The 115,343-nt window shown below is 57.4% G+C and carries 86 protein-coding genes and 1 pseudogene (2 of these 87 cut by a window edge); 13 read left to right on the top strand and 74 right to left on the bottom strand.

From position 1 onward, the window contains the following. The 4 genes from EAV92_RS02835 to EAV92_RS02820 all read left to right on the top strand — a co-directional run. Positions 1–774: the end of an ABC transporter ATP-binding protein gene (locus tag EAV92_RS02835; protein WP_123039672.1), read on the top strand. Its footprint begins 999 nt before the window's first position; the window shows 774 of its 1,773 coding nt (coding positions 1,000–1,773); the start codon falls outside the window, past its left edge; the stop codon is at positions 772–774. Then, on the top strand, positions 764–2,539 hold the full coding sequence (locus EAV92_RS02830; protein ID WP_123039671.1) for an ABC transporter ATP-binding protein: 1,776 nt from the start codon (positions 764–766) through the stop codon (positions 2,537–2,539). Before EAV92_RS02835 ends, EAV92_RS02830 begins: the two co-directional genes overlap by 11 nt. 11 nt (positions 2,540–2,550) lie before the next feature. Beyond that, positions 2,551–3,162: a DNA-3-methyladenine glycosylase I gene (locus EAV92_RS02825; RefSeq protein ID WP_123039670.1), complete on the top strand. Its 612-nt coding sequence runs from the start codon at positions 2,551–2,553 to the stop codon at positions 3,160–3,162. Positions 3,163–3,383: 221 nt separating this feature from the next. After that, positions 3,384–3,863, top strand: coding sequence for a CcdC family protein (locus EAV92_RS02820; RefSeq protein ID WP_123039669.1), 480 nt, complete (start codon positions 3,384–3,386; stop codon positions 3,861–3,863). Positions 3,864–3,911: 48 nt separating this feature from the next. On the opposite strand, the gene mmsB is transcribed toward EAV92_RS02820, so the two are convergent. From mmsB to EAV92_RS02725, 19 genes are all read right to left on the bottom strand, one after another. Beyond that, positions 3,912–5,072 (bottom strand): multiple monosaccharide ABC transporter permease, encoded by a 1,161-nt coding sequence (gene mmsB / locus EAV92_RS02815; protein ID WP_123039668.1) that lies wholly within the window; start codon positions 5,070–5,072, stop codon positions 3,912–3,914. Between the two features lie 3 nt (positions 5,073–5,075). Beyond that, on the bottom strand, positions 5,076–6,587 hold the full coding sequence (mmsA, locus tag EAV92_RS02810; protein WP_123043536.1) for a multiple monosaccharide ABC transporter ATP-binding protein: 1,512 nt from the start codon (positions 6,585–6,587) through the stop codon (positions 5,076–5,078). A gap of 122 nt (positions 6,588–6,709) precedes the next feature. Continuing rightward, entirely contained in the window at positions 6,710–7,852 is a 1,143-nt protein-coding gene (chvE, locus tag EAV92_RS02805; protein ID WP_123039667.1) for a multiple monosaccharide ABC transporter substrate-binding protein, read from the bottom strand. Between the two features lie 185 nt (positions 7,853–8,037). Beyond that, entirely contained in the window at positions 8,038–9,255 is a 1,218-nt protein-coding gene (locus EAV92_RS02800) for a response regulator (protein WP_123039666.1), read from the bottom strand. A gap of 3 nt (positions 9,256–9,258) precedes the next feature. Next, complete coding sequence (locus EAV92_RS02795) at positions 9,259–11,073, bottom strand: cache domain-containing sensor histidine kinase (protein ID WP_241158413.1); 1,815 nt, start codon at positions 11,071–11,073, stop codon at positions 9,259–9,261. A 21-nt stretch (positions 11,074–11,094) separates the two neighbouring features. Then, positions 11,095–12,102, bottom strand: a complete 1,008-nt coding sequence (locus EAV92_RS02790; protein ID WP_123039665.1) for a substrate-binding domain-containing protein — start codon at positions 12,100–12,102, stop codon at positions 11,095–11,097. 177 nt (positions 12,103–12,279) lie between these two features. Further along, the gene (locus EAV92_RS02785; protein WP_123039664.1) at positions 12,280–14,232 is read right to left on the bottom strand and encodes a glycoside hydrolase family 127 protein; all 1,953 of its coding nucleotides are present in this window, start codon (positions 14,230–14,232) and stop codon (positions 12,280–12,282) included. 33 nt (positions 14,233–14,265) lie between these two features. Then, positions 14,266–15,093 (bottom strand): carbohydrate ABC transporter permease, encoded by an 828-nt coding sequence (locus EAV92_RS02780; protein ID WP_123039663.1) that lies wholly within the window; start codon positions 15,091–15,093, stop codon positions 14,266–14,268. A 13-nt stretch (positions 15,094–15,106) separates the two neighbouring features. Then, entirely contained in the window at positions 15,107–15,991 is an 885-nt protein-coding gene (locus tag EAV92_RS02775; RefSeq protein WP_123039662.1) for a carbohydrate ABC transporter permease, read from the bottom strand. Between the two features lie 62 nt (positions 15,992–16,053). Further along, positions 16,054–17,415, bottom strand: a complete 1,362-nt coding sequence (locus tag EAV92_RS02770; RefSeq protein ID WP_123039661.1) for an ABC transporter substrate-binding protein — start codon at positions 17,413–17,415, stop codon at positions 16,054–16,056. Between the two features lie 130 nt (positions 17,416–17,545). Next, positions 17,546–18,922: an ABC transporter substrate-binding protein gene (locus EAV92_RS02765; protein WP_123039660.1), complete on the bottom strand. Its 1,377-nt coding sequence runs from the start codon at positions 18,920–18,922 to the stop codon at positions 17,546–17,548. Further along, the gene (locus EAV92_RS02760) at positions 18,919–20,763 is read right to left on the bottom strand and encodes a sensor histidine kinase (protein WP_123039659.1); all 1,845 of its coding nucleotides are present in this window, start codon (positions 20,761–20,763) and stop codon (positions 18,919–18,921) included. Before EAV92_RS02760 ends, EAV92_RS02765 begins: the two co-directional genes overlap by 4 nt. After that, a complete protein-coding gene (locus EAV92_RS02755) occupies positions 20,764–22,302 on the bottom strand; it encodes a response regulator transcription factor (RefSeq protein WP_123039658.1) in 1,539 nt (512 codons plus the stop codon). It lies immediately after the preceding gene. 154 nt (positions 22,303–22,456) lie between these two features. Then, positions 22,457–23,509 (bottom strand): ABC transporter substrate-binding protein, encoded by a 1,053-nt coding sequence (locus EAV92_RS02750; RefSeq protein ID WP_241158411.1) that lies wholly within the window; start codon positions 23,507–23,509, stop codon positions 22,457–22,459. A gap of 37 nt (positions 23,510–23,546) precedes the next feature. After that, positions 23,547–25,589 carry a methyl-accepting chemotaxis protein gene (locus EAV92_RS02745; protein ID WP_123039657.1) on the bottom strand — a complete coding sequence of 681 codons (2,043 nt, stop codon included), beginning with the start codon at positions 25,587–25,589 and terminating at the stop codon, positions 23,547–23,549. A gap of 40 nt (positions 25,590–25,629) precedes the next feature. Next, positions 25,630–26,595 carry a galactofuranose ABC transporter, permease protein YjfF gene (gene yjfF / locus EAV92_RS02740; RefSeq protein ID WP_123039656.1) on the bottom strand — a complete coding sequence of 322 codons (966 nt, stop codon included), beginning with the start codon at positions 26,593–26,595 and terminating at the stop codon, positions 25,630–25,632. Beyond that, positions 26,588–27,625: an ABC transporter permease gene (locus EAV92_RS02735; protein WP_206424274.1), complete on the bottom strand. Its 1,038-nt coding sequence runs from the start codon at positions 27,623–27,625 to the stop codon at positions 26,588–26,590. The genes yjfF and EAV92_RS02735 overlap by 8 nt, the downstream gene beginning before the upstream one ends. Positions 27,626–27,630: 5 nt before the next feature. After that, the gene (locus tag EAV92_RS02730) at positions 27,631–29,139 is read right to left on the bottom strand and encodes a sugar ABC transporter ATP-binding protein (protein ID WP_123039654.1); all 1,509 of its coding nucleotides are present in this window, start codon (positions 29,137–29,139) and stop codon (positions 27,631–27,633) included. A gap of 78 nt (positions 29,140–29,217) precedes the next feature. After that, entirely contained in the window at positions 29,218–30,282 is a 1,065-nt protein-coding gene (locus tag EAV92_RS02725; protein ID WP_164472612.1) for an ABC transporter substrate-binding protein, read from the bottom strand. 265 nt (positions 30,283–30,547) lie between these two features. On the opposite strand from EAV92_RS02725, the gene EAV92_RS02720 reads away from it, so the two are divergent. From EAV92_RS02720 to EAV92_RS02710, 3 genes are read left to right on the top strand one after another with little or no spacing between them, the layout of a single operon-like run. Further along, a complete protein-coding gene (locus tag EAV92_RS02720; protein WP_123039653.1) occupies positions 30,548–32,359 on the top strand; it encodes a cache domain-containing sensor histidine kinase in 1,812 nt (603 codons plus the stop codon). Between the two features lie 13 nt (positions 32,360–32,372). Further along, positions 32,373–33,974 (top strand): response regulator transcription factor, encoded by a 1,602-nt coding sequence (locus EAV92_RS02715; protein ID WP_123039652.1) that lies wholly within the window; start codon positions 32,373–32,375, stop codon positions 33,972–33,974. After that, positions 33,952–34,938, top strand: coding sequence for a sugar ABC transporter substrate-binding protein (locus tag EAV92_RS02710; RefSeq protein ID WP_123039651.1), 987 nt, complete (start codon positions 33,952–33,954; stop codon positions 34,936–34,938). Before EAV92_RS02715 ends, EAV92_RS02710 begins: the two co-directional genes overlap by 23 nt. A 52-nt stretch (positions 34,939–34,990) precedes the next feature. On the opposite strand, the gene araA is transcribed toward EAV92_RS02710, so the two are convergent. The 3 genes from araA to EAV92_RS02695 are packed head-to-tail and all read right to left on the bottom strand — an operon-like array spanning position 34,991 to position 38,776. Further along, a complete protein-coding gene (gene araA / locus EAV92_RS02705) occupies positions 34,991–36,415 on the bottom strand; it encodes an L-arabinose isomerase (protein WP_123039650.1) in 1,425 nt (474 codons plus the stop codon). A 43-nt stretch (positions 36,416–36,458) separates the two neighbouring features. Then, positions 36,459–37,154, bottom strand: a complete 696-nt coding sequence (locus EAV92_RS02700) for an L-ribulose-5-phosphate 4-epimerase (protein WP_123039649.1) — start codon at positions 37,152–37,154, stop codon at positions 36,459–36,461. A gap of 2 nt (positions 37,155–37,156) precedes the next feature. Beyond that, positions 37,157–38,776, bottom strand: coding sequence for a xylulokinase (locus tag EAV92_RS02695; protein ID WP_123043532.1), 1,620 nt, complete (start codon positions 38,774–38,776; stop codon positions 37,157–37,159). 210 nt (positions 38,777–38,986) lie between these two features. Between EAV92_RS02695 and EAV92_RS02690 the strand changes: the two genes are divergently transcribed. After that, a complete protein-coding gene (locus EAV92_RS02690; RefSeq protein WP_123039648.1) occupies positions 38,987–40,075 on the top strand; it encodes a GntR family transcriptional regulator in 1,089 nt (362 codons plus the stop codon). 84 nt (positions 40,076–40,159) lie between these two features. Here the strand turns inward: EAV92_RS02690 and EAV92_RS02685 are convergent, their stop codons facing one another. From EAV92_RS02685 to EAV92_RS02650, 8 genes are all read right to left on the bottom strand, one after another. Next, on the bottom strand, positions 40,160–41,770 hold the full coding sequence (locus EAV92_RS02685; RefSeq protein ID WP_338134392.1) for an ABC transporter substrate-binding protein: 1,611 nt from the start codon (positions 41,768–41,770) through the stop codon (positions 40,160–40,162). Positions 41,771–41,842: 72 nt separating this feature from the next. Then, entirely contained in the window at positions 41,843–42,751 is a 909-nt protein-coding gene (locus tag EAV92_RS02680; protein ID WP_123039647.1) for a carbohydrate ABC transporter permease, read from the bottom strand. Between the two features lie 19 nt (positions 42,752–42,770). After that, positions 42,771–43,646: an ABC transporter permease gene (locus EAV92_RS02675; RefSeq protein WP_123043530.1), complete on the bottom strand. Its 876-nt coding sequence runs from the start codon at positions 43,644–43,646 to the stop codon at positions 42,771–42,773. 103 nt (positions 43,647–43,749) lie between these two features. Then, entirely contained in the window at positions 43,750–46,566 is a 2,817-nt protein-coding gene (locus tag EAV92_RS02670; RefSeq protein WP_123039646.1) for a beta-galactosidase, read from the bottom strand. A gap of 285 nt (positions 46,567–46,851) precedes the next feature. Further along, positions 46,852–47,895: a LacI family DNA-binding transcriptional regulator gene (locus EAV92_RS02665; RefSeq protein ID WP_123039645.1), complete on the bottom strand. Its 1,044-nt coding sequence runs from the start codon at positions 47,893–47,895 to the stop codon at positions 46,852–46,854. A 115-nt stretch (positions 47,896–48,010) separates the two neighbouring features. Next, positions 48,011–49,513: an alpha-glucosidase/alpha-galactosidase gene (melA, locus tag EAV92_RS02660; RefSeq protein WP_123039644.1), complete on the bottom strand. Its 1,503-nt coding sequence runs from the start codon at positions 49,511–49,513 to the stop codon at positions 48,011–48,013. A gap of 144 nt (positions 49,514–49,657) precedes the next feature. Beyond that, complete coding sequence (locus EAV92_RS02655) at positions 49,658–50,554, bottom strand: AraC family transcriptional regulator (RefSeq protein ID WP_420888819.1); 897 nt, start codon at positions 50,552–50,554, stop codon at positions 49,658–49,660. After that, positions 50,551–52,626: a beta-galactosidase gene (locus tag EAV92_RS02650; RefSeq protein ID WP_420888800.1), complete on the bottom strand. Its 2,076-nt coding sequence runs from the start codon at positions 52,624–52,626 to the stop codon at positions 50,551–50,553. The genes EAV92_RS02655 and EAV92_RS02650 overlap by 4 nt, the downstream gene beginning before the upstream one ends. 90 nt (positions 52,627–52,716) lie before the next feature. Between EAV92_RS02650 and EAV92_RS25100 the strand changes: the two genes are divergently transcribed. Further along, complete coding sequence (locus EAV92_RS25100; RefSeq protein WP_123043529.1) at positions 52,717–52,875, top strand: AraC family transcriptional regulator; 159 nt, start codon at positions 52,717–52,719, stop codon at positions 52,873–52,875. Between the two features lie 50 nt (positions 52,876–52,925). Further along, a pseudogene (locus tag EAV92_RS02640) lies at positions 52,926–54,059 on the top strand (amino acid permease); the annotation flags it as partial. 210 nt (positions 54,060–54,269) lie between these two features. Here the strand turns inward: EAV92_RS02640 and EAV92_RS02635 are convergent. From EAV92_RS02635 to EAV92_RS02585, 11 genes are all read right to left on the bottom strand, one after another. Further along, positions 54,270–54,896 (bottom strand): LysE family transporter, encoded by a 627-nt coding sequence (locus EAV92_RS02635; protein WP_123039641.1) that lies wholly within the window; start codon positions 54,894–54,896, stop codon positions 54,270–54,272. Positions 54,897–55,012: 116 nt separating this feature from the next. Further along, entirely contained in the window at positions 55,013–56,266 is a 1,254-nt protein-coding gene (locus EAV92_RS02630) for an MFS transporter (RefSeq protein WP_164472611.1), read from the bottom strand. Positions 56,267–56,330: 64 nt separating this feature from the next. Beyond that, positions 56,331–57,527 (bottom strand): 4-hydroxybenzoate 3-monooxygenase, encoded by a 1,197-nt coding sequence (gene pobA, locus EAV92_RS02625; RefSeq protein ID WP_123039639.1) that lies wholly within the window; start codon positions 57,525–57,527, stop codon positions 56,331–56,333. Between the two features lie 227 nt (positions 57,528–57,754). Then, the gene (locus EAV92_RS02620; protein WP_123039638.1) at positions 57,755–58,690 is read right to left on the bottom strand and encodes an amidohydrolase family protein; all 936 of its coding nucleotides are present in this window, start codon (positions 58,688–58,690) and stop codon (positions 57,755–57,757) included. A 3-nt stretch (positions 58,691–58,693) separates the two neighbouring features. Continuing rightward, a complete protein-coding gene (locus EAV92_RS02615; protein ID WP_123039637.1) occupies positions 58,694–58,888 on the bottom strand; it encodes a 4-oxalocrotonate tautomerase in 195 nt (64 codons plus the stop codon). A 19-nt stretch (positions 58,889–58,907) separates the two neighbouring features. Beyond that, the gene (locus tag EAV92_RS02610) at positions 58,908–59,690 is read right to left on the bottom strand and encodes a 2-keto-4-pentenoate hydratase (protein ID WP_123039636.1); all 783 of its coding nucleotides are present in this window, start codon (positions 59,688–59,690) and stop codon (positions 58,908–58,910) included. A gap of 22 nt (positions 59,691–59,712) precedes the next feature. Continuing rightward, positions 59,713–60,732, bottom strand: a complete 1,020-nt coding sequence (gene dmpG / locus EAV92_RS02605; protein ID WP_123039635.1) for a 4-hydroxy-2-oxovalerate aldolase — start codon at positions 60,730–60,732, stop codon at positions 59,713–59,715. After that, positions 60,729–61,634 (bottom strand): acetaldehyde dehydrogenase (acetylating), encoded by a 906-nt coding sequence (locus EAV92_RS02600; protein WP_123039634.1) that lies wholly within the window; start codon positions 61,632–61,634, stop codon positions 60,729–60,731. The genes dmpG and EAV92_RS02600 overlap by 4 nt, the downstream gene beginning before the upstream one ends. A gap of 21 nt (positions 61,635–61,655) precedes the next feature. Then, positions 61,656–62,438 (bottom strand): 2-keto-4-pentenoate hydratase, encoded by a 783-nt coding sequence (locus tag EAV92_RS02595; RefSeq protein WP_123039633.1) that lies wholly within the window; start codon positions 62,436–62,438, stop codon positions 61,656–61,658. Positions 62,439–62,456: 18 nt separating this feature from the next. Beyond that, positions 62,457–63,914: an aldehyde dehydrogenase gene (locus EAV92_RS02590; protein WP_123039632.1), complete on the bottom strand. Its 1,458-nt coding sequence runs from the start codon at positions 63,912–63,914 to the stop codon at positions 62,457–62,459. A 32-nt stretch (positions 63,915–63,946) separates the two neighbouring features. Further along, on the bottom strand, positions 63,947–64,747 hold the full coding sequence (locus tag EAV92_RS02585; RefSeq protein ID WP_123039631.1) for a DODA-type extradiol aromatic ring-opening family dioxygenase: 801 nt from the start codon (positions 64,745–64,747) through the stop codon (positions 63,947–63,949). A 59-nt stretch (positions 64,748–64,806) separates the two neighbouring features. On the opposite strand from EAV92_RS02585, the gene EAV92_RS02580 reads away from it, so the two are divergent. Continuing rightward, positions 64,807–65,730: a LysR family transcriptional regulator gene (locus tag EAV92_RS02580; RefSeq protein ID WP_123039630.1), complete on the top strand. Its 924-nt coding sequence runs from the start codon at positions 64,807–64,809 to the stop codon at positions 65,728–65,730. On the opposite strand, the gene EAV92_RS02575 is transcribed toward EAV92_RS02580, so the two are convergent. The 21 genes from EAV92_RS02575 to EAV92_RS02475 form a co-directional block, all read right to left on the bottom strand. Further along, positions 65,724–66,170, bottom strand: a complete 447-nt coding sequence (locus EAV92_RS02575; protein ID WP_123039629.1) for a pyridoxamine 5'-phosphate oxidase family protein — start codon at positions 66,168–66,170, stop codon at positions 65,724–65,726. The genes EAV92_RS02580 and EAV92_RS02575 overlap by 7 nt on opposite strands. Positions 66,171–66,182: 12 nt before the next feature. Beyond that, positions 66,183–67,364, bottom strand: coding sequence for an acyl-CoA dehydrogenase family protein (locus EAV92_RS02570; RefSeq protein ID WP_123039628.1), 1,182 nt, complete (start codon positions 67,362–67,364; stop codon positions 66,183–66,185). A gap of 13 nt (positions 67,365–67,377) precedes the next feature. Beyond that, positions 67,378–68,334, bottom strand: a complete 957-nt coding sequence (locus tag EAV92_RS02565; protein ID WP_123039627.1) for a VOC family protein — start codon at positions 68,332–68,334, stop codon at positions 67,378–67,380. Continuing rightward, a complete protein-coding gene (locus tag EAV92_RS02560; RefSeq protein ID WP_123039626.1) occupies positions 68,331–69,266 on the bottom strand; it encodes a fumarylacetoacetate hydrolase family protein in 936 nt (311 codons plus the stop codon). Before EAV92_RS02560 ends, EAV92_RS02565 begins: the two co-directional genes overlap by 4 nt. A 117-nt stretch (positions 69,267–69,383) precedes the next feature. Further along, positions 69,384–70,370 carry an ABC transporter substrate-binding protein gene (locus EAV92_RS02555; protein WP_123039625.1) on the bottom strand — a complete coding sequence of 329 codons (987 nt, stop codon included), beginning with the start codon at positions 70,368–70,370 and terminating at the stop codon, positions 69,384–69,386. A 34-nt stretch (positions 70,371–70,404) separates the two neighbouring features. Further along, positions 70,405–70,959 (bottom strand): NADPH-dependent FMN reductase, encoded by a 555-nt coding sequence (locus EAV92_RS02550; RefSeq protein WP_123039624.1) that lies wholly within the window; start codon positions 70,957–70,959, stop codon positions 70,405–70,407. 93 nt (positions 70,960–71,052) lie between these two features. Next, positions 71,053–71,949 (bottom strand): alpha/beta hydrolase, encoded by an 897-nt coding sequence (locus EAV92_RS02545; RefSeq protein ID WP_123039623.1) that lies wholly within the window; start codon positions 71,947–71,949, stop codon positions 71,053–71,055. Beyond that, on the bottom strand, positions 71,946–72,956 hold the full coding sequence (locus tag EAV92_RS02540; RefSeq protein WP_241158520.1) for a quercetin 2,3-dioxygenase: 1,011 nt from the start codon (positions 72,954–72,956) through the stop codon (positions 71,946–71,948). The genes EAV92_RS02545 and EAV92_RS02540 overlap by 4 nt, the downstream gene beginning before the upstream one ends. 169 nt (positions 72,957–73,125) lie before the next feature. Further along, positions 73,126–74,883, bottom strand: coding sequence for a DUF5605 domain-containing protein (locus EAV92_RS02535; RefSeq protein WP_123039621.1), 1,758 nt, complete (start codon positions 74,881–74,883; stop codon positions 73,126–73,128). Between the two features lie 18 nt (positions 74,884–74,901). Further along, complete coding sequence (locus EAV92_RS02530; RefSeq protein ID WP_164472610.1) at positions 74,902–76,593, bottom strand: glycoside hydrolase family 5 protein; 1,692 nt, start codon at positions 76,591–76,593, stop codon at positions 74,902–74,904. 17 nt (positions 76,594–76,610) lie between these two features. After that, the gene (locus tag EAV92_RS02525) at positions 76,611–77,522 is read right to left on the bottom strand and encodes an alpha/beta hydrolase (RefSeq protein WP_123039619.1); all 912 of its coding nucleotides are present in this window, start codon (positions 77,520–77,522) and stop codon (positions 76,611–76,613) included. A gap of 13 nt (positions 77,523–77,535) precedes the next feature. Further along, positions 77,536–79,074, bottom strand: coding sequence for a glycoside hydrolase family 43 protein (locus EAV92_RS02520; protein ID WP_123039618.1), 1,539 nt, complete (start codon positions 79,072–79,074; stop codon positions 77,536–77,538). A 13-nt stretch (positions 79,075–79,087) separates the two neighbouring features. Beyond that, positions 79,088–80,359 carry a glycoside hydrolase family 1 protein gene (locus EAV92_RS02515; protein ID WP_123039617.1) on the bottom strand — a complete coding sequence of 424 codons (1,272 nt, stop codon included), beginning with the start codon at positions 80,357–80,359 and terminating at the stop codon, positions 79,088–79,090. Positions 80,360–80,415: 56 nt separating this feature from the next. After that, entirely contained in the window at positions 80,416–81,678 is a 1,263-nt protein-coding gene (locus EAV92_RS02510; RefSeq protein ID WP_123039616.1) for a glycoside hydrolase family 1 protein, read from the bottom strand. A 25-nt stretch (positions 81,679–81,703) separates the two neighbouring features. After that, positions 81,704–84,547, bottom strand: coding sequence for an alpha-L-rhamnosidase (locus EAV92_RS02505; RefSeq protein ID WP_206424273.1), 2,844 nt, complete (start codon positions 84,545–84,547; stop codon positions 81,704–81,706). Positions 84,548–84,593: 46 nt separating this feature from the next. After that, positions 84,594–85,484 (bottom strand): carbohydrate ABC transporter permease, encoded by an 891-nt coding sequence (locus tag EAV92_RS02500; RefSeq protein WP_123039615.1) that lies wholly within the window; start codon positions 85,482–85,484, stop codon positions 84,594–84,596. 15 nt (positions 85,485–85,499) lie between these two features. After that, positions 85,500–86,417, bottom strand: coding sequence for an ABC transporter permease (locus EAV92_RS02495; protein WP_241158410.1), 918 nt, complete (start codon positions 86,415–86,417; stop codon positions 85,500–85,502). A gap of 191 nt (positions 86,418–86,608) precedes the next feature. After that, complete coding sequence (locus EAV92_RS02490; protein ID WP_123039614.1) at positions 86,609–88,135, bottom strand: ABC transporter substrate-binding protein; 1,527 nt, start codon at positions 88,133–88,135, stop codon at positions 86,609–86,611. A gap of 212 nt (positions 88,136–88,347) precedes the next feature. Then, on the bottom strand, positions 88,348–89,856 hold the full coding sequence (locus tag EAV92_RS02485; protein WP_123039613.1) for an ABC transporter substrate-binding protein: 1,509 nt from the start codon (positions 89,854–89,856) through the stop codon (positions 88,348–88,350). Then, positions 89,853–91,442, bottom strand: coding sequence for a response regulator transcription factor (locus EAV92_RS02480; protein ID WP_123039612.1), 1,590 nt, complete (start codon positions 91,440–91,442; stop codon positions 89,853–89,855). The genes EAV92_RS02485 and EAV92_RS02480 overlap by 4 nt, the downstream gene beginning before the upstream one ends. Before the next feature lie 18 nt (positions 91,443–91,460). Then, entirely contained in the window at positions 91,461–93,191 is a 1,731-nt protein-coding gene (locus tag EAV92_RS02475; RefSeq protein ID WP_123039611.1) for a sensor histidine kinase, read from the bottom strand. Between the two features lie 468 nt (positions 93,192–93,659). Here EAV92_RS02475 and EAV92_RS02470 point away from each other — a divergent pair, with 468 nt between their 5' ends. Beyond that, a complete protein-coding gene (locus tag EAV92_RS02470; protein ID WP_123039610.1) occupies positions 93,660–96,818 on the top strand; it encodes a discoidin domain-containing protein in 3,159 nt (1,052 codons plus the stop codon). A gap of 60 nt (positions 96,819–96,878) precedes the next feature. Here EAV92_RS02470 and EAV92_RS02465 read toward each other — a convergent pair whose 3' ends face one another. From EAV92_RS02465 to EAV92_RS02430, 8 genes are all read right to left on the bottom strand, one after another. Continuing rightward, positions 96,879–98,423 (bottom strand): alpha-L-rhamnosidase-related protein, encoded by a 1,545-nt coding sequence (locus tag EAV92_RS02465; RefSeq protein WP_206424272.1) that lies wholly within the window; start codon positions 98,421–98,423, stop codon positions 96,879–96,881. A gap of 28 nt (positions 98,424–98,451) precedes the next feature. After that, a complete protein-coding gene (locus tag EAV92_RS02460; protein ID WP_123039608.1) occupies positions 98,452–99,336 on the bottom strand; it encodes a carbohydrate ABC transporter permease in 885 nt (294 codons plus the stop codon). A 20-nt stretch (positions 99,337–99,356) separates the two neighbouring features. After that, complete coding sequence (locus EAV92_RS02455; protein ID WP_241158519.1) at positions 99,357–100,214, bottom strand: ABC transporter permease; 858 nt, start codon at positions 100,212–100,214, stop codon at positions 99,357–99,359. Between the two features lie 179 nt (positions 100,215–100,393). Then, the gene (locus EAV92_RS02450; RefSeq protein ID WP_123039606.1) at positions 100,394–102,121 is read right to left on the bottom strand and encodes an extracellular solute-binding protein; all 1,728 of its coding nucleotides are present in this window, start codon (positions 102,119–102,121) and stop codon (positions 100,394–100,396) included. Between the two features lie 133 nt (positions 102,122–102,254). Further along, a complete protein-coding gene (locus EAV92_RS02445) occupies positions 102,255–103,862 on the bottom strand; it encodes a response regulator transcription factor (RefSeq protein ID WP_123039605.1) in 1,608 nt (535 codons plus the stop codon). Next, on the bottom strand, positions 103,840–105,606 hold the full coding sequence (locus tag EAV92_RS02440) for a sensor histidine kinase (protein ID WP_123039604.1): 1,767 nt from the start codon (positions 105,604–105,606) through the stop codon (positions 103,840–103,842). Before EAV92_RS02440 ends, EAV92_RS02445 begins: the two co-directional genes overlap by 23 nt. 100 nt (positions 105,607–105,706) lie before the next feature. After that, the gene (locus EAV92_RS02435) at positions 105,707–106,762 is read right to left on the bottom strand and encodes a family 43 glycosylhydrolase (RefSeq protein WP_123039603.1); all 1,056 of its coding nucleotides are present in this window, start codon (positions 106,760–106,762) and stop codon (positions 105,707–105,709) included. 134 nt (positions 106,763–106,896) lie between these two features. Next, complete coding sequence (locus EAV92_RS02430; protein WP_123039602.1) at positions 106,897–108,939, bottom strand: alpha-L-rhamnosidase-related protein; 2,043 nt, start codon at positions 108,937–108,939, stop codon at positions 106,897–106,899. Between the two features lie 86 nt (positions 108,940–109,025). Here EAV92_RS02430 and EAV92_RS02425 point away from each other — a divergent pair, with 86 nt between their 5' ends. Then, entirely contained in the window at positions 109,026–109,934 is a 909-nt protein-coding gene (locus EAV92_RS02425; protein ID WP_123039601.1) for an AraC family transcriptional regulator, read from the top strand. 262 nt (positions 109,935–110,196) lie between these two features. Here EAV92_RS02425 and EAV92_RS02420 read toward each other — a convergent pair whose 3' ends face one another. The 4 genes from EAV92_RS02420 to EAV92_RS02405 form a co-directional block, all read right to left on the bottom strand. Beyond that, the gene (locus EAV92_RS02420; RefSeq protein WP_123039600.1) at positions 110,197–113,088 is read right to left on the bottom strand and encodes an alpha-L-rhamnosidase; all 2,892 of its coding nucleotides are present in this window, start codon (positions 113,086–113,088) and stop codon (positions 110,197–110,199) included. 39 nt (positions 113,089–113,127) lie between these two features. Beyond that, positions 113,128–113,958, bottom strand: a complete 831-nt coding sequence (locus tag EAV92_RS02415; RefSeq protein WP_123039599.1) for a carbohydrate ABC transporter permease — start codon at positions 113,956–113,958, stop codon at positions 113,128–113,130. Continuing rightward, complete coding sequence (locus tag EAV92_RS02410; RefSeq protein ID WP_123039598.1) at positions 113,955–114,821, bottom strand: carbohydrate ABC transporter permease; 867 nt, start codon at positions 114,819–114,821, stop codon at positions 113,955–113,957. Before EAV92_RS02410 ends, EAV92_RS02415 begins: the two co-directional genes overlap by 4 nt. An 83-nt stretch (positions 114,822–114,904) precedes the next feature. Next, positions 114,905–115,343 carry the final stretch of an ABC transporter substrate-binding protein gene (locus EAV92_RS02405; RefSeq protein ID WP_123039597.1) on the bottom strand. 950 nt of this gene lie beyond the right edge of the window, so only the last 439 of its 1,389 coding nucleotides appear in the window; the start codon falls outside the window, past its right edge; its stop codon occupies positions 114,905–114,907.

Here is a 115,343-nt window from a genome sequence, read left to right as displayed (position 1 = left end):
GGGAACAAGCGCCGATATGAAGGTCACATCCGGTTCGACCGCGTCAGCTTCAAATATGAAGAAGCGACGGTCTTGCATGACGTGAGCTTTACGGTTCAACCGGGCGAAACCGTCGCCATCATGGGCTCCACCGGATCGGGGAAAACGACGATCGTCAATCTCATCCCGCGTTTCTATGACGTTTCGGAAGGGCGCGTGCTGGTCGACGGCGTGGACGTTCGGGAACTGGAGCTGGATGAGCTTCGGGCGAACATCGGCATCGCGACGCAGGACGTGCTCCTGTTCTCCGACACGATCGACGGGAACGTCGCTTACGGCGAGCCCGACCTTCCGGAGGAGGACACGCAGCACTATGCCAGGCTCGCCGCCGCGCATGATTTCATCGTGAAAATGCCGGAAGGCTACGACACGATCGTCGGCGAACGCGGAGTCGGCCTGTCCGGCGGGCAGAAACAGCGCATCGCTCTGGCGCGCGCTATGGCGGTCCGCCGTCCGATCCTGATCCTGGACGATACGACGTCCGCCGTCGATCTCGAAACGGAGACGCACATCCAGCAAAGCCTTCGCGATTTGGATTTTCAAAGCACGAAGATCATCATCGCCCAGCGCGTATCGACCACCGCGAAAGCCGACCGCATCCTCATTCTGGACGGCGGACGCCTCGTCGAGCAAGGCACCCACGCCGAGCTGCTGGCCCAGCGGGGATATTATTATGAAGTGTTCATGCTTCAGAACGAAGGCATCGGAAGGCAGGTGACCGCCCATGGCGCGTAATAAATTCGACATTGACGAAAACCTGGAGTCCCCTTTCGATATCAGGCATTTCAAGCGGGCGATGGTGTACATCAACCGGCAGCGCAAACCCATGATCCTCGCGTTCGTTCTCAGCGCGCTGTCGGCGGCGATCGGACTCTCTGCTCCTCTGATCATGCAGCATGCCGTCGACGTGACCATTCCCGCGAAAGCCGAGTGGCCGCTGGTCGGATGGTCGGCGCTGGTGCTCTTGACGATCGTGGTCAGCGTCGTTCTGGCGACGCTTCGCTCCCGAATCATGACGAAAGTCGGGCAAAAAATCATTTTCGAGATTCGTACGGATTTGTTTAAACACTTACAGCAGTTGCCTTTCAAATACTACGACGACCGTCCGCAAGGCAAAATCCTGATCCGGATCGTGAACTACGTCAACTCGGTATCGGACGTGCTTTCCAACGGCATCATCAACTTCATCCTGGAAATCGTGAACCTGATCTTCATCGCCGCATTCATGTTCGCCGTGGATGTTCGGCTCTCGTTCATCACCTTGGCGGGTCTTCCCGTTTTCCTCGGCATTATGCTGTTGATTAAAAACAAGCAGCGGCGGGCTTGGCAGGCGGTTTCCAATAAAAACTCCAACCTGAACGCCTATACGCAGGAAAGCATCACCGGCATCGGCGTCACGCAGATTTTCTCCCGCGAGCAGCACAACGAGGGCATTTTCACGCGGCTGGCCGCCAATTTCCGCACGGAATGGATGAAGGCGCTGCGCTATAACGCCTTGATCCCGTTTACTGTCGATAATTTGGCCACGGTCGTCATCACGCTGATCTATCTCATCGGTTTGCTCGCGCTCAGTCCCGAGGACGTGACCTTCGGCGTCATTCTCGCCATGAGCAGCTATGCCGCCCGCTTCTGGCAGCCGATTCTGAACCTGTCCAACCTATACAACGGCTTCATTAACGGTGTCGCTTATTTGGAGCGGATTTTCGAAACGCTGGATGAGCCGGTGACGATCAAGGACGCTCCGGGAGCGAAAGCCCTGCCTGCCATCAGCGGCAACGTGACCTTCGACGACGTCACCTTCGGTTACGACGCGGGGAACACGATTCTGGAAAACCTCTCTTTCGACATCATGCCGGGAGAGAGCATCGCCTTGGTCGGACCGACTGGCGCGGGCAAGACGACGGTCGTCAACTTAATCTCCCGCTTCTACGACCTCAGCGGCGGACGCATTCTAATCGACGGCCACGACATTTCGCAGGTTACGCTTAAGTCCTTGCGCAGCCAGATGGGCATCATGCTGCAGGACAGCTTCATTTTCTCCGGCACGATTCTCGACAACATCCGGTACGGCCGTCTCGACGCTACCGAGGAAGAAGTGATCGCGGCCGCCAAGACCGTGTGCGCCGACGAGTTCATCCGCGAGTTCGAGCAAGGTTATCTGACGGAAGTGAACGAGCGGGGTTCGAAGCTCTCGCAGGGTCAACGGCAGCTGATTTCCTTCGCGAGGACGCTTCTCGCCGATCCCCGCATCCTGATCTTGGACGAAGCCACCTCCTCGATCGACGCCAAGACCGAGCGGCTTCTGCAGCAAGGTCTGAACGAGCTGCTCAAGGGACGCACCTCGTTCATCATCGCGCACCGGCTGTCCACCGTGAAAAATTGCGACCGCATCATGTACGTCTCGAACAAAGGCGTTGCCGAAAGCGGTTCGCATGACGAGTTGATCGCGCGCCGCGGTCTATACTACCGCCTTTATACGGCGCAGAAGATGGAAGCTTAAGGAGAATACCCATGTCCATGACCTTCACAGGTCCCGACGGCAAGCCGCGCTGCCGATGGTGCGCGGCAACGCCGGAATATCTCGACTATCACGATCGCGAATGGGGTTTTCCGGTCGGGGACGACCGCCGCTTATTCGAGAAGCTCAGCCTGGAAGGTTTTCAATCCGGCCTCAGCTGGCGTACGATTCTCGAAAAACGCGAAAACTTCCGCGCTGCGTTCGATCATTTTGATTACGATAAGATCGCGCAATATACCGAGCGAGATGTCGAGCGTCTGCTTCACGATGCGGGGATCGTCCGCCATCGCGGCAAAATCGAGGCCGTCATCAACAACGCGCGGCGTGCGCAAGAGCTGGTTCAACGGGAAGGATCGCTGGCGGCTTTCTTCTGGCGCTATGAGCCTGCCGAAGACAAGCTCGCCAAACCGCAAACCGCGTCAACCTCGGAAGCTTCCATCGCGCTGTCGAAAGAGCTGAAAAAGCGAGGCTTTAAATTCGTCGGCCCCACGACGATGTATGCCCTCATGCAGGCGATGGGTCTCATCAACGATCACGCCGAGGAGTGCGCGATGCGGCCGATCGCAGAACAAGCGCGCATGGACTTCAAGCGGCCGGGACGTTAACTCTATCTACGACAAAGAAGACGCTAGTCCTCAAGAAGGACTAGCGTCTTTCGCGTTCTCCCCACCCCATCGATCCGGCAGCTGCGAAACGACAACAAGGCTGCTCCTGTGAAGGGAACAACCTTGATTGATCTCACCTGGAATTGATTACGTTTGTCACTATGACGGTCCGGCCGCATTCTTTATGATAGAAACATCAACGATACAAGGTGGTTCGGAAAATGAACGGAAGTTCGATTTACGTAGTTATCGCGCTGATTGCGGCATTGGTATTGTGGAGAAGAACGAAAAGCATGTATCGCCCGATCCGGGGGAACGGCACCCGGCTGCTGATCCCACTCATCTTCTTGCTTCCGGCATTGTCGATGATTTTGAACCCGAATGTGAACGTACCGGCATGGGAATTCGGCGCCGCCTTCGGACTCGGCATCCTGTTCTCGATCCCGCTCATCTGGACGACCAATTACGAGGTCAGGGAAGACAACCTGATTTACGCACGCAAAAACTGGGGATTCATTGCGGCTTTCCTCGGCATCCTGATCATCCGGTTCGTCCTTCGCCGGGAGTTGTCCGGCATGGATCCGCAAGCGCTCATGGCATTGTTCATGACGGTCGCGTTCGGTTACCTCCTTCCGTGGAGAATCGCTTCGTTCATCAAATTCCGCCGCTTGCTGCTTAGCCGGTCTTACGCCGCCGAATAACATAAAAACGCCCTTCCCGCAGGAAGGGCGCCTCGCGAAACGGCTGAATCAAGCCGTTTTGTTTTTATTATAGATATCGAATCCGACCGCGAGCAGCAGAACCAGACCTTTGATTCCTTGCTGCCAATCGATGCCGAGGCCGATCAGCGACATGCCGTTGTTCATGACGCCCATGACCAGGCCGCCGATGATGGCTCCCATGACGGTCCCGATGCCTCCGGATGCGGAGGCCCCTCCTATGAAGCACGCCGCGATCGCGTCCAGCTCGAAGTTCACTCCCGCCTTCGGAGTAGCTGCGTTCAAACGCGCCGCATAGATCAACCCCGACAACGCGGCGAGCGCTCCCATATTGACGAACACCCAGAACGTGACTTTTTTCGTTTTCACGCCGGACAGCTTCGCCGCTTTCTCGTTTCCGCCGAGCGCGTATGTGTGGCGGCCCATCACCGTTTTTCTCATGATAAAAGAGTAAATGACGACGAGAACGAACAGGATGATCAGGATATAAGGAATGCCCCGATACTTAGCCAGCACATACGTGAAAATATTGATGACGGCTGCATAGGCGGCCAATTTGGCGATGAACAACGGAAACGGAAGATCGTCAAAGCCGTACTTCATCTGCGTTCTGCGCGATCTCCACTCCTGCGCGATGACGATGACGGTCAGCACGATTCCGATGATGATCGTCAACGTATTCAGCGAACCCCCGCCGATATCCGGCAGAAATCCGTTGCTCATCCGCTGGAACGCCTTCGGAAACGGAGCGATCGATTTGCCTTCCAGCACGATCATCGTCAGCCCCCGGAACAGCAGCATGCCCGCAAGCGTCACGATGAACGAAGGAATGCGGACATAGGCGATCCAGAAGCCTTGCCAAGCCCCCACCAATGCCCCGAGAAGCAGGGAGAGGACGAGCGCGACGACGAACGGCATTCCGTGATTGACCATCATGATGGCGGACACCGAGCCGACGAAAGCGGCCACGGAACCGACCGACAGATCGATGTGCCCGGTGATGATCACGAGAACCATGCCGATGGCCAGCACGAGGATGTAGCTGTTCTGCTGGATCAAATTCGTGATGTTGAGAGGTTTAAGCAAAATGCCGTGCGACAAAATCTGGAACAAAATCGTGATGGCCACGAGCGCGATGATCATGCCATATTGGCGGACGTTATTTCGGAACAGGTTTTTCATGGCGTCCACGGTTCACTCCCCCTTGCTTTTCGTCATGTATTTCATCAGCGTCTCTTGCGACGCGTCTTGTCTCTCGACTTCGCCGGTCATGCGTCCTTCGCTCATGACATAGATCCGGTCGCACATGCCGAGGATTTCGGGCAGCTCCGAGGAAATCAGGAGAATCCCTTTGCCTTCGGCAGCCAACTGATGGATGATCGAATAGATTTCGAACTTGGCTCCGACGTCGATGCCCCGGGTCGGCTCATCCAGGATGAGAATGTCCGGCTGGGAAAAAATCCATTTGCTGAGCACGACCTTCTGTTGGTTGCCGCCGCTTAGATTGCCTGTCTTCTGGAGGACGCTCGGCGTTTTGATGTTCATTTTTCGGCGGAACTCCTCGGCCACGACGACTTCCTCTTGATCATTCACGACCGAGCTCCGGGAAATTTGCTTCAAGTTCGCGAGGGAAATGTTCCGTTTGATATCGTCGATCAGCACCAGCCCGAAATTTTTCCGGTCCTCGGTGACATACGCCACGCCGTGCCCGATCGCCTCCGGGATGTTCCGGAACTGCACCGGTTTGCCGTTTTTAAGAATGTCTCCGCTGATTTTGCTTCCGTACGAACGTCCGAACAAGCTCATGGCCAATTCCGTGCGGCCCGCCCCCATGAGTCCGGCGATGCCGACGATTTCCCCGCGCCGGATATGGAAGCGGACGTCGTCGATCATTTTCCGGTCCAAGTGCTGGGGATGGTAAACCGTCCAGTTCTTCACCTCGAAGACCGTCTCTCCGATATTCGGAACCCGCTCAGGATACCGGTGGGACAAGTCCCGCCCGACCATTCCTTTGATGATTCTGTCTTCGGTCACCTCGTCAAGGCGCATATCGAGCGTTTCGATCGTTTTGCCGTCCCGCAGGATCGTGATGGAATCCGCGACTTTCGCGATTTCGTTCAGCTTGTGGGAGATGATGATCGAGGAAATGCCCTGCTCCTTCAATCTCAAGATCAACCGGAGCAAATTGTCGCTGTCTTCTTCGTTGAGCGCCGCCGTAGGTTCGTCCAAGATGAGAAGCTGCACTTTTTTGGACAAGGCCTTGGCGATTTCGACGAGCTGCTGTTTGCCGACGCCGAGGTTCGTGATGAGCGTGTTCGGATTTTCTTCCAAGCCGACCGTCCGAAGAAGCTCTTTCGTCCGGACGACCGTTTCGTTCCAATCGATGATCCCCCTGCGGGCCTGCTCGTTGCCGAGGAAGATGTTTTCGGCGATGGACAAGTACGGAATGAGCGCGAGCTCCTGGTGAATGATGACGATGCCCAGGTTCTCGCTTTGCTTGATGTCTTTGAACTCGCAGGTCCGGCCCTTGAACAGGATATCCCCCTCGTAAGAGCCGTGCGGATAGACGCCGCTCAGCACCTTCATCAAAGTGGATTTCCCGGCGCCGTTTTCCCCGCAAAGGGCGTGAACCTCCCCCTCCTTGACGGAGAGGTTGACGTCCTCCAGCGCTTTGACGCCCGGGAACGTCTTGGTAATTCCCCGCATCTCCAATATCGCTTGCGCCACTATGCTTCACCCGGCTTTCTCCTAAAGTGCAAATGATTCCGCGACGGCATGCGGCGGCAGCCATCGCGAAATCATTCGGCTCATTGCGGCTTTCTCGCGGCTTATTTCAATTGATCTTCGGTGTAGTAGCCGGTGTCGACGAGCGCTTGCTTGTAATTGCTCTTATCGACGGATACGGGAACGAGCAGGTAAGAAGGAACGACTTTCACTCCGTTGTTGTACGTCTTCTCGTCGTTCACTTCCGGCTTTTTGCCGTTCAGCATGGCGTCCGCCATACCGACGGCCACTTTGGCCAGTTCGCGGGTGTCCTTGAACACCGTCTGCGTCTGCTCGCCGGCGATGATCGACTTCACCGAAGCGAGCTCGGCGTCTTGGCCCGTGATGATCGGCAGCGGTTTGTCGCCGGAGCCGTAGCCTACGCCTTTCAGCGAGGACAGGATGCCGATGCTGATGCCGTCGTACGGAGACAAGACCGCGTCCACTTTAGCGGAAGAGTAGTTGGCCGAAAGCAGGTTATCCATGCGGGATTGGGCGACGCCGCCGTCCCAACGCAGCGTGGCGGCCTGATCGAATTTCGTTTGGCCGGATTTGACGACCAGCTTGCCGCTGTCCATATAGGGCTTGAGCACGCTCATGGCACCGTCGAAGAAGAAGTAAGCGTTGTTGTCGTCCGGAGACCCGGCGAACAGTTCGATGTTGAACGGGCCTTTGCCGTCTTTCAAACCGAGCTTTTCTTCGATGTAAGAGGCTTGAAGGACGCCGACTTTGAAGTTATCGAACGTGGCGTAGTAGTCCACGTATTCGCTTTTCTTGATCAGGCGGTCGTATGCGATGACCGGGATATTCGCGTCATGCGCCTTCTGCAGCACGTCCGTCAGCGCTTCACCGTCGATCGAGGCGATGACGAGCAGCTTCACGCCTTTCGTTATCATGTTCTCGATCTGGGATACCTGGTTCTCCACGACGTCTTCCCCGTATTGGAGGTCCGTCTTGTAGCCGAGCGCTTCGAATTGCTTCACCATGTTGGCGCCGTCGTTCACCCAGCGCTCCGAAGATTTCGTCGGCATCGCGATGCCGATCGTACCTTTGTCCCCGCCGGACGCGGGCGCGCTGGCGGAAGGGCTTGCGGAAGCGGACGAACCGCTGTCCGATGATGCGGCCGAGCCGCCGTCGTTTTTGCCGCCGCATGCCGCCAAGACGACGACAAACGCGAGCAGAAGAGCGAGAATCGAAAACTTTTTCATGTATTGAACTCCCCTTTCAATGGTCTGGACTCAATGTACCATCCGCCCGGAAAAGCGTCTTTCGAAGAAAAGAACAACTTTTTTCGAAAATTTAACTTTCCTTCGGCGAGGTTTCGATGCATGAAAAAACACCCCGCGGCCATCCGCGAGGTGTTTGATTGCAGCTTTGCGCTGCCGTTCCTGACCTATTCCGCCTCCGACAATTCGCCCTTCCGATACCGAATGGGAGAGACGCCGACCGCTTTTTTGAACGCTGTGCTGAAGTAATGCTGCGACTCGTACCCGACCGCTTCCGCGATATCCGCCATGCTTAAGCTCGTCGTATTCAGCAGTTGAATGGCTTTGGAGATGCGCGTCTGCGTCAATAAAGACACGAAGGTCGTCCCCATCTCCTGTTTGAAAAGCCGGCTTAAATAAACGGAAGAAACGCCGATCGTCTGCGCCGTTTCCTCCAGCGACAGCCGCGAGTCCGGGTAGTGCTCCAGCACGTAATGCCGCGCCCTGCGCAGAAGCGGCGATACCGCGGCTTCTTTATAGACGCCGCTGCGGGCTTTGCGGTAAGCCGCGGAAATCCCGTCGAATCCGTGTTCGATCGGCTCCGCATGCGTCACGGCTTGCAGCTTCAAGTAGTGAATGACCGCTTTCTCCAGCCCAGCGAACAGAGCCGGATCGGTCGCATTCCACACGATCGCGCACAGGAAACCGAGCGGATCCCGAAAAAGCACGTGCGGAAACTCGCCAAGGATCTCGTCCGCTATATTCTCCGTGGCGAACAGCATCAATTGCCGGTCGCGTTCGGAGCGTACGGTCGGCCCGAGGTCCGCCTCCGGCCAGCGAAGAATGCCGAACAAGCCCGGCGGCTCTCCCGGCAGATCGAGAAATTTGAGCTGCTCCAGCACTTCCTCCCGGCCGACGGCTTCCTCGATCCATTCGTTGCAAAACCGTTCCCGCAGGAGCGGAATGTTTTTGCGGATCTGCCTCGAGGCCAGCTGAAGATGTTTCTCCTGCTCCCTCGACCGTTCCAGGTCGAGCGCGATTTTCTCCATGACGGCCATCAGCTGTTCCGGCTTCGCGGGCTTCAGGATGTACTCGTCCACGCCGAAACGGATGGCTTGCTGCGCGTACCCGAACTCGTCATGTCCGGTCACGATCACGATCCGGCAATCGGGCAGCCGATCCTTTAATTCCCGGATGAGATCCATCCCGTTCATGATCGGCATGTTCAAGTCGGCCAGCACCAGGTCGGCGGAGTGGCGAAGCGCATGCTCCAACGCCTCCTCCCCGTCCTCCGCTTCCGCGACGACTTCCATGCGGAGCCATCTCCAATCGACGGCCTCCCGGATTCCTTCGCGGATGATCGGTTCATCGTCGGCGATGACGACTTTCCAAGGCTTTTCGTTCATCGGTCAATTCACCTCCTGCATGGGATAAGCGATCGTGACGGTCGTCCCGAAACCGGGACGGCTGTCGATCTGGATGCCGTATTCCGGCTTGCCGTAAGTGAGCAGAAGGCGGGACTGCACGTTGGTCAAGCCGTAACCGGAGCCGGAGCTGCCGAAGCCGGAATCGCTCTCCATCGCGCTTGCCAATTTGTCTCGCATGGCCGCCAGCTTCCGGTCGTCCATGCCGACGCCGTCGTCCGTGACGGAAAGAACGATCCGCCCGTCCCATTCGCTTCCCTTCACGAGAATGCGGCCGATCCCCCTGCGCTCCTTGATGCCATGGTAGATGGCGTTCTCGACGATCGGCTGCAGAATCACTTTGAGCACGGGAACATGCGCGATTTGCGGATCCAATTCCAGCTCGAACAGCAGCTTGTCCTTGTACCGCATTTGTTGAATTTGCAAATAGCTGCGGACGTGATCGAATTCTTCGGCGAGCGGAATGAACTCGCTGCCTTTGCTGAGGCCGATGCGGAAAAGCTTCGACAACGCTTCCACCATTTCCGCGACGTCGGCGGCTCCCCTTTTCCGTGACATCCAGTGGATTGTGTCCAACGTGTTATAGAGGAAATGCGGTTTGATCTGCGCCTGCAGGATCCGCAGCTCGGCTTCCCGCTTCTGCTTTTCTTGCCGCTCGGTCAGGGACATCAGGTCATGGATTTTCGTCAGCATGCTGTTAAAGCTGCGTCCCAGCATGCCTACCTCGTCCATGCCTCCTCCCCAGTACCGCGTGGTCAAATCTCCGGATTCCGCCCGCTGCATGAAAGCCATCAACCGGTGAATCGGACGGGAAATGCCTTGCGACAGCGCGAATGAGGCCGTAATGCCCAGGATGCAGACGCCGAATACGAAAGCCGCCACATAGAGTCGGATCTGTTTGATTTCAGGCGCAGCTTCCGAAGTGGAGAACGCTCCGATCGTCGACCACTTCGTAAACGGGGATTTCAGAAAAATGAACTGCAGCTTGCGTCCGTTGACCGTTTGCACGAAATTGCCCGAAGACTGACCGTCCATCCAACCGAGCGGAATCGTTTCGAAGCCGAGTTGTTTCGGAACGTAAATGGGCTCGCCATGCTCATCCAGCACGAACAGCATGCCCGTCTTCCCGAGCCTCACGTCTTTGGCCGTTTCGACGATCACCCGCAGCTTCAAATCGATCAACACGACGCCCAGCACCCGTTGGGTGTCCGGGTCGAGCACGGCGCGGACGGCCGATACGACTTCGGCCTCCTTGTAATTGGCATGCGTCGTGACGCTGCGTCCGTAAGGATGGCCGATCATCTGGAAGATCCCTTTGCCGCTTACCGCTTCCTGGTACCAATTCTCCAAGGTCAGGTCCGTCGACGATCTTCCGTACATGTCGTTGCTGAGCGATTCTCCCTTGCTGTTGACCAGCATGATACCGGCGATCTCCGTCTGAAGCGTGGAGAAGCCCCTTAGGAAATCAAGGGCTTCGTTCCTCGCTTCCCTCGGAAGATGATCGCCGTGAAGGAACTTCTGGATTTGGGCGTTGCCCGAAATCAAATAGGTCGTGTTCTGCACGTTGTCGGCGTAAAATTCGAGCGTCCGGTTGACTTTCGAGATCAGCTGCAGCGTATTGGCGTTCATCTGCCTTTCGATGACCCGGTTGACGACCAAGTCGGTCAAAATGCCGAGCGCGAGGGAAGGCAGGATGGTAATGAGCAGAAAATGCATGAGCAGCTTGCTGCGGATCGGCAGGTTTCCCGGGAGCCATCGCGAAAAGTAGGAGCGCTTCGTCGGGATGGGCATCTTGTGCATCGGTTCGCTCCCCTTATTCCGTTATTTGGCGTAATACTGATCGACGTTCGCTTTGGTGACGACCGTGATGCCGGTGTCGATGTAGGGAGGAAGCGAATGGTTCCCTTGCAGGTCCTCGTTGCCCGGCTGCACCAAATTGTGATGATGGTGGAACAGCTCCATGAGCGACCAGTACCCCATGTTCCACGTGCCTTGGGCCAGCGTGGCGTTAATGGTTCCGTCTTTGACCATGTCGAGCGTCCCTTTGTCCGTATCGAAGCCGATCAAAGCGATGCGGCCGGCAATACCGCGGTCCTTCAGGGCTTGGCCGATCCCGACGCCTCCGTTCGCCTGCGTGGCGAAAAACCCGCCGACGTCCGGGTATTTCGCGAGTATCGCCTCGGCCGCGCGTTCCGAAGCTTGGATATCGCCTTTGCCGTCCGCCACCTGCACGATTTCCATGGAGGGAAACTCTTGGCGTAGCGTCTCCTTGAACCCGTTGGTCCGTTCTTCATGATTCAACTGGCTCGGCTGGGTGATGACCGCGACTTTGCCTCTGCCGCCGAGCAGCCGGCCCATTTCCCTGGCGGCTTGCATGCCGGCGTTATAATTGTCCGTTCCGAGAAAGGAATAGGCCGCGCTCTTCGGCGCGCCGGAATCGAAAAGGACGACCGGAATCCCCGCTTTGATCGCTTTGGCGATGGAAAGGTTCAGGGCCTCCGAGTTGATGGCGGTAATGGCAATGCCGGCGGGTTTACGGGCGATGACCTGCTCGAGCACCGTGATCTCCTCGTTCGGGTCGTATTGCGTCGCCCCGCGGAACTCCACGGATACGTTCAGGGATTGGGCCGCGTCTTCGAACCCTTTCATGATCGTGCGCCAATAGTCGAGACCCGATTGGAACGTGACCATCACGTATTTTTCTTCGATATCCCCCGCGAGGCCGGTCGGCGTCTGGTTCCAATCGCCTTGCCGATCGTCCCGGATGCCGTAATACCATACGAATATCAGAAATAGGACCGTGAACAGTCCGTAAACGATCCCATACATCGGTCTTCTCACCGGCTCGCCTCCCGTGATGCATCGCGCGCAACTTGTATCCCCTTTCATCATAACCACGATTCCCGATGAAGTCATTTGCAATTTTCGATCCGATTTTTCGATTTCATAAACAAAAACAACCCGGTCGTCACCGACCGGATTGTCCCTTCGTTGCTCGCAATCGATTTAAGCCTTCTCTTTGACCCAGACCGCCATTTCGCCGACGCCGCGGTTCGCCCAAGCGTAATAAGGAACGAACGTCAGCGCCGCCGGCTCGAAGCTTGTATCGGCATCCCGCCGGTAGAGCTCCTCTCCCCAGTCCTTCTCCGAAAGGCGCTGGGCATCCATGCGGATGACCTGCACGCCTCCGAGCGTATTCGGGTCGAATTCGCTTATCGCCTCGCTTCGGCTCGGGAGGAACAGTCCCTGCAGGTTTTTCCCGTTATCCGCCTCTTCCAAGCAATACACGAGGGGGCCGCGCTGAAGGGCCGTTTTGCCGACGGTATCCCGCAGCAGCGGATGGCCTTTGATCCGGAGGACGTCCATGGGCAGCACGAGCTCGACTTGATCGCCGCTCTTCCACCATCTGCGGATCAAGGCATACCCGTTCGCCGTCTCGGCGTCATATAGCTCGCCGTTCAGGCGGATGACCGCAGCCCCGCTCCATTCCGGAATCCGCAAGGCCAACGTAAAGTCGGACTCGGACTCGACCTCCAACTCGAACCTCACGCGCCCTTCCCAAGGAAGTTCGGACTGCTGTTTGAACCGAATCCTCTGTCCGCCGACCTCGATATCGGCTTCTCCGCCCACGTACAAGTGCGCATTAACCGACCGATCCTTCACGGTATACAAATACTGTCCGAGCGAAGCCAGCAGACGGGCGACGTTCGGCGGGCAGCACGCGCATCCGAACCAGCCTTGGCGAACCGGTTTGACATGGTCGTACGCATGGTTTTTCCCGCAGGCGTCCGGCCAAAGCTCCAGCGGATTCACGTAGAAGAAGTGCCTGCCGTCCTTGGACATGCCGCCGAGCACCGTATTGTACAAAGCGCGTTCCATGACGTCGGCGTAGCGGCTGTCCGGTTCAATATTCAGCATACGTTGGGCGAAGAAGATGAGCCCGATGGAAGCGCACGTTTCCGCATAAGCGGTATCGCTCGGCAGATCGTAGTCGAGCGTGAACGATTCCTCCTGAGCCATCGAGCCGATGCCGCCCGTTACGTACATTCGTCTCGTGACGATGCTTTTCCATAATCGGCGGCACGCTTCCAGCAATCCCTCGTCTCCGGTCTCTGCCGCAATGTCGGCCATGGCGGCGCACATGTAAACGAGTCGAACGGAATGCCCTTCCGCGCTCTCTTGTTCACGGATCGGAGCGTGCGCTTGGCTGTAGGAGCGTTTCGTGATCATGAAATCGGAACCCCAATGGTTCGTGCGGCCGCGGCGTTCGTATTCCCGATCGTAAAAATGCGGCTCCCGGCCCCGTTCGTCGAGGAAAAAGCGGCTCAGCCGCAAATAGCGCGCCTCCCCCGTGGCATGGTACAGCTTGACCAGCGCGAGTTCGATTTCCTGATGCCCGTCGTATCCCCGAATTTTATCCGGTTCGGGGCCGAAGACGGAGTCGATATGGTCCGCGAGCCGGCAAACCGCGTCCAGGATTTTGCGTTTGCCCGTCGCTTGATAATAGGCGACAGCGCCTTCGATCAGGTGCCCGGCCGTGTAAAGCTCATGGCACTCGGACAGGTTGGTCCACTCCCTGCCCGGCTCCTTGAGCAGGTAATACGTGTTCACGTACCCGTCTTCGCGCTGCGCTTTCGCGATCAGATCGATGACGGCGTCGGCCACTTGCTCCAGATCCGGATCCGGCTCGGTTTGCAGCAAATAACCGACCGCTTCCAGCCATTTGGCCACGTCGCTGTCCTGAAACACCATGCCGTAGAACTCTCCGGTCTCTTCCCCGGCCGCGATTTTGAAATTCCGAATGGCACGGCTCGGCTCCGCGCCGGGAACCCGGTCGTTCAAGGCGTCCCACTGATAAGGGACGACGACGTCCCGAACGAGACGGATGTATTCGGACCAGAACGGGTCCTGTATGCGGACGCCCTTGAGGGATAGGACCGAGCTTCGCTGTTGACTCATCGTCGTACTCACTCCAAACCGGATAGATTTTCCCTATTCGCCCTTCAGCCCGGATAACGTAACGCCCCGAACGAATAAGTCTTGCGCGAGCAAAAACACGATCAATATCGGCAATACCGTAATGACGGTCGCGGCCATCAAGCCCGGCCAATCCGTCGAGTACAACCCTTGCATGTTGGCCAGGCCGAGCGTCAGCGTCATTTTCTTCATGGAGCTCAAGAACACGAGGGGATTCACGAAGTCGTTCCACGTTCCCATCGTAATGAAGATGCCAAGCGTCGCAAGCGCGGGCTTGGACAGCGGAACGAAGATTCGCCAATAGATGCCGAAAGGCGTGCAGCCGTCGATTTTAGCCGCCTCTTCCAGCGCGCCGGGTATCGTCGAGAAAAACTGGCGAAGCAGGAAGGTGCCGAAAGCCGATACGAGCCCGGGCAAAATCAACGACCAATGGGTATCGAGCAGCCCGTAAAATTTCATGAGCAGGAACGTCGGAATCATCGTGACTTGGGCCGGCACCATGAGCGTCGCCAAGTACAGGCCGAACAGCCCGTCGCGGAAACGGAACCGCAGCCTCGCGAACACATAACCGGCCATCGAACTCGTCACGAGCTGGAAGACGACGACGATCACCGTGATTTTGAGAGTGTTGAAGAAGAACAGATCAAACGGGAAACGATCGGTCATATGCAAATAATTGGAGAATTTCAGGTGCTCCCCCAGGAACTTAGGCGGATACGTAAACACCTCGTTCAAATTTTTCAGGGAGGTACAAAGCGACCATATAAAAGGGAACAGCATGACGGCGGAGCCCAGAAGAAGGATGGCGTGGGCCGCCGGTTTCATCCAGTAGCGCGGTTTCATCTCGTCCTCCTCCTTAGTAGATACTCCATTTTTTCTGCCTCCAGAACTGGACGAAAGTGACGATCAGCACGATGAAGAACAGAACGTAGGCCATCGCGCTCGCATACCCCATGCGGAAATACTGGAAAGCGTTCTGGAAGATGTAGAAGACCAGCACGGAGGTGGTTCTCGCCGGACCGCCTTGCGTCATCAAGTAAACCGTATCGAACACCTGGAACGAGTTGATCACCGACATGACCGTGACGAAGAAAGTCGTCGGGGACAACAGCGGAACGGTGATGTTGCGGAACTTGGAGAACCAACTCGCTCCGTCAATGTCGGCGGCTTCGTAGTAGGATTCGGAGATGGATTGAAGGCCGGCGAGAAAGATCAGCATGTTGAAGCCGAGGCTTTTCCATATGCTCGTTATGATAATGGCCGGCATCGCCCAATGGGTGCTGGTGAGCCAGGCGGGGCCGTCGATGCCGAACCAAGACAAGGCATAGTTGAGCAATCCGAATTCGGGATTGTAGATCCATTGCCAGATGACGCCGACGGCGACCATCGAGCTAATGACCGGAATGAAGAAAGCCGCCCGGTAGAACCGCATGAGGTTCAGCTTTTGGTTCAGGAACACGGCCAGCAGCAAGGAAAGCACGATGCCGACCGGCACGCTGACCAGCGTAAAGTAAAACGTATTGCCGAGCACTTGCGGGAACACGGGATCCTGAAACAGTTCCTTGTAATTCCGAAACCCGTTGAATTGGAACGAATCCGTCAAATTCCACCCGGAGAAGCTGATCACGAACGTAGCCAGTACCGGCAGGAGCAAGAACATCAAGAACCCGACAATGTTGGGCAGCAGCATGAGGAAGGCCCAGAAGCCATCCTTGTAGAGCACGGAAGTTCGCGTTTTCATGGTCTCACCCCGGCAGCGGACCCGGGAAGGCCTTCAGCCTTCCCGGGCGCTCTTTTTTCTGATTATGAATTGGCGGCGATGTCTTTGTTGGCCAGCGTTTCGATATTTTTGACCGTATCGTCGACCGACTGGTTGCCGATGAAGAACTTATCGAGCTCCGCCGTCGTGTCTTCCTGGATTTTCTGGCTGCTGAGCAAGGCGTACGGGTACGGTTTGGAAGAAGTGAAATACGGGATCATGTCCTTAAACCCGTCCGGATGCACGCCCGCCGTCAGCCATTTCTGGATGCCTTCTTCGGTGTACAGCGATTTGTGGTTCGGCAGCCACAGGCCGGCCTTTACGTTTTGAAGCTGGTATTCTTCGGAAGACAGGAACTTGATCAGCTTCCAAGCTTCTTCCGGATGTTTCGTATTGGCGGAAGCAACGTGAAGGTGAGCTTGGCCGTGCGTGACCGCGTCTTTAAACTTAGGAAGGACCCCCATGCCGACTTTGAAGTTCATGTGGGACAGCTCCTGCAGCGACCACGAACCGTCCACGAGCATCGCGATTTTGCCCGTTTGCAGCATTTGCGCCGGGCTCATCCCGCTGTTCGTCAGCAGCTTCGCTTCCGGGCTGACGCCGTCTTTCTTGCGGAGATCGGCGATCGCTTGGAGAACCTCTTTCACTTCCGGCGTGTTGGCCGCGGATTTCTTCAAGTCTTCCGAGAACCAGTTGCCGCCGTTGCTCATGATTTCCGCGATCGTCATGTAGTAGTTTTCCAGGCCATACACGCCGTATTGGTCCACTTTGCTGCCGTTCTTCACGGTCAGTTTCTTCGCGGCGTCCGCGAACTCTTGCCAGGTCCAAGCTTTATTCGGATCGGTCGGAGGATATGCGACTCCGGCTTTGTCGAAGAGATCCTTGTTGTAGTAGACGACCGGCGCCACGATACAGGCCTCGATGCCGTAATACTTGTTGTCCACCGTGCTGAGCTTGACCGCGGAATCGATCAAGTCGTCCGCCACGCCTTCGTTGTTCACCCGGTCGGTGATGTCGAGCAAGCTTTTCCGCTTCACGAAATCGCGGTAGTAGTCGCTTTGCAGGAAGAACACGTCCGGCGCTTCATTGCCGAGCACGAGCGCCTGCATTTTGGCGACGTATTGCGTGCCGCCCGGAATCGTCGTGTATTCGACCTTGATATTCGGGTTTTCTTTCATGAAGAGATCCAAACCCTTTTTGACGCTTTCGGTTTCGAGCGGGCTGACTTCCCAACCCATGAACTTCAAGGTGACTTGCTCTTGCTTTCCGCCTTGCGAATCGCCGCCGCTTGCCGCGGAAGCCGAGCTTTGCGGGGATGGCGCCGCTTCATTCTTGCCTCCGCCGCATGCCGCGAGCAGCAAGGCCAGAATGAGCAGCGCAGCCGTTGCGATAGACCACTTTTTCATGCCAAAGACCCTCCATCGATTGGTGTAGTAGGCGTCGGCTTCGCGTCCGATTGAAACGCTTTCACCGATCGCATGTTCACTATACCGAATCGAAGGAGGGCCGGAATTGCAGTTATTTTTGATTCTTCGACTATTTTTGTACGTTTAAGCGGTTTACCTTTTCCGCAATGCTGCCTAGAGCCGTTTTGGCGCTGACTTCCCCTTGCCAGACCGGGATGAGCCCCGCCGTCACCTCGGGGAAAGTCTCCATTTGGTTCTGAAGATAGTAGCCGACGCTGGGCATTCCGTTCTCGAGCAATTGCTTCATCATGGCGTCCTTGAACCCCGGCGGATGGGCGCGCGGATTGGCGTTCACCCATCGGTCGACGAGTGCGGGATCGGTGTACCACTTTTTGAATACGGGCATCCAGAGACCGTCCGTATACAAATTGATCGCCTTGTTCGGATCGGCCAGCCACTTGTACAGCAGCCATGCCTCCTCCGGATGCTTGGAGGAACGGAACAGCACCGTCGCCCCGCTCAATCCGACCGTTACGCTGCGTTTCAGCTTCGGGAGGACGCCGATGTCGTAATCCACCTTGGCCTTGCCCAGATCGAGATTGATCCATTGGCCGTCGATGATCATGGCCGCAAGGCCCGCCTGCAAAGCGACGTTCATGGCCGGCAGCGACTTCGATTCATAAGGAGACGGCGCGACATGGTAGACGTTCGCCAAGTCCGCCAGCTTCTGAATCGCCTGCGCCGCTTCATCGGAATTCAGCGTGAACCGGGAGCGGTCGGCGCTCACCCAATCCCCTCCGTTGCCGAATACGAAGTTGTTCAGCGGATCCGACCAGGTTTCGAACATGATGCCGTACCGGGCGATACGGTCTTTATCGAACGCCGGATCCAGTGCGTTCCGGCCCTGGCTGTCCAGCGTCAGCCGCTTGGCGGCTTCCACGAACTGCTCCCAGCTCCAGGCATTCTCCGCCTGCGCGGGAGGAATCGGCACGCCGGCCTTCTCCAGCAAATCTTTCCGGTAATACAGGCCGAAGCATTCGGCCGCGGTGCTGATGCCCCAAGCGAAGTCGGGCGACGACTTATACCAGAGATAGTCCAGAAAATCTTCTTTTTTCAAATCCGGGTCCCGGCCCAGAAAATCGAACAGGTTCAAAAACTTGTCCTGCCTCGCGAAAATTTCCCCGAGCTCCGTCGTCATGTAAGCCAGATCGGGCTCCTCGTTGGAAGAAGACAATGCCAGCATCTTCGTGTTGTAATCGGAGTTCGGAAGCTGGATCGGTTCGACCGTAATCCAGGGGTATTCTTGATGAAAACGGGCCAGCGTGCTCTCGATCGCCTTCTTCTCCTCGACCGATCCCCAATAGGTGAATCTGAGCGTAACCGGGTCCCGCGGCACCTTGTCCGATGCCGCCGGATCCGATCCGCCCGAAGGCCAGCGCCAGATCAGCAATGAAACGACGATCAACGTAACCAGCGCTCCCGCCGCCATCCCTCTTGTTCGGTTCATGCCGTCCCTCCCAGCCTTCCGGACAACGGCAGCGTCACGGACACCGCGGTGCCCTCCCCGGGAGCGGATTCAATGGTCAAGCCGTACGGCTCCCCGTACAGAATCCGGATTCTCCGGTTCACGTTGGACAACCCGACATGGCGCTCTCCTTGGAGAAGGTCGACGCGCTTGGCGTTATCCATGCCGCTTCCGTTGTCTTCGATCCGAAATACGCGGCGGTCCCCATTTTCATAGCAGGAAATCCGCAGGACACCGTCTTTTTTCAGCCGCTTGAAGCCGTGAACGAACGCGTTCTCGACGATCGGCTGGAGGAAAAACTTCGGAACCTCGTCCTCCAGCATGCCGGGGTCGATCTCGTATTCCACCCGGATCGCCCCCTCGAACCGCTTGCTCATGATCGTCACGTAACCTTCCAAATAAGTGAGGTCATCCTTGAACCGGACGACGGCGGCCTCCGTTTTCACCATGTGCTTGAGCATGTTGCTGAGGCTGACGACAACTTCGCTGATCTCGCTCTCCCCTTTCTCCAGCGACATCAGGCTCACCATGTTCAGCGTGTTGTACATGAAATGGGGATCCAGCTGCAAATTCAGCGCTTTGATCTCGGCTTCTTGCTCGCGGATGTGAGTCTCGTAATTTTCCTGGATCAGCTTGCGGATGTTTTCGTTCATGTCGTTGTACTTCTTCATCAGCACTTTGAACTCGTAGCTGCCGGTTTCCTCGAAACGGGTGTCGAACCGCCCTTCCCCCGTATTCACGAAAGCCCGGATCATGTTCCTTAAAGGAAGCGTGATCGTACGGGACAGGAAAAAAGACAGGCTGATGAACAAAAGGGTGATCAGACCCACCGAAACGATCAGGTTGCGGACGTATTGACGAATGACGGGTTCCAGCAGCTCTCCCGGCGGGATGACGGCGAGGCTCAGCCACCCGGTAATTTCGGAGCGCGAGAAGGCGACGACTTGCTTCTTCCCCCCGATGTCCAGCATCCTGACGCCGTTTTTCGTATTCATTAACTCCTGCAGCGCGGGAAGATCGATAGGCTTGGCCAGAAGGCTGCGGTCGGGATGGGAGACGACCCGCCCCGTACCGTCCACGACGAAATACGTGCTGCCGCTGACCGGAATGCTCCCGGCGAACACGCCCGAGAAAAGCGAGTCCTTGAAGTTAAGGATCAGGATCGGCTTATCCTGCATGTCCGAATAGGCGCGGAAAGTACCTTTGAAGTAAGTGCCTTGAATCATCGAAACTGCGGAAAACAAGTATTTGTAGTCGTAATCCATGTCCTTCAAATAAGGAACCCGATACATCTCGGCGAAATCGTACGTCGGCACCCATTCCGTTTTTCCCGAGCCGCGGCGGGCGATCCGGCTGATTTCGGTGTCCGAGAAGCCCTGCATCGGGATGAAGTTTTTGGCGTGCTCGCTGTTCGCGGACGAAGCCGTCCCGAAGATGAAATAGGAGGTCGCGACCTGCACGGAATACAGGTCTTGGGACTGGGCGAAATATTTGTCCAGAATTCCCTTGATGCGAAGGTCGGCCGTCAGCACTTCCGTCCGGTTGGCCGGGTGCAAATGGGAAAAGGCATCATAGAAGTCTGCGTCCTCGGTGAATCCGTAAATCATTTCCCGGATCCGGGAAAATTTCGCGTCCAGGATTTCGTTGTTCTTCTTCACGATCGTGAAGACGTCCTTCTTCGCCATCTCTAGAACGGTACGGCGGCTGAGCTGGTAATCGCTGAAGCTAAGCACGAGGATCGTGACGGCGAGCAGGAAAATATACGTGCTGAGCAGCTTGGTGTGGAGGCGGCTTTCCTTCACCGCTTGGAGGATGCGCTTCATTTATTTTCTTCCGTTCATTTGGCGATAGGCGTTCGGGGAAATCCCGGTTTTGCGCTTGAACATCTTGTTGAAATAGGCCGCGTCGCGGAACCCGACCATCGCCGAGACGTCGGCGATTTTGTGTTCGCCGTTGTCCAGGATCGCCTTCGCTTCGCGAATCCGCAGGTCGATCAGATATTCGGAGAAGTTGACGCCGGCTTTGCTTTTGAACAGGTTGCTGAAATACGAAGGATTAAAGTGGAACATCGCCGCGACGGACTCCAGCGAAATCTCTTCCTTGTAATGCTGCTGCAGATAAGCTTGGCACTGAAGGACGAGAATGCCGTTCTTGTCCTGGTGCGCCTTGCCCGCGAGCTCAAGCCACCCATCGACCAGCTTCTTGAATCGGTATCGCAATTCCTGGTAATCCCCGCAAGCCGCAAGCAGGCTCTTGTTTTCGGCAAACGACAGCTCTTTCGTTTCAGGCGGGACCCTATGCCGAAGCCCTTCTGTCAGCTGCCACAAGATCAGGTTCAGCTCCTCTTTCAGCCTCTCCGGATCCGGATAGGGAGGGGTTTCCCCCGCTTGAAAGAACGAGCGGATCAGCTCCATCGCCCGCTTGCGGTCCCCGGCTTTCACCGCGAGCGTCAACGGCTCGGCCAACTCTTGGGAGGCCGGCTTAACGGTTCCCGTAAACGGCCGAACGTCGGTTGCCCACAGAATCGGTTCACCGTGCGCGTAGAAGCGATGACGCAAGGCCAGCACCGCTTCGTCGTAGGCGGCTTTGAGATTTCGGGACAAATCGGCCCGGATCGTACTGACGCCGAGCGCTGCATCCTCCATCCCGTCCGCCCGCAGCTTTTCGAACAGCCGGACGACCTTGCTCACCGTCTCGGATGGTCTGGCGGCAAGCGGGCGATCCAACCACGCGAACGAGACTAAGCTGCCGGATGCCGTATCGCGGAAAATCGCAGAGGGTCCCATAGCGGACAGCAGTTCGTTCATTTTACGTTGCGTAGACTCCTCCGGTGAGCCGACTCCGGGATCGAATACCATGGCGATTCCCGCCCCGGCGGTCGGAATCCGGGATTCGAGTTCCTGCCGCTGGCTGTCGTTCAACGATCCGGAAATCAGCGAGTTCCACAAATGTTCCGCGTAAACCGAGAAAGATTGTTTCAAGGAGGTTTCGGCCGTGAACAGTTCGTCCAGCTTCACCAGCATGCGGTCGATTTCCGGCAAGCCGATCGGCTTGACCAAATATTCCACGACCCGGTGCTCGATCGCCTGCTTCGCGTAGTCGAATTGGCCGTATCCGCTGATCAGCACCGTTTTGATATGCGGCTTGCGGCGGACGATCCTTTCGATCAACGTCAGTCCGTCTACCTCGGGCATCCGGATGTCCGTCAGCACCGCGTCCACGTGTTCCGCTTCGATGATGTCCCACGCGGATTCGGCGTCCGTCGCTTCCAGCACGCGGTACGCCGGCCGCTGCCTGCCGATGATGGCGGCAAGGGACCGGACTTGGCGAGGTTCGTCATCGACTAATAACAAAGTAGCCATCGTTCTCCCACCTTCGTCATGAAAACGCTGTCAAAACAATCATAATATAAATTCCGTCACCCCGAGGGAGTAATTTTTTTTGGAAAACAGTAGAATCTTTAGAACGCGTTAAGAGAGGCAACAGGGCCTTCCCGTTACGGAAGGCCCTGCGCCATTAATATTTCCGGTTATCCACTTCTTTGGCCGCCATCTCTTCCGTGAACACGCTCTCCGGCGGCGCGATCCGTTTGGGCAGCGTACGGCCCTGCATGATTTCCTTGGCCGCCTGCATGATCATCGGACCGAGCAGCGGATTGCACTCGACGACGCTGTTGATTTTGCCTTTCGCCATCATCTCGAACGCCTTGCGGGTGCCGTCGACGGAAATGATGACGATGTCTTTGCCCGGCTTCAGCCCTGCTTCCTCAATGGCTTCGATGGCGCCCAACGCCATGTCGTCGTTATGGGCGAACAGCACCTGCGGAGGCTCTTTCTCCTTGCGCAGGAAATCCGCCATGACCGTTTTCCCTTTTTCGAAGGTGAAGTCCGCCGGCGCGCTGCGCACGATCGTGAGCTCCGGCCGCGAGGCTATCGTATCGCGGAAGCCTTGCCCCCGATCGATCGAAGGGGAGGAACCGACCGTCCCGGCCAGCTCGACGATGCGGACGGGACCGGGCTTGTCGCGCATCTTGTCGAGCAGGTATTTGCCCGCCTTGACCCCTTCTTCGTAAAAGTCCGACCCGATGAACGTGACGTACAGCGAGGAGTCTTGAACGTCGACCGCGCGGTCCGTCAGGATGACGGGAATGCCGGCCTGCTTCGCTTCCTTCAGGATCGGTTCCCATCCGGATTGGATGACGGGCGCGAAAGCGATGACGTCGACCTTGCTCTTGATGAAGGAACGGATCGCTTCGATCTGTTTCTCTTGGGATTGCTCGGCGTTTTCCAGCGTGAGGGTCATGCCCGCTTCGGCCGCCGCTTCCTGGATCGATTTCGTGTTCGCCCGGCGCCAATCGCTTTCCGAGCCGAGCTGGGAAAATCCGAGGACGATCGGTCTTCCCAGCTTGCCGCTGTCGTCGGGCGGAGCGGTTTGGATTTCGCGGGGTACCGCCGTCCCCGCGGCCGACGCCGTGGGGTCCCGGGAACTTCCCGCCGACATGCAGCCGCTGCCGATCGCTATCGTGAGAAGATAGATCAAGCCGACGGCTATCATTCTGGATCTGAACATGCCGTGTCCTCGCCTCCGTGTTCCGTATGTCGCATGATCAAACGATAAAGCTCGTCATTTGATTCTCCAGCCTGCCTGAAACTTCCTTCATTCCGTTCGAAATTTCCAGCAGGCTTTCCCCGACCTTCATTTGTACGGAACAAAGCGAAGCCACTTGTTCGGACGAGGCGGACGACTCCTCCGATACGGCGGATACCTCCTGCATGGCCATCGAGAGCGCGTTTTGGGTGTATTCCAGCTCGCGCACGGCGCCAGTCACCGCATTCGTCAGCTCCAACATATGATCCATGCTCCCCCGGACGTTCGTGAAATGCCGGTGAACCTCGTGGACGCCCTCCGCCATATCCCCGAAGAACGGGAGCGCGTCGGCCATCGTGTCCGCCGTGCCGTCCACCTCGCTTCGGATCGCCTCGATCAGCTCTTCGGCGTGGGCGATCGAGGCATTCGAGCGGTCTGCAAGCCGACGGATTTCTTCCGCGATGACTTTGAAGCCCGCGCCGGCGGCCCCGGCTCTGGTCGCTTCGATCGAGGCATTCAGCGAGAGGATGGTCGTCTGCTTGGCCATCTGAGTCATGAACCCGAGCAGCTCCCGAATGGAAGCGGCGCTTTGCGCCAAGCCGTTCACGCGCCCGCCTGCCTGACGCAGCCGGATCTCCGCCAGGTCGGATTTGCGCAGCAATTCCTCGACGTCGCGGCTTCCGATGCGGCACGACTCGAAGGCTTCCCGAGCGGCAGCCGCCATCTTATCCTGCTGGACCAACACCTCGGCCAGGCATTGGCCCAGTTCGTCCACCCGGACGCTGGTCCTCTCGGCGTTCGCGGCCAACTCCACCGCGCCCGTCGCGATTTGTTCGCTCGCCAGGTGGATTTCGGCGGAAGAATCCGCGGTTTGGCTTGCGACGCCCGCCAGTTCTCCGCTGGACGCGGCGACCTCGTCGACGGTAGAGCGGGTCTCCCGGATGAGATGGGCGATCTGCTCCATCATCCGATTATAGGCTTCCGCCACCCTTCCGATCTCGTCCTTGCCGCGGTGCCGGAGCCTGCCGCGCAAATCTCCGCCGGCGGCTTGCCCCATCAGGCTCTCGAGCTTGCCCAGCGGCGATCCGATCATCGCGACGAGCCAGATTCCGGCAATCAGCGCGAGCAGCACGCTGACGCCGATGGCGGCATAGGTCGTCGTCCGGATCCGGTCGGTGGCTCCGGTCAACTCCTTCAGCGGGGCGATGCCGGCGAGCGTCCATCCGGTCACCGGCGATTTGCGGTACGCGAAGAACCGGTCGTCCCTGCGCTCCGTTTGGCCTTCTTCATCTTGACCGGCTGAAACTTGCAGTGAAGACAGGCCGGCAGCGCCGAGCGTGCTGATCAGCGGCTTGCCGTCTTCCCCGAACAGCGCGGTTTCCGCGGACGGACTTATCCGGACGCCGCCGATCATGCTTTCCAGCACGGAAGCTTCGATTTGGACCAGGAGCACGTAGTCGCTGGAGCCGGTGTTCATCTTGCCGATCATCCGGCCGTAGGCGAATACCGGCTTCGGGGAGTTCCCCCGGTAACCCCGGTCTTCGATCGGCAGCCAGATCGGTCGGCCGTTGCCGTCCTTGACCTTCCGGACCCAAGCAGCGTTCTCGTCCCAAGCGGTGTTTTCACGGTCGGTGCTGATCGGAGGGACGGCATCCTCCAAGGAATACAAGGTCATGTCCCGGATCCGCGGGTCCGACAGGATCAACTGGTCCAGCAGATCGCGTACCGCCGCGATACGGTTATCCAGCTCGCCCGCCGGCATCGTCGAAGCGTTGGCGAATTGGAAGAGATTATCCACGAATTCGCTGTTTTTGATCAACTGCCCCGTCAGATCGAGATAAAACTGCTGCTTCATGTCCAGCTTCTCTCCCGCCAGCACGATCGCTTGGCCGGAGTTCGACTCCGTCTGCGCCATCATGGCGGATCGCGCCGTGGTGAAGGAGAACACGCCCAGCGACGCGACGGAGAGGCACACGAAACAGAAAAACAGCAGAAATACCTTCGTCCCGATCGATCGAGAAGGCGAACGTGCGAAACTGCGGGCCAACGTTTTCCATTCCATCGTGCGGTGCCTCCCATCGCGATTTAAGCCACATTCGTCGTCAGGCTTTAACCGATTGCCGTCTAGCGCTCAACAGCCGCTGCAGCAGGATGAACAAGAAGAGCAGCATGCCGATGACGATTTTGGTCCACCAAGAGCTCAGCGTGCCTTCGAAGCTGATGATCGTCTGGATCAGGCCCTGGATCAGCACCCCGAAGACCGTGCCGGCGACGAACCCGACTCCTCCCGTCAGGAGCGTCCCCCCGATGACGACCGCCGCGATCGTGTCCAGCTCCATTCCGACCGCGTGCAAGCCGTAGCCGGACAGCATGTAGAAGGTGAATACGACGCCGGCGAGCGAGGAACAAAAACCGCTGAGCGTATAAATGAGGATCTGCGTGCGGGCGACGGGAAGTCCCATCAGCAGCGCGGATTGCTCGCTGCCGCCGATCGCATAGACGCTGCGTCCGAACCTCGTATAATGCGCGAGGTACAGAGCGACGGCGACGACGGCCAGCGCGATGATGACGCTGATCGAAATGCTCGTTCCGCTCCACAGGTGGATTTTCGTCTGGGCGACCTTGGTATAAAACGCGTTATCGATCGTGATCGTATCGATGCTGATGACGTAACAAAGCCCCCTGGCGAGGAACATCCCGGCCAGCGTCACGATGAACGGCTGGATCTTGAAATAGTGGATGATCGCCCCCATCAGCCAGCCGAAGCCCGATCCCAGGACGAGCACGAGCGGAATGACCGCGCCCGGCGGCCATCCGTGCTCCTGGACGAGGCTCGCGGAAATCATCGTCGTCAGCGCGATGACCGAGCCGACCGACAGATCGATGCCGCCCGAGAGGATGACGAAGGTCATGCCGACCGCGGTGATGAGCAGGAACGCGTTATCGATCAGCAGGTTCAGGAACACCTGGAAGGAGAAGAAGCCGGTGTACCGGAAAGAGCCTGCCGCGAAAAGGAACGCGAACAGCCCGAACGTCACGAGGATGGGCAGGTATTTGCGGTTAAACATGGCGGGCCACCTCCCTTTCGGCCGGATAACGTCTCGTCTTCCAGCGCTGCACGATTTTCTTGCGGAACGATTCGGACTGGATCAGGCAGACGGCGAGCACGACGAACGCTTTCACGACGAGCGTGATTTCGGGCGGAACGCCGATCATGTAGATCGTCGTCGTGAGCGTCTGGATGATCAGCGCTCCGACCACCGTTCCGGCGAGATAGAACCGTCCTCCGTTGAGGGACGTCCCCCCGATGACGACCGCGAGGATGGCGTCGAGCTCATACCACAGGCCGGCGTTGTTGCCGTCGGCGCTCGCGACGTTGGAGCTGAGGATAAGGCCGGCGACGCCCGCGCACAATCCGCTGAACACGTACACCGTGACGAGGACCAGGCGGGAGCGGATGCCGATGAGCCGGCTCGCCCGGGGATTGCAGCCGACCGACTCGATGAACAGGCCGAGCGCGGTCCGGCGGATCAGCAGAGAAACGAGAAGGAACACGGCCGCGACGACGAAGATCGAGAAAGGAAGCGCGGCGAGGGAACCGATCCCGATGTACCCGTATCGATCGCTTGAGATGGTGATGATTTGCCCGCTCGTGATCAACTGAGCGATGCCGCGTCCCGCGACCATGAGAATAAGCGTCGCGATGATCGGCTGGATACCGGTCGCGGAGACGAGGAATCCGTTCCACGCACCAAGCACGAGAGAAAGTCCGATCGCCAGCCCGATCGCCGAGAGCACGACGCCCCACGCGTTCTGGTCGGCGCCTTTGCTGATCGTGAGGCACGCCTGCGCGCCCGCGATGGCCACGATCGAGCCGACGGACAAGTCGATGCCCTTGGTCGCGATGACGAGCGTCATGCCGATCGCCACCAGCATGAGCGGCGCGCCGAAGTTCAGGATGTCGATCAGGCTTCCGTACAAATGCCCGTTCCTCACGACAAGATTGAAGAAGTCCGGGGAATACAGCAGGTTAAACAGCAGCAGCGCCGCCAGCACGGCCAGCGGCCAGAACAAATGATGCCTGTATAGTCGATTCAATGTCGTCACCCTCCCGCGATCGCCTGCATGACGTTATTCTGGTTGATGTCCGGTTCCGCGATTTCCTTTACGACGCGGCGATCGCGCAATACGGCGATGCGGTCGCTCACGCGCAGAACCTCCTCCAGCTCCGAGGAGATGAACAGCACGGCCATCCCTTGCTCGGACAAAGACATGACGAGCTTCTGGATTTCCGCTTTCGCCCCGACGTCGATGCCCCGGGTCGGTTCGTCCAGGATCAGCAGCTTGGGCTTCGTCAGCAGCCAGCGGGCCAAAATGACCTTCTGCTGGTTGCCTCCGCTCAAATTCTTGATCAGCGCCTCCGGGTTCGGCGGGTTAATGTTGAGCAGCCGAATATACTCATCCGCGATCTCTTCCTGGCGCCGGCGGGAAATCCGCTTGAACCAGCCCCGGGAAGCCTGGATGGCGAGGATGATGTTCTCGCGCACGGTCAAGTCTTCGATGATGCCTTCTGTTTTGCGGTTTTCGGAGCAGAACGCGATTCCGTTTTCCAGCGCCTGCCGGGGGGAACCCGCAGCGCCTCCGGATTCCGGCAGCGTCAGCTTCCCTTGGTCGGGACGGTCCGCGCCGAAGAACAGGCGGGCGACCTCGGTCCGGCCCGAGCCCAGAAGCCCGGCCAATCCGACGACCTCCCCGCGGCGAATCGCGAGATCGAACGGCTCGATCGAGCCCTTGCGCCCAAGTCCGCTGGCCTCCGCGATCGTAGCCGCCTCCTTGCCGGGTCCGCCCGCCTCTTTCGGAAGACGCTCCAGCAGCTCGAGCTCCTTGCCGATCATTTTGCTGACCAGCTCTATGCGGGGGAGTTCATCCGCGCGGTACTCCCCGACGAATTCCCCGTTGCGGAGAATGGTTATTCGATCGGAAATGTCGTAAACCTGGTCCAGGAAATGCGTGACGAACAGAATGGCCAGGCCGTCGCTTTTCAGCTTCCGCATGATGCGGAACAATTGCTCGACTTCGCTGCGGTCCAGGCTGGACGTCGGTTCGTCCAGGATCAGCACCTTCGCGTCGACGTTCAAAGCCCTCGCGATCGCGACGAGCTGCTGCACCGCGACCGAGTAATCCTGCAGCGGCAGCGTCACGTCGATGTCCAGATGGAGGCGTTCCCGAAGGAGCGCTTGCGCTTTGCGGTTCATTTCTTTCCAGCGGATGCGGCCGAACGAGCGGGGCTCGCGGCCGATGAAGATGTTTTCCGCGACCGTCAAATTCGGGCACAGGTTCACTTCCTGGTAAACGGTGCTGATTCCGATGCTCTGCGCTTCCAGCGGGCTGCGGACGGCGATCGGACGGCCATCCAGCGTAACGGTTCCTTCGTCGATGGAATATACGCCGGTCAGCACCTTGATCAACGTGGACTTCCCCGCTCCGTTCTCTCCCATGAGCGCGTGAACTTCCCCCGGAAACAAGCGAAAACGGACGTCCGACAACGCCGTGACGCCCGGGAACCTTTTGCAGATCCCCGACATTTGCAACATGGGCGACTCTTGACTCATCGCTCTCTCTCCCTTCTAGCGGAAAAGCCACTCCGACGGCGCCTTGCGGTTTGCTGTGCGGAGTGGCCCGATACTCTTTTAATATTGGCGGCTCGGAAGGGCTTCCTTCGCTTGGTCGGACGTGAACGTGCCTTCTTTGGTCACGATCCGCTGCGGGATTTCTTTACCGGCCAGGACGTTGTTCACGGCTTCCATCAATTGCGGCCCGAGAAGCGGGTTGCACTCGACGATGAAGTTGATTTTGCCTTCGCTTGCCGCTTGCATGCCGTCATGCACGCCGTCGACGGAAATGATCTTGATGTCCACGCCCGGCTTCAGGCCGGCCGCTTCGATCGCTTGGATCGCGCCGAGAGCCATGTCGTCGTTGTGCGCGTACAGCACGTCGATGTCCTTGTGCGCTTTCAGGAACGCTTGCATGACTTCCTTGCCTTTGGCCCGCGTAAAGTCGCCGGTTTGCGAAGCGATGATCTTCAGGTGCGGATTCGACGCGATCACTTCTTTGAAGCCGGCCATCCGGTCGTTCGCCGGAGCGGAACCCGTCGTGCCTTGCAGCTCGACGATGTTGATGTCTTTCGTCGCGTCCTTCTCCTGGTCGACCAGCCACTGGCCGGCTTTGCGGCCTTCTTCGACGAAGTCGGAGCCGATGAACGTCTTATAAAGCGAAGTGTCCTTGGAATCCACCGCGCGGTCGGTCAGGATGACCGGGATGCCCGCGTCTTTGGCTTCCTTAAGAACCGTATCCCAGCCCGACTCGACGACCGGCGAGAACGCGATGACGTCGACTTTCTGCTGGATATAAGAGCGGATCGCTTTGATTTGGTTCTCTTGCTTCTGCTGCGCGTCGGAGAATTTGAGGTCGAATCCGGCGGAAGCCGCGGACTCCTGGATCGACTTCGTGTTCGCCGTGCGCCAGCCGCTCTCGGCGCCTACCTGCGCGAAGCCCAGGACGACTTTCTTGTCGGCCGGCTTGGCCGATTCGCTAGGCTGCGCCGAATCGCTCGGCTTGGCGGATTCGCTGGCCGGAGCAGCCGCTTGGCTCGCGCTCGGCGAGGAGCTTGCCTCATTCTTCTTGCCGCATGCCGCGACGATGACCATCATCAGCGCCAGAACGGCCAAAACGCTTAATTTTCCGACTCTCTTCATGAAAACATTGCCTCCCCTTCGATTCACCATCGTGTGGCGTGCCCCCATTATAGGACGGCGCCGGGTTCCGGTTATACGGAGGAACATGCGCGTTTCTTGCGTTTTTTTGGGGTTCTTCCCGGACGAGCGGGGCGGATCGTGTAATTTTTTGTTCGGATGTTGGATTATTTGATTACGCTTTCAAATCTTGCCCTCCCGCGCGCGTTATTTTGCTATAGTAGTGACGAAGAACGATTCTCGAGAAGCCCTGAGAGGGAACAAACGCATGACGAATCCCGTACGCATGATCTCCTCCAGTTTAAGAGCCAAGCTGCTGACGCTGTTCGTCGTGCTCACCTTCATCCCCCTGATCACGGTCGGGATGATTTCCTACCAGAAATCGTTCGATACGATTTCCGGCCACAGCAAAGCCTCGACTTTGCTCGTCGCCGACCAGATGGCGCGCGATATCGACGTGCTGTTCCAGGACACGGGCAAGCTCCTCGAGCTGGAGAAAAACCCGCAGGTGCTCCATTTTCTCTTCTCCCAAAGCGGGACTTACGAGGACGCCAAGGAAATCCTGAGAACCTTCGGCCTGTACCGCGAAATCTACGGCTATCAAAGCGTCCTGAACATGACGATGATCAACCTGTACGGCAAAGGGATCAGCGAGCGCAAGGGCGTGTTCCAGCTGGACCACAACCCGCTTCGGAATCCCCATTTCCAAACCTTGATGGACAATCCGGATCGGGTGCTGAACGTCCCGCCTTCGGACGGCTCCGAGCTCGACCGGCTGGACGGCTTCACGTATCCGGGCACCAGCGTCATTTCGATCATGGCCACGATTAAACAGCGCATCACGCACGAGGTCATCGGCTTCATCGTCATCGACCTGGACGATTCCATCGTCGAAAAGTTCACCAACGAGGTGACGATCGGGAAGACGGGATACTTCTATGTCACGGATCAGGCGGGGAACGTCATCTTCACGCCGAGCAAGCTAAGCGGCAGCGGCAAGCCCTACTCCCCTTCCGCGCTCGCGCTGCTGACGGCGGGCCGGCTGGGCCAAGAGCGCGACAGCTTCGTTCAAGAAACGGAAGGCAAGCCCCGGTTCGTCGTCTACTCGACTTCGCGCTTCACCGGCTGGAAAATCGTCGGTAACGCGCCGCTGCAGGAGATCGTGGAGGACGCCAACAAAATCCGCCAGCTCATTTTCGCCAGCGTCGCGCTGAGCATCGCGTTCACGATCACGCTCTATTTCTTCATCACTTCGCGCCTGACCCGCCCGATTCAGCTGCTCAAAAACAAAATGCGGCAAGCCGCTTCCGGCTATCTGGACGCCAAGGTGAAGCCCGCCGGCAAGGACGAGATCGCGGATCTCGGCAGCAGCTTCAACATCATGCTGGAGAAAATCAAAGGACTGCTCGACCAAAGCATCAAGGAGCAGGAGTTGATCCAGAAAGCCGAGCTTCGGACGCTGCAGGCGCAGATCAATCCCCATTTTCTGTACAATACGCTCGATTCCATCGTCTGGATGGCCGAAGCCGGCAAAAACGAACAGGTCATCCAAATCGTGCAGGCGTTCTCCCGTTTCTTCCGGGTCAGCTTGAACAAGGGCCGGGACTGGATTTCCATCAAGTCGGAAATCGAACACGTCCGCAGCTATCTGATTATCCAGCAGATCCGGTACCGGGACATTCTCGACTACGAGATATCGGTCGAACCCGAGCTGCAAGCCTACGCCATTCTCGGCATGACGCTGCAGCCGCTCGTAGAAAACGCCTTGTACCACGGCATTAAGAACAAACGCGGCAAGGGGCTGATCCGGGTGACGGGCCATACGGAAAACGGGCAGGACATCGTCCTCTCGGTCGAGGACAACGGCATCGGCATGAACGAAGCGAAGCTGGCGGAGCTTCGGGCGAGCTTGGACAGATCCCGGGATCAAGCGGAGGAAGCCGGGGAAACGGGAGGCGGGTTCGGGCTCCATAACGTCCACCAGCGGATACGGCTATATTTCGGAGAGCGTTACGGCGTGGAGATCGAGAGCCGGGAAGGCGAAGGAACCCGCGTGTCCGTTCGGATACCGAAGAAATAAGGGGGCACAGAAAATGAAAAAAGTGATGCTCGTCGACGACGAAATCGTCATTCGGGAAAACATCCGTGCCTGCATCGATTGGGAAAAGGAAGGCTTCATCTATTGCGGCGACGCGTCGGACGGCGAGATGGCGCTGCCGATGATCGACGAATGGCGGCCGGACATTCTCATCACGGACATCAAAATGCCGTTCATGGACGGGATCGAACTGAGCTCGATCGTCCGCCAGCGCTTGCCGGACACCAAGATCATCATCCTCAGCGGACACGACGAATTCAGCTACGCCCGTACCGCCCTCCGAATCGGGGTGGAGGAATATTTCCTAAAGCCGATCAGTTCGGCCGACCTCGTGGCTTTACTGCATACCGTCGGCCGGAAAATCGACCGGGAACGGCGGGAGAAGCGCAAGCCTGCGTTTACCCGCGAGAAGCTGCTCGGCGACCTGTGCGGAGGACTGATCGCGGAGACGGAGGCCCGGGAAGCCGCGCAAGCGTTGTCGCTTCCGCTGTCCGCTTCCCATTATGCCGCGGTCGTCTGGGATTTGCGGTGCCCGGACAACGGCTCCTCCCCCGACGAGGCCGCCCTGCATGCCGCCCAATATGCGCTGGAAGAGCGAGCTGTCGGTTACGGAGACATGTGGCGGTATTCGAGAAGCCGCACGGAAGAAGTATGGATCTTGCGCGGAAATTCTCCTGAGGAAATTTCGGCCTTGTTGGAGAAGCTGCACCGGGAGACGCTGCCGGAACTGGAGCGTTCTCTTCCCTGCTCGGTTGCGATCGGAACGGGAAGCGTTCAGGATCGGCTTCAAGGCATTCACGCCTCCTTCCTCAAAGCCGAGGAGGACCGCAGCCTGCGGAGGCTTGCCCGGCAGAACAAACACGCGTTATGGGAAACGATCGGAGACGAGCGGGAGATCCCGTTTCTCGACCGCCCCCGGTACCTCGAATTCCTGAAAATCGGCACGCCGGCAGACGCGGACCGTTTCATCCGTGACTTCGCCGAAGCGCTGCGCGGTATGGACTGGAATGCTTCCCTGTACGGTTACTACGCGCTGAACGATTTGACGCTGGAAACGCTGCAGGAAGCCAAACGGACGCTCCGCCTCGCGGAGGATCCCCACCGCGCGCTGGACGACCTGCAGCGGCAGATCAAGGAGATCCGCAGCTGGGAGACGTGCGCGGCCTACCTCCGCGCGCTGGCCGACGCTTTCTGGGAGTGGCGTTCGGAATCGTCCGGCAAGTACGGGGACATGATCGCCAAAGTGAAGGAATTCATCCGCGAGCGTTACGGCGACGACGGTTTGTCCCTTCAGCACGCGGCGGAGCATGTTTGCGTGAGCCCCAGCCACCTGAGCAAGGTGTTCAGCCAGGAAACCGGTCAGACGTTCATCGAATGCCTGACCCAGACCCGGATCCGGAAAGCCATGGAGCTGCTGCAGACGACGAACGACCGGACCTATGAGATCGCCTACTCGGTCGGTTACGGGGATGCCCACTATTTTTCGAACCTGTTCAAAAAAACGACCGGCCTCAGCCCGCGGGAATACCGCCGGCAAGGCAAAGAAAGCGCCGGACCGGAAGGAGCTTCGGACGATGACGACGACCGTTCGGCCTAGAAGAGCCTCGGGCTTTCTGCTGGCTCTTCTGGCCCTCCTGGCTATCGCGGCCTTGAGCGCCTGCAGCGGATCCGAAACCGGAAACGATTCGTCGGCCGCCGCATCCCCGCCCGCGCCAACGAAGACCGGGAAGCCGCAGCTGACGTTCGGCATCATTTATCCGATTACCCATCCTTACTACGAGTTGATGACGGAGTACGCGGAGAAAGAGGCCGAACCGCTCGGCGTCAAACTCGTGGTCAAAGCGCCGGACGAAGCCAACCTGGAGCAGCAGATCCGCATGATGGAGACGATGATCAAGCAGCGGGTGAACGCCATCGCGATCGATCCGGTTGATTCCGACGCGCTCGTCCCCGTGATTAACAAAGCCGTCGAGAACGGCATTCCGGTCATCTGCTTCGAATCCGACTCCCCCGGCAGCAAGCGGCTCGGTTATGTCGGTACCGATCAGCGGCAGGCCGGCATCCGGCTGGGTCAGCTGCTCGACAAGCAGCTGCAAGGCCGCGGCATGGTTCTCGTGGAGACCGGCATGGGGCGGATGCAGAGTCTGAAGCTTCGGTTGGACGGCTTGCTGTCCTACTTGAACGCCAACACGGACATCCAGGTGCTGGAGGTCCGCTACAATGAAGGCAGCGACGCCAAAGCTCTGTCCGACCTCGAGCAAATGATCGACGAGCATCCGCATTTCGACGCGTTCGCGAGCCTCGATGTCGTCTCCGGACCCCAATCGGTGCTGGTGTGGAAAGCACAGGGGCTAAACCGATACTCCTTCACGTTCGGCCTGACGGACGAGATCCGGGAAGCGTTGTCCAACGGCCAAATTACCGCCGCGGTCTCGCTGAACGAAGCCGAGATGAGCCGGCACCTCGTGCAAAGGCTGATGGACGCCGCCCAAGGAAAACCGGTACCGCCTATTGAGGATACGGGCTTGTCGGAGGTCAATAAAGAAACCGTATCCCGGTAAAATGGAAACCTCCATTTTCCGGAATACGGTTTTTTTCTCGCTTGAGTCTGGATTACTTAATGACGACGTACTCCAAGTTCACCAGCTTCGCGTAGGTGACGATTTGATCTGTCGTCAGGTTCAGGGAAACGACGGTATGGTGGCCGCCGCCGTTCTCGATCCAGGCCTTCACTCCGTCTTGGAAGTTCGGCTTCACTTTCCACAGGACGCGGGCTACGGGAAGCTTGGGAGCCGAAACCGTCGGCTCGAAGGCGGAAACCTCGTTGATCAGCAGCTTGTAATGAGTGCCGAAGTCCGCCATGGATACGACGACGCCCTCGCCGGCTTTGCCGTCGAATACCAGGCGCGCCGGATCTTCGCGACCGCCGATTCCGAGCGGGGAAACGACGATTTTCGGTTTGTTGCTTGCCAAGGACGGATCCACTTCGAGCATGTGGGATTGCAGGATGGCTTCCTGGCCGGCCGCCATCTCGTAAGTGTAATCTTCCATGAAGCCCGTGTTTTGATTGCGGCTCATCACTTTCAGCAGGCGGTCGAGAGCGGCCGTCTTCCAGTCGCCCTCGCCGGCGAAGCCGTAGCCTTGGGCCATCAGACGTTGGACGGCCAGCCCGGGAAGCTGCTTCATCCCATGCAAATCTTCGAAGTTCGAAGTAAACGCGTTATACCCTCTCTCGTCCAAGAAGCGTTTAAGGGCGATCTCATAGCCGGCTTGGACTCTGACGCTGGCTTCCCAAGACTCTTTGCTACGCGTTCCATAATCAAATTCGTACAGCTCCGCATATTGACCCATCAACTCATCGATTTCCTGTTCCTTAACGGCATTGACGTATTGAACGAGATCTCCGATGCCGTAGTAGTCGACGGTCCAGCCGAATTGAATTTGCGCCTCGACCTTGTCGCCTTCCGTTACGCCGACGTTGCGCATGTTGTCGCCGAAACGGGCGACTTTGATGTTGAAGCTTTCATTGTAAGCAACCGCAACGTCCATCCACTCCGCAATTTGCTGCTGCACTTCCGGACGTTCCCAATAGCCGACGACGATTTTATTTTGTTTCTTCAGACGGGCATTGATGAAGCCGTATTCGCGGTCGCCGTGAGCGGCTTGGTTCAGGTTCATGAAGTCCATGTCGATCGTGGCCCAAGGAATGCTTTCATTGTACTGGGTAGCCAGGTGAAGCAGCGGCTTCTGCAGCAACTTCGTACCGCGAATCCACATTTTCGCCGGAGAGAACGTATGCATCCACGTGATGACGCCCGCCACCTCGTCGCGATAGTTGACTTCTTTCATGATGCTCGTGATTTTATCCGCGCTGACCGCCAAATCCTGCAGAACAAGCGGATAAGGCAGCACGCCGCTGTTATTCAAGGCATCCGTCATCGTCTGGGCGTGAGCTTTCACTTCCGCCAGCGCTTCTTCCCCATACAGATGCTGAGAACCTACGACGAACCAAAACTGTTTCGCTGCTGTTGCCGACATCCCGATCATCCTCTTTTCTCGTATTTAATGATGGATAAGTCCGTTACTTTTGCCCGTAGTAGGCGTCTTTCCCGTGTTTCCGGAGATAGTGTTTATCCAGAATGCCTTGCGGCAGTTCTTTGGCAAAATGGTTGAGTTGCCGCGCGTACAAATTCATTTTGCAAACCTCTTCCAGCACGACGCTGTGCTCAACCGCCTTGTTCACGTTTTTCCCCCAAGTGAATGGCGCATGCCCTTGAAGCAGGACGGCCGGAATTGCCATCACATCCAGTCCGCGTTGCTCGAACGTTTCGATGATGACACGGCCCGTTTCCGCTTCGTACCCGCGGTCGATCTCCTCTTGGTTCAAGAACCGGGCACAAGGGACGGCACCGTAGAAAGTGTCCGCATGCGTCGTACCCATGACGGGAACATCCAGCCCCGCTTGCGCCCAAATGGTAGCCCAAGTGGAATGAGTGTGCACGATGCCGCCGATTTTCGGAAAATGTTTGTACAATACGGCGTGAGTCGCGGTATCGGAAGAAGGCCTGAACGTTCCCTCCACCACTTGGCCGTCGAGATCGACAACCACCATGTCGCTCGGCTTCATCTTTTCGTAGCTGACTCCGCTCGGCTTGATCACGAACAAACCGCTTTCCCGATCGATGGCGCTCGCATTGCCCCAAGTGAATTTCACGAGTCCGTGCTTCGGCAAATCCAAATTGGCTTGATAAACCTCTTCTTTCAGTCGTTCTAACAACGTTAGCCCCTCCCGTTCTCCAGCAAATGGTCCACGGCAGCCTGTTCGATGGCGAGCCCCGCTCGGTAGCGATCGATGAAGGCTTCAAACCCTTGGACGTCCGCCGGATCCGGAGCCATCTGCTGTCCTTCGGCATCACGGAAGACCTTCCGTTCGAGGAAGTCTTCCAAGCTTTCTTCTTGATCCTTGTTGACCATGTAAGAGGCCAGGAGCGCCATGCCCCATGCTCCGCCTTCGCCGGCCGTGGACATCACCGAGATCGGGACGTTCAGCGCGGCGGCCAGCATTTTTTGCCCGACGACGGGAGTCTTAAAGAGGCCGCCATGCGCCATGATGCTGTCGATGGCCACCTGTTCGCTGCCGGTCAAAATGTCCATGCCGAGCTTCAACGCGCCGAAAGCGGCGAATAGGTGCGTTCGCATGAAATTGGCCAGATTGAAGTTGCTTTCGGGCGAGCGAACGAACAACGGCCGGCCTTGCTCCAATCCCGTAATGTTCTCGCCCGAGAGATAACCATAGCTGAGCAATCCGCCGCCGTCCGGGTCGGCTTCCAACGCCTTGTTCAACAACACGCCGAACAATTTCCCGGAATCCGCGGCGTATCCCATCGCCTCGGAAAATTCGCGGAACAATCCCATCCAGGCATTGAGATCGCTGGAACAGTTGTTGGCATGCGCCATGCCGACCGGACTGCCGTTCGGCGTCGTCACCAGATCGATCTCCGGATAGACCTTGGAAAGCTCTTTCTCTAAAACGATCATCGCGAAAACGGAAGTGCCTACGGAGACGTTGCCCGTACGCTTCCTCACGCTGTTCGTCGCCACCATGCCCGTCCCGGCATCTCCTTCCGGAGGACACAGCGGAATGCCGGGCTGCAGATCCCCGGCCGGGTCCAGAATGCCGGCTCCCGCTGCCGTCAATTCGCCGGCGCTCTCACCGGAGAGATAAACCTTGGGAAGGATATCCTCCAGTTGCCACGGGTAACCGTTGGCCGCGATCCGCTCATTGAATTGCTTGACCATCAAGGGGTGATAATTGCGGCTGGCTTCCTCAATCGGGAACATGCCGGAAGCGTCGCCGATGCCGATCGCTTTATGGCCGGTCAGCAGCCAGTGAATGTATCCGGACAGCGTGGTCACGAATTGAATGCGAGGCACGTGTTCCTCTTGGTTTAGAATCGCTTGATACAAGTGTGCAATACTCCAACGCTCTGGAATATTGAATTGGAATAAGTCCGTCAATTCCCTTGCCGCCGCGCCGGTCGTGGCATTGCGCCACGTTCGGAAAGGCACCAGCAGCTCACCCCAGCTGTCGAATGCCAAATAACCGTGCATCATGGCCGAAAACCCGATCGAGCCCACGGTCCGGAGGGTGATTCCGTAATTCCGTTCCACTTCCCGCTTCAATTCGAGATAGGCGGTTTGAAGACCGGTAATGATGTCCACCTGGTCGTACGTCCAATATCCGTCTTTCAGCTGGTTTTCCCACTCGTAGCTTCCCGATGCGAGGGTCTCGAAACGACGATCGATCAGCACCGCTTTGATCCGCGTAGAACCGAACTCAATGCCCAGCGAAGTGTCTCCGTTCAAGATCGCTTCTTTCAAATTTACGTCATCATTCATGCGCACCTATGGCTCCTCCCTGCTTGCTTCCCATTCAAAGAAGGCGCTTTCCCTTACTGACAGCCTAAGTATATTTATTTGTACGTACATTTGTCAATCGTACATAATAGTTATACCTACATAAAACAAACGTTACATTTGCGTTACGAACGTTTCATGTTAGAATATGTACGTACAACTCTTTAAACGACAACGAAAGTAGTGGATGGCGTGAAGCCGAAGTATCAGGTCATCATCGATGATATTAAGAGCCATATCCTGTCGGGAACGTACAAAACCGGCGATCAAATTCCGACGGAGTCCGCTTTGCAGGAAAACTACGACGTCAGCCGGCAGACGGTGCGGAAGGCGATTCTGGAGTTATCGAACGAGGGGTTTCTCCGAAGCGAGAAGGGATCCGGCACTTACGTCAGCGGCCAATATCGCTCCAGGTCGGGCGGGAAAGCCATGAAAAGGACGATCGGCGTCATCACGACTTATATTTCGGATTACATTTTCCCCTCCATCATCCGGGGAATCGAAAGCCGGTTAAACGAAGATAATTATTCCTTGCTGTTAGCGAGTACGAATAACGATATCGCGCAGGAAAAAAAGGCGCTCGAGATGATGCTCTCCTACGGCGTGGACGGACTGATCGTCGAGCCGACCCGAAGCAACGTATACAACCCCAACATCGCTTACTACCTGTCGTTTAAGGAGCAAGAGGTTCCGTTCACGATGATCAATGCCTACTATGAAGAGCTGGAGGTTCCGTTCTTCTGTCTGGACGACGTGCAGTCCAGCTACCTCGCAGCGCGGGAACTGATCGCGAAAGGACATCGCCGGATCGGGATTGTCGCCAAAATGGATGATTTGCAGGGGAAATATAGAATGAAAGGCTATATTAAAGCGCTTGGGGAAGCCAAATTACGGTTCCGCCCCGAACACGTGCTTTCTTTCGATACGGACACGAAGCCGGATCTGTCTGCCGATTTGGAAGAGTTTCTGGTCGGTTACCGGGACGAATTGACCGCGCTGGTGTGTTACAACGACGAGGTCGGCTTGGAAGTCGTAAACGTCTGCAGAAAACTGGGGATTTCCATTCCGGACGAGCTATCCGTCATCGGCCAGGACAACTCGTATATCGCCAAAAACGCGAACATCAAGCTCACGACGCTGACGCACCCCCAAGAACAAATGGGGCGCGACGCGGCGGATTGGGTCATCAAAAGCTTACAAGGCAAAAAAGACTTGCCCGCCACCACCTATTACGAACCCGTTTTAATAGAAGGAGAAACCGTAAAAACGATTGAGGAATAGGTACGGCAAGTTTGAAAAGGCGAGGCCTCCATCTTAGCGGGATGGAGGCCTCCGGCATTTTAATTATACTTTCGGTTCCGTTGCTTACCCTCCGATTTGCTGTTTGTACGCATCCAGCTGCTTCTGCAGCTCCGCCACCACTTTATCGTAGCCCGCGGACTTCAGCTGGTTCCGGAAATCGTTCACCGCTTTCTCGGGATCGCCGGCTTTGCCGAACACGATGGCAGGAAGCGATTGGCTGACCACCTGCGTGATGGCCGTCAGTTCGTTGTTGACCGGGTTTTTGTCGAAGACGAACCGGCCGTACGGATAAGGCTTTTTGATTTGGTCGTAGGAGGCGTACAAATCCTTGTAGCCGTCCCACAACGTGCCGTCCGGAATCTCGTTCTTGTCGATTCGGCCTCCCCAGAAGTCCGAATAGAAGTCATCCTTCTGGACATCGTATCCGTCCGGGCGGTAACGCTTGCCGTCTTTCACCACGTACTGCACGCCTTCGATGCCATAGTTGAACAATTTGTAAATTTCCGGATCCTGGCGAAGCAGATCATACACCATCAGAGCGCGTTCCGGATTTTTGCTGTGCGCTCCGAGCGCGGTCGCGCCGTGCGTGATGGACATCGAGACGAGATTGTTCCTTGTCGCCGACCACGGGAAAAATTGCAATTCGGAGCCCGGCTGCAGTTGGTCCATCTTGTACCTTTCACCCAGGAAGGTTTGCGTGTGATGCTCGACGCCTCCGGACTTGCCTGCTTCCAGCGCGGTTTTGGCGTCGCCTTTGTAGCTGAGCACGTCTTGGCGCCAGTAGCTTTTGTCTCCCCACTCCTTCATCAGCTTCGCGAAGTTCAGGAAGGTGTCTTCGAACACCGGGCTGCCGGCCGTGAACTTCTGGTCGTAGGACGGAGCATAGAAGATACCGATCGGCCCGGTGCTGACCGGCAGGGAGATCGCATCGCTGTAGGAATTCACGTAACCGTCGAACATCTCCAGGTTGGTCCCTTCCGAATCCCACGGAATGACGCCCGGTTTCTTATCCTTGATGCCCTGGAAGTATTGGCCCAGCGTCTCGAAGTCCTTGATCGGCGACGTAATGCCGAGTTCCTTCGCCCAGTCGCCGCGGTAAATGAATCCATGGTTGACCCATTGCGTGTAATGATCTTCCGGGATCATCATGATCTGGTTTTTGTATTTGGTTTCCGCCCAATCTTCCTGCGGCACCTCTTGCCAAGTGAGCGGCGCATACTTCGGCAGCAAGTCGTCCAGCGCCATGAAGGCGCCCTTCTGCGCGTTCGGCCATGCGTCGAGCCAGTCCGTGGCGGTCGTGATCAGATCGAGCGATTCGCCGGAAGCGAGCAGCAAGTTGTATTTCGTCTGCCAATCCGCCCATTCCACCCATTTGATTTCCAGGTTCGCATTCGCTTTCTGTTTGAGAAGCGCATTGACTTTCTCCATGACCTTCTCGAACTGGCCGTTCGTCGGCTTGTTGCCTAGCATGACGTACGAGACGGTGACGAACTTCGAGGTGTCGATCGCCCCGTTGTCCGTGGACGCGGATCCCGAAGCGGACGCTTTGCCTCCGTCGCTGCCTTTGTCCGTCGAATCGGCCGAATTTTTGCTGCCCGAGCAAGCCGCAAGGCTGAGTGCGAGCACGGCCGCCAAGACCCCGCCCAACATTTTGCGAAACGATAAATTCTTCACACCTTTGCCTCCCCTTTTTCGAAAATATTGTTGTATTGAACAGACAAGGCCTGCCCTGCCTGCGACAACCGTTCAGCCTTTGACCGCACCGACCGTAATCCCTTGAATGAAAAACCGTTGAACGAGCGGGTAGAACAAAATGACGGGACCCGTCGCGACGACCGCCGTCGCCATTTTCATCGATTCGAGCGGCATGTCGCGGGGCTGGATGTTCGAAGCGACCGAGGAGTTCCGGACGAAGTCGGCGCTCGTCACCACGTTGTACAAGAAAAGCTGCAAAGGTCTGTAGCTCATGTTGGGAGAAAGGAACAGCATGGCGTTGTACCATTCGTTCCAGTAGCCGATCGCGATGAACAATCCGATCGTGGCCAGCGCGGGCGTGGTCATGGGGAGGATCAGGCTCATGAAGATGCGGAAGTCGCCGGCGCCGTCCATTTTGGCGGATTCGGTAATGGCGTGCGGAATGGATTTGACGAAGCTTTTCATCATGATGATGAGAAAAGGCGTCATCAAGCCGGGCAACAGGACGGACAGGTAGTTATCCTTGAGTTGGAACCATTGGGTCATGATGATGTAGAACGGGACGACGCCTCCCTGGAACAGGGTGGTGAAGTAGATGAAAAACGAGATGGCGTTGCGTGACCGAAAGTCCGGACGTTGCAGCGCGTAGCCGGTCATCGCGACGATGAACAGTCCAATCGCCGTACCGACGATCGTGATGCAGACCGTGACGGCATAGGACCCGACGATAAGATCCGGATTTTCGAACACGATTTTGTACGCGAACGTGCTGAAATCACGGGGCCATAAATTGTAGCCGTGCAAGGTGATCGTCTTCTCCGCCGTGAACGAGGTTCCCAGGACCAGAAAAAACGGAAGCACGCAGAAAAGCGCGAACAGGCCGATCAGCGCGTAGCCGAATCCGCGTACCGCCGCGGACGTGAAATCGTTCCCTCGGCGGCGGGCCGTCGTGGATGCCATAAGCCCTCCCTCCTTCCGACTAGAACAGCGTATTTTCCGGAGACATTTTCTTGACGAGCCAGTTGGCGGTCACCACGATGAAGAAGCCGAATACCGACTGATACAGGCTGACGGCGCTTCCGAGCGGGAAGTTGAAGTTGTTCATCAGCGAGCGGAAAACGAACGTCTCGATAATGTCCGTCGAATTGAACAGCGCCGAGTTGTTCGCGCCGACGAGGTTGTAGAACAGCCCGAAATTGCCGCGCAAAATGCCGCCGAGCGAGAACAGCAGCAGGATGATGAACGTCGGTTTCAGCCAAGGCAGCACGATGTAGCGGATGCGCTGCAGGGCGTTCGCGCCGTCGATTTCCGCCGCTTCGAGGATTTCCGAGTCGAGGCCCATGATCGCCGCGAAATACACCACGGAGCCATAACCCGTCGACTGCCACAAGAAAGTGACGAGAATGATGAACGGCCAAATTTTCGGATTGGAGTAGGTCTGGATCGGGTCGGCGCCGAGCGACTTCAGGACGCTGTTGAGCAATCCGTATTCGTAGCTCAGGATGTTATAGGCGATCAGTCCGACGAGCACGAAGGAAATGAAATAAGGCAAAAACATGAGCGACTGCGTGAACTTCTTGAACCATCTCGTCCGCAGCTCGTTCAGCAGGATGGCGATCAGGATCTGCAGCCCGTTGCCGAAAACGATGAAGGCGAGGTTGTAGGCGATCGTGTTGAAGGTAAGCCGCCAGAGCGTACCGGAATGGATGAGGAATTCGAAATTGTCCATGCCGACGAAAGGGCTGCGGAACATGCCGTCGGAGTAGTTGAAATTCACGAACGCAAGGTAGAGGCCCGGCATCGGCAAGTAAGACATGACCAGGAAAAACACGATGGCGGGCAAGCACATGAGCATTAAAGTCCTGTCGTTCCATAGCTGCTTCGTTTTGGCGGCAAGCGTCGTTTTCGGCTTCGTCGCAGGCAATCGCTCGGTTACGATCTCCACGGGTAACACCTCCTCAGACAGGGATAAAGTCCAGAGAAACCAACCGGCCCGGCGATTCGGCGTCCACCGCTTCCAGCAGAATCGATAACTCTTGCCGGGCGTCGTCGAACCAAGGACCCGGGAGGTAGAACGAGTCGGGACTTCCGCCGGTCATGACCGGCCTCGCGGCGCCGCCCGGCAGCCACAGCCGCCCGACGACCCTGTCGGCGAAGAAGACGGTCAATTTCAGTCCGCTGCCCTCAACTTTCACGCGCCATCCGTTGTTGGCAGCCGAGTTGGCGACGGCGCCGGACAGCCAAGCGGTCGCTCCCGGCTCGAGTTGGATCGGCAACTGTTGGATGTGGCCGCTTTGCTTGGCCGCTTTCGCGTGAGCCTGCAGCTCCGGTTCCTCTCCGGCTCGGACGGTGTAATCGCCGGCCTCGAAGCCTTCGTATACTCGAACGCGTCCGGTCGGCAAGCCCAACACTTTCTGCAGGAAAACGGTAAACGCTAGGGTGTCGCCGGGTACGACGTAAGGCGTGAGATCGACGTAAGGATCGAACGGATGTATTTCGACCGGTACACGTCCATTCACGCTGAGTTTCGCCAGCGCTTGAAGGCCCTCGAAATGGACCGTCCACGAGTCGGCTTCCGCGGAGACTTCGAATTCACGGCGGTATATCTCGTAAGCGGGATGGTCGGACGACAGCCATCCGCCGAAGCCCACGACCGGCCATTCCCCATCATCCGCATTCTCCTCCGGAATGGCGAACGAGTCGTCCTTGGCCCGGCACACTCGCCAGTTGGAGGTGATCTCCTTGACGTCGGTGACGGCCGTGATGCCGGTTAACCCTTTTAAGGCGTTAAGCCTCAAACCAGGAAGCCGGAGGTCGTCGAAATTCGTGTGCCCCCAGATCTCCACCCGCGCCTGCAGCGGCAGGATTTCCTCGGTGCGAGTCTCGTGAGGCAAGAAGGTGCTCCCGCCTCCCGGCACGACGGTTCCGGCGTATCGTCCTCCGGCATATAGCGACACGACGTCGCCGGCTTGGCGGACGAGGAAGCCTTGAAGCCGTTTGTGTTCCGGCAGGCGAACGGTCGCTCCGTACCAGGAGAATCCTCGATACACCCCCAAGTTTTCCAGGTGCTCGGCACGAGCTTGCCCGCTGGAGACGGCTGTCGCCTCCGTGGGCGTTACGGCTGGGTCGCTGATCGATAATGTCCAATCCACCGTCAATCCGGTATCGGCATAGACGCCGCCCGTCTTCGGTTCGGCCAAGACCATAGAACCCGACGGGGACACCGCTTCAAGATAAAGGGCTGCCATTCGATCGGTAATCACGATCGTCAAAGCTCGTTCATCTTCCGTGGTCAACACGCATCTCCCTGGGTCTTTGCCGTTAAACGTGATAAGGAGCCTTTCTCCCAGCCTGTCGGCCGATACGCCGCCATCGGTCGCGATTTGAGCCGTTTGCGGGAAGTCGAGCACGATTTCGCCCGGCGCGTCATCCGTATGGAACGCAAGCAACGTACCGGCTGCCAACTGCTCGGCGTGGTAAAGTTCCGCGGTGGAATACGCCAGGCTGCCCGGCAAATTCCACGTCGAGAGCGCAAGATTCGCCGGCAGCGCAAGCGATCGGCCGGCGGCCAGCTTGATCGTACCCTGCCGGGGAATGGTGCTGCCGTTCGCTTCTTGCAGCACGGCTTCCTTCGCGGCGTCGGTACCGTTCGTCAGGAAAATCAGGCTGCCGCCCCCGCTGCCCAACCGCAAGGCAAACGGGCCGAACAGACCGTCTTCCTTGCCGCCGTTGTCTTTTAAAGACCACGCCTCCAGCGATTCCGGCACGGCTTCCGCGAGCGATGTACCGTATGCTCGGATCAGCCTGCCGAGCAGCCGGCCTTCATACGCTTCCTCGCGCAGATGGCCTTCCGGGGAAATCATGCCGCCGAAATCGTAATCGGAAGTCATAAAGGCGAGCGGTTTGCCCCAATTGTTCGTCGCGTTCGTGAATCCGAAGTCCGTGCCCGAAACTTGCAGATAAGGACCGAGCAGCTTCGCGCCGCCGGAAAGCAGCCTGCGGAGCAGAAAGTGGCTTCGGTTCGTCTCCGTCACGAGAAGCGGGAAATCCTTGTCGGCCAAAACATTCCGGTAATGGAGCACCTTGCGTTCGAACTCCGGATCGCGGTCGTTCGGGTAGAAGTTGCAGGTCGGCATAACGCCTTCCGCGAATCCCGAAGCTTCGAGTAACCCTCCTTGGCCGGCGCATGCGATCAAGGGAACCGAGATGCCGTTTGCCGCAGCCAGATCTCTCAGCCGTTCCATGTATCCTTGAGGATCGGCGCAACCGTAAAAATCAAGCTCGTTGTCCAGCTGCACGCATACGACGCAGCCGCCTCCATTCAACTCGTGGCGCCCGATGATGGACAGGATCCGGCCATACCATTCGGCCACGTACTGAAGAAACAGCGGATCGTTATCCCTGAGCCGGATGCCCGGCTTCGTGAGAAGGTAAGCGGGAAGGGCGCCGCCGTCCCACTCGGAGCAGATATAGGGACCGGGCCGGGCAACCACCCATAAACCCGCTTCCGCTGCGAGACGAAGGAACTCCTCCGCATCCCTGTCACCGGTAAAATCCCATTCCCCTTCCCGCTTCTCGTGGAAATTCCACGGGAAATAAACGTCGATGCCGTTGTAACCCATGCTTTTGACCTGATCCATTCTCTCCCGCCACGACTCGCGCGGGATCCGGAAATAAAAAAGCGAGGCGCAGAGCAGGACAACGGATTCCCCGTTAATGCGCACCGCGTTGCGGGTGAAACGGACGGCGGGTTCCGTATGCACGCTTCCGTTCATCGTATAAGCTCCTTCCGGTCTGCGGAATGAATAATGAAACCCGTTTCATGAAACCCGTTTCACAAATCGGCAAATAGAGACCCATTTCTCCATTCCTCTATCTTGAGAAGCCCAGGGAAGTCGGCAGCCATGAGGTCGGATGAATGAAACGGGTTTCATAAATGCGTTTTGTAAGTGCTTTCAAATACAGTTTAATGATATTGGTGCATCACTGTCAATATCAACCATTCAAAATCTGGTGGAATTATTTGTTCAAAAGTTGTGATTTCTTGCGCGGTCTGCGTATCAACGGGGCGCCGTCGTTTCGCGAACGACTAATTCGGGCTGGAGGATCGACGTCTTGCGCACTTTCTCCTTGCTGATCAACTGGTGCAGGATCTGCGCGGCCGTGCGGCCGAGTTCATTCGCCTTGAGCGAAACGGTCGTCAGCTCCGGCGTACTCGCCGAGGCGAACGGAATGTCGTCGTATCCCACGATCGAGAGATCGCCAGGAACGCTTAATCCCGCTTTGTACGCGCCCTTCATCACGCCGATCGCGACCAGGTCGTTCATGCAGAAGACGGCGGTCGGACGTTCCCGCTGCTCGAGCAGCTGCCGAATGAACCCTACCCCGCTCTCCACGGAAAATCCGTCGCCAAGCACCCACTCTTTGCGCACCTTGAGCCCGTACTGCTGCATCGTTTTGACCGCGCCCGCCGTGCGCTGGATCGTATTCCTCATATGGGGGTAGCCTCCAACGATCGCGATGTCCCGGTGTCCCAGCTCAATCAAGTGCCTGGTTGCGAGCTCGGCGCCGAGGCGTTCATCGATGCACACCCGGTGAAGCGACGTTCCGGGCAAGTCTCCGTTAATTAGCAGAACGGGCACCCGTTTGCCGATCTCCAGCACTTCCGACGTCAGCTCTTCCCTCGGTTTGGCCAGATCCACTCTCCCTCCGAGCATGACGATTCCGTCCACTTGTTTCTCGCTCAGCGCGCTCAAATACTGGGATTCCCGACCGTACTGGTCCGCCATGTCGCCGTTCGCGGAGACCGTATCGCACAGAAAATAGGTGTAACCGTTGTCTCGGGCTTCCCGGTCGAATCCGGATAACACTTCGGGAAAAAAAGGATTCGTGATGTCGGGGAGGATGATGCCGATCATGCCGGTTTCTTTCTTGCTCAAGCTTCTGGCGAGGGCGTTCGGCTGGAACTGGTACTTGTTGATCAGCTCCGTAATGCGGTCTCTCGTTTCCTTCTTGACGGGGGCCGTGTTGTTCAGCACCCTGGAGACGGTCGCCACGGACACGTTGGCTTCCTTTGCGATATCATAGACCGTAACCGTTTTCAAATGGCTCACCTTTTCCGCTGTTCATCCGTGGATCACCCCAAGCATAGCAAAATTGGCGACCCTTGGAAACTGCGGAAAACGAAAACCCCTGCCGGCCGACAGGGGTTTCCCGCTATTATGCAAACGCTCGATCTTGTCCTTTGTCGGACGCGCCGGCGTTTTTGTTCGCGGCGTCCCGGTCCTGCTTCATCTCGTCCATCGTCTTGACGTGCAAACGCGCGGCGCCTCGATAACCCTCCCGTGTCGCGACGCGCGGCCCTTCCGCCAATCTCTTCTTCGCGGCCGCGATGGCTTCTCCGTATTGAGGCAGCCATCGTTCCCCGGCGACCAGCATTTCATCGACCATTTGCCAAATTTCGTTCGGATTGCACACCGCCCCGACCAACGGATCCATCATGAAAGCCTGGCGCAGCAGACGGTCGTCGCCGTGAACCGCGGCTTCCACCGCCAACCGTTGAACGGAAATGCTGACATTGCACACTGCGGCAGGTCCCAATGGGAGTTCCCCTACAAGCGGCATGGAGATGCCGTTTCGATCCACATAGCCCGGGGCCTCGATGACCGCGTCGTCCGGCAAGTTGGAGATGACCCCCTTGTTGACGACGTTGAAATGGCCTCGGTAGGCCCTTCCGGTTTCCAGGCCTTCGATGATATACGAGCCGTGCTCGCGGCTGCGCTCTTCCGATGCGTATTTCAGCGCCGGGTCCTTCATCCAATTCGGAAAATCGGTCTCAAACCAGTTGCGGCCTTCCGTGCAGACGCGGAGGTAGCCCCCCGTTTCCCCGTTGATCCAGCTTCCCAAGTCGATCCAATCTTGAATCTCATCCGGGCGTTTGCGATACCAGGGGACGTACTCGCTCAAGTGTCCGTTCGACTCGGTGCTGTAGTACCCGAACCGGCGGAGCATGTCGATCCGCACCTTCTCCGTCCGGCTGAAATCCGGATGCTTCTCGAACGCTTCCAGCAAGCCGCCCGTGAGATCCTTGCCCTTGTGCCGGATCTGAATATACCAGGTCTGATGATTGATCCCCGCGCAGACGATGTCGACTTCCTCTTTCGGAAGGCCGTACGCTTCCGCGATTTGCTCATGACCGTGCTGCACGCCGTGGCAGAGACCTACGGTGCGGACGCCCCCGTATTTGTTGCAAGCCCATGTCAGCATCGCCATCGGATTCGCGTAATTGAGCAGCAGCGCATCCGGAGCCGCGACCTCCCGAATATCCTTGCAAATGTCCAGCATCGCCGCGATTCCGCGCTGGCCATACATGATCCCGCCGGCGCAAAGCGTATCGCCTACGCACTGGTCGACTCCGTATTTCAGCGGAATGTCGACATCGGTCGCGAAAGCTTCCAGTCCGCCCACCCGGATCGTGCAGATCACGTACTTAGCTCCGCGAAGCGCCTCCCTGCGATCCGTCGTGGCTGTGACCGGAACGGCCAGGCCGTTCTCGCGGATATCCCGCCGGCATAGTTCCGTGACCATTTGAAGATTATGCTCGCTGATGTCCGTAAAAGCCACTTCGATTCCGCTGATTTCCGGTACGCTAAGCAAGTCCCGCAGCAGTCCGCGGGTAAATCCGATGCTGCCTGCTCCGATGAACGCGATTTTGAAAGACACTCCGATCTCCTCCTCCATGGCGATGGACCGAACTCTTCGGTTACACCCCCATTCTAGCAAGAGAAGCGAAAGCAACGTTATCGAAAACGAAACCCGATGGGCCGCCTACTGTCAGAAATCCTCACTTTTTTATGCGTTTTCACCTCAATAGCCCCAAAGCTGCACGCCCTCCGATTGCCTGTATTCGAGCGGCGTCCGGTTCGTATGCTTCTTGAACACGGCGTGAAAATACTGGCGGCTCCGGATCCCTACGTAATCGTAAATTTCGGTCACGGGGATGTTCGTTTGTTTCAGCAGCATTTTGGCTTTCTCCATGCGGATGTCCGTCAACGCGTCGATCAGCGTCCGCCCCGTGGCGGATTTGAAGATGCGCTGCAAGTACCCTGGATGCAGGTTGACCGCCGATGCCACATCCGTCACGCGGATATCGCGGTCGTAGTTTTGCGACAAAAAATCTAGACTCTGGCGGACATACCGGTCCTCCGGCCGGCCTTGATCGGCGGCTTGTTCTTCCCGCAGTCTCGCGATCCGAATCAGCAGTTGCGCGAACAAAACGTGGGACAAACCGCTCCCCTGCGTACCGTGAGCGTCGAGCTCGAGGACGAGGCTTTTGAGCGAATGGTAGACGTCGTCCGGATCCCGAAGCACCAAATAAGGGGCCGGCTCCGCCAGCAAATCCTCAAGCTCGGGTTCACCCGCCCGCAGTTGTCGAAACGACAGCGTCCCCAGGTTTCCCGGCCGAAAGCCGAACTCCAGGTTCAGCATTCGGCAAGAGTTTTCCACTATCAGCCGGTGGGGCACATTGAACCCGATCACGATAAACTCGCCTTTCTTGAGCTCGACTGCACTGTCCAGCACTTCGACGCGGCACGTTCCGCTCATGACGAACATGATTTCCGTCGACTCGTGGCGATGCGGCTCCGGCATTCGGAAATCCCGCCATTGTTTGAAATAATAGGCGTAAACGTGGGGCTGGATCTCCGTTCCCGCTTCCTGCTCCGCGTCTACGGGAAACAATCCGCCGAGCTTTCTAGCGGTCATGGACATTCGTTCAACACCAACACTCCGTAAGGCTCGAGCACGACATTCCCTTCCAGGGAGTTTCCGCTCAGCAAATCGACAACGCTGCGTTTCAAGTGCAACGTTACCGGTTCTCTCGAATAATTAAGCGCGAAAATAAAGGCTTCACCGCTCTCCGGATGACGGCGGACGGCGATCTCAACTTCAGCAGGCGCGTCAATGACGTCTGCCGCCGTTGTCCGCAGGCCCAGCTCCGGCAGAAGCTTGCGCACGACGGCTTCGTTGAAGGCGGCGCCGTAATAGTAAACGCGCCCTTGGCCCACCGAGTTCACGGTCAAGGCGGGTTTGCCCGCGTAATAATCGGAAGCGTATTCGGCGATCACTTTTACGCCGTCCGACTCTACGCTCAAGATATCGTTGAAACCGTCGGCCTTAAGAGTGTCGGCAGAGGAAGACTCCTCGCCAATCCAATGAAGCGAGGGTGCCGGCACGGTTCCTTTAATGAGCGTGAAATCCTCGACCGTCACGCCGCACAAGGAAGCGGCAAGCCCGGGGAACGGCATCATGCGGGTATGTCCGAATTCGTTCTTGTAGCCGGTACGTGCGCCGAACAATACGGTGCCGCCGGCCTCCGCGTACGAACGGAGAAGCGTCGCGGCAGCCTCCGTCAGGATGGCCGGATGCGGATACACCAGCACGCGGTAACGCCGCAACTCGTCCAGCGCGGTTTCCCCCGTCAGCGTGAGCGAATCGGCCGCGATATGTTCCCGCTGCAGCGTTTTAATCCAGGCACTCACGCTTTTGGCGGTCAGCGGGCCATGCCACTCGTCGAACTCCCCGTCCCAAACGTTGTCATAGTCGCCGACGATCGCGACGTCCGCTTCGTAACGGCTTTGCGCGAGCTTCTCGCCCACCCGGGCGAGTTCTTCGCCAACGCGCGCGGCCTCACGGACGCGGCGGTTCGGCCGGTTGTGATAATCATTGATGCCGTGCCAATAGATTTCGGATCCGAACGTTGCCGTGCGCCAACGGAAATAAAGGACCATATCGGCGCCATGAGCGATCGATTGATACGTCCAGAGCCGCATTTGACCGGGTCGCGGCGAAGCCATCGAGATCCGGTTCACCCATCCTCCCGGTCCGGACTGCTGTTCCATCACGCAAAAATTCGGGGAAATGGAACGGACGCCGCTCAAATTCCAGCTCCATTTTCGATCCAGCAAAGGATCCGGTCCCTCGTCCGGATAAATCGATGAGAACTGCGGATAGGAGTCATAAGAAATGAAATCCAGCAGCTCGTCTGTGAGCCGATGACTATCGAGATGGCCGAACAAGCCGTTCGTCGTCACCCAGTGCCGTTCCCCGACGACTTCCCGCAAAATATCCGCTTGGATGCGGGCGAACTCGATCGCGCTGTCCGAAATGAACCGCTTCTCGTCCAGTGCCTGATGCGGGTTGGGGGAGTTGGCGGGTGTCGGCCTGGATAGATGGACTTGCTCCCACGCGGTATACGTTTGGCTCCAGAACACGGTACCCCAAGCTTTATTGAGAGCATCCAGGGTGTCGTATTTCCGCTCCAGCCACCCGCGGAACGCGGCATGGTCCGCATCCGAATAGAAGACGTTGACTTCGCAGTTCAGCTCGTTGTCGATTTGCCAGCCCACGACGGCCGGATGGTCCTTGAAGTGCTCGGCCATTTCCCTGGTGATCCGGGCGCAAAGCTGCCGATAGACCGGACTGTTGTAATTGTAATGCCTCCGCATGCCATGCCGGTAAGGAATACCTTCCAAAGTGGCGTTCAGCGTTTCCGCATAGCGGTGCGTCAGCCATGCCGGCGGCGTGGCGGTCGGCGTGCCCAGAATAACCTGGAGGCCGTGCCGGTGAGCGGCATCCAGCGCCCGGTCGAATAGATCGAACCGGAACATTCCTTCCTCCGGCTCCATATACGCCCAAGCGAATTCGGCCACGCGGATGATCGAGAAGCCGAGCTCCCGCATGCGGCGGAAATCATCCTCCCACAACGTCTCATCCCATTGCTCCGGGTAATAGCACGCGCCCAGACGGACGGTCTTTTCCTTCAACGTTTTTGCCACGCCCCGCATCCTCCCCGTCGATATTCATGATAAAATATTGCGTCTAAACATCTCGTCTCTTTCATTTTATAATGATTATATCGAGTGTAAATAATAGCTTCTTGCGAACAATATCACGTACGGTGGGTTCATTTCGTATGGAAGCAGATCGCTTATGAGTCGGGCTTTACCCAAAGCAGCTATTTCATCAACTTGTTCCATCGCATGAACGGGATGACGCCGCAGCAGTTCCGGGATTTGTGCGGGTAAAGTCCTTTTCGGGGCGCATAAAATCCGCCGCGCGGATTCATGTTAGTCGCATGGCAAAAACATCTTCAACGCACGAAAACACTGCGGATCATGACAAAACCATGAAATGGTGGCAGTTGTCCCTGCTCGGGGTCGCCTGTACGATCGGCACCGGCTACTTCCTCGGATCGGGCATCGGCGTCCGTTTGACGGGACCATCGATTTTGCTGTCTTTCCTGTGGGCGGCCGCGGCCACCTATATCGTCTTCGACGCCCTTTCGCGAATGACGGCCAAGGAGCCGGTCGAAGGGTCGTTCCGTTCGTATGCCAAAAAAGCGTTCGGGCCTTGGGCGGGGTTCTCCAGCGGCTGGGTCTATTGGTCGGCGGAAATCCTTATCTCGGGCAGCCAAATGACCGCGTTGTCGTTGTTCAGCCGTTATTGGTTCCCGCAAGTCCCGCTATGGATTTTCGCGGCCGGTTACGCGGTGCTCGGTCTCGCCGTCGTATTCTCCGGCACGAAAGGTTTCGAGCGGGTGGAGCATGTCATGGCCGCCCTGAAAATCATGGCCATCCTGCTGTTCCTCGGATTGGCCACTTCCGCCTTAATCGGATGGCTGGATGCCAAAAAGCCCGTTCCGTCGCCGGGGCAGGCTTTCACTCCGCCGTTTCCGGGCGGCTTCACGGGATGGTGGTCTTCGCTCATCTACGCCTTCTATTCCTTCGGCGGAATCGAAGTGATGGGTTTGATGGCGATGCGCCTGCGCCGTCCCGAAGAAGCGCCGAAAGCCGGCCGCGTCATGCTTTCCGTCCTAACCGTCATTTACTTGGCGTCGCTGGGACTCGCGGCATGGTTAATGCCATGGGGCGCGCTCCCGGCCAAAAAAAGCCCTTATGTTGCGTCGCTGGCGAATTTCCGCCTGCCGTTCGTGCCTCACGTGTTTAACGGCGTATTCATTTTAGCGGGCTTCTCGACGATGATCGCCTCGCTGTTCGCCATCACGAATATCATGGTGACGCTCGCCAAAGATGGCGACGCGCCGCGCGCGTTAGGCAAGAAAAATGGCCGGAGGCCTTTGCGGGCACTCGGTTTAACGACGGCCGGAATGGCCGCTTCGATCGTGTTTTCTTTCGCCATGCCGGGCACCGTCTACGAATATTTCACGACGGCGGCCGGTTTGATGCTGCTGTTCAACTGGCTGTTCATCCTGATGTCCGCGGGCAAAATCCTGGAGCTTACGAGATGGGGGCAGATCAAACGTTGGATTGGGGTCGCGCTCATCTCCACGGCCATGCTCGGAACCGTATCCCATGCCACCAGCCGGCCGGGTTTGTGGATCAGTCTCTGTTTTCTCGCGGTCATCGCGGCGATCACTTTCATCATGGGCCGTATCCGGCGAAAGTCTCGTTCCTCAGGCTCAGGCGAGAAGCATCTGAAGGCCTTGGATCCCGAAGTAGCCGCCGAATCCGATCAAGGAAAAGCCCGAAACGACCGATATCCCCGTCAGAAAACCCCGGTTTACGTATTTTCGGAAAATGCCCGCGATGCCGGCCATCGTGAAATCCCAGATCATGATACCGGCGATGATGCCGCTGCTGTAGTATATCAACTGGGAATGGTCGGCGACGGCAGCGGTCTGGGCCAGGACGGACCCAAAGATGCCCAGCCAAAACAGGATGGATAACGGACTGGACGCGGACATCAAAAACCCGGTCAGCAATGTCTTGCCGAAGGAGGCTATGCTTCTTTCCTCGTTGATCTGGACTTCCTTGGCTTTCAAAAGGCTCTCTACCCCCGTATAAGTAAGCACGAAGGCGCCGAAGAGCCAAAGGAACGTTTTGACGAACGGTTGGTTGACCAGATGGACGACCCCAAGGAACACGAGCACCATGTAAGAAATGTCGGCGATCATCGCGCCGAGCCCGATCAGCCAGGCGTGCAGGAAGCCGTTTTTGATGCCCTTGTCGATCTGGGCCGCGTTAATGGGGCCAAGCGGCGCGGAAATCGATAAGCCTAGGATTATGTAGCTGAGGAAAACGCCCATTCAACACCCTCCGAGTATAAGATGAATGGTACAAGTTTATTCAGCCCGGAGGGGTTGTACGACTGCCGAAAACGAAAACCGCTCTCCGTCGAGAGCGGTTTTTCGGCGACTGAATCCTATACGGTCACGTCCGGATGCGGCGGCACCGCATGTTGCACCTTAACCGGTGCGGTCTCGCGGACACCGAACGAGCAAAGGAACACCGCGATCGCGGCTCCGATGGGAATCCACATCGAAGCGGAAAGGCCGAAGTTGTCGGCGAGCACGCCCGATAAGACCGGACCCAGCGTACCTCCGATAAGCTCAGCCACGAGCAGCAGAATCGCGATTGAGGAGGCCGCGAATTTACGCGGCACGGATTCGGCGGGAATGATCGCGACGACGAGCGGTTGATAGCCGTTGCCGAGCGCCAGAACGATCAGGCAAACGAGAAGAACGGCGTAGTTTTGATAGAACAGGATGATCGCGATCGGCAGGAAAATGGCGACGAACGAGAACAAGATCAGCGTCGGCTTGCGGCCGATCCGGTCGGAGATCGCCGGTGCCGCCGCTTGTCCGATGAAGATCAGGAGACCGAACAAGCCCAGCGCGGCCGAGCTGGCGCCGTCGCTGTATTTCGCCTCGTCGATCAGAAGGTTAGGCAGATACGTGGCAATGCTGAGCAAGAACATGATGTTGCCTACCGACAGAATCATCCCGAGCCAAATGTTCCTCCGTTTTAACAGCTGGAAAAACTCTTTCCGCGTCGGCTTCGAGTTTTCCTCCGGGCCGACCGCCTCAGGATGGATAACCGGCTTGCGCAGAAACTTCATGAGCACGAGGGCCATCACGAACGCCGGTATGGCCGTGACATAGAAGGCGCTTCGCCAACTGATCGCGGTGGCCAACCCGATGGCGATGACCGGTGCCAAGGCACTGCCGAACAGATTGGACGCGCTTTGAATCAGTCCCATGTTGAAGCCTCTGCGCCGCGGCGTCGACTCGGCCGCGACGATCGATTGAATGAGCGGCACGACCGGGCCTTCCGCGGCTCCCATGAATGCCCGCACGAGCAGCAGCGAACCGAGCGAGCCGACGAGTCCTCCCAGGAACGTGGCGACGGAGAAGATCAGGATGAAGACGACCAGCATGCCTTTTTTGGAGCCGATGAAATCGGACAAACTGGAGAACACCATCGTCGAGATGGCCCAAGCGATGCCAAGCACCCCGACGGTCAAACCGATCTGTGTGTTGTTCATGCCCAAATCGGGCGCCATGTACGGGAACAGGTACAGAATGTTCAGCCGTTCGAAGAACACGAGACCGAATACGATGAACATCATCAGAACCAAGCCGTTTTCGTACGTCCGCCATCCTTTTCTTTTCTCCATCTTCATTTACGCTCCTTGAGATTCAGACTCAAATCGAAACGCTTTCATGAAAATGCCCGGAAAATCAGTCATACTGCATCGGCAAACCGACGTAATTTTCCGCAAGACTCACCGACGCCGCCCTAGACGATGTCACGTAGTCCAGCTCCGCGAGCTGGATTTGCCTCTCGAACGGCGAATGGTCGAAATTCCGATGCAGCAAGTTCGTCATGAACATGGAGAACCGCTCGGCCTTCCATACTCTCCGCAGGCAAACTTCGGTATAACGCTCGAGCAGATCCGGCCGGCCTTGCTTGTAATAAGCCTCAAGCCCTCTGACCAGGAATTGCGTATCCGCCGCCGCCAAGTTCAAACCCTTCGCCCCAGTCGGCGGAACGATATGGGCCGCGTCCCCGGCCAAGAATAACCTGCCGTATTGCATCGGATCGCAGACGAAGCTGCGCATCGACACGATACCCTTCTGGAAAATCGGGCCTTCAATGAGGTTGAACCCCTCCCTGGTTTCCAGCCGCGTGTGCAGCTCGCTCCAAATCCGGTCGTCCGACCAGTTCGCGATGTCATCCTTGGCGTCGACCTGCAGGTAGAGCCGCTGAATTTGCGGAGAACGCGTGCTGAGGAGCGCGAAGCCTCGATCATGGTTGGCGTATATCAGCTCCAGCGCGGAGGGTGGGGCTTCCGTCAGGATGCCGAGCCACCCGAACGGATACAGCTTCTGATATTCCGTGCGGATCGATTGCGGAATCGCGGGCCGACTCGGACCGTGAAAGCCGTCGCATCCGGCGATGAAATCGCAATGGATTTCCTGAAGCTCTCCATCCTTGTCGGGGCGGAAACGGATTTTCGGCGACGAGCCGTCCACGTCGTGCAGACTTACGTCCCCGACGTTGAAGTGTATCGTCCCCCCCTGCCGCAAGCGAGCCGCGACCAAGTCTTTGATCACCTCATGCTGCGCGTAGACGGTGATGTACTTTCCTTGGGTCAGTTCGTGCGCGTTGATCCGGTGTCCTTTACCGTTGAATCGCAGCTCGAACCCTTCGTGGAAATGGCCTTCCTTCATCATCCGATCCCCGACGCCCAGACGGTTCATCAAGTCAACGGTTCCTTGCTCCAGCACGCCGGCGCGGATCGTTCCCTCGATCTCCTCGCGGGTCCGGGACTCGACGATGACGGATTCGATGCCGATCTGATGAAGCTGATGCGCGAGGAGCAAACCCGCCGGACCGGCTCCGATGATTGCGACTTGCGTACGCGTGATCCCCATTCGTGCGTCACCTCCAGTGCAAGAGCCGTCACGAGTTATTGCTTTTCAGCAATAACTCGGAGACTTGAGCCAAAATCTGTCTAAGTTATTTGATTTGGGCAATAAAAACCTCATCTTTCCACCCAGAATCGGAAATCTAAGGAGATTTAGTGTCCGAAAGCAATAAAACGGGTCCTACCGCCGACAAATCCGATGAGTTATTGCTCAAAAGCAACAACTCGGCGTCCTCAAACTTTCATCAAAGAGTCAAACCCGTTTCGGACCAGCTTCGCCGGCGGCCACTCGCACAAATCGAAGGGATAATCGGTCCCTTGCGTCACTCGATCAATGCCTGCGGTACGCACCAAGTGGTGCAGGGAGCTTTCGCTCCACAGCACGGAGTCGTACCAGAAGCGTTTGACTGCATCGATCGGCGATTCGCTGAGCGAAGCCGCCACGGCCGGCCATTGCTCGCAGCCTTTGGACAACCGACCGATCTGGTACGGCATGAAGCCGCCGCCGTGTGCCAGAAGGATTTTCGCGCCCGGGTAACGTTCGGCGTATCCATTCAGCAGCAAGGCGGTGGCGCACACCGTCGTTTCCCACGGTACGCCGATCAGATTCGGAAGCATTTTCTGCCGCAGGCGCGGGTCCTCGCAAAGCAGCGGATGGACGAACACGATGGCCCGCAGCCGGTCCGCCGTCTCCCAGAAGGGCGCGAACGCTTCGTCGCTCAGCAGCTTTCCCGACCACGAAGAGGCGACGATCGCCCCGCGAAGCCCGTGGCCCATCGCCCGTTCGAGCTCAAGCGCGGCGGATTCCGGATCGTTCATCGGCAATGTGGCGAGCGCGGAAAGCCGGTCCCGATGATTCCCCACCCAATCCGCCATGCCGTCGTTATAGCAGCGCGACAGCTCCAGCGTGATTTCCGGCGCGAAATCGTACAGGAAAAGCTGCGGAATCGGCGATACGAGCGAGTGCAGGATACCGGCCTCGCGCTGCTCCGCCAGATAGAGCTCCGGATTCACGAAGGCTTCCTTCAGCTCGAACTCCCACTTGCCGTTCACGCTGAGAAAATCCGCCTTGCCCGGCTGCTTCCGAAACTGGGCGTTCACCCTCATGCTGTTATCGAGCAGCCAGTCCATCGCCTGCGGAGGAATGAAATGCGTATGGGTATCGTTCATAGGTTACCGGTTCGGAATGTCGGAGGCCGGTACGCCGCCGATTCCCCAGTGCGTCTTCGGTACTTCCGAGACGAGCACCCGGATCCGGTCCTTCGGCGAATTCAATTCCTCGGCCACCGCATCGGTGACTTTCACGATCAACGACTTGATTTTCTCCGGCGGGCGGCCTTCCATGAGTTGAATGTTAATGATCGGCATATTCGCAAGCTCCCCTCTGTCAGGCTTTCACGGTAAATTCGATGGATCCGAGCCCGTCAAACCGGGCGGTCACGACGTCGCCTTCGCTCAGCAGCAGCGCGCCCGTGATGCCGCCGGTGAGGATAACTTCCCCGGCCCTCAGCTTTAATCCCTTGCGTGCGAGCATGTTGGCGAGCATCGCAACGGAAGCGGCAGGATGGCCGACGACGGCGGCTCCGGCACCCAGGTCCTTGATCACGCCGTTGATGCTGAGCGTCACGCCCAGCAAATCGAGCTCCAATTCGTCCGGACGTTTGATAACCGAACCGAACACGACGCCGGATGAAGAAGCGTTGTCCGCGATCACGTCCGGCAGCGTGAATTGGAAATTCTCGTAGCGGCTGTCGATGATCTCTAGCGCCGGCAGTACATATCTCGTCGCCGAGAGCACTTGTGCAGCCGTAATTCCCGGACCCTGGATGTCTTCTCCGAGCACGAACGCGATTTCGGCTTCCACTTTGGGGTGAATATAGCGGGACAGCGAAATATCCGGTCCGGATTCAACCATATTGTCGAAGATATAGCCGTAAATCGGGTCGTTCACGCCCATCTGCTTCATTTTCGCTTGGCTCGTCAGCCCCATTTTCGGACCTACGATCCGCAGCCCCTGCTCCAGTTTCCTGTGCACGATTTGCTCTTGCACTTCATAGGCGTCGCCGACCGTCAGGTCCGGGTAGTCGTTCGTGATTTTGGGGACTTCCCTGCGGTTTTCCTGGGCGTCCAGCAAATAAAGGCCTAACTTGCGTATTTCGTCTCTATCCATGGTTTCTCTTCCTCCTAGAGCGTTAACCTTGACGCAACCCGGCAAGCTCGGCCGCGACGTCGACGATCATATCTTCTTGGCCGCCCACGACGTTGCGGCGCCCCAGCTCGATCAAAATATCCCGCGAGTCGACGCCGAAACGCTGGGAAGCCCGCTTGGCATGCAGCAGGAAACTGGAATAAACGCCGGCGTAGCCCAGCACCAGATTGTCGCGCGTGATTTCCTGCGGCACCTGCAGGAGCGGCGCGATGACTTCCTCGGCGACGTCCATGATCCGGTATAGATCGATGCCTGTCCGGATGCCCAAGTGATCCAGAACGGCGATCAACACTTCGGTCTGGGTATTGCCCGCTCCCGCGCCAAGACAGCGGATGCTGCCGTCGATGCGTTTGGCCCCCTCTTCGATCGCGGCCAGCGTGTTGGCCATCGCGAGAGAAAGGTTGTTGTGCCCGTGGAACCCGATGTCCACGCCGACGTTCTCCCGCAGAGCGCGGACCCGCTCCCTCACTTGATCGGGCAGCAGCGCGCCGGCGGAATCGAACATGTACACCGCATCCGCGCCGTAGCTTTCCATCCGCTTTGCCTGCTCGACGAGCTTCTCCACCGGCGCCATGTGCGACATCATCAGGAATCCGACGGTTTCGAGCCCGAGCTCCTTCGCTTTCTGGATATGCTGCGCCGAGACGTCCGCTTCCGTGACGTGCGTGCCGACGCGGGCCATCTTGACGCCGAGCGAGGCCGCTTGTTTCATCTCCGCCACCGTGCCGATGCCCGGCAGCACCAGCACGGCGATCTTGGAATCGCCGCTGGCGCTGACGGCGGCTTCGATCAGTTTCATTTCGTCGGTGTGGGACAAGCCGTATTGGAGCGTCGAGCCGCCCAATCCGTCTCCGTGGGACACCTCGATGTAAGGCACGCCAGCTTCCCCGAGCGCTTTCGCCGCGCGGGTCACTTGTTCGACCGTATACTGGTGCGCGATCGCGTGGCTGCCGTCCCGCAAGGCGACTTCGGTGAGGAGAATATCGCGTTCGATCTTACTCATGCCTGCTTCACCCCTTTAAGCGCCGCGGCTCCCGACAGCCTGTGCCGCGCCAACTCCTCGGCCACCTTGACGGCGGAAGCCGTCATGATGTCCAAATTGCCGGAATACTTGGGCAGATAATCCCCGGCCCCTTCGACTTCCAGGAATACCGTCACCTTGTTGCCGTCGAACAGCGGTTCGGTGCGCAGCCGATACCCCGGTACGTAGCTTTGAATGTAGGCGACCGTTTCCTGAATGGACTTCACGATCGCCTCTTGGTCCATCCGTTCCGGGTCGACGAGCGCATAGACCGTATCGCGCATCAGAATAGGCGGCTCCGCGGGATTCAGGATGATGATCGCCTTGCCGCGTTTGGCGCCTCCGATATGCTCGATGCCGCGGGCCGTCGTTTCGGTGAACTCGTCGATGTTCGCCCGCGTGCCTGGACCGGCGCTGCGGCTTGCGATCGTCGCGACGATCTCCGCGTATTGCACCGGGCTGACTTTGCCGATCGAATGCACGATCGGAATCGTCGCTTGCCCGCCGCACGTCACGAGATTGACGTTGTCTTGATCCAAGTGCTGCTGAAGGTTCACCGACGGTACAACGAGCGCGCCCACCGCGGCCGGCGTCAGGTCCATCGCGATCTTGTCCGCGCCCCGAAGGGCTTTCGCATGGCGGATATGCGACTTCGCCGACGTGGCGTCGAACACGATATCCGCGAGTTCTGTTCGCTCCAGGAAGCCTTGAATGCCGGAGTCGATCGTCTCGTAACCCAGCTTTCTCGCGCGCGCCAGACCTTCCGATTCCGGGTCGATCCCGATCATCGCCGTCATTTCGAGCACGTCCGAACGCTGCAGCTTATACATGAGGTCCGTGCCGATATTGCCGGATCCGAGCACGGCAGCCTTCATTTTGGCCATCTCTTTCAACCTCCGATCTGCTTAAGCTTGAAAGCGGACGGACACTTCGCCGAGGTGGGCGATCCGCGTGTGGAAATGATCCCCCGGAGCCGCGTTCACCGCCGCCGACAAAGCGCCGGACAAAATGACTTCGCCCGCTTGGAGCGTGATCCCGAACTCGAACAGTTTGTTGGCCAGCCATGCGACGCATGCGGCCGGATTTCCCAGCGCCGCCGCGCCGACGCCCGTATTCATGAGCTCGCCGTTCTTATACAGCGCCATGCCCGCCAGCGTCAGATCGACGTCGGAAGGTTTCACCGGTCTCCCGCCCAGCACGTACAGGCCGGAGGACGCATTGTCCGCCACCGTGTCCTGCAGTTTGATTTTCCAATCCGCTACGCGGCTGTCCACGATTTCCAGAGCCGGCAGCACGTAATCGGTCGCCAGCAGCACGTCCGTTGCGGATATCCGGGGGCCGATGAGATCCCGTTTCAGAACGAACGCGATTTCGGCCTCGACCCGCGGCTGCAGAACCCGGCTGAACGGAATGACGCCGCCGTTTTCCACCACCATGTCATCCAACAGATGGCCGTAATCGGGCTGATCCACCTTCAGGAGCTGCTGCATGGCGAGCGACGTCAGGCCGATTTTTTTGCCCACGATCTTGGCGCCCGCCTCTGCCTTTTTGCCGATCGTGGCGAGCTGCACGGCATAGGCCTCTTCGACGGTCAGGTCGGGCTTGATCTCCGTCAGGGGCTGGACGCCCCGGCCGGTCTTGACGGCTTGCTCCAGGTGCTCGGAAAATTCGATCGCGATATTGCTCATGTGGACGCCATCCTCCCTTTACAGCTTGATGCAGACGTTTTTCAGTTCGGAGTAGAATTCGAAGCTGTGCACGCCGCCCTCCCGGCCGATTCCGCTTTGCTTCATGCCGCCGAACGGCGTCCGGAGGTCGCGCAGAAACCAGGTGTTGACCCAGACGATGCCCGCCTCGATTTCAGCGGCTACGCGGTGCGCGCGTCGAAGGTCGTTCGTCCAGACGGAAGCGCTCAAGCCGTAATGCGTATCGTTCACCTGATCCAGAACTTCCTCTTCGGTGTCGAAAGGAATGACCGTCACGACCGGCCCGAAAATCTCTTCTTTCACCACGCGGCATTCGCGGCTCAGTCCCGTGATAATAGTGGGTTCGAGGAAGTAGCCGCGCTCCAGTCCATCCGGACGTTTGCCGCCGTTGACGATCGTGCCGCCCTCTTCCACGGCAAGCTTGATGTAACCGGTGACGCGCTCGTAATGCTCTTGGCTTATCAGCGCGCCCACCTTGGTCTTCTCTTTGAAGGGATCGCCGACGACCAGCTCTTTCGTTTTCGCGACGAACTTCTCCATGAACGCTTCGTAGGCCGGGCGTTCCACGTATATCCGGGAGCCGCAGAGGCACACCTCGCCTTGGTTGATGAAACTGGACTTCATCGTCGTTTCGATGACTTCGTCCAGGTTCGCGTCGGCGAAAATGACGTTCGGGTTTTTGCCGCCCAGCTCATAGGACAGTCGTTTAAGCGATTTGGCCGCGGAAGCCATGATGATCTTGCCCGTCGTCGTTTCCCCCGTGAAGCTGATCGCGTTCACGTCCGGATGCTCGACGAGCGCGGCGCCGGCCGAGTCCGGCCCGAAGCCGTGCACGAGATTGAGCACGCCGTCCGGCAACCCGGCGTCGCGGCAAATTTCAGCGAGCGAGGTGGCGGTGAGCGGCGTCAGCTCGGCCGGTTTCATGACGACCGTGTTGCCCGCCGCCAGCGCCGGAGCCAGCTTCCAAGTCAACAGAAGCAGCGGCAGGTTCCAAGGGTTGATCAATCCGACGACGCCCACCGGCTTGCGGATGGCATAGTTCAGCGCCACGTCGTCCATCTGCGTCGCTTCCGTCGTGATCGTGCGGATATAATCGGAGAAGAAGTGGAAGTTGTAGGCGCTGCGCGGGATGTCGATGCTGTTCGAAAGCCACAGCGGCTTGCCCGTGTCGAGCGACTCCAGTTCGGCCAGCTCTTCCTTGCGCTGGAGGATCAAGTCCCCGATTCGGCGGATTACGGCGATCCGGTCGTTCGCGTTCATCTTCTTCCACGGCCCGTATAATGCGCGTCTGGCAGCTTTGACCGCCAGATCGATTTCCGGCGCGCCGCCTTCCGATACGGTGCCGAGCACCTCTTCGGTAGCCGGATTGATATTGTCGAACGTCTTCCCGTTCAGGGAGGGAATGAATTTCCCGTCGATAAAATGATGGCAGTCGAGCGTTCTTGCCGTCGTCGGCATAAGAGTTTCTCTCCTTCTTGGCTTCAGGTAGGTTACGAGGCGAATGAGATGATGGCGTTCCAGCTGGCGGAGGACTGTCCCTGTCCCCACACCTCCGCCTTCTGCGTGGGTTCTACCACGCCGAGCAGCGCGGCCAAATGCCGTCCGCCGGATTCAACGCCGGCAATGCGGGAGTATTGGTTCAGCATTTCGCGCGCATCGGCGTATTGGCCGTTCTTCAAATAACCGATGAACTGCGAATCCATCGCTTGCTCCGACCGGGAGGGCATGTTTTCGCGCCCGCGTACGAGATTGTGGGACAAAGCTCCGCTGCTGACGAAAACGGTCTTTTTGCCGCCCTCGCGCAAGGTTTGCCCGATGGCCGTCCCCCAGCGGTACGTCTCTTCCAAGGGGGCGGAGAGGCACACGGACAGGCTGACGACGGCGATGTCCTCATTCGGAACGAGGTAACGGAGGGGCACGACGGTTCCGTAGTCCCAAACGTAAGTCGTATCGTTCACTTCCAGCACCGGAACGCCGATCCGTTTTCCCGCGGCCGCCAGCTGTTTCCCCAGTTCCTCGTCTCCCGGATACTCGTAAGGGACGTCCGAAATCAGGTCCAACGCTTCGAACGCGGTCAAAATGCCCTTATGGTGCGGAGTCACGTCGACACAATGGTGAAACGGCGCGGCGAAATGGGTGGAGATGATGACGACGACTTCCGTTCCCGCCTCCACGATCCGATCCCGCATCTTCTTCAATCCTGCTACGAGCGACTGCTGAAACACGGGGACGTTTTCTTCGTGGCACATGCTCGGTGCATGCGCGACCAGCAAAGCCATTTCCAATGACATCTCGCAAACCTCCAGCTCTGTGATAGAATGGGAACCATAAACGGAAAACCGGGGGTACCATGGATCTTGATCTGAGACAGTTGCGCTATTTCATTAAAGTGGCCGAGCATTTAAGCTTCACGGAAGCCGCCAACCAGCTGTTCGTCGCCCAATCGGCGATCAGCCAGCAAATCGCGGACTTGGAAGACAAAATCGGCACCAAGCTGTTCGTGCGCAGCAAACGTTCGGTCCAGCTCACGCCGGCCGGCGCGGTTTTCCTCAAGGAAGCCGAGCAGATCGTGACCAAATCCGCGGAGGCGGTCGTGAAGGCTCGGCAGGCGGAATCCGGCACCATCGGCAGCTTAGCCGTCGGGTTCCTGGCGCCCCACGTGCGGACGTTCCTTCCGGAACTGATCCGCCGATTCCGCGCGAAATATCCCAAAATCGAGCTAAGCCTCAACCACTTTCCGATCCGGATGCTCAAGGAAGCATTGGAAAATGGAGACCTTGACGTCGGATTCACGGCGCCCGCGGGCCTCAGCCGGATCGACGGCATCCGGACGAAGATCATCCGGCGCGCGCCTTACCGGGTCGTCCTGCCGTGCGACCACCCGCTGGCGAACCGCGCCGCGCTGAACCTGTCCGAGCTGGCGGACGAGCCGTTCATCATCTACAACCGGCAGGACAACCACGTCGGTTCGTTCCATTACATCGTGCAGCTGTGCGAAAAAAGCGGTTTCACGCCGAAAATCGCCAGCCAGCCCCGCTTCGTGGACACGGTCATGATCCTCGTGGAGGCGGGGCTGGGTATCGCGATATTGCCGAAGGATTTCGAGATGTCGGCGAGTTCCTCGCTCCGTTTTGTGGAGATTGAGGACTCGGAGGACGGCAGCTTCGAGCTTGCCGTCGCCTGGAAGAAAGGAAACCTCAATCCCTCCATCCCGCTCTTTCTGGAAGAGCTGGAGGCGATCCAGCCGGAATTGCCGGCCGCGGCGGATCACTGACGAAGCAGTTCGTAAACCTCTTCGTCCAGCTTCTTGGCCAGCTCCGGGTTGTAGGTTTTGATATAAGCCGGCTCCACGGTCACCTGGCCGCCATAGAAGATCGCATCCTCCACGGCTTCCGCCTCCACGGTCACGACGCACAGCTTCATCGTGCGTTCGAACGTGTCCGAGACGGAAGCAGTTCCGCTTAACGCGTAGTAACTTCCGTCCGCAAAGAAACCGAGAACCACGTGCGGATTGTGCCGGATATTTTCCACGCTGGCCGCTTTAGGCCCCATCGCAATGTTCACCGTTTTGCCGGACGGATCCGCCAGCAGCCAGGAAACGGCGCTTAAGTTGGGCAGGTTCGTATCTTTATCCATCGTGATCAGCTGCACGATCTTCTCGCCCTGAAGAGAGGCGACCAGCCGCTCGTTCAATCGGTCTGCCGTTTTGGCCATGTCACTCGCCTCCTAGTACTCCATTTTCGACGGAATGCCGAGCTCCAGCTTCCCGAAAATTTCCCCGAGCCAATCGAAATTGAATGCGGTGTGGGCGGCTCCCGCGTGGATATCCCTCCAGAAAAGCTGCAGCGGATTGCTCTCGGCCGCGGCGGAAGCGCCGCTGGTCGTGTAGATCGTCTCCATCGCCTCCTGGCACAGCTCCACGCAGTAGGCGTAGTTGCAGCGAAGCCGCACGCGCTCCTCGTACTCCAGCACCCTCCCCGATTCCACGACTTCCAAAGAACGCCTCAGCAGCGCTTCCGCCGCCTCGATTTTCACCGCCACTTTGGCGAGCCGGATTTGCTGGTGGGATTGCTCGGCCGTTTTCGCGCCCGCCCTCGTTTTGCTCTTGATGAGATTCTCCCGCCAAATGTCGTAAGCACCCTTCGTGGATCCTAAAATGACGGAAAGCAGCGTGACCGGCATGACCGCGGATAGTTGAATCCGGTAGAGCGGCGCCCTGTTGACCTGCATGCCCGGCGAAATGCCATTGAAGTTCCACGCTTGCTGCTCCATCGTCCGATAGTCTGGCACGAACACGTCCGTCAGCTCGAGCACGTTGCTGCCCGTGCCGCGCATGCCGATCACGTGCCAGATATCGACGACTTGAAGATCTTGCTTCGGAACCAGGAACCAGAGCACTTTCTTGCCGCCTTCGGACGTCGGGTCCTCCACCCGGTGGGTAATCATCGTCCAGTCGCTATGGTTGATACCGGAGGAAAAACCCCATTTTCCGCTTAACCGGTAGCCTCCGTCCACGCGCTCCGCTTTGGAGCCGGGGAACGGATTGATGGAAGTGGAGACCGTCGCGTCCGGGCCGTTCCGCCAGACGTCGGCTTGCGCCTGGTCCGGAAGGAACGCGACCATCCAGTTATGGAGCAGCAGCAGCGAGTAGCACCAGCCGGCTGAAGGATCTGCTTTGGCGACTTCGATGGCGGTATCGGCCAACGTGCTCCAACCGAGCTCGTGGCCGCCGTAACGCGCCGGAACCAATGCCCGGATCAAGCCGGTCGCGCGAATCTCCTCGATCGTTTCCGGCGGCTGATGGCGCAGCTCTTCGGCTTGGCGCGCGCGGGCGCGGACGTTAGAAAATAATGACTTGGCTCGGACGACGGCTTCATCTCGGGTTAATTGATTGGCAACTTCCTGCATGTCGGTGTCCCCCTTATTTGATGTCCGGCGTTCCGTAAGTGTGGAAGGTCGCAGGCAGCGGATTTGTCCACGCCAACCCGCGCTTTCTCTCTTCCTGCGTCCAAACGATCGTTTCCCAGTCCGGCGACAAGATCAAGAACCCTCCCGCGCAAACTTCGATGCGGTTGCCGCCCGGTTCATAGACGTACACGAACAGGGTTTGCCCCGCCACGTGTTTCGCCGGCGCTGCCTCGATGAAAATCCCGTTGTCGATGAAAATGTCGGCGGCGCGCAGGATCATTTCCGGGCTGTCGACTTTGTAAGCGAGATGATGAAAACGTCCTTTGGCGCCCGTTTTGTCGAGCGAAACCGCCAGGTCGTAGGACTTGTTGGTGACGTGCAGCCAGGCCGTCGTTTGCTTGCCTTCGTCGGTAACCGCCACTTCGCTAAGGCGGAAACCGAGTCGTTCCTGAAGGAATGCACTTTCGGAATCGACGTTGGAGCTGAACAGGTTGATATGGTCCAATGCGGTGACGGACGCGCCGTGGGCCGCGGTTTTCTGGGGCTGGTTTTTGAGCGCGGGCTTGAGATGGGAGGGCGCCGCATAGCGCTCGGCCTCGTAGAAGATCTCCATCGGGTGTCCGTCAGGTCCGCGAAAATGAAACGTTCGGCCGTGTCCGTAATCTCCCTCCGACCAACCGGTCCCGAAACCGCCGTTCGTGAGGTCGGCTGCCCGGCGATCCAAGGCTTCCGCGGAATAGGCGCGTAACGCCGCGTGGCCGAGGCCCGGCTGCGCCGATTCCGTCAGCTTGAGGCTGTACAGCTGTTGGTCTCCCCATGCCCGAAGAAACACGGATTGACCGTCCCGGGAAACCTCGTCCATTCCGAGCAGATCGCGGAAGAAAACGAGACTCTCCTCGGGTTTGGGGGTCAGCAGCTCGACATGCGCCAGATGGGCGACATCCCGAATGGGTTCCCGCTGTCCGCTCATCGCGCCCCCTCCTCCACGATCCGGGTTTCGATCGAACCGATGCCCCCGATTTCGACGCGCACGACGTCCCCGTCTTTCAGGAACTTGCCTTGCGCTTCCCCTACGCCGCCCGGCGTGCCCGTGCACACGACGTCGCCGGGTTCCAGCGTCATGAAGCCGGACAAGAAGGACACCAGGTAGTTGACGTTAAACAGCAGCTGTTCGGTGTTGGATTTCTGGCGCAGCTCCCCATTCACCGTGAGCGAAATGTCGAGCGCGTGCGGGTCGGGAATCTCGTCCTTGGTCACGAGGTGCGGACCCATCGGCAAGCTCTTGTCGAGCGTTTTGCCCTGCAGCCATTGGATCGTTCTCTTCTGCATGTCCCGCGCCGTAATGTCGTTGACGACCGTGTATCCTGCCACGTAATCCAGCGCATCCGCTTCGGAGATGTTTTTGCCTTTCTTGCCGATGACGAAGGCAAGTTCCGCCTCGTAGTCCAGCTTCTGCGTTAGCTGGGAGTCGAGCGGGAACGTACCGTTCGGCTCGGCTGCCGCGATCGCGTATTTGGCGAAGATGACCGGATGAGCCGGAAAATCCCGCTTCATCTCCAGGATGTGGTCTTTATAGTTGAGACCGACGCAAACGATTTTGTTCGGACGCGGGACCGGCGGCCCGATCCGGACATCGGATTTGCCGTAAACCGATTTCGATTCCGGATGGCGGCGGGCATATTCCAACGCTTCTTCGGCAGCATCGGCGGCGAGCGGTCCGTTCGCCAGGAACGAGGTCGGGTCCGAAGGCAGCAAAGCGCCTGCGATCTCGGCCGCCCGGCCCTGGCCTTCGCTCTCCAATTTCTCGCGGTATGCTTGCTGCGGATCTACGAGTTTATGGTCGTCCAGCAGAAGACCCAGCCGGAACGGTTCGCCTTTAGCGGAGAAAGTGACGATTTTCAAATGGATAAACCCCTCTCGTTGGTAATCGTAACCTTACATTTTCATCTTAAGGGACGGCGATTTTTTGGTGAAATACATAGATTCACTGTGAGAAATCGCGAAATCTTATAACCGGAATCACGTAGCCAGCGTCGAATGGGCGAACAGCTCTGCCAGCGGAATCTCGCGGCGGATCAGCCCTTGTTCGAAGGAATAACGGATGAGAGTTTCGAGTACGGCCTTATTGCGCGCGATTCCGTATGACCAATAATCCGGTCCCATCAACCGTTTCGTTTGTTCCAGTTCGTCCGCCAACCAAGGCAGCATGACACGCAAGGAGCCGATTTGCTCCAGGTTGCGGTACGCTTTCTCTTTGGCTTGAAGAAACGCTTGAAAGAGATTCAGGGCCGTCCATGGATGGCGCTCCAGAATCTCATCCCGGATGACGACGAAGTGCATGATCGGGAAAATCCCTGTTTGTCGGTAGTAATCCGTTTCGGCAGCCTTGTAATCCGGGAATAACCGGGTCATATGGCTCTCGCCCTTCAAGAAGGAAGCCGGAGCCCTCGGGGATATGATCGCGTCGATCTCTCCCTCCTTCAGCATGCCGTTTAAACTTTGGTCTTCGCCGATCGCGGTCAGCCGGATTCCCGGAGGCAGGGCCATAGCGATGCGTCCCTGACGGCTGCCGGGCGCGTCCACGCCTCCCCAGAACCATTCGATCTCGAAAGGATGGATGCCGTACTGATGCTGCAGCATGCCGCGAACCCACACCAAAGCGGTGACGTGATATTCCGGCACGCCGATCCTTTTACCGCGAAGATGCTCCGGGCCGGAGATTCCGCTGTCCGTACGGATGTAAATAGAGGGATGGCGGAACGTCCGCGACAGGAAAACGGGCAGCGCCGTGAAGCCATGCGTTCCTTGATCTTTGGCCATCAGGTAGTTCGAGGCGGACAGTTCGGAAACGTCGAACTCCCGGTTTTGCAGCATCCGGCGGAAAATTTCATCCGGCGGCAGCTTGAGTACGTTCAAATCGATTCCGTTCGGCTGGACCGAACCGTCCGCCAGCGCTTGGATGCGGTCGTAATCGGCGCAGGCTAAGGTAAGCGAGAGCTGGGACATGGGCGGGGCCTCCTGTGGTTGGGTATGTTTTGCTTTAGCTGCGGATCCACTCCTGAAACCGTTTCATGACTCCGTCCATGTAGGCAATAAGTTCTTGATCCACGAGAGCACCGGTTTCGTCGAACTTCTGCGCCGCGTCGCCGATCAACACTTCGTTGCCGGCGGGGGGCAGCAGCTTCACGTTGACACCGTTGCTCTGAAGGATTTGCCTGAGCTGCAGCTGCGCCCGGAGCGTGCCACGACTTCCCCCCGATACGCCCGCGACCATCACCGGCTTGCCGATCAGCGCTTTGTCCACTCGGGAGAGCCAGTCGATCGCGTTTTTCAGCACGCCGGGGATCGACCAGTTGAATTCCGGAGTGACGATGACAACGCCGTCTGCTACCGCGATTTGCCGCTTGAAAGCGGCGACTTCCGGCCCCGGGTCCAACTCGTTGTCTTGGTTGTAGTGGGGCAGAACCCCGATATCGGCGAATTCCGCCCGATAAGAGGATGCATACCGGCTGCGGATAAACTCCGCAAAGCAGCGGTTGTAGGACCGCGCTCTCAAACTGCCGACTATTATCGCAATATCCAGTCTTTCGCTCATGTTCGTTCTCTCCCGTAGCTTGTTTGGATTTCCCAACCAGACAAAACAAAAGCCCGGTCAAACGGCGAATGGCCGTCCCGGGCTCAAACTCTCTTACAAGTAAAACCGGAAAAACGCTTCAATGAAATCGAAGGAGAGCCGAGGCTCTCCCTCTGGCATCCACTCCGGCACTTGGCCAGAGGAATGTCGGACCTGCATAGGGAGCGCCTTGTCCTGTCCGAGATCGTTCCGGTTGAAGAAGCCATGCCCCAATCCCGGCACCAATCCAAGCGTAGCGTCATTACCGCCGGAAGCCAGCGCGGTAAACAACAGTTCGCTCTGGTGAGAGGGAACCGCCAGGTCGCTCAATCCATGCAGAATCAGATATGGCGGCATGTCTGGCTTCACGAAGGTGATCGGATTCGCCTCCCGAACCTTCTCCGGTACTTCTCCGATCGGCGCCCCCAGCAGCTGGGATTCCGGCGAGTCCGGATCCGCGCTGCGATTCCCGGGGTGCAGGCGGACGGATTCCGGATCATCGGAAGCTTTCTCCTCCCTTATCCGGTGATCGTCCATTTGCAGAAAATCGGTGGGGCCGTAGCCGTCCGCGACCGCGCGCACCACCGCAGGCCGCAATGCCCCGGCCATTGCGGCCAAGTGGCCGCCGGCCGATGAGCCCCACAGGCCGATCCGCTTGGCGTCGATCCCGTACTCCGGGCCGACCCGGCAAAGCCAGTCTATCGCGGCCAGCACGTCCTCGATCTGCGCGGGAAACTTCGCCTCCCCGCTCAGCCGGTAATCGATGCTCGCCATGGCGAAACCCCGCTCCGCGAAATACCGGGATAAGTCCGGCCCCAGCTTCCGGTCGCCGACGCGCCAGCCTCCGCCATGCAGCCACAGGATGACGGGCGCCGTCTCCTCAGAGCCCTGAGGCAAGTATAGATCGGCGATAAGCGCCCGTCCCCCGGGCGAGGAGTACACAAGGCCTTCCAGCATCTCGACTTTCCTCATGCGCTCTCGTGCTTCCCGTCTGCCGGTCCCGGCACGCCCGGCGGCCGGCCGGTGACTTTCAAATCCAGCTCGGCGATTCTTTGAATGACTCGGTCGAAACGGTACGGAGCCGGCTCCGTCGGAAAAATCGGATAGGCGTATGGATCACCGAGAATGCGGAAAAAGCCTTCGAAGCTGCCCGGCGTAAGCACGCCCATGAACTTCGTGTAATGCGAGTCCATCCGGAATTTATGCTTCACGCCTGCCGGCACATAGACAAAGTCGCCGGGTTGCAGCGACAGTTCTTCGCCGTCGACCCATAGGGTCATGCTCCCCTGAATGCAGAAGAACGTTTCGTTCGTGATTTCATGGTAGTGCTCCCCGATCGGCTGGCCTTTGGGGCCGGACGACATCAACACGATGTATCCGCCGCCCGTAGCGGCTTGCGTGGACAAGAAGGAATGCACCTGGTCTCCGCTCAGCGTATGGTCCCCGTCGCCGTTTTCGAGAATATAGGGGACCACCCGATCCGGAACCGTTCCGTTATCGACAAGCGGAATTTCCACCGCTACCGAGCTGACGTCGACGAAACGGATATCCAGCCCTTCCGCCGCTTCGCCCCATTTTTCCGATGTCAATGCGTCCTGGGGCAAATGAGGCCGTTCATGCCGCTCGTAACTCTCCCCGATTTTCCGATAGAAATCCGATACTTCTCCGCCGATCGTCACGGAGTAGAATCGGGTCCGATGGGCTAGCATCTTGTAGGCATGCGGGATTCCCGCCGGGATGTGGGCATAATCGCCCGTCGTGAGCAAACGTTTCTGCGTGCCGATCTGGACTTCCAGCTTTCCGTCCAGCACGTATATCGCTTCGCTTGCCTGCTCATGCGAATGAAGCGGGAAGTGGTCTCCTCGACCTCCGCACAAAAGTACGATTTCGAGAGAGTCACCAATGCTGCGCGCGTTGGCCATGATGGAGGCGACTTGCGTGCCGAAGACATATCGATCGCCTTCTCCGGCAGGGATCATATAAGAGGATTTCGTTTCCGGCAACTGTTGGATGATTCGCGTGCTCACCGTAACACTCTCCCATGACGCTTTATTGTCAGCGCTTACAGGTCCATCATACCCTAACCTTTTCATTCGCGATAATAGACAATCCGAATTTCAGAAATCGCCGTTGCTTATGGATTTACCCCTACGCCCGGGTCATGCGCAGCGCCATATACGGCCGGCCCGGCAATTCAATCCGGAAGCTTCCTTCGTACAGGCCTTCAAGCTTCTCTACGGTCATATTCCACGTATCGATCACTTCGACTTGGTAACGGATGCCCGGCGTCCGGTTGATATGGCGGAAACCGGGCTGCGTGAAGCCGAAATAGTACAAGTAATACTCGTCGGGAATGCCGGCGCAAGGCACGTCCCATTCCGAGGTCAGAGGCTCCAACACGCCTCCCGGGCTTTCTTCCGTGATTCGGCGCAGGAAGGCGATCCGTTCCGGGCTGGTACCGGTCAGTTTGCCGCCTTTGGACCACCACAGCACTTCCTCCGGGTTCAGGTAAGTCTCGCCGTGCCCGACGTAGCCGCCGCGAACGGCGCCTTCCCAGAACCGGCGCGTCATCTCCTCGCCCGTGATGTTGCCCCAGCCTTGGTCGATGTCGCCTTCATAAGCGCATTCGTCGATGACGATCGGCTTTTTCCACTTGTCGCGCCATTCTTTCGTAAACTCCGACGTTTTGTAAACATCGATGCGCTGTATGCTGCAATGCGTCACCCATGGCTTCGAGAAATCATAGAACGCGAAGCAGTTGTGGTTCGAAATCAGGTGGCCGACAGGGTCGTTCTCCGTCACGATTGCGGCGAACCGCTCCCAGTCGTCCTCTTCCTTGGACCACATCAGGTCGTATTCGTTGGCGAGCGACCACCATACGTTACGGTATGCGGACAAGCGGGCAACGATATAGCGCAGGTAACGGTCGTCCGCGGCGCGGCTCATTTCCGAGAAACCCCAGCGGTCATAAGGATGGAATAGAATAAGATCCGCTTCGATTCCCAGCTTGCCAAGATCGGAGATCCGATTCTCCAGGTGACGGAAGAAAGCCGGGTTGAAGCGGGTGTAGTCCCAGCCTTCCTGCAGGGAGCCTTCAAACGGGTAGAATTCCGGTTCGTTCGAATTGAACAGGTACGACTTCGGGAACACGCACATCCGCATCTTGTTGAACGGGGAAGTTTTCAACGTTTCCAACGTCTGCTCTTCCATTTCATTCCCTTGATGCGTCCAGGCATAACAGGTGGTGCTTACCGGGATGTAGGGAGTACCGTCTTCATGGGCAAAATGGTACGTATTTTTCACGCAGACGGGACCATGGTTGCCTGCGGATGGCGCGACGCTGAGGAACGATCCCTCGATTCCGTACAACGAGCGAGCCGAACTGTACGTCCGGAACGTCCATGCACCCTGGACGTCCGGCATGAAACGGATCCGATAAACGCCTTCCCCGTCATAAAAACCTGCCATTCGAACGGCGCGGTCACCCGTGCGGAACTCGGCGCCAAGTACCACATCCGTGAAAGGATTGCCGTGGCTGGGACCTTGCAGCTCGATTTCATAGATGCCCCATTGCTCGGCTTGCGAAGGCGCCGTGACGGTGGCGGAGCCGGCGGCTACGCTTGCAGGCTCGTAGTCAGGAGACGGAATGATTTCCGGCTCCTCCTGAAGAGCTTGCGCCTCCGCCGGCAGCTGGGACAGTTCAGCAAGAACGATGTTGAGCCAATCCGGCCGTTGCAGCTCTGCCCGATGGAATTGCTCAAACTTCTCCAGCGTTACGCTCTTCATGAGAGAGGCGATGTGAGGCGCCGTTTTGAAGAGTATTTCCGGGATATGCCGGAGCAAAATTTCGGCGGCCGCCTCGTTCTTCATGAGGATACCGATTTTCGTATTCGCGTTGAAAGCCATGTTGGGATTCTCCTCCTCTTACTCGAAAATGAGTCTCTTCAGGATGACGGTGCCCTGAGCAACGGAAAGCTTGATCGTCACCGCTTCGGCTGTCGGGATCGTTCCGATCTCCGCCGTCTGTTTCCCGAATTCCGCCGCCGTTACCGCCAATGTTCCGATGGTTGCCCCATCCGTTTCCGCCACGAGCTTGGCAGCTCCCGCCGCGTAATACTCCAACTTGAGCTTGCACCCCTCGTTTACGTTCCGAACGGTATACGTCGCAAACTCTCCTTGCCTAAGCTCCAGGCTTACGTTCGCCCAATCCAGCCCTTCGGGATCCATCACGTGTTTCTCGCCGAAGATAACGCCTTGCGGGCTCTTATCCGGCGCTTGTTTATCCGGATCGTAGACGATCTTCATCTCGTCCGCGAGCCGGATATCGTACGGGTTGGAGTACAAATGACGGCCGGAAAAAGATTCCCCGCGGCCCGGAACCGCGTTGTACGAAACGGCCGGCAGCGTAGACGAAGGGCGGCGGTTATAGAAGTCATGCACGGCATGATCGATCACGCAGTTCTCGAACTTGATGTTCTCCAGCACCTCGTCCCAAATCCCGCGGCTTTTTTCGTATCCGGGCTTGGCTCCTCCATTGTAGTAATCGCGCACCAACTGCCAATCCTCGGGCAATTTATACGCGCAAGGACTGTGGAAGTCGCCTTCCGCCGCTTTCCATGCCCAGAGATTGGTTCCGATATGGTATTCCGCCGCCAGCTCCGCGAACGTAGAAATCCACTCGGGACTGCCGCCCCCTTCTCCCATCCACATCGGGACGTTCAGTTCGACGCTCTTACTGACATACTGGTGGATCGTTTTCGGTTCCGGCGAACCTCCGTACCGATGGAACGCGATGAACCAATTCGAGCATTCAGGATCGAAGTTCTTATTGAACAGATCCACCGCCCAGTTGAACCGGTTCCCGCCCAGGACGATCGCGTGCTGCTTATCGATTTTCCGGATTCGCGCGATGCACTCGTCGTAAAATCTGAGCAGCTCGGGAATCAGGTGATCCCAGCGCGGCGTCGAAATGGGCTCGTTCAACAGCTCATAAGCGGCGACGATCCAACGATCCTTATACCGCCTCGCGAACTCCTCCCACAGCGCGATCGCGCGCTCCCGATTCTCCTCCTCCAGGAACATATGGGGAATGTTGTCGATCCCGTCGTCGCAGGACAAACCCGACTGCCCGCCGGGCGCGCCGTGCATGTCCAAAATCGCGTAGACCTTATGCTTTTCGCAATAGCCGAGAATTTCGTCCAGCATTTGGAACGAATCCTCGTTATATCGGTAACCCGGCTCCTCGTACAGGAACGTCCGCGCGCTGATGGGCAGGCGAACGGAGTTATACCCGTACCCGGCCATGGCCTGAATATCCCTCTCGCCCAAATGGTTGCGAAACCACTGGGACCAGAAGCGCTCGGCATATTCCGGGCCGCACATCTCGATGATCGTTTGGTTCATCGTGCGGCCTCTGTCCATCGGCGCCGCCCTATGATGGCCGGATTTCGCGGCAAGAAAATTGAGCGGCGGCCCGCCGATCATAAAACCCTCCGGGTTATTCCAGCTGCCAGCGCCCCAGCCCCGAAGCAGGATTTCCTCTCCGTCGCCGTTGACCAGGATTCTGCCATTTGTTTTCAAAAACCCTTTGACTCGTTGGTTGGAAAATAAATTCACGTCGCCAGCTCCTTTTCTCATTGAACGGACATCCGAGTGCTCAACCAACTGATCGCCGTATCGAACCAAACCTTGGCGTGCGGATTGAGATGCTCGGGAATGGCGGCTGTCGTTTCGTCGCTCAAGGACAAGCCGTGCGGCCCTTTCTCGAATACGTGGAGCTCGTAAGGAATTTTGTTTTTTGCAAGCTCGATTGCGAAATGGAGGGAATTCTGCGCAAACACGCCGTCGTCTTCCGCCGTATGCCATAGGAAGGTCGGCGGGGTGTTGGAGTTGACATGGTAAGCGGGGCTTCTCTCGATCAATTCCTCCGTCGAAGGATCCGGTTTTCCGAAAACGGCCCGATTTGAAACTTCGAACAATCCCCTCATCATTTCGTTCGGTCCCTTCGCCGTTTCTTCCCGCATTAACACGTAATCCAACAGTGCATAACCCAAAACGAGTGCATTCGGCTTAAGCAGGGTGTTATCAACGTTCAACCTTTCACCCAACCAGCTTTCATGCCAATGGACGCCCAGACTCGCCGCCAAATGTCCGCCCGCGGAAAATCCGGCGACCGCGATGCGATCGGAATCGATGTTCCATTGTTCCGCATTCTCCCTGATCATGGCGATCGTACGCCCAAGATCCAACAACGGCTGCGGATAGACGGACAAGGGGTTGCTCGGAGGCGGATTCCGGAAATCCGTGACCCATTCCTTGAAGTAGGTCGTATATCGCAGAACGAACGCATGGTATCCTTTTGACGCGAATTTGAGGGCGACGGGCTCCGCTTCCCGGTCGGACGTTCCTAGATATGCTCCGCCCGGACAGATGATGACGGCCGGACGTTTGACGCCGGATTGAAACTCCTTGGAATCATTCAAAATGTAGCTTTGTACACGTACTTCCACACGGCCGTCCCAAAGTTGGATCGTTTCGCTCAGCATAAGCGCACCTTCCTTATTCGTTTGTTGGAATGTATTCAAACCAATCAAAAGCTGCGGATGTAGAGCAAGGCTGCCCGTTGCCGGTTGCGTACATCGCGAAGTAAACCCCGGTAAACCCGCCGGCGACTTCGCTGGACAAAAACGAACATTCTCCGAAGCCGAAAGTCTTTCGCTCCCCACCCGGACTTGCAAAGTAGAAGGAATATCGGGAAGCGTCTGCCTCAATGCCCAACACGATCTCCGAAGCGTCGTAATCCTCTTCCAGCTCCACTTTCCATAAAGAGCCGACCCGCCTACGCAAAATAACTTTCCGGGTTCCGTTTCGATGAGCCAGCGCGATTTCGTAATGGAACTTCTCATCCCGGTAAACCGTGAGGCCGGCCTCCTCGCCGTCTTTCACTGGGTCGAACGACAGCTTTGCGGAAACGGCGCAATCAAAATGCTGCTGCCTCCTGCCGACGAAAGCCGGCGCTCCTGCGTCGTCCAAGGAGGGCGCGGAACCGTACAGCGTCAGCCATCCGGGCCGGTCATCAAGGGTCCAGCTCCCTTCCGCCGGATTCCTCAGAAAGTTCCAATAGAACGGCAACTGTCCATTTTCAAAATCGTCTTTCGCCGGCGGGCGAACGGCGGCTTGCCCCAGCGGCAGCGTTTCGGCGTCCATCGTGAGCGCCGCTTTCCCGGCATCGCCAATCATCGGCCAGCCATCCGAAGACCAAGAGACCGGTGCGAGAAACGTTTCCCGGCCCAAATGATGATGCAAACCTCTGAACATAAAGGGCGCCGGTCGAATGCCGAGAAAAACCGCCCACCAGCTGCCGTCCTCCGTCTCTACAAGATCGGCATGCCCCGTAGCCTGAATGGGGCTGTCCGTACTTCGATGCGTCAAAATCGGATTGCCAGGACAAATTTCAAAAGGGCCATAGGGACTGTCGCTTCGGGCGATCGTGACCATGTGGCCGTACTCGGTTCCTCCTTCCGCGATCAGGAGGTAATAGATGCCTTCGATTTTGTAGAGATGGGGACCTTCCGGCGCTTTCCCGCCGGTCCCGCTCCAAATGAATTTCCGATCGGATAAGAGCCGGCCGGTGTCGATTTCGATCTCCGCCTGATAGATCCCGAGCGGCTCATTGCCCAAAAATCCGCCCGTGCCGGTCAAGTAGACGCGTCCGTCATCGTCGAAAAACAAGGACGGATCGATTCCCGGCCAATCCAGCCATACGGGTTCCGACCATGGCCCTTCCGGCTTGTCCGCCCACACGAAGAAATTCCGAAAACCGTTCGTGTTGGTCGTGACCATATAGAATCTGCCGTCGTGATGCCGAATGGTAGGAGCGAAAATGCCGAGCGAGCTTTTGCAGCCTTCCAAATCCAACTGGCTTTCGCGTTCCAGACAGTGGCCGATTTGGCGCCAATGGACGAGGTCCCGGCTGTGGAAGATCGGCACGCCCGGAAAAAACTGAAACGAACTCGTCACCAAATAATAGTCGGAGCCGACGCGGCAAATGCTCGGATCCGGATAAAACCCGGGCAGTACGGGATTTGAATACGGCATGAGCGCACCTCCTCTATCCAATGACGCCATTTTCCTGCGCGATATTCCCTAGCAGCTTGGCGCTTTCTTTAACGGTTCGCTCTTGCGTATCGCGATTTACCGTGATCAAACCGAAACGGGGCGCGTAACCGAACGTCCACTCGAAGTTGTCGAAAGCGGACCAATGCAGATAACCCAACACTTCGATGCCCTCGGCAATGCAGACCTGCAATCCTTTGAGCCCTCTTCGTATGAATCGCACGCGCTGATCGTCATCCTCGGTGGCGATACCGTGCTCGGTGACCATGATCGGGATGGCAAGACTTTGCGCGGCTCTGCGCACGGCCCCCGCAAGCGCCTCGGGATGGAACTCCGTCCCCATCGCCGTCGTCTCCTCCGCCGTTTCGGCCATGGAGATCAAGCCATTCGGTCCGTACACTTCCCGGGCGTAATTCTGAACGCCGAGAAAATCGTCGCCTTGGATCGCAGGCAGAAACTGGCCGAAATAATCGTGCCATTTGCGGGCGGCATGCTCTTCGCCTCCGGGCATGCATTGTACATCCGGAAGCGCGAGAGACAAGCCCACCCGGGTAGAAGGCGAAGCTTTCTTGATCGCGGCTCTCGCTTTCCGATGCGCGTCCAACACGATGCCAAGGGAAGCTTCGTCCGATGCCATGTGGAACGTAAAATACCGATCGATCGTCGTGCCGCAGCGCCGTGCCGCAGATTCCCTCCAGCCGGGTGCCGTCCAAGATTTCGCGTCGATCCCGACAGGCGGCATGAAATTCAAGTTGATGAAGAGTTCCTTTAGCAGTACGGGCAGATTGGCCTCATTCAGGGTAAGCGCATAGGGAATGTCCTCGCCGATTTCCTGGAAGACGAATTCGCAGTATCGGGCGAAACGGTCTGCCGTCTCGGGATTCTTCCATCCGCCAAGCTGCATCAGCCAGCGCGGGGAGGTAAAGTGCATCAGGGTGACGACCGGCGTGATGCCGTTTTCCTTGCAGGCCCGGATCATATCCCGGTAGTGCGCCAGCTCGGCTTTCGAGTAAGCCCCCGGCTCCGGTTCGATGCGTGCCCATTCTATGGAGAATCGATAGCTGTTCAACCCGAGCGACGCCAGCAGCCGGATATCTTCCCTGTAAAGATGATAATGGTCGACGGCATCGCCGGAACGGTCGCGATAAGGCGAACCTTCCGCATATTCTTCTGCCCAGACATCGGAGTTCAGATTGTTCCCTTCTACTTGATGGGCGGAGGTCGCAGTCCCCCATAGAAAAGAATCGGGAAAAACGGAAGCGGTCAAATTTATCTCTCCTTACGAAAACGGGATTGCAAAGTGATTTGCAACCCCGTTTTCTTCTAGTTCATCGTATTGCTTTGCGCAATGCGCCCCAAATACCGCGCGCTCTCTTTCACTTTTCGCTCTTGAGTCGTTCTGTCCACGGCGATTAAACCGAACGTCATGCCGTAGCCGGAGTTCCATTCGAAATTGTCGAAGGTCGACCAATGTAAGTACCCTCTTACGTCGATCCCTTCTTCGATGGCAGACTGAAGACCCTGCAAACCTCGGCGGATAAACGCGACGCGCTTGCTATCGTCATCCGTCCCAACGCCATGTTCGGTCACGAAGATAGGGAGAGAGAGCGTCTTGGCGACTTTACGGGCCACATTCCCCAGCGCTTCCGGGTAATATTCGTACTTCATCTGCGTCAGCTCCGCACCTTCGGCTGGAGGGATTGGGCCCTCTGGACCGTACACTTCCCGCGTGTAATTCTGAAGGCCGAAGAAATCGTCGCCTTCCGCCATGTCCGCGAATTGGCCGAATACGAGCTGCCACCTGGCTTCAGCTTGCGCTTCTCCGCCCGATGCCGCCTGAATGTCGGACAAGGCCATCGAAAAGCCGACTTGGGTGTCCGGAGAAATCCGTTTGATCGTTTCCCTGGCTTTCCGGTGCGCTTCTTTCAGCAACCCGATCTTCGTCTCGTCCGAGATCATATGGAACGTGACATACTTATCCGGAGTCGTTCCGCACAATGCGGCGGCAGACTCCCTCCACTTAGGAGCGGACCAGGATGCGGCGTCGATGCCGACCGGCGGCACGATGCCGATCTTCGTGAAGATCGCGCGCAGCATGGTGGGCAAATTGACCTCATTGAATGTGAGTGCGTAAGGGATGTGCTCCCCCAGTTCCTGAAAAACGAATTCGCAGTAACGTGAGAATAATTCCGGAACTTGCGGGCTCGCCCACCCGCCGAATCTCATCAGCCATTGCGGGGACGAGAAATGATGCAGCGTCACGAACGGTACCAAACCGTGCTCGCGGCAGGCCAGCAGCACATCCCGGTAATGTTCGATATCCGACTTCGAGAACTGACCCGGTGCGGGCTCTACGCGCGCCCACTCAATGGAAAACCGGTAAGCTTTGAGCCCCAAGCTTGCCATTAACGCGATATCTTCCCGATACAACCGGTAATGGTCGATAGCGTCGCCGGACTTGTCGGCATAGGGAGATCCTTCCGCCTGCTCCTCCGCCCAAAAATCACTGTTCGTGTTATTGCCCTCTACTTGATACGCGGCCGTTGCCGAACCCCAGAGAAAGTCTTTCGGAAATGCAACACCCATGTCCAAATCTCCCCTCGCCTATTTGTTAATCCACGACCGCCTTGATTGGCTTGAGACGTTGATCCAATTCATCCAAAGCCTCCACCGAAATCTTCAAAAACGGCAGGTGGCTGACTTCCCTTAAAGAGCTGGAGCCCCAGTTCCGAACCATCCCCTGCAACTGTTCCTCAAGATGCGGCAAGGCGTCGAACAACGCTTTTTTCGCTTCTTCATTTTGCATGAAATCCTGAATCGGCATATGCGTGCTGCAACGCTTGATATATTCGATTTCAGGCGGGTACGCAAACTCCCAGATTCCGCTGGTCAGTTCCGCTTGTACGAACTTATCGTTCTGCACGGAGGAGATCGCGGCGTCTTGCAGCGGACGGCCGTTCACCAGCACGTTTTCCCGCTTGGCATCCGGCAGTTCTACGGTGGCGGTCGCGTCAAACGGAACGACGAAGCGGAATCGTAAGCCGCCCTCTTCGTTTAAATCCCAACCGCTCTCGTACCGGCCCGAAGCCGAGTCGACAGACGCCTTGGCGAACTTCAACCGGAAGTCCGGCTGAGGCGTCAAGCGGACGTGCTTGAAGCCGGGTTTGTCTTCCGCCGGGTTAATCCCGGCGACATAACGGTACATCCATTCCACGATGGATCCGTAAGCATAATGGTTCAGCGAGTTCATGTCCGTTCCGCTGATTTTCCCGTCCGGCAACACCGAGTTCCAACGCTCCCAGATCGTCGTCGCGCCCAACGTCACCGCATACAGCCAGCTGGGATAATCCTTGTTCAGCAGCAGCGTGTAAGCCAGATCCGAATTTCCGGTTTCGGAAAGCGCCCTGCACAGATAAGGCGTTCCCACGAACCCGGTTTTGAGATGATTTCGATCCTTCTTCAACCTGGCGCGAAGATCGTCCGCAACGCGCCCGCGATCCTTCTCCGACGCCAAATCCATAAAGAGGGCCACGACATGCGCAGTTTGGGTATTCAGGGCCAAGCGTCCGGTCGGCGTGAAATATTCGGCTCGGATGGCGGTTTTCACTTCATTGGACAGGTTTTCATAGAATTCGGCTTCTTCGCGCTTTCCAAGCACTTTCGCGGCCTTGGCGACCAGCATAGAAGAGTAACAGTAGTAGGCGGATGAAATAAACGCGGTCTCCGTCCCCCCAAGCGGCGACGCCGGATCGTCTCCGTCCAAGGCCAGCCAGTCCCCGAAATGGAAGCCTGCCGCCCACAGCCGCCTGCTCCCGGACGAGTCGTCGATTCGCTTGATATAATCGACCCACGCCTTCATGCTGTCGAATTGTTGTTCGAGAATGGCCGAATCCCCGGAGTGAAGGTAGGCCGTCCACGGTATGACCGTTGCGGCGTCGCCCCATGCGCTGGAACCGCCGCCGTCCACGGTAGCCACCGGTATCACCATGGGAACCATGCCGTCTCTCGCCGCTTGCTCTTTCCAGAGGTCATAACCGTATTTCGCGAAAAATGCGTGCGTATCCATATTGAAACTAGCGGTACCGGCGAACACCTGCGCATCGCCGGTCCAGCCCATCCGCTCATCCCGCTGCGGGCAATCCGTCGGAACGTCCAGGAAGTTGCCCTTCTGTCCCCAAAGAGCGTTCAGAAACAAACGGTTCACCAACGGATTACTTGTCTCGATGCTGCCGATTTGCTCCATGTCGGAGTGAAGCACGCATCCGATAAAGTCGTCCGGATGCAATTCACCCGGCCAACCCGTGACCTTCACGTAACGGAATCCGTAAAACGTGAAATGCGGTCTAACCCAGGCGCCTTCGCCATCGGAAACATACCGGAATTCCGCTTTGGCCGTTCGAAGATTTTCCCGGTAGAAGTTTCCTTCCTGAAGGAGCTCGCCGTACTGCAAGACGATTTCCGCTCCCTTGGGCGCACGGTTGCGGAACCGAATCCAGCCGACCATGTTCTGGCCCATATCCAGCACGGTTTCTCCTGCCGGAGTGGTCAGAATCTCGACCGGTTTCAGGCGCTCGCGGATGACGACCGGCAGGCTTCGTCTAGCCTGCAGCCGGTCATACCCGATTTCAATCTTCTCTACGCCGAATCGGGCATCGTCTTGGAACGCCGCATCGTAGATTTCTCCGTCATAGAGACCGCTCGCCATCACGCGGCTTTTCCTCGCCTGCCAAGTCTGATCGGAACCCACGACGGTCGACGTCCCGTCCGGATGCGTGATGACGATCTCGCACAGCAAGGCGAATCGGTCTCCATAAACCTCATGCCTGCCGCCTTCGAATCCGAAACGGCCTTTGTAAAGACCGTTCCCGAGCATGACTTCAACGTTGTTAACGCCCGGTAGAATCCTGTCCGTAATGTCGTAGGTTTGATATTGCAGCCATTTGTCATAGGCGTTGAAATGCGGAGTCAGATACTCTTCACCGACTTTCTCGCCGTTCAACTCCATTTCGTACAATCCCAAACCGCATACGTAAGCCCGCGCGCTCTTGACTTCCTTGGCGATCGAGAATGCCGTTCCTAACACGGGATGGATTTCCTTATCCAGTTTCGGCGAAATCCACTCCGCTGCCCACTTCTCCTCGAGCTTCGCGGTTTCGAACCAAGCGGGCTCGCTCGTCGCCTCGTCTCCGTTGTCCGCCCAAACCGTCACGCGCCAGTAATATCGGGTTCTTGGCACTAACGCAATCGGCAGTTCAAACGCGAGACTGCTGATTTCAGCGCTTCGGCCGGTATCGTACATGACTTGGGTGAAACTTTCGTCCAGCGACACTTCGATTCGCGCGGCGATTTGTTTGGCTGCTTCCGTCTCGCTGACGACATAGGACAGGCGCGGTTTTCCTAATTCGAAGCCCAGCGGATTCACGATGCGGTTCGTTTTCATTCGGGTGATCTTCAAGCTGCAACTCTCCTTTTTCTAAACACTGGGCACGACAATGTTGGACTCAGCCCTTAACGGCTCCTCCGGCGATGCCTTTCACGAAGAAGCGCTGGAAGAACGGATACGCGATCATGATCGGCAGCACCCCGATGACGGCAATTGCCATGCGCGCGGTTTCGCCGGGCAGCTCCGCGGCGTTGGCGGAGGCATCACCATAGGCGGAGCTGGCAGTTTTCAGCGCCTCGATATTCTGCATAATCTGGTTGAGCAAAATTTGAATGCTGTACAGCTTCTGATCCGTAATGTAAATCAACCCGTTGTTCCAATCGTTCCAGTACATGATGCCGGTAAACAAACCGATGGTGGCCATGATGGGCAAGGACAGCGGAAGCACCATCTGGAAGAAAATGCGGTATTCCCCTGCTCCGTCGATCTTGGCCGATTCAAGAACGGGCCCCGGGATCGTATTGATGAAGAAAGAACGGGCAAGCAGAACGTTGAATCCGTTCATGAGCAGGCCCGGAATGAGCAAGGCCCAAAGCGTGTTCTTCACGTCGAACATTTGCGTGTAGACCAGATAGGTCGGCACCAACCCCCCATTGAACAACAGCGTGAAGAAAACGAGGAAGGTATACAACTTGTAACCCGGTATTTCCTTGCGGGATAGGCCGTACCCCAGCATGGCGGTCATCAGCAGACTCACGGCGGTTCCGATTGCGGTTACGATTACCGTGATGCCGTATGCCCTGCCGATGACGGACATGTTTCCCGTCAGATACTCGTAGGCGTCAAGACTGAACACCTTCGGAAGAAAGGCGTAACCGTTCTGCAGAATGCTGTCCTCGGAACTCAAGGAAGCCGAGACCAGAAGCACGAAAGGGATGATGCACAGGATGCAGAAAACCGCCAAGATGATGTGGGAGACCCACTGCCATATGCCTTTGTCTTGATTCACGCTTCTCACCTCGCCTTAGAATAGTGCGTTGTCTTTGCTGAACTTGCGGACCGCGTAGTTGGTCAAGATAACGAGGACGAACCCGACCACCGATTGATAGAATCCGGCCGCCGAGGACATGCCGATATCGTTATTCTGCAGCAAGCCCCGGAACACATAAGTGTCAATGACGTTGGTCGTGTCGTACAGCATGCCGGAATTCATGGGCACTTGATAGAACAATCCGAAATCGGAATAGAAGATTCTGCCGATCGCCAGCAGCGTCAACGTGATGATCACGGGCGAGATCAGCGGGAGGGTAATCTTGCGGATCTGCTGCCACCTGCTCGCCCCGTCCAGGGTGGCCGCTTCGTAATATTCTTGATCGATCCCGATGATGGAAGCCAGATAGATCACGCAGTTAAAGCCGATCGATTTCCACAGGTTCACAAGAACGAGGATATACGGCCAGTACTTCGGTTCCATGTACCAGGAGATCGGTTCCAATCCGAGCTTCGGCAGCAACGTATGGTTGAGGTATCCTTGATCTTCGCCCAGAAAACCGAATACGAGGTAGCTGACGATGACCATCGAGATCAGAAAAGGAAGCAGCATGACGGTCTGATACAATCGGGACATGAAACGGTTTCTGACTTCGTTCAATAGAATCGCGACCCCAACCGCGCAGATGAGACCGATGACGATAAAGGCGCCGTTATACAGCAGCGTGTTTCGGGTGATGACATACGCGTCGTTCGTCTGGAACAGGAATTTGAAGTTGGTGAACCCGTTCCAATCGCTTGCCCAGATCCCTTTGGAATAGTCGATATTTTTAAAGGCGATCACGAGTCCCGCCATAGGCAAGTAGTTGTTGATGAGCAAATAAACCATGCCCGGCAGCATCATGACCAGGATCGGCAGGTATGCCTTATTTCTGCTGAGCGTCTTCTTCATAAAGAGTCCCCTTCCACGTTGTGCTGGTCTGGAATGTCCGCTTGATCTACTTTCATTGTAAAGAGGCCGGCTCCCCCCCACTACCGCGCGCTCGACCTCGTAACAACACAATTTCGACTTCCGCTTCGGATTAAATGCAAAACGATCGCTCCCCTGGTCCGGAGAGCGATCGCCTCTACATCGAATGCTTATTACTTGCCGTTTGAGGCGAGCCAAGCATCAAGCTGCTTCTGTTTCTCGGCAATGATTTTGTCGATGCCCGCCGCCTTCAACTTCGAGATCAGCTGCGGGAGCACTTTATCCGGATCCACGCTGCCCGTTTCCAGAGCCGGCACGTATTGGGCGGTGACGTTCTTGACCGCGGCCACCTCCGTTTTGACCGCGTCGAGGTTCGGGGCGAATCCGACCGCTTTCGAGTTGACGATGGTTTGTTCGAAGGCTTTGCCGTCTTCCCGGGATTTCGGATCTTCCGTGTCCGTCAGGTACGTGAGGTGTACATTGCCGAACATGAAGGTCTGGTGCATGCCGTAACCGTCTCCGGTAATGGAGATAACGTTATCGCTCTTCTTGGTGTAATGCTTGCCTTCGATGCCGAAGTTGATGAGATTGATAATATCTTTGTCGGTATACATCAAATTCAGGAATTCCATGGCTTTAGCCGGGTTCCTCGAGTTGTTGGCGGGAATCGCCCAATCGAGACCAAGAACGCCTTGGGTCGTCAGGAGCGGCTTTTGCATGGGTACCTTCGCCACGTCAAATCCGACGATTGCCGCCTCCTTTTTCTCCGATGCCGGTTTATCCGAGTCGACGAACGAGATCGCCTTGCCCGATTTCACCTGATCCGTATTCGAAATCTTGATGGTAGACGCGCCTTTCGGAAGGTAACCCGCTTGATACCAGCTTCTCAGCTTCTTCATGGCGGCGGCATATTCCGGCGTCTCGTACAGGTCCACGACCTTCATGCCGGCGTCATTGACATTGAGTACGCCCAATCCGTCGAGCAAAGAATCATATTGACCCAGCGAATCGAAAATCGTGGTGAGCGGCATCGCCCCTTGTACGTTGGGAGCCAAAACCGTCATCTGCGGATTTTTCTCTTTCAGGGCTTTAAATACGTTATCCAGGTCGTCCACGGATTTTACCGTACTTACGTCAACGCCCGCTTGATCCAGCAAATCTTTGCGCAGGAAGAGGGCCGAACCGCCTTCAGGAAGCTGGTTGACCGGCACGGCGTAAATTTTGCCGTCGATCTTGGCCGCATTCAGCTTGTCTCCGAGCGCTTCCTGAATTCCCTTGCCGTTCTGGGCGATCAGGTCGTCCAATGCGGCAAAACGCTTGGTGGAAACCATCGAGCCGTAGGTCGCGAAATCCGTGAGCATGAGATCCAATTTCTCATTGCCGGTAAGCATCAAGTTCGCCTGCTGAGACCACTGGGCGAAAGGAATGGCGAGCAGCTTCACGGTCGCGTTGATCTTCTCTTTGGTAATCTTGCTGATGGCGGCTTCTACTTCGGCCTGATCCTTCGGCACCGGGCCCAGCAACGGATATCCCATGACCACTTCGTACGTTTCCCCGGCATCCGTCTGCGCAGCGGACGAGCTCGGCGCGGCGGAGCTGGAAGATGGCGAAGATTCGCTCTTATTACTATTTCCGCAGGCCGTTACCAACACCATGGTCGCCGCCAGGGCGACACCCGCTAATTTCTTCCACTTGCTCATAAGATACCCCCATAGACAATTTTGATTTTGCCTGAATCTGATCCCATCATACAGCGCTTACATGTCGGGCAACCGCTCGAACTTCGACCAACGGACAACACTATTTCGACTTTGCGCCGAGGGTCATTCCTTATGTCGATTAGAGAAATCGCGTTTGCTTATGTATAAAAAAGGCCGCTTTCTCTGAACGAGAAAGCGACCGTCGTTTCGTCTTATTTGCGGCCCGCGGCAAGCCATGCGTCGAGCTGTTTTTGTTTCTCGGCGATAATCTTGTCTATGCCTGCCGCCTTCAGTTTCTCTATGAATTGCGGAAGTACCTTGTCCGGATTCACGCTGCCCGTCTCCAAAGCAGGAACGTATTGGGCGACCACGTTCTTCACCGCGGCGACTTCCGTCTTCACGTCGTCCAGATCGGGAGTAAAACCCAAGGTGTTCGACTTCGCCATGGCCGCTTCGAATGCCGAACCTTTTTCACGCGCCTTCGGATCTTCCGTGTCCGTCTGATAGGTCAGGTGCGCATTTCCGAACATGTAGCTTTGGCGCATCCGATATCCATCGCCGGGGAGAATGGAAATGACGTTTTCGCTTTTTTTGACGTAATGTTTTCCTTCGATGCCGAAGTTAATCAGATTGACGATATCCTTGTCCGTATAAATTAAGTTCAAGAACTCCATTGCCTTAGCCGGATTTCGGGAGTTATGCGCGGGAATCGCCCACGTCAGACCCAACACCCCTGCCGACGTCACGAGAGGCGGTTGCAAGGAAACCTTCACCATCTCTCTGCCAACGACGGCGGATTGCTGTTTCTCCGCGGCGGGTTTATCGGAATCGATCAAGGCGAAGGCTTTACCGGATTTGACCTGTTCCGTGTTGTTCGTTCTGAGCGTGGCCGCATTCTTCGGAAGGTAGCCCGCCACGTACCAGCTTCTCAGCTTCTTAAGCGCAAACGAATATTCCGGCGTTTCGTACCAGTCGACTACTTTCCTGCCGCCGTCCGAATTCTTGACGACCCCCAACCCGTCCAGCAAGGAGTCGTATTCTCCCGACGCTGCGAAGGCCGTGGTCAGGGGCATTGCGCCTTGCACATTGGGAGCCAGAACGGCGATCTGCGGATTGCTCTCCTTTACGGCCTTAAAAACGCGATCGAGGTCATCCACCGATTTTACGCGGTTCAAATCGAGTCCCGTTTGATCAAAAAGATCTTTTCGCATATAAATCGCCGAGCCGCCAAGAGGAAGTTGATTCGTCGGAACGGTGTAGATCTTTCCGTTCACTCGGGCGACGCCCAGCTTGTACCCTAAAACATCCTTGATTCCTTGGCCATGCAACGCAAGCAGCTCATCTAACGGGGTCAGTCGTTTCGCTGAAACCATCTCGCTGTAGTGGGAAAAATCAACGAGCATGACATCCAGTTGATCGTTGCCCGTAAGCATGAGGTTCGATTGCTGAAACCACTGCCCGAACGGAATGGCCATCAGCCTGACTTTGGCTTTTATTTTATCCGTCGTGATCTTGCTGATCGCGTCCTCAACTTGCTGGAGATCCTTCGGAACGTCGCCCAATACCGGAAACCCCATGACGACTTCATAGGGTTCCGCAGCGGACGCGCTGGGTGCGGCCGTTTCGTCGCTGACTGCCGTTCCTCCGGAGGCGCAGGCGGCGAGCAGCCCAACCCATGCCGCGAATAAAGCCAAGCCTGTCCATTTTCCCCGCCGTTTCATGCCTTTCCCTCGTTCCTTTTCGATTGCCGGTACTCGTTGGGATTCAAGCCGGTGTGCTTCCGGAAGATCTTCGCGAAATGGGACAAGTTCGTGTAGCCGATATTCGCGGCGATGACGGTAACCGGCTGCTCCGTCTTCTCCAGCAGCTCGGTCGCCATCCGCAAGCGCTCATGGAGCAGGAATTCCGTCATGGACATGCCGGTCTCCTTCTTGAACAGCCGGTTGATGTAGTCCGGATGCAAAAAGAAAGAGGCCGCGATGTTCTCCCGATTCAATTCTTGCTCCAGATGCTTCGTAATATAAGCTTTCACCTTGTCGACCACCGAAGCGGATTCTTTCAGCTCCGCGGCATAGCGGAACGCTTTATCGATCAAATGGTCCGACCACACCTTCAAGTCCGTTACCGAATGGGTGGAACGTTCCAGCGATTCGACGGAAACGGGATCTTGAAACAACTGATGCGCTTGGATTCCCATGTCGTCAAGATAGGAATAGACGATCTGCAGCACGTCTTGCACGATTTGATTCAAAAACGCGGAGGACACCCCGGACATCGTCTTCAGCGTGTCCAAATATCCATCCACTTCCTGGAGCACCCGGGTTTTGGACCCTTCTTCAAGCAGGATCCGCCACACCTTGAGATCCGGACGGGGAATCGCAACGACACTAGCCGGTTTTCCGTCCAGCAGAATCGCCTCATTGTCCGACGTGACATAGGCTTTGCGAAGCTGAAGCAGACGGTTCGAAATTTCCGGAAACTCATGAACGGCGACCGAGGTGCCCACGTAACAGGTCATATCGCAAAAGAAAAACTTCCGGCAGGAGGCGATGTAGGATTCCATGATCCTCTTCAGGGCGGCTGCATCCTCTTTCAGCCCCGAGAGAATGGCCAGCAGCTGTCCCCGTTCCACCGGCACGACTCCCGCCAAGGTTCCCGCGCCCTGTATCATCTCCTGCAGCGTATTGATCAAAGCGTATTCCATGATCTTCTCGTCGCGCAGGCTTAACGGTTTGTGCCACCTTCTCACCTGAATCAGCAGCGGCAGCACCTGCATGTCCGCGGGCAAGCCGATCTTTCTTTCCTCTGCCGCCGCCTTGATGGCCGCGGGATTCGAGGGGATTGACCTTCTGAATATATCCGTCCAAAACCGCTCGATGAAAAGCGGATGATGCTTACGCCAGGATTCGCTCTCTTGTTTGATTTCATGCTTCGCCGAAATCTGTCTAACCGCCTTGCGAATGACACTTTCCAGCTCCTCCGGTGGAATCGGCTTCAGCAAGTAGTCCAGACTTCCGAGCTGAATCGCCTGTTGGGCAAAGGAGAAATCCGCATGGCACGTGAGGAAGATGGACTCCGTAGCGGGGTGATGTTCGCGAACCCACGCCAGCAGGTTCAGCCCGCTCTCTTGAGGCATCTCGATATCGCAAAGCATAACGTCGATCGCTTCACCCGCGAATATCTCTTTAGCCTGGTTAGCGCCATAAGCGGTAAAAACACGGGAAACGCCCAGGCTGTCCCAGTCCACCGCGTTCAGTACGCTTCGAACGGCGAGCGGTTCATCGTCGACGATCAATAATTGTGTCATGAAGGACCCCCCCGTTCTCTAAGATTCATTGCGTAAAGGCAGTATCATGCGGACGACGGCCCCGCTTGGCACCGCGTTGGAAAAGACGATTTCCGCATGGGCGCCGTACAGCAGCCGGAGACGATGCCATAGGTTCCATATTCCGATGTGCTCGCCTTGTTCGTCCACGACGCGTTCACCCGCGTTCAGCAGATGAAGCGTGTCTTCCCGGAAGCCTTGCCCTTCGTCCTGAACCGTAATCACCATATAAGGCACCGAACCCGACTCGTCCAGACGAACCCGGATCTCGATGACGGGGACATCCTGTCGATCGGTATAACCATGCTTTAAGGCATTTTCCACCAAAAATTGGATGATCAGCGGGGGAACCGGCACGAGCCTCAGATCGTCCGGCACGTCCACCCGAAACGCCAGCTTCTGCTGGTAACGCAGCTCATGAATGCCGATGTAATTGCGGACATGCTCCAGTTCGTCTTTAAGAGGCACGAAGGTCAAATTACTGCGGAACATATAACGGAAATAACGGACGAGGCGAAGCGTCATTTCCTTGATCAACTCGTAATCCTTGTCCAAAGCCAAGCTGTAAATCAAGTTCAAGGTATTCATGAAAAAATGGGGATTGATCTGCAGCTGTAAATGCTGAAGCTCCGCTTTCTGTTTGTTCAGCTGCTCTTCATACACGTTGATTTTCAGCTCTTCCATCTGCTCCATCATCCGGTTGAACGTGGCATGCACGAGCATGAATTCGTCGGAAGTCCGGATCGGCTCTACGCGGGTTTGGACATTGCCGTCCCCGATCCGTTTCATGGCGGCGAGGAGCCGGTTCAGGGGAACGAGCACCACCCTGCGAAGGAACAGGAAGAACACCGGAAGAAGCAAGACCCCGATCACCGTGATCACGATGACGATCCGGTTCAAATAAGGAAGATTTTGCAGTACCGTCGCCGTCGGAATGACGGCCGCCAGGCTGAAATCCCCTTTGGAGGAATGCTCCGCGATCACGAGGAACTTCCGGCCGGAATCCGTTTGCTGCTGCGGTTGCAGAACAATATCATTTTGCTCCAAAAACGCATCGTCGGTCAAAGGGCGGCTTCGGTCGTCCAGGAACAAAGATGCCCCGTTTGGCCCCAGATGGATAAAAGAGAGCGGCTGCTTCAAGGTGCCCAGGTTCACCCATGCGCCTACCCAGGCATTCTCCGCGCGAAGAAGTCGGATGAGATAATGGCTCCCGCCGATTTCCCTGACGAACCAACGGTTATCGATTTCGTTTGAGGACGGTACGGCCAACAGCCCATCGTGCAAATATTGGGAAACCGCCGAATATTCCTGATCGCTGGATTGCGTAACGGCATCGGTAAAATCGCCTTGTCGATCGGAATAGACGAAGATGGAATTGGCGACGGTTCTGTACATCAGCAGGTCCTTGTTGATTTGGTCGGACAGACGGATTTTAGCCAGCATGTATTCATCGTCGGAAGGAGGAGAGGCCAATATTTTGACGTCATAGTTGGAAGTCGCCAAAGCCAGCAAGTACTGGTCGACCGTGTTTAATCCGGAATCGATCTGATGCATGTACAGGGAGACCATGTTGCGGTTCGATATCGAGACTTGGTTGTGAACGACACGGACCGCGTAAAAATTGTAATAATACAGCAAAACGAGCAGCGGCCCCGCGATGAGCAGGATTCCGAGCGCCAGCTTGAACCGTATGGAGTTTCGGCCTTCCCAAGGATAAATAAGCCTTCTCATCGAGCACTTCCCCTTTATTCGAGAAAAGGCCGCCCGACGATCGGCGGCCTGCTTCTTCCATCATAGATTTGGACGGGCGTTTTTACAAATGGTGCATCCTGTCTCAGTTTAGGGATAAGGCTGCGGTTACGCCACCTAAACTTCGACCTCGCGGTAACGCTTTTTCGACTTCTATTCTTCGGAAGCACGGAAGCTCCATTCGGGTGAAGTTCTTCTGAATGGAACTCTTCTACCTTCAATGGAATTCTCTCCCTTCCCTTTCCTCTTTTCACCCAATCATCCATAGGATTGAACAGAAATCTAGAGAATTGAACATTTCAATCCCCAGCCGCGTGCTCGTATGATTTGTTTGCAATCGCTTTCCAAAATGGATGAAAGAGGGGGATTCATGACCGGAAAGATTTTCAGCGCAAGGTCGTTGCTGCCGTGAGACGAGTTTTCGTTAACCCAAAGGGAGGAAGATCACGAATGAAAAAGTCGATGATGTCCCTGGTTTTGGCCGCCTTGCTTGCTTTATCGGCAATTGCACTTCCCCAAATGGCCGCGAATGCCGCCGGGACCGGCGGTTCCGTTCAAGTCACTTACAGTTCGTACAACGACAATTCCGGTTCCTACAAGCTTTCGGTACAGCCAAGTAAAACATTGGCGCCGGTCGACACCGCCCCTGTAGACGCCACGATTCAAGTCGACCCGTCGATCACTTATCAGTCGTTCGTCGGCTTCGGCGGAACGATGATCAACGACGATATTTACGAGCTCAATCGTCTCAGCCCTGCCGACAAAACGAATGCGCTGAAAGCCTTGTTCGATCCGACCGTCGGCAACAACTATACGCTGATGCGCCTCGAGATCGGCTGCGTCGATTTCTGCTCGGATTACGATCCGAATTTGCCGGACAAGGGATTCTGGACGTACGACGACAACGGCGGCGTCGCGGATCCGGCGCTGGCGCACTTCTCGATCCAGAAGGACATCGACAACGGCACGATTTCGACGCTGCAGCAAGTGCTGCAGATCAACCCGAAGGTCAAATTTTTCGCCTCCGTCTGGTCGCCGCCCGCCTGGATGAAGGACAACGGTTCGCTGATTAACGGCGGCAGCGTGCTGCCCCAGTATTATAGTACGTTGGCGGACTATTACCGTAAATTCGTCGAGGCGTATCAGGCGCAGGGCATCCCGATTTACGCGGTCACCTTGCAGAATGAGCCCCAAATTAACATGCCGTACCCCACCACCGTTTGGACCCCCGCCCAGCAGGCCAGCTTTGCCGTCACGCTTGGGCAGAACTTCGCATCGCACGGGCTCAAAACGAAAATCTGGGCGCTGGACGACAACTCCATCCACGCTTTCGATTTCGGAGAACAAGTGCTCAAAGATCCCAGCGGAGCCAGCCCGTACATCGACGGACTCGGCTTCCACAATTACGACGGGCTCGCGATGACCTCGTCCACCGGCATTCATTACCAATACCCCGACAAGACGCTGCATTTGACGGAAATTACCAACGGTGCCGCGAAACTCGTCCAATATTTCCGCAACTGGCTCAACAGCTATGATTACTGGATGACCTTCGGCGAATTCATGCCCGGACCCGGTCCCGGCTACTGGCAGAATGCCACCTCCGACAACCCGGACTTCTACGTCGATACGCAGGTGTCCTGGGCGGGCACGCCGGGCAGCAGCTCGTACAAGCTGAACGCTTACTACTACACGTTCGGCCAGTTCTCCCGGTTCATTCAACCCGGCGCCGTCCGGATCGACAGCACAGACGCGTTGTTCGGCGGCAACGTGACGAACGTTGCGTTTAAGAACCCGGACGGCACGATCGTTCTCGTCGTCGTCAACCGGATTCCGACCGACAAAAACAGCACGAATATGAACACCCCCGCCAAAACGATCCGGATCGCGACGCCGGACGGGCAATTCATTGATACGATTCCCGGCGACACCGTCGCCACGTACCGATGGACGCCGACTACGGGTGACGTCTTATCCCCTGCAGGCTGGTCGGCTTCCGCTTCCAACACGAACGGCTCCTACTCCGCCAAACAAGCGATCGATGAGTCCTCATTGACGCTGTGGAACAGCGGTACCAATCAGGCAAGCGGCCAATGGTTCACCTTGAACTTGGGCTCTGCCAAAGCCTTCGACCAAATCAGCCTGAACCAGGGCCAGCTGTGGCCAAACGACAATCCGGGCAGCTATCAAGTGTTCACGTCAAGCGACGGCGTCAACTGGGGTTCCGCGATCGCGAGCGGTACCGGATCGAACGGCATGACGAACATCACTTTCGCGCCGCAAACCAAGCAATACGTGAAAGTTCAACTGACGGCCAGCGCAAGCCGCGGTTGGACGATCGGCAACGTGTCGCTGTACAACAGCAAGAACGGCCTGCTCCCTCGGGACGGATGGACAGCCAGCGCTTCGTCGACCGAAACGAACGGCTCGCCTTCCAGAGTCCTCGACGGCAGCCTCGAAACGCGTTGGTCGAACGGCGCCGCGCCGGCTCCCGGACAATGGTTCCAGGTCGACATGGGTTCGGCGAGAACGTTCAACAAGATCGACATGGACACCGGCCCCAGCGTCGGCGATTACGCTCGCGGTTACAGCGTCGCCGTATCGAACGACGGCGTGAATTGGAGCAGTCCGATCGCCTCCGGCACCGGTCTCGGCCAGGATATCCAGGTCAGCTTCCCGAGCCAGACGGCACGATACATCCGGGTCACGCAAACCGGCAGTTCCAACAACACCTGGTGGTCGATCGCGGAATTCCGCGTCTATAACCAGAGCCCTCCTCTGCTGAACCGGTCCGGCTGGACGGCAAGCGCCTTTTCCACTTCGGGAACGGACGTGCCGGCCAACACGCTCGACGGCAGCCTAACGACCCGTTGGTCGAGCGGCACGGCACAGGCGAACGGTCAATGGTTTCAGGTCGACATGGGCAAAATCAACGCGATCAGCGGCGTCACCCTGAACGCCTCGACGTCGACGGGCGATTATCCCCGCGGCTATCAAGTGAGTATCTCGATGGACGGTACCGCTTGGAGAACCGTGGCGAGCGGCTCGATTCCGGCGCAGGATAACCTGATCAGTTTCCCGGTCGAATTCGCCCGCTATGTGAAAGTGACGCAGACCGGCACCGCAAGCGGCAACTGGTGGTCGATCCACGATTTCAACGTGCTCGGCGTCCCGACGCCGCCTTCCGTGGGAACGCCGATCAGCCACAGCGGCTGGACGGCGACCGCTCAGGGAACGGGGTTCAATTCCACGCCAGCCATGGCCATCGACGGCGAGTTGAACACCAATTGGACGACCGGCAATGCGATGGCGGGCACCGAATTCTTCCAGGTTGACCTCGGTTCCACGCAATCGTTCAGCATGGTCGAATTGAACGCCAGCCCGAGCCTCGGCTGGAGCCTCGATCCGACCCCGTCCGACGCGCCGGTCAATTATGAAGTGTACGTTTCGAACGGAGGCGCATGGACGATGGTCGCGCAAGGCTCCACGACCGGGCAGCCGGTTACGAGAATCACTTTCCCGACCCAGAACGCCCGCTACATCAACGTTCATCAGACGGGTACTTCCAGCCGCTGGTGGACAATCGGAGAATTCAACGTCTATCGGTAACGCCACGGAAAATGCCATCCCCGATCATGGGGATGGCATTTTTTCCGAACACGATGTCTTTTACGAGAAATACGTTCGGATAAAGTACGCCGGCGTGCAGCTCCAGGCATGGCAATAGCTGTTGATCAGATTGCTGCCGTAAGGAGAATTGTTCTTGTCGGCGGGATCGTAGACCTCCCAGAAGGTATCCGCCCCGTCCCGCATCATTTCTCCCCAATACGCTTTCATCTGCTCGAGCGCCTTCTCTTTCCTTCCGGCCAGGATCAGAGCCTCTACCAGATGGTGATACATATAAGGCGTCTTGGGCCGAATCTCCGGGTTCACCGTGAGCAGGCGGTCCAGCAGCTCCCCGTTCCGTTCGGCGTCCAGCACCTCGGCGAGCACCATCCAGACCTGGGAGGCCCAGGAAATTTGACCATCCGCGCCGCTGACGAAGAAACCGCGTTCGGAATCCCATAAATACTCGAGTGCCGCAGCCGTCACGATCTTCAGTTGCCGACGGATGAAGCTCGCCTTTCCGGCATCTCCAACCCGTTCGGCAAGCGACAATGCCCGTTTCATGGTATAGATCAACACCGCTTGAGCGGAAGCTTGCTTATTCAGCTTGTCATGCCAATCCGTGAAGCACCACCAGGAAGGATCGTCCTTCAGGATTCCCCGCTCATCCAATCTTTCCAAGGAGAGCAGGATCTGCTCGTAAGCGACGGGCCACAGCTCCCGCAACGCTTCTTCATCCTTCGAGGCACGGTAATAGTCGTACAAGGTAGCTGCGAAGAAAAGCGAATAATCGTACAGGTAAATGTCGTCCCCGGCGGGTTCGGGTTTTTCATAGACGCAAGCACCCACCGCTCCGTTCTCCAGCCGGAGATCGGCAAACAAATAGAGACAGCGTTTAACCAAATCATAGTTGCGGAAAGTGCAATAGTTCGTCAGCGCTTGAAGCCGCAGGTCCCCGATCCAGAGCCGGCGGTCCCGCTTCGGTCCGTCCTCGAATACGGTCTGCATGCAATCCTGCAGCGTTTTCACGGCGATCCGGTCCATGTCCCGCAATTCTTCCGGAATCGATTCGGGCAAAGCCGCGACTTGGCTGACGTCCGCGGAGGTGACCGCGGTCACGCGAATATCGGGGAAAACAACCTTGTACTTCCGTGCCGGCGTGATGAATTCCACCTTAAGGTAGCGAAACGTATAACGGCGGGGCAGCGTGTACGTCCCGGGCAGCACGTCGAAATTGAAGATTTCGTCCTGCAGCCAGGAGCGGTCCAACCAGCCGTCATACCCCTCGAAATCCTCGGCCATTTCGCAAGGCATTTCCCCGAACGTGAGCTTCATCCGGACGGGCGAATCGGCACGCGCCTCAATCGTATCGAGCGACAAAGTCAAATAACCGACTTGATGGTCTCCGAAATCCAAAATGAAACTGTCGCCCTTGCCGAACCCCCGCGTTTGGAGTTCTTCGACGGTACCCGCCTCTTGCACGGCCCAGCCTTGAAAGGCGTTCGGGTCCGCAACGACCTCCACCAACCTTGCGGGGGTTACGGGATGTTCGGCCAGTCGCGGCAGCAAGCTCTCCGCCTTATCGACGAATGGATGGAATGTTTTCACGAATTTAACGCTCCCTGTGCCATGCAAGTCATTCCTTCACGCTGCCCAGCACGATGCCGCTGATGAAGAAGCGCTGCAAGAACGGATAGACAAGCAGAATCGGCAGCGACCCCAGAAAGATTTGCGCCGCCTTGACCGTCCGGTCGCTGATCTTCGTGAGCGAGTCCAGGTCGGCCTGGGCCATCGCCGAGAAGTCCTGATTGATGATGATGGTCTGCAAATAACTCTGAAGCGGATAGTGGTCCGGCGTGTTCATGAAGATGAGGCCGTCGAACCAGGCATTCCAGTGGCCGACCGTCGCGAACAACGTCACCGTGGCCAGCGAGGGCAGGGACAATGGGACGTAGATCCGCCACAGGGTCGTCCAATGTCCGGCTCCGTCCATGAACGACGCTTCCTCCAGCTCCTTCGGAAGATTGCGGAAGAAGTTCAGCATCAGGATGACGTTGAACACCGGTACGGCCGCCGGCAAGACCAGCGCCCAAATCGTATCCATGATCGCCGTGTATTTCACGATCATATAGGTCGGGATGAGCCCGCCGTTAAACAGGATGGTAATGACGAAAATCCACGCATACCACGTCCTTGGCCGAAACACGCCGGTCTCTTTCGACAGAGGATAGGCGATGAGGATGGTCAGCAGCATGTTGACGGAAACCCCGATCGCCACCCGCTCCAAGGTCACCCCGATCGATTTAAGGAAAGCTTTCTGTTCCGCCACGTACTTATAGCTGCTGAGCGTGAATTCGACCGGCCAAAGCTTGACGTAACCGGCCGATGCGGCCGAGCTCGAGCTGAACGAAAGAGCGAGCACATGGAGCAGCGGAAGCACGCACGCCAGTGCCACGAGGGTAAGGAAGATATAATTGAAGGCGAAAAACGCCTTTCTGCCGGGGGTGAGATGCTCTACCACGACGCGAGCGCTCCTTTCTCTTAGAAGATTCGGTAGTTGGCGAGCCGGTAAGCCAAATAATAGGACAAGGAAATGAAGGACAGCGAGACGATCGACTTGAACAGGCCGACGGCCGTCGCGACGCCGTACTGCGCTTCCTGGAGCCCGATCCGATACACGAACGTGTCGATAATGTCGCCTGTCTCATAGACTTGCGGGCTGTACAGGTTGAACACCTGGTCGAATCCGGCATTCAGCACGTTCCCGAGGCTGAGTACGGACAAGAGAACGATGATCGACGCGATTCCGGGCAGCGTGATGTACCAGGTCTGCTTCCAGCGTCCCGCGCCGTCGACGATGGCGGCTTCATAGAGGGACGGATTGATGCCGGTGAGCGCCGCTAAATACACGATCGTGTTAAACCCGAATTCTTTCCATACGTCGGAAGTCACCAGTACGAACCGGAACCAATGGTTGCTTCCGAGAAAGTAAATGGGCTCGATCCCGACCGATTTCAGCATGGCTCCCACGATTCCTTCGGAGGGACTCAGGATATCGATCAGGATGCCGCCCAGGATAATCCAGGACAGAAAATGGGGCAAATAAATGAGCGTCTGCACGCCCCGTTTGAAAAACGCTTTGCGCACTTCGTTGAGCAGAAGAGCCATCACGAGCGGTACGATAAGATTCGCGACCATTTTCATGAGCGCGATGACGATCGTATTCCACAAAATTTCCTTCGTATCCGGCAAATTCGCGACGTATTTGAAATTGTCCAGCCCGATCCAGGCCGAGTGGGCGATTCCGCGCGCCGGAATGAATTTCTGGAACGAGATGACGAGCCCGAGCATCGGTCCGTAATTGTATACCAGGATCAGTAGCAGCCCGGGAAGAATCATGAGATGAAGCGGAAGCTGCGGGATTCGGCCGCTGCGGGTTCCTTTGCGGTTGACGGCAATGTCGGCGTTGGTTTCACGGCCGGCGATCGATGTGCTCATCGCGATACTCCTTCCTTGGGAAAAGAAACGGGAGGGCTGGGGTTGATCCATGGCCCTCCCGTTCCGGCGTTACTCCGTTTTCACTTCGATTTTGCCCAATCGTTCACTTCTTGGGTGATTTGATCGCCGCCAAGCTTCTTCCAGTCGCTGACGAACTTGTCGAAGTCGTCGACCGAAGAACCGCCCATGATGATCTTCGTGAAGGTTTCGAGTTCCATCTTCAACAGCGTCGCGTTTTTGTCGGCCATCGTCTGGGTAGGCGCCCCGTAGAACTCGCTCGGCTTCAGGAGGTTACCTGTCACGTATTGGTCGATGACTTTGAACGAGCCTTCGCGGCCGAACGTTTTGTCGTAAGCCCAGTCGGTCGGATCGCCTTTGCCTTGCTCCATGGCGAGGCTGTGGTTGTAGGCGTCGGTTTCTTCCGGGTTGAGGCTGGACGGATCTTTGCTGTCGAGCGCTTTCACGATGTTGTGGTGAATCGTCAGGTTTTTGTCGGGACGGCCGACCGTGAACGGGAAGTACCCCCATACCTCGATGTCCCCGACTTTGGAGTGCGCTTGCCATACGTCCTTCGGCGTGCTCGGATCGAATTGCAGCTTCGCGAACAGGTTCAACATTTTGAACAGCGCTTCCGGATGCTCGGCTTTCTTGTTGACGACGTAGTATTGGTCGATCGAGACGGCCGGCGTTTGCGGGTTCGCCGGGTTGCCATCCACGGACACGATCGGGTAAGCCTGCCAATCCGTGTTCGGATCGTTCTTGCGGCCGTCGCCCAGCGACGGGAACAGCGTGTTCCACATCAGGCCGTAGAACATGCCGAGCTTGCCGGAGTTCGCCAGTTCGGCTTCCTTGTTCTCGTCCTTGACGCCGAATTCCTTGTCGATCAGGCCGTTCTTGTACATTTCTTGCAGCTTGGCCAGCGCGGCTTTCATTTCCGGCTGAACGCTGCCGTACGCCAGGGTACCGTCAGAAGCTTTAATCCAGCTTTGCGGGTAAGCATGGTAGCCGTTGAAGAAGCCTTCCAAGCTGCCGAATGCGCCGCCGCCGTTCGTCCAGACGAGCGTTTTGTTCAATCCCAAGCCATAGGTGTCCTTCTTGCCGTCGCCGTCCGGATCCTGATTGACGAACGCTTCCGCGATTTTCTGCACGTCGTCCATCGTCTTCGGCTCCGCCAGGTTCAGCTTCGTCAGCCAATCCTTGCGGATCCACAGCATCGGGGAGTTGTCAATCGTCGCGACGCCGGCCGGAAAAGCCATCAGCTTGCCGCCGAAGGTCGCCGCGGCCAGACCGTTGGTCGTCGCGTCGGCGAACTCCTTCACGAGCGGAGACGCGTATTGTTGGTACAGGTCGGTCAAATCGAGGATTTGGCCGGCGTCCGCCAGCTGCTTCAGCTGGGTGGCGTTAACCGCGAACACGTCCGGCAGATCGCCCGAAGCGATCGACACGTTCATTTTCTCGGCGCCTTGATCCGCCTTGACGACCCACTTGTTCTTCAGCGTAATGCCGAGCTGATCTTTCAGGTCGCGCGTCCAAATGTTGTTGTCGAGATCTTCCCCGCTTTGGAACTTCAGTTCGTTTTTGAGGATGCGTACCGTGGAGATTTCGATGCCCTGGTCGTATTTGCCGAACGGATCCGCCGCCGGTTGGGCGGACGGGCTGGCGCTGTCGGAAGTGCTCGCGCTTGCGGGAGCGCTGCTTGCCGGGGCGCTGCTTTCCGCATTCTTGTCTTTGTTGCCTCCGCAGGCGGAAACCACGAGCGTCAAACACAGAAGGCTAGCGACCGCCGCCGCTTTGGTGCGTTTGTACATGTTCTTTTCCTCCCCTTGTCGGTATGAAAGTGTAGCTCTTCTACTTTCATTTTCAGTATAGAGGCGGGTCTGGAGCCCGTATATTTCACATCTTTTAGAACCGTTATCTTTTGTTTGTATCTTGGGAGTTTTTTCATTTCTCATGGGCGGCGCGGTATTCCTGCGGCGTGGTTCCGGTATGCCGCTTGAAGAAACGCGTAAAATAGCCGGCCGTCGCGAAGCCCACCTGCACGGCGATTTCATGGATCTTGAGGGGCGAACGGGCGAGAAGCTCCTTGGCCATGTCGATCCGAAGCTCGGAAATGTAATCGAACAGGTTCCGCCCCGTGCTTTGTTTGTAGAGGGTCGACAGGTACGAAGCGTTCAAATAGACGACGGATGCCAGCGTATCCAGGGATAGGTCGTCGGCCAGATGCTCGCGGATGTGATGGTTCAGCTTCTGGATGATTTTCACGGTCCGTTCGTCGACGGTTCTTTTCCGCCGTTCGAGCAAACGGGACGCGGTCTCCTTCAAGTACGAGACGGCGGCTTCCTTGGTCGGATGGCCGTCCAGGTCCATCAGCCGTTTCGCCGTGTCCCCGCCCTCGGGGGATTCGGCGCCGGCCGCGTTCAGCTGCCGCAGCAGCATTAGGGCAACCGCATAATAAAATTCCGCATACGAGGCGAAAGTCTTGAAACCCGCCTGAAAGCTCTCGTCCAGCAACCGGTCCCATTCCTGCTGGCGGCCGGATTCCAGCATCTGCTCCAGCTCGGACAACCGACCGGCGAACACCGGGCTGCCATCCGCGTCTTCCGTTTCCGTCTCGCAATAGGTAATGAGCATGTCCTGCCCGTCCCCGAGGCCTAAAATCATCGTTTGCCTAAGATGCCGATAGGTGGCCGCAAGACGGTCCCACGCAGCGGCGCTCCCCGTCGTGACGAACGAAACCGGGAGCCGGAGCAAGTCGCGGCAAGTCGCCTGAATGCTCTCCAGCGTTCCCAGTACGAACCCGGCCGTGTCTTCCCAGTCGGCTTCGTACGGAAGCGCGGGCTGGATCATCCACGCGAAATGGGAGCCTTCCAAAAGGATCGGCAGAAAAAGCACGCGGGACAAATACTCCTCCGCGATGTTCTGGATCGCGTACAACAGCAAGGTGCGGCCGGAGTCCCCGTCTTCCTCCCGCCACCGGTCGACCCGGCCGGCCACGAGCAGGACGGGCCGGTCGGGCCTTAAAAGAACGCCCAGTTCCTCCATTTTCGCCGGTTTCAGGGACGAGGACGCGCTTTGGGGATCGAGCAGTCCCATGAACCAATCCTTGCGAAGGAGAGGAAGGGCTTGCCACAGCTGGTCCTTGGCCCGCAGCAGGAATTGCTCGTTCAGGGACTCCTCCCGAATCCGCGCGACCGCTTGACGGATCGCGCGCTCGATCGCTTCGTCGCCTTCCGTTTTCAGGATATAATCCGTGCCGCGATTGCGGATCGCCTGCTGGATCGAGCTGAAATCGCTCATGCCGGTCAAGAAAATAACCTGGCACCTGGGCCATCGCTCCAATATCCGTTCCTGCAGCTGCAGGCCGTCCATTCCCGGCATCCGGATGTCGCTGAGCACGATGTCGATTTTCTTGCGCGTAAGGATTTCAACCGCTTCTTCGGAGGAATAGGCCGTGTGAATCTCCAGTTCCAGATCTTCGATCTCGGACAGCATTTCCTCCATGCTTTCCACGATATAAGGTTCGTCGTCAATGATCAGCAGTCGGTTCATGGGGGGTCTCTCCTTCTCTCGGGATGACGATTGCGACTTTGAGACCGCCAAGCTCGCCGATGCTCAGCCTGAGCCCGCTTTCCTCGCCGTATTTGATCCGCAGCCTGCGATGCACGTTGAGCATGCCGGTGCTTTCCCGGACGTCGTCGTGGACGCGCAGCGCCAGCTGCAGCTCCTCCAGCTTCTCCTGCGTCAATTGATCGCCGTTGTCTTCGACGGAAATCAACAGGACATCCGGCCCCAGCCCGATCCGTACCTCAAGCCGGCCGTTTCGGGTCATTTTCTCAAGCGAATGGTTATAAGCGTTCTCGATGATCGGCTGCAGGATCAGACGCGGGACGGCCAGCTTGTCCGAGCCTTCCGGCAGCTCGTCGAAATGGGTTTCGATCCGATGGCCGAACCGGATGGACTGGATCTCCATATAGGTACGGGCATGGTGGGCTTCCCTCTCGAACGGCACCTCGTCCGCGGCGTCGCGCGTGATGTACTGGAAGTACTCGCCCAGATGCTTCGTCAGCCGAACGAGGTTCTCGTTGTCTTCCCGCTTCGCCATGCGGTAGAGAATGAAATACGTATTATACAGAAAATGCGGGTTGATCTGCGATTGCAGGTGTCTGAGCTCCGACAGCCTCGCCCGGTACTGCTGCTCGTACACCTCGTGCACCATGACGTTCAGCTGCCGGACCATCGAATTGAACTGGTCGTACAGGTAGCCGAACTCGTCCTTGAACGGATACTCCACCGTCTGGTTGAACTGCCCTTGCTCGATGCGGCGGAAGGATTGCAGCAGCGAACGAAGCGGCCTGTGAATGATTCGGTAGAGGCTGAGCGAAAAAGCAAGCATGATCGCGATGGAAGCCGCGGAGAGCGCGATCATCCACTTCCGGTAAGTCGATACCGGCGCATCCACGTTTTGGGTCGGGACGAACATCGAGAGAGACATCCCGTAAAGGCTCGATTCTTGCTTGGCTACCCGATAAGAGGCTTTGCCGACCGTAAGGTTGCGGACTTGTCCGCTGGAGAGCGTGTCAAGGCCCCGGATATCCTTAGCGAAAGCTCCTGCGGCGGCGGTGTCGGCCGTGCCGGAAATCGCCCAGTTCATGCTTTTGCCGGTCAATACCGCACCGCCCCCTTTCGTCGTGAAGCGGGACAGCGTGGATCCCAGCTCGGACCGGGAGATTTCGACGAGCAGCAGGAACACCGGCTCCCGGTTCGTCGTCTCCGGATACGGCATGCTGATGAAAATGCGGTCGTTCCATACGATAAACGGCGATTCGAGCCGGTTAGGCGCTTTTCTCAAACCCTCGAATTGGACGCGGTCGAGTTCTTGAATCGAGTTGTCGTTCGAAGATATCGTGCGATCCATGAGCGGGATCATGACGGACACGTTCTCCACGAACGTGCTGGACTGCTTGAGAAGATCGAGCCGCCGCTTCAGGCGCAGAACCGCCTGCGTCCGATCGAAATCGCTCATGATTTCGGCTTTCACGCTCAGGTTCTGCAAATCTTCGTCATTCACGTATTGGTGGAGCAATTGGAAGACGCGATAGAGGTCATTGTCGAGGATTTCCATGTACAAATTGACCCTGGAGGTCAACGAATTGTCCATTTCCTGTTTGAGGTTTTTGGCGCCCGATTCGTTCATGAGCGTCCCGATCACGTAGATCGGACTTAAAACGAGCAGGAAGGTGAGGACGAGCTTTGGGAACAAACGAAGCGAGGTCAGGCGTTCTCTGAGATTCATACGGGTCACGTCCCATCCATGGGCTCAAAAGGCAATAAGCTGTACCTTCCGGATTGGAAGGTACAGCCAGTATATCGGAGTTGCAAGATCCCGAAAACGCTTATTCGTAGTCTTCCACGCGCCATTCGTCTTTCCAATCCAGGTAAGCCATTTTCCCGTCGAACCGGAAGGGAAGCCAGACGAAATCGGCTTTGGACGTATCCACCGGATTGAAATGATCCACGGTAGGATCCAGGCCTTTGTCCGGGTTGAAGATTTGGTCGAACCGTTCCGCCGCCTCTTCGTACGTTTTCGGATTGCCCGGAACGTGTTCCGTTACCCAGCGGTCCGCCAGCGCGATATAAAGATCCTTCTTGTGCGGGTGCTTGAACACGGAGCAAATCTGCGAGCCGAAAGACGTGTTCGAAGCGTCATTCACATGCGGGTTCCCCAGCACTTCGTACGGGCCGTGGTACAGCTTCGAGCAGGCGACTTCGGACGGATTCGGGAAATAGCCGGTCGTTCCGGAGGTCACCAGGTAATGCAGGCCTTTCCGGTAGAAGTGCGCCGGCGCTTCCCGTACGAACGGAGGATGCGGCTGCGGGAAATGGGTCGAGTAGTAGCCGGTAACGTCGGTGTAATCGTCGGTCAAATCCGCGACGATCATCTCGCTGTGGACTCTCTCGAAAAAGTAGTAAGCTTTGCCGTCGTGCGGATCGACGACGAGGTCGAAGTCTCCCGCGCTCATGCCGAGCGGCTTGATCCCGTCCCGAACGATCGTGTACGGGCCGAGAATATCGTCGGCGACGAGTACGGTCGATTTCTGGGAAGCGTCCGGCTGCATGATCTTCAGCCAGCATACGTACTTCTTCGTGAAACGGTTGTAGATGATGTGCGGCCGGTCCACGAATTTGGACGGATGCAGGGAAGAGTTCTCGTCTTCCAGGTCGGGAGGAATGATGAGGCCTTTATCTTCCCAATTGTACAAGTCCTTGGAGGCGTAGCAGCGGACGCCATAATGCCAAATCCCGCTTCCGGGAGTCGATTTTTCCTTGTTCTCTCCGTACCAATAGAAGGTATCGCCGACCGTGATGATCGAGCCGCCGTGCGCGTGAATTCTTTTCCCTTCCGTATCGAGCCATACTTGTCCCGGTCTGATCGACGATTGATTGGCCACCCTGGATTGCTCCCTTCGAAGTAACTGCGAGATTCTCTGCCTTCAGTATAGGCGGACCGGGCGGCCTCCGTATATTTCACTTCTTTTAGAATCGTTGTCTTTCTTTTGCATGTTGAAATCGCGGACCTATCCACTCAAATTTCGATTTCCAGCCAGCTTCCGTCGACGGGGATAGAGGCTTCCAGAGTCTGCCCGTCTTTCTCGTACCGGAGCACGCCCTTCCCGTGCGTCGCGCGGACGCGGATTCGGCGCTCATCCATTTCCACTTCCGCATCCCCGGGGCCGAGCGGCAGTTTCCCTTTCATCCATTCCAGCCCTCCGAGCCTCGGCTCCACGACGAAAGTTTCATAACCCGGGCTGAGAGGCTTTACGCCGAGATAGTATTTGCCGAACAGGTAGACCGGACCGGCTCCCCAGGCGTGGCACAGGCTTTTGCCGAACGGCACGCCGTACATGTCGTAATGGGCGTCATCGGCGAGGGCCGGATCGTATTCCTCCCAGAACGTCGTCGCGCCGAGCGCGATCATGCCGCCCCAGTAAGAGCGCATCTCTTCTCTGACGAGATCGTGCTGCCCGCTCTCGCAAAGCACGGCCATCTCGTGGAACCGCATATAAGGCGTGCGGATTTGGGGAACGTCGGGATTCAGGATGACGTTGCGGACGACGCTCTCCCGCTGCTCCGGCGTTAGGTAATCGAACGTCATGGCGAACATGCCGGCATGTTTGGTGAGGGTGGGTTGCGTGACGCCGTCCACCCGGTGATGCAGCAATCCGCCTTTCTCGTCGTCCCAGAACAGCCGCATCGTTTTTTCCTTAAGCTCTTCGGCGAGCATGCCGTAAGATGCCGCCTCTTCTTCCTCTCCCATTTGGCCGGCGAACATGCTCATAGCTTCCAGGCTGCGCGCCAATAGAATCTGGATCGTGCTGACGGCTCCGTTGTTTTTGAAATCCGCCCAATCGACGAACACCCAATCCTGCGGACGGCCTTCGAGCATGCCCTCTTCGTTCCGCTGCTTCAAGATGAAGTCCATCAAGGTGGCCGCGCGGTCGTAATACTGCCGGATAAACGCGAAATCCCCGGTGTACAGGTAGTAGTCATAGAGCGAAACGAACCAGTACAAGGAATAGTCGAGAATCGTGTTAAAATGCATCGTGAGCGGATCCTTGCCCCGCAGCGCGATCAGCGTCCGGCGCGTCACGTCGAGGTCGAAAAAGCTGTAATAGTTCATGAGGAACGCCTGATAGGCGTCGCCCGACCATACCCAGCGATCGCGTTTGATGCCGTCCAGGTAAAACTCCCGCGAATTGAGATGCAAGGTGTACAGCCCCATGTCGTAAATCTCATTCAGCTTCGGATCCGAGCATTCGAAGGTGCTGCGATAAGTCACAGGCACGTACTCGTATAGCATGGACACGCGGTCCCAGCTCACGCCCGGATCGGCGTGGATCCAGACATACCGGAACGCCTTCGCATCCTCCAGCGTAAAGATTCCGTCGTTCGCGCGTACGGCAGCCGCCCCGGCTTCGAACCGATCCAGGTTATAGCACTTGTCCGGGGACAGCGCCTCGGCTTCGGATTCCCCGTAATAGATCCGCACCTTGCCGGAACCCTGAAGGTTATGGAACCGCAAATAGCCGAACGTTTCTCGGCCGAAGTCGAGGAGCGGATGGCCGTCCCGGATTTCCACGGCGGCGGGCTCCTGCGGCGTGACGGCCAAACGGAACCGGGAAGGCCGGTCTTGCGGCGAATCGAACGTCCAGGACCCGGCGGCCACCCAGTCGTTCTGGTAGGAGTTCGCCTCCCAGCACGTGCCGGTTCGGAAGTTCGTACCCTCGATGTACAGGGCGGGAACTTCGACGTCGTTGAACACGCTGACCGTGATTTCATGCCGCCCGGCGGGAAGCGTGTAGACGGAATCGTCCGAGCGGTAATTGTCCTTGCCGTCCAGATAAAGCGAGAACGTCCCCTCCGCGAGGATCCGGATCTGTTCCTCCTGCGGCAAGTCATACGTACAGCGGAATCTCACGTTGGAATAATGGCGGTCCAGCCTCCAAAACGCCGGGTACATGACGTCGCGCGCCTTGCGCTTCACCGACATTTTCTCATGCAGCCGGATTTCGAAATCCCCGGGATACCAGATCCAGGTTGCCGTTTGCGATCCGTTGTTTCTTTCCATGTGGACTGCTCCTCTCGTTGTCTGTCTGATGAGACGATTGTATAATAAGCGGACAGGACAGAACGCAGGAAGAAGTGACATCCAACATGGTCAATGGTGACAATGCTCTTCAAGGTAAATCCGCCAAGGCGCCCGTTCAGCATTCCCCGGTTTCCGAGCACTTCCAAGGGAATTTCCCGTTGTTCATGAATCGCTGGGAAGAAGGCTTCCAACTTCGGGAGCACGATCACGCTTATTTGGAAATCGTCTACGTCATGGCGGGAGAAGGCTTCCATTATGTCGGGAACCGCGTGGAACGTGCCGCCAAAGGGTGCCTGTACGTTCTTCCGTTGGGAACTTCGCATATCTTCCGTCCGAGCGACGCGTCGGGCCGAAACAATCTGGTCGTTTACAACCTCTGCATCCGGCCGGACTTCTTGGGCGAGCTGACCCGGTGGCTGTCCGCCTACGGCAGCGGAGGCGAATTGTTTACTCTCTTGAGCGGCGCCCCTGGAACGTATATTTCGCTGGTCGACCCCGGCATGGAATTGAGGCCGGTGTTCGATCGATTATTTCGGGAATATACGGAGAAACCGTGGGGATTCGAAGTGAGCATGTTCGCGGGACTTTTGCAGATTACCGTCCAAGTTACCCGGCTTTTGAGACCGGATCTCTCCTCGGCTTCCGTGGCGAGCCGAACGGGAACGGCCGCTTGGCTGGAGTACGTCGATTCGCATGCGACAGAACCGTTAACCGTGGATGAGCTTGCGGCCAAAGCCGGCATCAGCAAACGCCATTTCATCCGGCTGTTCCGTCAAGCGGCGGGAATGGGATTTTCGGATTACTTGCAGCTGAGGCGGGTCGAGCACGCTTGCCGGATGCTCCTTGAAACCGACCATAAAATCGCCTCTATCGCAAAGAGCGCCGGATATCAGGATCCGGCGCATTTCCGCGAAGTGTTTCGCAAAGTGATGGGAACGAGCCCCAGTGAGTACCGTTCGGCTAACGAGAAGTAACCCTTCACGGCACATAGCGACTCACGTGCCAAATCAACCCACCATACCAACAATAATGGGAAAACCTCCTACTATTTTGCTTCCTACTCCTGCTTTCTCCGGATTAGTGGGAAAAACGCCCACTAAGTGGGCGTTTTTAAGGGATTTCACCTCGGATGTACCGATTTAATAGGAGTTTTTCCCACTATTTTGGGCTGGGAGACTATTTCGCAAAATTTAGCGGGAACTTTTCCCATTATTTCGCAAGCCGGCTGCAACAACTTTACAATTTCGCCAAATCCGCCAATACGGCGTCCATCGCGCCGGCCGGCACGCGGGCCATGCCGTTCTCCTCCACCTGCTTCAGGCTCGACGTGTTCAAAAACTTCAGCATCGGCCCTTCGAACAGGTGAGGCAGATGTTTCCGGAGCACGTCGGTCGCGGCTTCGTCGTTCAGGATGTCGCTGACGACCGTGTTCTCCGTATAGCCGGCGCGGAACAAATCCGCGTTCTCATATTCGAACGCGTACGTTCCTGAGCCGACGGAGAGCACCGCGCCGTCCTCATTCTCGGTGACCGCAAGAATACCATCCCCCTCCGCGAGCAGCTTGCCGCTTTCCTTCAAGCCGGCGACCGTCGCGCCTCTCAGCACGACTTCGGCGGTCGCGTTGACCGGCACGGTGACGTTAACGGAGATACGATCTCCGTCCACGCGCCATCCGGATTCGATGTTCCCGTAAGGGGAAAGATGCGAAGCCTTCGCATACGTCAGCGCCTTGGTTCCGAACAGCGGCTCGATGTGAATTCTCTTGAACGCCGGAACCGAGGGATCCATGTCGAGGCCGGCGACCTTGCGGTACATCCAATCGCCGATCGCGCCGTACGCGTAATGGTTGAACGAGTTCATGTCGTCGCTCCAGAACGAACCGTCCGGTTTGAGGCTGTCCCAGTGCTCCCAAATCGTCGTCGCTCCTTGGGAAACCGAGTATAGCCAGCCCGGATAGCTTTCCTGCAAAAGCAGCCGTACCGCCGTATGGTGGTATCCATGGTTCGAGAGCGTGAAGCACAGATACGGCGTGCCGACGAAACCGGTCGTCAAATGGTAGCCGTTCTCCACCACCAAATCGTTCAGGTCCTTGGCGACCCTCGTCCTGACGCTTTCGTCCGCCAGGTCGAACATGAGCGTGAGCACGTGCGCCGTTTGGGTCGGCGCGGCAACCCTGCCCGTCGCGGTAAGGAATTCTTCCCGATAAGCCTGCACGATCCGCTCATGCAATTCCCCATACTTCGCCGCGTCTTCCGAGTGCCCGAGAACCTCGGCAGTCTGGCGAAGAAGGCGGGTCGAGTACGCGTAATACGCCGTCGCGATCAACTCCCGCGGCGTCGCGCCCACATAGCTGTCTTCCTTGGCGTCCAGTCCGAGCCAATCCCCGAAGTGGAAGCCCGTGTTCCACAAGTACTCATTGGTGCCCTGCGCACGGATGTATTCAACCCATGCCTTCATGCTCCCGTACTGCTCGGCCAGCAGGCGCCGGTCTCCGTAATATTGGTAGACGGTCCACGGGCAGATGACCGCGGCGTCTCCCCATGCGGCGGAGCTGTCGCCGCCGGCTACGTCCGGAATGACGAACGGAACGCCGCCATTCGGGTGCTGCTCGGCCTTCAGATCGCGCAGCCACTTCGTGAAGAATGGCGCACCCTGGTAGTTGAACAGCGCAGTGCTGATGAACACCTGCGCGTCGCCCGTCCAGCCGAGCCTTTCATCCCGCTGCGGACAATCCGTCGGCACGTCCAGGAAGTTGCCGCGCTGGCCCCACCGAATGTTGCTTTGCAGCTTGTTCACGCGGCTGTCCGAGGTTTCGAACGAACCCGTCGGCTCCATGTCGGAGTGCAGCACTTCTCCGGCGAAAGCGTCCAACGGCAGCGTGCCGCCGCCCGGAAATCCTTCCACCTTCACGTATCGGAACCCCATGAACGTGAAATGCGGCGCATAGCTCTCCGTTCCTTCGCCTTTCGCCGTATACTCTACCGTCTGCTTCGCAGGCCGCAGGTTGCCGAAGTAGATGTTGCCATCCCGGTCCAGCACTTCCGCGTGCCGGAGCACGATCTTCGTGCCGGCGGGGACCGACACGTTCAAACGGACGCGTCCGACCATGTTCTGCCCCATGTCCAGCACGCGGTCGCCCGCCGGCGTGACGAACGATGACACCGGCCGGATCGTCTCGGTCACGCGGGTCGGCCAGTTCTCCTGCGGCACCAGGATGTCCATCGGCAAATCCAGCGTTTCGGCGGCCGTCCAGGATCCGTCCTGGAAGCCTGATTCGCTCCAGCCGTCCTGCTCCAGCCGGGCGTCGTATTTCTCTCCGTGGTAAATGGTCGCGTACGTCACCGGACCGATGTCGCATTTCCACGACTCATCGGACACGATAATTTCCTCCGTACCGTCCTCGTACTTCACATGAAGCTGCAGCAATGCCGCGCGCCGGTCCCCGTATTTGAAGTCCCGGCTTTCGAAGCCCATGCCGCCCCGGTACCAGCCGTCGCCGAGATGGATGCCGATCGCGTTGCTGCCGTTCCTCAGCAAGTCCGTCACGTCGTACGTTTGGTACTGCAGCCGGTATCGATAACTGGTCCAGCCGGGAGACAGCACCTCGTCCGATACCCGCCGGCCGTTCGCGAACAGCTCGTATAAACCCGCCGCGGTCGCATAAATGCGAGCGGATGCGATGCCGCTCTTCAGCTCGAAGCTTTTACGCAGCAGGAAGGACGCTTCGGACTGAGGATCAATCCCAGCCGCATCCGGCGTGATCCAGCTCGCCTGCCATTCCGACGGATCCAGCAGCGTCGTCTCGAACCGCGCCGTCTCGCTCCACTCGGATTCCCGGCCGGCCGCATCCCACACTTTGACCTTGTACAGGTACGGCGTGCAAGAATGCAGCGGCTCGGTTCCGACAAACTCAACTTGAATGGAAGCATCGCTTTCCGTATAGCCGGAATCCCATACGGGCGTTCCAAAATCCCCATCCGTACCCGTAACGACGATCCGGTAACCCTTCTGCACCGTGCCGCGGGAGTCCGACAACAGACGCCAACCGAAGCGCGGAACGCGGACACCGATCCCCAGGGGATTCTTGCGGTATTCGCACGTCAAATCGGTCACTTGCAGAACGCTCATTTCATATTCCTCCATTCGGGCTCGTACAGAGCTGCCGGTTCAGCCTTTGACCGACCCGGTCGTCATGCCGGCCACGATTTTCTTGTTGAAGAAGACGAACAGTAAAAGCGGCGGGAGCGTAATCAGCAAAATGTCGGTAAACAGCAGGTTCCATTGGGAAACGAATTGGCTCGTGAAATTGTACAGCGTGAGCTGCACGGTCGCGTTCTTCGCGCCGGGGAAGAAATACAGCGGGTTCGTGAAATCGTTGAAAATGAACACCGCCTGCGTGACGATGATCGTCGCGGTTACCGGCTGCAGCAGCGGGAAAATGATCGTAAAGAACAAGCGGTAGCCGCCGTAGCCGTCCACGACCGCGGCTTCGTCGATTTCGCGCGGAATCGCGGCCATGAATCCCCGGTAGAGCATCACGGAGAACGGAAATCCGAGTGCGACCTCCACCAGAACCAGGCCGATCAACGTTTTGAAGAGGTGGATTTCGTTCAGCACCCAAATCGTCGGCACGATCGCCGGAGGAATGATCAAGCCCGCGAGCACGAAGAAGCTGATCCAAGGGGTCGCCTTGTCGTTCCGGCGCTGCATGACGAACGCGGCCATCGAACAAACGACCACCATCGCCGCCAAGGACAGGATCGTAAGCGCCGAGCTGTTCCAGAACGCGCGCAGCAGCATGTGGTCACGGAAGGCGACGACGTTTTTGATGTTTTGCCAGAGCTGGATTTTCGAAGGCCATGCCAAATTCATCTCGGAGGCTTCCGGCGCGCTTTTCATGGCCGTCAGCAGGACGAAGTACAGGGGGACCCAGAAGATGACGACGCTCGCCAGCACGGCAATCGTTTCGACGGAGAACTTGCGCAGTCCGCGACTCATAGATCCACCTCATTGCGGGTGAGATAACGGGACAGAGGGTACACGATGGCGGTGACGAACAGGAACAGGATGACGTTGCCCGCCGTCGCGAGGCCGTAAAATCCGCCTTGGTACTGCTTATAGATGATCGAGGCGATGACGTCGGTCGCGAAGCCCGGACCGCCTCGGGTCATGGCCCAAATCAGGTCGAACGACCGCAGGCCGCCGATGAAGGAGAGAATGATGACCGCGTTCGTAGCCGGGCGGCTGAGCGGGACCGTGATGTTCCAGAATTTGTGCCACGAGCTTCCGCCGTCGATCTGAAGCGCCTCGGAGTATTCCTCGGGAATCGCCAATATACCCGCGATATAAATCACGGTGGCGAGGCCGATACCTTTCCACACGTCCACGGCCGCCACCGACAGGAGCGCAAGTTTCGTATCCCCCAGCCAGTCCGGCCCCTCGATGCCGAGATGGGCAAGCGCCGTATTGAAAAGCCCCGTCGTCGGGTGCATCATCATGCTGAAGGCGATGCCGACGGCGATCGTACTGACGAGTACGGGGAAGAAAACGACGGAGCGAAGATAATCCTTCGTTCGGATTTTGCTTGTCAGGAACACGCCGAGCAGCAAGCCCCCGACCACCTTCGCCGCGCAGGTGACCGCCGCATAGATCAGCGTGTTTTTGAACCCGATGCTTAAGGAAGGCTCCTGGAAGAACGTCTTGAAGTTATCCAGCCCGATAAAGGTCCAATCGAACAACGTCCAGCGAGTCAAGCTGAAGAAGAACGACATGACGGTCGGAACGATGAAAACGACGGTGTAGACGATGGCCGCGGGCAGCAGAAAGTTGTAGGTGTAGATCCGTTTGAATACCTTGGACATCCCGATCCCTCCTGATTACACGAAACAGCCGGCCCCACGCGAGATGGGCGGGGCCGACTTCGATTCCGCAGGCGTCGCTGCGATTACCAGCCTGAAAGACCCAGTTGCTGTGCTTGTTTCTTGACGTCCTGGTCGTACAGCTCGGCCGCGGCCGCCGCTTTCCGTTTGCCGGAACCGACTTCGACGGTGATCTGCTCCAGGCTCGGGCCTTTGACCGGAGATAGGAATTCCAGCGCGGGAGCGGTCTGGTTGTTATCGAAATACGGCAGCATGTCTTTCACGACTTGCGGCGTGTCGTCCGGAAGCGCGGCTCCTTTGACGGCGTACGGGCCGGAAGGCTTGGAAACCTTGCTCATGACGCTGACGCCTTCGGTAGAAGCGACGAATTCCACGAACTTCTTCGCTTCCTCTGGATGTTCGGTATTCTTGTAGATATAAGCGCCGCCAGGCATCCAGACCGTCAGGCCGTTCTGGTCCGCGCTGTCGCCCGGTTGCGCGAAAAATCCGATGTCGTCCATTTTG

The sequence above is a fragment of the Cohnella candidum genome (genome assembly GCF_003713065.1).
Lineage (GTDB): Bacteria > Bacillota > Bacilli > Paenibacillales > Paenibacillaceae > Cohnella > Cohnella candidum.
Note: the sequence above shows the minus strand (reverse complement) of the source record. Positions and strands in the feature narration are given on the sequence as shown.

Bases quoted from the DNA above. Each gene is read 5' to 3' on its own strand.
- EAV92_RS02490 (WP_123039614.1), bottom strand. From the start codon at position 88,135: ATGAGCAAGTGGAAGAAATTAGCGGGTGTCGCCCTGGCGGCGACCATG.
- EAV92_RS02825 (WP_123039670.1), top strand. From the start codon at position 2,551: ATGTCCATGACCTTCACAGGTCCCGACGGCAAGCCGCGCTGCCGATGG.
- EAV92_RS02535 (WP_123039621.1), bottom strand. From the start codon at position 74,883: ATGGCTTTCAACGCGAATACGAAAATCGGTATCCTCATGAAGAACGAG.
- EAV92_RS02575 (WP_123039629.1), bottom strand. From the start codon at position 66,170: ATGGCCAAAACGGCAGACCGATTGAACGAGCGGCTGGTCGCCTCTCTT.
- EAV92_RS02475 (WP_123039611.1), bottom strand. From the start codon at position 93,191: ATGAGAAGGCTTATTTATCCTTGGGAAGGCCGAAACTCCATACGGTTC.
- EAV92_RS02540 (WP_241158520.1), bottom strand. From the start codon at position 72,956: ATGATCCCTGCCGGAGAAGGCGATCGATATGTCTTCGGCACGCAAGTC.
- EAV92_RS02430 (WP_123039602.1), bottom strand. From the start codon at position 108,939: ATGGAAAGAAACAACGGATCGCAAACGGCAACCTGGATCTGGTATCCC.
- dmpG (WP_123039635.1), bottom strand. From the start codon at position 60,732: ATGAGTAAGATCGAACGCGATATTCTCCTCACCGAAGTCGCCTTGCGG.
- EAV92_RS02610 (WP_123039636.1), bottom strand. From the start codon at position 59,690: ATGGATAGAGACGAAATACGCAAGTTAGGCCTTTATTTGCTGGACGCC.
- EAV92_RS02495 (WP_241158410.1), bottom strand. From the start codon at position 86,417: ATGAAGAAGACGCTCAGCAGAAATAAGGCATACCTGCCGATCCTGGTC.
- pobA (WP_123039639.1), bottom strand. From the start codon at position 57,527: ATGGGGATCACGCGTACGCAAGTCGCAATCATCGGAGCCGGTCCGGCG.
- EAV92_RS02720 (WP_123039653.1), top strand. From the start codon at position 30,548: ATGACGAATCCCGTACGCATGATCTCCTCCAGTTTAAGAGCCAAGCTG.
- EAV92_RS02770 (WP_123039661.1), bottom strand. From the start codon at position 17,415: ATGAAAAAGTGGTCTATCGCAACGGCTGCGCTGCTCATTCTGGCCTTG.
- EAV92_RS02750 (WP_241158411.1), bottom strand. From the start codon at position 23,509: ATGTTCAGATCCAGAATGATAGCCGTCGGCTTGATCTATCTTCTCACG.
- EAV92_RS02555 (WP_123039625.1), bottom strand. From the start codon at position 70,370: ATGTCCCAGCTCTCGCTTACCTTAGCCTGCGCCGATTACGACCGCATC.
- EAV92_RS02670 (WP_123039646.1), bottom strand. From the start codon at position 46,566: ATGAACGGAAGCGTGCATACGGAACCCGCCGTCCGTTTCACCCGCAAC.
- EAV92_RS02655 (WP_420888819.1), bottom strand. From the start codon at position 50,554: ATGACCGCTAGAAAGCTCGGCGGATTGTTTCCCGTAGACGCGGAGCAG.
- EAV92_RS02570 (WP_123039628.1), bottom strand. From the start codon at position 67,364: ATGCAGGAAGTTGCCAATCAATTAACCCGAGATGAAGCCGTCGTCCGA.
- EAV92_RS02695 (WP_123043532.1), bottom strand. From the start codon at position 38,776: ATGAATGATGACGTAAATTTGAAAGAAGCGATCTTGAACGGAGACACT.
- EAV92_RS02585 (WP_123039631.1), bottom strand. From the start codon at position 64,747: ATGTCATTGGAAATGGCTTTGCTGGTCGCGCATGCACCGAGCATGTGC.
- EAV92_RS02635 (WP_123039641.1), bottom strand. From the start codon at position 54,896: ATGGGCGTTTTCCTCAGCTACATAATCCTAGGCTTATCGATTTCCGCG.
- EAV92_RS02580 (WP_123039630.1), top strand. From the start codon at position 64,807: ATGGATCTTGATCTGAGACAGTTGCGCTATTTCATTAAAGTGGCCGAG.
- EAV92_RS02510 (WP_123039616.1), bottom strand. From the start codon at position 81,678: ATGGGTGTTGCATTTCCGAAAGACTTTCTCTGGGGTTCGGCAACGGCC.
- EAV92_RS02600 (WP_123039634.1), bottom strand. From the start codon at position 61,634: ATGGCCAAAATGAAGGCTGCCGTGCTCGGATCCGGCAATATCGGCACG.
- yjfF (WP_123039656.1), bottom strand. From the start codon at position 26,595: ATGTTTAACCGCAAATACCTGCCCATCCTCGTGACGTTCGGGCTGTTC.
- EAV92_RS02780 (WP_123039663.1), bottom strand. From the start codon at position 15,093: ATGAAACCGCGCTACTGGATGAAACCGGCGGCCCACGCCATCCTTCTT.
- EAV92_RS02820 (WP_123039669.1), top strand. From the start codon at position 3,384: ATGAACGGAAGTTCGATTTACGTAGTTATCGCGCTGATTGCGGCATTG.
- EAV92_RS02760 (WP_123039659.1), bottom strand. From the start codon at position 20,763: ATGAAGCGCATCCTCCAAGCGGTGAAGGAAAGCCGCCTCCACACCAAG.
- EAV92_RS02755 (WP_123039658.1), bottom strand. From the start codon at position 22,302: ATGGCTACTTTGTTATTAGTCGATGACGAACCTCGCCAAGTCCGGTCC.
- EAV92_RS02765 (WP_123039660.1), bottom strand. From the start codon at position 18,922: ATGAACCGAACAAGAGGGATGGCGGCGGGAGCGCTGGTTACGTTGATC.
- EAV92_RS02550 (WP_123039624.1), bottom strand. From the start codon at position 70,959: ATGAGCGAAAGACTGGATATTGCGATAATAGTCGGCAGTTTGAGAGCG.
- EAV92_RS02795 (WP_241158413.1), bottom strand. From the start codon at position 11,073: ATGCACAAGATGCCCATCCCGACGAAGCGCTCCTACTTTTCGCGATGG.
- EAV92_RS02425 (WP_123039601.1), top strand. From the start codon at position 109,026: ATGGTCAATGGTGACAATGCTCTTCAAGGTAAATCCGCCAAGGCGCCC.
- EAV92_RS02680 (WP_123039647.1), bottom strand. From the start codon at position 42,751: ATGGCATCCACGACGGCCCGCCGCCGAGGGAACGATTTCACGTCCGCG.
- EAV92_RS02450 (WP_123039606.1), bottom strand. From the start codon at position 102,121: ATGTACAAACGCACCAAAGCGGCGGCGGTCGCTAGCCTTCTGTGTTTG.
- EAV92_RS02725 (WP_164472612.1), bottom strand. From the start codon at position 30,282: ATGAAGAGAGTCGGAAAATTAAGCGTTTTGGCCGTTCTGGCGCTGATG.
- EAV92_RS02485 (WP_123039613.1), bottom strand. From the start codon at position 89,856: ATGAAACGGCGGGGAAAATGGACAGGCTTGGCTTTATTCGCGGCATGG.
- EAV92_RS02790 (WP_123039665.1), bottom strand. From the start codon at position 12,102: ATGTATGGGATCGTTTACGGACTGTTCACGGTCCTATTTCTGATATTC.
- EAV92_RS02590 (WP_123039632.1), bottom strand. From the start codon at position 63,914: ATGCCGACGACGGCAAGAACGCTCGACTGCCATCATTTTATCGACGGG.
- EAV92_RS02565 (WP_123039627.1), bottom strand. From the start codon at position 68,334: ATGAGCGGACAGCGGGAACCCATTCGGGATGTCGCCCATCTGGCGCAT.
- EAV92_RS02525 (WP_123039619.1), bottom strand. From the start codon at position 77,522: ATGCTGAGCGAAACGATCCAACTTTGGGACGGCCGTGTGGAAGTACGT.
- EAV92_RS02730 (WP_123039654.1), bottom strand. From the start codon at position 29,139: ATGAGTCAAGAGTCGCCCATGTTGCAAATGTCGGGGATCTGCAAAAGG.
- EAV92_RS02630 (WP_164472611.1), bottom strand. From the start codon at position 56,266: ATGGAGAAAAGAAAAGGATGGCGGACGTACGAAAACGGCTTGGTTCTG.
- EAV92_RS02830 (WP_123039671.1), top strand. From the start codon at position 764: ATGGCGCGTAATAAATTCGACATTGACGAAAACCTGGAGTCCCCTTTC.
- EAV92_RS02440 (WP_123039604.1), bottom strand. From the start codon at position 105,606: ATGAATCTCAGAGAACGCCTGACCTCGCTTCGTTTGTTCCCAAAGCTC.
- EAV92_RS02710 (WP_123039651.1), top strand. From the start codon at position 33,952: ATGACGACGACCGTTCGGCCTAGAAGAGCCTCGGGCTTTCTGCTGGCT.
- EAV92_RS02775 (WP_123039662.1), bottom strand. From the start codon at position 15,991: ATGAAAACGCGAACTTCCGTGCTCTACAAGGATGGCTTCTGGGCCTTC.
- araA (WP_123039650.1), bottom strand. From the start codon at position 36,415: ATGTCGGCAACAGCAGCGAAACAGTTTTGGTTCGTCGTAGGTTCTCAG.
- EAV92_RS02785 (WP_123039664.1), bottom strand. From the start codon at position 14,232: ATGAGTCAACAGCGAAGCTCGGTCCTATCCCTCAAGGGCGTCCGCATA.
- EAV92_RS02470 (WP_123039610.1), top strand. From the start codon at position 93,660: ATGAAAAAGTCGATGATGTCCCTGGTTTTGGCCGCCTTGCTTGCTTTA.
- EAV92_RS02455 (WP_241158519.1), bottom strand. From the start codon at position 100,214: ATGATTCTTCCCGGGCTGCTACTGATCCTGGTATACAATTACGGACCG.
- EAV92_RS02620 (WP_123039638.1), bottom strand. From the start codon at position 58,690: ATGAACGATACCCATACGCATTTCATTCCTCCGCAGGCGATGGACTGG.
- EAV92_RS02545 (WP_123039623.1), bottom strand. From the start codon at position 71,949: ATGAGGAAAGTCGAGATGCTGGAAGGCCTTGTGTACTCCTCGCCCGGG.
- EAV92_RS02745 (WP_123039657.1), bottom strand. From the start codon at position 25,589: ATGGAATGGAAAACGTTGGCCCGCAGTTTCGCACGTTCGCCTTCTCGA.
- chvE (WP_123039667.1), bottom strand. From the start codon at position 7,852: ATGAAAAAGTTTTCGATTCTCGCTCTTCTGCTCGCGTTTGTCGTCGTC.
- EAV92_RS02675 (WP_123043530.1), bottom strand. From the start codon at position 43,646: ATGCTCATGTGCTTGCCCGCCATCGTGTTTTTCCTGGTCATGTCTTAC.
- EAV92_RS02480 (WP_123039612.1), bottom strand. From the start codon at position 91,442: ATGACACAATTATTGATCGTCGACGATGAACCGCTCGCCGTTCGAAGC.
- mmsA (WP_123043536.1), bottom strand. From the start codon at position 6,587: ATGCGGGGAATTACCAAGACGTTCCCGGGCGTCAAAGCGCTGGAGGAC.
- EAV92_RS02420 (WP_123039600.1), bottom strand. From the start codon at position 113,088: ATGAGCGTTCTGCAAGTGACCGATTTGACGTGCGAATACCGCAAGAAT.
- EAV92_RS02595 (WP_123039633.1), bottom strand. From the start codon at position 62,438: ATGAGCAATATCGCGATCGAATTTTCCGAGCACCTGGAGCAAGCCGTC.
- EAV92_RS02615 (WP_123039637.1), bottom strand. From the start codon at position 58,888: ATGCCGATCATTAACATTCAACTCATGGAAGGCCGCCCGCCGGAGAAA.
- EAV92_RS02415 (WP_123039599.1), bottom strand. From the start codon at position 113,958: ATGAGTCGCGGACTGCGCAAGTTCTCCGTCGAAACGATTGCCGTGCTG.
- EAV92_RS02410 (WP_123039598.1), bottom strand. From the start codon at position 114,821: ATGTCCAAGGTATTCAAACGGATCTACACCTACAACTTTCTGCTGCCC.
- EAV92_RS02800 (WP_123039666.1), bottom strand. From the start codon at position 9,255: ATGAACGAAAAGCCTTGGAAAGTCGTCATCGCCGACGATGAACCGATC.
- EAV92_RS02445 (WP_123039605.1), bottom strand. From the start codon at position 103,862: ATGAACCGACTGCTGATCATTGACGACGAACCTTATATCGTGGAAAGC.
- EAV92_RS02520 (WP_123039618.1), bottom strand. From the start codon at position 79,074: ATGCCGTATTCAAATCCCGTACTGCCCGGGTTTTATCCGGATCCGAGC.
- EAV92_RS02715 (WP_123039652.1), top strand. From the start codon at position 32,373: ATGAAAAAAGTGATGCTCGTCGACGACGAAATCGTCATTCGGGAAAAC.